This window comes from Clostridium sp. 1001271st1 H5 (assembly GCF_005845215.1).
Taxonomy (GTDB): Bacteria; Bacillota; Clostridia; order Lachnospirales; family Lachnospiraceae; genus Enterocloster.
In genome coordinates, this window is the sequence record NZ_SPHO01000008.1 from 1 (window position 1) to 115,343 (window position 115,343).

Sequence of the window (115,343 nt, forward strand, 5' to 3'; positions counted from 1 at the left end):
TCTGTCATTTGTACCTGGTGTACCGGTTTCTTTTCTCTTGCCATAATAAAAGGCCTCCTATGATTTTTTATTTTATCATAGAAGACCTTTGGCTAATACCTATTTACAGAAAAATTTTCATACACTCTGGTTAGCCGTCATCGGGCATGACGGCCACTCCTTCTCCCAATATCTTATCCGCAAAAACAGAGTCCCCTGTTTCTTCAATCAGAATAGCCTTACCATTTATTGGCGATTTTATTTCATGGATTTTATTGTGAGTTTTATTTAACATTACCTTTCCTTCCTCCTGTCAATAGTGGTTCGCTTACATGAATCCGAAAATACTGTATCAATGGTCCGTTAAAAAAAGCATTGCACACGGTTCCGATTCCTATAATGAGCCAGACGTTATTACCTGCCGCCAGACAGAATTCCACTCCAATCACAACGATTGTCACGTCTGTGATGACACGTGCATACTGAAAGGGGATTTTTCCTTTTGTGCCTTTTTCTATGATGAGCGCAACACTGTCATAAGGCGCAATCCCCATCTCGGCCGCCATATAGAACGCCACGCCTAAGCCTGCAAACAGGCATCCGATGGCCAGGGCTCCTATTCTCATAGGCAGGGACATGTGTATCCGCAGCGTCTCCTGTGCAAGCCAGCATATAAAATCAGCGCCATATCCCACGAAAACCATATTAACGATTGTCCCTGCGCCGATGCATTTCCTGACCGTTAAAAAGACTACAATCAGTATGCACCCATTCATGATAAGCTGCCATGTGCCGAAGCTCATTCCTAAGAAACCGCTGATTCCCAGATTCATACAGGTAAATGCGTCCACCCCGAATGCGCTGAGCCGGTAACATCCGACGCAGATGCTGATAAAAAGAATCCCTGTAAGCATCATCAGGCACCGCTTTATGAAATACTTCCGGGATGTGTCCATCACTCAATCCCCCTTTTCTCCGCCTTAAGGATATAAAGCCTGGATTCAAAGTCACGGCTCATTTTTTCGTCACCCTGCGCCTGCCCTGAGGAAATGTCCGTTGTAATCAGCCCCGCATACATCAGTTCATCCCCATAACAGGATTTTCCGCTTCCACTGACGGCGTATTTTGTTCCGGGATCCAGCCCCTTAAGCTTCAGCCTTGTAAATGGGAGATTGATGCCGTTCAATACCCTGTACCAGCCCACGATTGCTTCCTTTTTGTCACTGTCCACCACCATCCAGGCCGCAGTGTTATGGCTGAAGGGGCTTTCCAGCCTGTAGAAAGTCCCGAACTGAAGTAAATGCCGGTACTGCTTCATAAATATGATTTCTTCCCGGACAGCTTCCAGCTCTTCACTGGACAGCGCATTAAGATCCAGCTCATATCCAAATGTCCCAAAATACGCTACATTCGCCCTTGTGCTAAGCGGCGTGTCCCGGTTCACCTGCTGATTTGGCGCTACAGACACATGACTTCCCATACTACTGACAGGATAGCAGTAGCTGGTTCCATATTGGATTTTTAGCCGTTCCATGGCATCCGTATCATCACTTGTCCACCCCTGGGGCGCGTAATAGAGCATCCCGGGGTCAAACCTCCCGCCTCCGCTGGCGCAGGATTCAAAAAGTATCTGCGGAAACCTTCCTATCAGCCTTTCATATAATTCATATACCCCAAGAATATACCTGTGATATACTTCGCCTTGTCTGTCAGCCGGAAGAGTGTTGGAAAAACATTCCGTGATGCTGCGGTTCATGTCCCATTTGATATAGGATATGTCTGCATCCGATAATAACGTTTCCATCATGGAATAAATATAATCCACCACTTCTTTTCTTGAAAAATCAAGCACATATTGGAACCGGCCATGTGACTGCCTGCGCTCTGGCGCAGCGATAATCCAGTCCGGATGCTGACGGTAGAGGTCTGAGTCTTTGTTGACCATTTCTGGCTCAAACCAGAGTCCGAATTTCATTCCGATTTCCTCTATTTTTTTGGAAAGACCTGTAATTCCCTGGGGAAGTCTCTTGGTGTTGGCAAACCAATCCCCCAGACCGGCGTGTTCATTGCTCCTTTCACCGAACCAGCCATCATCCAGGACGAACAGTTCAACTCCGGTTTCTTTTGCTGTTCTCGCAATTTCCAGCAGTTTCTCCTCTGTAAAATCGAAATAGGTCGCTTCCCAGTTATTGATAAGAATCGGACGTTCCCTGTCCCTCCAGTACCCTCTTGCCAACCGTTTTTGATACAGCCTGTGGAAGGTCTGGCTCAGATGGTTGAGGCCTTGATCCGTATATACCATCACGGCCTCCGGAGTCTGGAAACTCTCACCCGCCTCAAGCTTCCAGTCAAAGCATGACGGGTGGATTCCCATAAGCACTCTCGTGGTGTCATAGGTATCCACTTCTGCCTGTGCGAGGAAATTCCCACTGTAGATAAGGCTGAAGCCAATTGCCTCTCCCTGGAATTCGTCTGTATCAGGTCGTTTCAGAATAACAAAGGGATTATGGTTGTGGGAGGAATTCCCGCGCATGCTGCCTACGGACAGGATTCCCTGTTCCAGCTGCCTTGTTTTTGGGTACCTCTCCCTGGCCCATGCGCCAGAGAACTGCATCCAGTCATAGCAGCAGTCAGGCAGATCCATGCACAGGCTCATAGCCGAGGTAAGATGCAGCGTCTCTCTTCCATGATTGGAAAACCGCGCACTTCTGGCAATGCTCCCTCCTTTTGCAAAGATGGTATAGAGGAGTTCCAGGCGGAGCCCCGTAACAGGGTCCTCAAGTCCGGTTATGAGCGTGGACGCCTCGCCGGCATTTTCCGTATACGTGGCAGGCAGCCCTTCCAGAATGGGCTTTCCGGATTCTATACGGTAGTCCCGGAAGCAGAATTCCGAAATCCTGCTCCCATTCTTCTGCACGACTTCCGTTGCAGGCGTCCTGTAATCACTGGTTCCGAAAACAGCATATTCCTGCCTCAAGTGCTCCATGGAGAACCTTTTGTCCACATCAAAGACACAAGATGACATAGGGCGCGTTGCTGTTTCCACTAAATGGGAATAATCTTCCCTTTCCCGTATCTTCTTTCCGAAGTAAACCTGCCCCAGTTGTCCGTTAGGGAGCACTGTCATGATATAACTGATATCATCATTATATAAGTGAAATGTATCTGCCGCCTTATTTACAACTATATTCATAAAATCTCTCCTATTGATATGTGCTTCCTGTTTTAGAGATCCATCCCGATTTCTCTTTTTGCCATATGCATTTCATTAACCCGGCATGTCACTTCTTCCATATGTACACCCTTCAGATTATAGAACCTCTTATAAATCAGGAAGCTGACCACTGCCAGTGCAATCGGAATTATAATCATGAGCACACGGATTCCATTGACAGTTGCCGCGCTCTGTACATCCAGTTTTGCATTATAGCCAACAATCTGCAGTCCTACGCCAGTAAGCCCGCCAGCAGCTGCCATGGCCGCTTTCATAAGAAAGGTTTGTGCGGAACAGGTAATACTTTCATTCCTGACCCCGAATTTTACCTCGCCATAGTCAATGACATCCGCCATACAGCAGGTGGTCACTCCAATGGACAACCCCGAGCCTAGGAACATCAGTCCACAGCACACAACGATGAGTGTCCTGCTTTGCGGGGCTATATAGCCTATAGCCCCAAGGGCAGTAAGTCCTGAAATTACGAATCCGCAAGCAAGTGCATATACTTTCTCCCTGCTGATTCTGGATGCAATCTTTGGGAAAATAACAAGCCCGAGCATTTCAGCAACGATTGCAGACCCGAAAATAGAATAAAGATACTCATCCCCACATACGTTTTTAAAATAATACACTGCAAACCCCTTTGCAATCTGAGTGCATAGATTGAAGGTAAGAAGAAGTCCGATGAAGGCCAGAAGCTGGTCATTTTTTGTGATTACATTCAGTGCCTGACGGATGCTTGTTTTTTTTGTATCTGATTTTAATGTGGACTCCTCCTTTACGTTGGCGACGGTAATCCCAATTGTTACAATGAATATCACTGCAATTGCGATTGCAAAATACGTGTAACCCTGCTCTGCCAGAAGATTTTCATTTCCCGCCATCCTGTTGAACGCGTTAATGATATACAGGCCGAATGTTGCGACGCAGAACCCTGCAAGGCTGGCAAAAAATCTCGGGACTACGGAAATTTTTTCCCGCTCATGGGGGTCGTTGGTCAGATTAGGAAGCCATGACCAATAGGGAACATCCATGATTGTGTAAGTCATGCCATACAATATGTACATTATGGATACATACGCATAGAGGGCGGTCCCCTCCAGTCCGCAGCTTGTAAATAGTAAAACAAATACCACTGAATTAAGAAGTGTGCCGACAATAAGCCAGATACGGAATTTCCCGTGCCGGGTCCTCGTGTTGTCAACAATCATTCCCATGAAAGGGTCGTTGACTGCATCCCAGATTCTTGCCACCAGGAATAAGATACCGACAAAGGCTGGGGCAAGATATAATGTATCTGTCAGATATAACATCAAAAATGAACCTACAAGATTTACAATTGCGTCTTTTCCGATTGCGCCAATCCCAAAACAGTATTTTTCTTTAGTGGAAACATGTTTATACTGAACATTAATAGTTTGTTTATCATCACCCATGACATTTCCTCCATAATCATTTCTGTGTGTTTAAGAAGATGCGCAGCCTCTTTATGATTTTATTATAAGTCGGATTTTGGTTTTCAACAGGTGCAGGTGTACCTAAAAACAGTCAAAATGTACGCTATTAAAAAACGCCCCTTGTTGTTAAAGGGCGTCCAGTGTTTCTTTTTTGGTGGCGAGTTCATTTTTCCGGCTGTCCCAGTTTTCCTTCCTGTACTGGGATGGTGTAATTCCGGTTTTATTCTTGAATAACTTGGAGAACGCAAGCGTGTCCATATAACCGCAGGACTGTGCGATTCCTTCTATTGGTAGTTCCGTAACGGACAATAGCTCCTTTGCCCTTGTAATACGGTAATTGATTAGATATTCCTGAGGGGACAGTTCTATATTTTTTGTGAACAGCGTATGCAGATATCCGCGGCTTACGCCCACGTATGCGGCTATATCCGAGACATGGATTCCATTGGGGTAGTTATTCTGGATATACTCCACGGCTCTCCGTATATACACGTTTTCTGTAGCATTTTCAGGCGCATTGCGGATTTCAATATCCCTGGCAAGGACTGCAAAAAAGGAATACAGAAAACTCTGGCGAAGAAATTCATTTTCTAAGGAATATGTATTCCTCTTCAGGATATTAACCAGCATGAGTTTCAGTTCCGGTAGATGAGAACAGCAAAACGTCTTCCGTCCATTTCCCAATCCAATCTCTTCCAGATATTCCTTTGCACGTGTGCCGGCAAAACCAATCCACAAGTAGGTCCATGGATTTTCCTTGTCCGCCTCATAAAAAGTCTGTACTTCCGGCTCTATAAGGAACCCTTGTCCGGCCTCTAATTCATAGCGGTTATTATCCTCGATATATTTTCCCTTACCTTCGAGGATGAGATGTATGAGATAATTGGGCCGGACCGCCGGTCCGAAATTATGCAGCGGCTCACATTTGGCATATCCGCAGTAACACAGATAGAAATCAGAAAAGTTCCTGTTCCTTAGCTGAAGTACATATGCGTCTTCCATATATAGTCCTCCTTAGAAAATCACAAAACCGTTACGCAGGGCTGTAAGCTGTGTCTATCTTTATTTTACAAAAAGAGAGTTTTTTTTCAAGTGATCTTTCGGTCTTTGACGATACTTTAGCAAAATAGAGTTTATCACCGGAAGTGATTATGATGAATAGAAAAGATTTACTGCATTGACATTTTTAAGTTAAATGGCATATGGCGTTATTAGAAAAAGATTGTTTATATCTGTAAAATAGTTTATAATATGATTAGCAGAAAGGTATGATGTATGAGAATATATTTGGATAATTGTTGTTACAAACAGATAGGTCAAGTCCAGGCTGGATAATTCCAGACTGGACTTGACCTGTTTTAAAATGCCGGCAGTGGTATTCCAAATCCCCTAATCTGCCTTATTAGCAGCTTTTTGATAACTGACGAGTGAGAGAATCAAGCTTCCAAATACCGCAATGATAATCAAAAGCCAAACCGGAGGCTCAATTGTGAGTGACAATACCAGAGGAACGAACAATGCAAACACCGCAGTTTTAGGCTGCTTCATGATATAGGATGCAAACGTCGCACCGAAAATCGCAGTTCCAGCGTATTTGGTCAACGCACTGACAATGAACTCTGGCAGAATTGCCACAACTGTAGCACCGGTAAACGCAGCCAATGTGGTAAAAAGCAGGTTGGTGATGATGGAACCACAGATGCTGATTGTTGAAACAATCTCTCCCTGTATGGAACCGGGCTCACTCTCTGTTGCCTCTAAAGCCAGGTTCGCACAAGGCAGACGCATATTGGCGATGTTTCCCACAGTAAATCCCAGATAGGTCCCTGAAATCCCTAAGGCCGCATAGTAGGATACAGGTTCCACAATACAGAATGCGCCAAATGCCAGCATAATTAAGCCGTATGCCTTCAGCACCAAGGCCACGCCAGGCCAGCAGTCATATGTTTCGCAGAGCCAGATAATGGGAATGAACGCTGTAATAGCGGTTAAAATAGTAGTGGGCGTGCCGATTTTGATGCACGATTTTTTCCACTGCGATAAAATATTATGATCCATTTAGGTACACTCCTTATATGTTGGTGAGTATTTTTTGTGGCAATCAAGCTACCACAGTGTCATAGATTAAACCGCAGAGCATTCCGACAAGCATCGCAATACCCAGAGCGTATTCCATGATTCTTGGTACCTTTGGGGCAAGAATTTTAGAAATCACAATCATACTTACCGCGCCCGCAATGCCCGCAATCGAGCTGTTTACACCTTTAAGAATTTCATTCTGGTTCAGGTAACCAAAAATGCCACAGCCACAGGCCGTGCTGAAAACAGCGAGCCTTTTCGGGTCTCCGCGGCTTACTGTATCCTTCATCTTTTCCAGGGCAGGGGTGGCACATCCAATCAAAACCAAAGTCGTTGCACCATAGAGAGTCATGCCAAACCAGGAAACGGCCATGATGGCAGGCGTATAACCCTCTCCGCCCAATTCCACGCCTGCGGCTGTTGCGCCAAACGTAGCGTTTGAGAGCTCGGTTGCCGCAGAACCAATGATAGAGAGCCGCAGCCAGCTCAACGGCCCGCCAATCGAAGTCATAAGGCCTACCATGACAATGAACACGCCGAGTGCCGGTCCAATTGCAGAAACCAGGCCAATTCTCATGGCCCTGTTAGTTACCTCGGGAGCAAGACTGATTTGTTTAGCTGTTTTCTTGGCCAAACGCATGAAAAGCATGGCCTGTGCCAATACTACAACAAGTGTGATTCCGCATAAAGGCCATAAGATGGCAGAATTGGCTATTGATAATGTATTCACGTTGTAATCCTCCTAATAATTAATTGCAGCAGTGTGAATTTGGATATAACGGACGTGTGGGTGTCATGCCTGATGAAATGGCATTACAGCTCCGCCAGCAGCTTCAGGAGCACCTTATAAATCTCATCAAACGAATCCCGGTAAAGCATTTCGTCGCTGGAATGGTATTTTTCAATCCGCGGTCCGATGGTCACAATATCCATGTTCTCATCCATATGGCTCATAAAGCCGCACTCCAGGCCTCCGTGGTTAGCCAGAAGGCCAATCTCCTTCCCCGTCACTGCGTGATATGCCTCTCCCAAGGCGTCTCTCAAGGGAGAATAATCCTGATAATCCCATCCAGGGGCCCTGGCCCCGATATGGCTCTGCCAATCAAAATAATCTGCCATGGTCAAGATTTCATCCATAATCACATCAATATGGATATCCAACGCACCTCGTACAAAAAATACAGCAGAAATCGTGTCTTCATTTGTATCAATGATACCAAGGTTACTGGAAGCAACCGTTAACCCTGTAACCTTGAGGCTTTGATGTCTAAACCCGTCCGGTAACATAAACAAGAAATCCAGCGTCCTGCGGCTGTCTTCAAGCGAAAACACCTGGTAATGCTCTTGGCAACATTCTACACACGCTTGAACGGACGGATCGCTCCATTTCAGTTCCTGCTGGATTGATTTGATGGTCGATTCCGTTATCGCACTTATACTGGCGGCATCCATATCCGACGCAAAAATCACATCACAATGATTGGGAATAACATTCACCTTTCCGGGACAGCTCATTTCCGCTAGCTGAATCCCCCCGGCTTTCTGCATCTGAAATAAAATGCGGGCAGCCAGTTTAATGGCATTTCCGCGCTCCAAATGAATTTCGGTCCCAGAATGTCCGCCCTGTAAACCGAAAACCTTTAATGAATAACAGGGCCAATGTGTTTCTGCTTTGGGGCTTGTATGGCAAATCTCAAGAGTCTGCGTGCCTCCGGCAGAAATATATGTAGTGCATCCACTCACATCGTCTAAACCCACCATTCTCCTTGCAGAGATGTCCTGCTTATCCAACACTGATGCGCCGATACAGCCAACCTCTTCCTGTACGGTAAACACGCACTCAAGCGGAGGATGCGCTATGGAGTCATCAGCCAAAATTGCCAACATATATGCAACACCAACGCCATCATCCGCACCCAGAGAGGTACCCCGTGCCCGTATTTTTCCATCTTCTACATACAGGTCCAACGGGTCTGTTTCAAAACAATGGCTGCTCCCAGGCACTTTTTCACAAACCATATCCATATGGGCTTGTAGCATGACTGGCGGATGCTGTTCATATCCCTCACTGGCATTCTTGTAAATAATCACATTGCCAATCGGGTATTGCTTATATCTTAAATTATGTTCCTGTGCAAACCTGACAATATAATTACTCAAGGGCGCTTCGTGATACGACCCATGTGGGTACTGCGAAATTTGTTGAAAGTAGTTCTCATGTAGTCCGTCTGGCTTAAAAATAGATTCCATAATTCTCCCCTCTAAGATGTTTTCGTTTTTCCTTTACATATCTTTTGCGGCTCTTAAGGCATTTTGTTGTCGATAACAATCTGCGTATTTTACCTCCTTCCGAATTATTTCACAAGCTGATTCCGCATCGGCTCCTGATTGCCAACTACCAATTATAAATCCACGCCACCTTAAAGCATTAAAGGCCAATAGCCCTATCTGTTCTCAGCTGGCATACGGTATATGGCCAATAAAGTATTAATACTTTTAATATAATATTTCATTTTTTGATTTATATTTAATATAATACAATTTACTGCTCAAAAAGTCAATAATATGTTTCACTTTTTTAAAATATTATTCATTTTTCACAATTTATGAAAATGTTTTTACCAATAATGACTAAGAACCAGGTTAATCTCCGAAAACAAGGAAATACTATCTGGGCTGATATATCTTAACTGCTACACAACAGAATCAATCGAACCGACTCATAGGTCACAGGTTTTTGTAAAGGACCCCTTGAAGATAATTTCTTCTGGGGTCCCTATGCTGCCGGAACGTTTGGAGTATGGATATTTAAAAAAGAAGGGAGGAATTTTGGAAAAAAATGTGGGAAGATTGTGGAGTATCTGTTCTGCCATGTCAAAGAGGAACTGGGAGAAAACTGGCAATCAGAGTAAAGGAGTTTAGAAATATCATTATTCACATATATCAATTTGTCAGTATTAGGTATCGGCAATTTAGGTAGAAGAAAATTATGAATAAGCCTTTGCAGCATTATCATAGATTTGAGCTGCGGCTACTCTAAGGACAAGAGTGAAGGGAAGACATTGTTTTTCTTTCACTCCTGTCCTTTTTAACTTATCGCACGGCATAACCCAGAAGATTGGATAACTTGCGGCCGGAAGAGAGCACCATGCTGCTGATTTCCTCCTCCTCCTGGGATGTAAGGCTTGAGCCGCTGACGCTGATTGAACCGATGGGCCTGTTGGAGAAATCCATGATGACTGTACCTACACAGAACACATGGTACTCGTTTTCCTCCTTATCCAGGGCATATCCACGCTGGCGGGTCAGACCGATATCCTGGAGGAACATCTGCAGGTCCGTCAGTGTATTTTCCGTAAGAGGCTGGATATTCATCTTTTCCCACTTTTCAATGATTTCACCGTTGGAATAGGTGGACAGGAGGGCCTTGCCCGCACTGGTGCTGTATAAGGGGGAACGGTGCCCCACACTGGTATATACGGAAAAGGACATGGCCTCCTTTCCGATGCTCTGCAGGCATAAAAGCTGGTTGTTATCCTCCACGGAAAACTGGGCAATACGGCCGCTTCTGCTATTTAAGTCCACCAGTGTGGATTTAATCAGGGACAGCTTGTCCAGATTCTGGACAGCGTTTAATCCCACCTCATATGTCTTGAGGGTCAGGGAGTAATCCCCATTCTTCTCATTCTTTGCAAGATAGCCATTCTGCACAAGGGTATATACAAGGCGTGAAAGGGATGCCTTGTTCACCTTTATTTCCTTATTCAGTTCTGCAAGGCTCATGCTGCTCGCACGCCCTATTGTTTCAAGAATCTGAAAGGCCCTGTCTACGGCCTGTATGGTTTCTATCTTAACTGCTCCGTCTGCCATTGTAAATCCTCCTTAAAAATGATAAGTATCATATTTTGATACGGTCGTTACAGTATTTATACTCTATTATAGGAGAAAGTTTATATATTTGCAAGCACAAAAAAATAAATGAAATTTATTTGCAATAAAGTTAAAATAGTACTTGAAAAATAATTATAAAGATGATATTATGAAATTACAAAATAAAAAGTGAAACGAAATAATAAAAAATGTAACAAAATAATAGGAGGTAGAAATGGCAAAAGCAAAAGCAACGGCAGATGTAAATCTCTGCAAAGGATGTCGTCTCTGCGTGGGTGCCTGTCCTGTTCAGGCGATTGAGCCACTTGGGGAGATTAACAAAAAGGGGTATGAAATCATTCGTATTAACGAGGATGCCTGCATTGGCTGCGGGCGCTGCTACACGATTTGTCCGGATTATGTATTTACCATTAGCACTGTAAATTAACAGGGGAGGAAAGAAGAGACATGGGTGAAAAATTTAGGCTTATGAAGGGGAATGAAGCGATTGCAGAGGCGGCGCTGAGAGCCGGCTGCCGCTTCTACGCAGGATATCCGATTACACCTCAGAGTGAGATACTGGAATATATGTCCGCTAACATGGCTGACCGGGGTGGTGTTTTTATTCAGGGTGAAAGTGAGATAGCCAGCATGAGTATGCTGTGGGGCGCGGCTGCCTGTGGGGAAAGGGTCATGACCAGTTCCTCAGGACCAGGATATGACTTAAAACAGGAGGGCATTTCATATCTGGCATCCTATAACCTGCCTGCCGTTCTGGTTGATGTCATGAGATACGGAGTGGGCGACGGTGAGATTACCGAGGGCCAGGATTCCTACTGGGAGGCTGTGCGCGGAGGCGGACACGGTGACTCCAGGCAGATTGTACTGACACCTGCATCGGTGCAGGAGTGTGCAGACCTTACATATCTGGCCTTTGACCTGGCGGAGAAGTACCGGACGGTTGTCATCATCTTAAGCGATGGCGGCATAAGTCAGATGATTGAGAAGGTGGTCCTGCCGGAGGCAAAGGAGCATGACAAGGATAAGTTTGACTGGGCCATCAAGGGTTATAAGAAGCTTGATGAGACGAAGGTTAAAGTGACCAATCTGGACCGTTCCATGAATTATGCGGACTATGACCATATGGTCCAGACCAAGTTCAAGGAGATGCATGACAATGAACAGCGGTGGGAGGAATTCATGGTAGACGATGCAGACCTGGTCCTGGTGGCATACGGCATCTCATCCAGGATATGTAAGTCGGCAGTCCGCCGTGCAAGGTCACAGGGCCTTAAACTGGGTCTTATACGTCTTATCAGTGCGTGGCCGTATCCGGAAAAGGCATTTAAGAATTTACCGGCCAGCGTGAAGGCTCTTGTTTCGGTCGAGATGAGCCTGTCCGCACAGATGGGCCAGGATGTCTGTCTGGCCACCAGATTTACCCTGCCTGTATATGCCTATCTGACATCCAAGTATGTTCCGAAGACACAGGGAATCGTGGATTACTGCAAACGTGTACTCGAAGGAAAAGAAAAGGAACTGGAGGTTTACTAATATGGCTGTTAAGTTAACAAAACCGGAAATGATTAACCAGCAGGTAGGCTGGTGCGGCGGCTGTGGACATGGCATCATCCAGAGGCTGATTGCGGAATGTTGTGAGGAATTAGGAATCGTGGAGAAAACCGTGCAGGTAGTGGATATCGCCTGCGCTTACTGGTCTATCGACACTTTGAACTGTGACGGCATTGCAGGACCTCACGGACGTTGTGCTGCTGTTGCAACGGGAATCAAGAAGGTACGCCCGGAAGCCAATGTATATGTACATGCAGGTGACGGATGTTCCTATGTAATCGGGCTTTCAGAGACGTGTTTCGCTGCCCAGAGGAATGTTCCCATAACCATGATTGTGGTGAATAACGGAATCTTCGGCATGACAGGAGGCCAGATGTGCCTCGCCACCACTCTGGTGGGGGATAAGACTACCAGCAGCAAGAAGGGAAGGGACGACCGCGTTGCAGGCGAACCATTCGACATGCTTAACATCATCAGCCAGTATCCCATTGAATATGCTGCCCGCGGGGCCCTGTATGACCCCCAGCACATTAATGAGACAAAGAAGATGATTAAGAAGGGCTTTGAGAACCAGAGGGACAACAAGGGATTTTCCATTATTGAGGTCCTGTCGCCCTGTCCTACCAACTGGAAGATGACTCCGGTTGACGCAATGAAGAAACTGAAAGAGGAAAATGAAAAGGTATTTCCGGTAAAAGTGTACGTAGATCATACAAATAACGGGGGTGTGGCAAATGGCTGATATAATGTTTGCGGGAATCGGCGGTCAGGGCGTTTTGACAGCCGGAAAGGTTTTAATTCAGATTGCTGCTGAAAACGGGAAGAATGTGAGCTGGACCAGTGAGTACTCCGCAGAGATGCGCGGCGGTATCGCACTCTGCCGCGTGGTTGTCTCAGACGAGGAAATAGGCAGCCCTTATCCGGATACCCTGGATGTGCTGGTGTGTATGAATGAGGATGCATACAATACATATATTGACCAGGTGGCGGAAGGCGGAAAGGTCATTATCAACAGTTCGCTTTTTAGTGACAGGAAGTATCCGGAGCATGTGGAGGTCATAGGAGTTGACGCCATGGGGATTTCTGCTGACCTGCACAACGCAAGAGGGGCCAACCTGGTCATGATGGGGGCTATGATTTCAGCTACCCGGATGATGGATAAGCAGCAGTTTTCCGATACCTTAAAGGACTATTTTGACCATAAGGGCATACCAAGTGAGAAGAATGTGCAGTGTTTTGAGGCGGGGTACGAGAAAGCGGGGAAGATTGGCTGATTAGGCAGTGCATAGATTATGGGAGGAAGGGTTTTGGCATGAATCTTAGAAAATTATTAAAACCGGGAACCATTGCGATTGTAGGCGCCAGTGAGAAGGCTGGTTTCGGCGGTGACACGACCAGGAACTATCTTAAGTTTTCGAGGAATTTAGATAAACTTTATCTGGTGAATCCCGGAAGGGATACCATATTCGGACATAGAGCCTACCACTCCCTCTCTGAGATAGAGGGGGATGTGGACCTGGTCATCCTTTGCACGCCTCAGAAAACAATCATTCCTTTATTGGAGGAGGCAGCAGGTAAGAACTGCGGCGGGGCCGTGGTGTTTGCCAGCGGCTATAGTGAGGTGGGGCCAGAGGGCAGGGAACGCCAGAAGGAACTGGTGGAGGCCGCGGACCGTCTCGGTATTGCGGTCATGGGGCCCAACTGTGCAGGCTTTGCCAATTTTGTGGATGGAATCTTCGCCTTTGCATTCTTGGTGGAGGAGCGTGAGCGCCGGGGAAATATCGGCATGATTTCACAGAGCGGGCAGATTGTCCTTGGAGGTCTGGACAGCCCCAACATGGGTTTCAGCCATGTGATTTCATCCGGTAATTCCTGTAATGTGAAGGTGGAGGATTATCTGGATTTCCTGGTGGATGATGAGGACACCAAGGTGGTGGCTGCCTATATGGAGGGAGTCACCAGACCGGATAAGCTCTTGGCCGCCTTTCAGAAGGCAGCACTGAAAAAGAAGCCGGTGGTGGTATTAAAGACAGGCCGTTCCAGCAAGTCACAGGAGCTGGCGGCTTCCCATACCGGTTCCCTGTCAGGAGCCGACAAGGTGCTTCGGGCCGTGTTCAGACGGTACGGCGTGGTGGAAGCCAGCGATTTGGAGGAACTCATGAGCCTTGCAGCCGCATTTTCGTGGCTGGAGGAGCTGCCGAAGGGTGAACGTTGTGTATTCATGAATGTGTCAGGCGGTGAGGCCGGCGTGATGGCGGACCTGGCTGAAGAATACGGCATCACACTGGCAGAGATGGGACGGGAGACAAAGGACTATCTGCGTACATTGGTGCCTGATTACGGGTCCGTGAATAATCCCTTCGACATGACGGCAGGTATAGGCTACAATACCCCTGTCATGGTCCAGGCCATGGAGGCTATTTCAAAGGATGATAATGTGGATGCCATTGTGGTGGCCTATACCATCACACCGGAGATTTGGGACGACACCATCTCCCACATGGTGGAGGCGGTTTCCATTGCACGCCGGAAAGAAGGGTTAAAACCTGTCTTCTGGATTCCGTTCATTGAGCACACAAGGCACCAGGGAAGTGCGGATGTTTTAAAGGCCTCAGGCACCCCATTGCTGCCCACTGGCCGGTATGGCTGCAATGCCCTTAAGAAGATACTGGACTTCGCAGTCCGTACATTTGAACCCATGACACCTGCTATTCCGGAGAAACGGCATAGTGTTTCCCACAGTCTGAGTGAGTTCGAGAGCCTGAATTATCTGACGGAACATGGTGTACCGATTCCCCCACAGGCAGTTGCGGCAACGGCTGACGCCGCAGTGGAGGCAGCCGGGAAGCTGGGATATCCCCTGTCCGTGAAGATTCACTCTAGGGATATACAACATAAGTCGGATGTGGGCGGGGTGAAGTTGAATATAGAGAATGAGGCAGAGCTGCGGGCAGCGTTTGACACAGTCATGGAGAACTGCGCTAAAAATGCTCCCAAGGCAAAGCTGGAAGGTGTCCTTTTAAAACCCATGCTGAAGCCAGGTACGGAAATGATTATCGGTGTCAACAATGACAAGGATTTTGGACCCATGATTATGGTAGGAATGGGCGGCGTGTTTGTAGAGCTGTTTAAAGATGTACAGCTTGCGCCGGCACCTCTTACCCAGGGCCAGGCTGAGCGTATGATAGAGAATCTGGCCTCATATCCATTGTTAAACGGCTACCGGGGAGGTGCAGTCTGCGATAAGGCTGCGCTGGCAGAACTTCTTGTTAAAATAAGCCGGATGGCAGCAGAGTGTAAGGACACGGTAAAGGAGTTGGATATCAATCCTGTTTTCATAACGGAAGATGGTGCAGCCATCGCTGATGCCTTACTGGTCGTTTATGATGACTGATACGTATAACAATTAGTCCTGGAATTGGCTTTATGTGAATATGAATATGTAACCGGAAACAGGTATGCGCGAAGAAGTTTGTCGCGGATACCTGTTTTTGGTGTTGTTTTCTAAAAAAATCCGGGTTAAACAAAGAATATTGGACAATGTTGCTAAAAACATGAGCGTAGTTTAGATAAAATGAACAATATTTTAATAATACGAAACAAAATATTGACATTTTAAAATAAAACTGTATTATATTAAATATAGATATAAAAAATGAAACGATAAATAAAAAAATGAAACAAAGTAGAATGATGTGGAGGTAAGTTGAATGAAAACGAAACCAAAAGAACTGGTCAGCTCAGAGGCATCTCCGGCGTTAGGGCCATATTGCCATGGCCGTAAATATGGGGATATGATTATTACATCCGGTCAGATACCGCTTACAAAGGACGGGGAATATGTTTATGAGATTAAAGAGGCTACAACCCTGGTTCTAAAGAATCTGCTCAGCATTGTAGAGGCAGGCGGGGGATGCAGGGAGAGCGTTGCCAGGGTGGATGTTTATATTAAGGACCTGAAGGACTTTGACCAAATCAACGAGGCATACAGGGCGTTCTTCGGAGATCACAGACCTACCCGTGTCTGTGTGCAGGTGGCCGCACTTCCGGAGGGCGTTCCGTTAGAAGCTTCCATGATTGCGTTTGCAGAGGGGAACGCGAAGGAGTAGTAATGAAGGGAACAGCAAAAGAACTGGCAATACTGGCGGCAGGATGTATACTATATGTGGTATCTACTATTCTGATTAATCCGGTGGATATTGTTCCAGGAAGCGTCCTTGGGGTATCGGTAGTTGCACACAGCCTTCTGGGGGTGTCCATAGGAACCGTGAATTTGATTTGCAATGTCCCGATTATGATTTTCTGCACCATGTGTTTCGGGAAAAAGATACTTATTTATACAATCATGATTATAATCAGCACCTCTGTCATGATTGACTGGTGGCTTCCGTTTTTTCCATCTGTTCTTATACAGCACGGACTGCTGCTGGCAATCCTTGGGGGTGTTCTCATGGGAATCGGCGCAGGGCTGTTGATGCGGGCCGGCGGTACCATGGGAGGGACGACGGCTATTGGGAGAATCCTTGAGAAAAGGAATCCGAAGCTGAATATGGGGAATGCATTGTTCATCATGGATACAGCCATCATTATTGTGGGTTCAATCCTGCTGAAAAGTTTTACAGGGTTGTTATATTCGGTGGTCTATACTCTGGTATGTTCCAAGGCAATCGGAATGATATATTCCTGTAAAAGGGTGCATTGACAATGTGATTATATAACAGGAGAGGTTATAAAACATGGATAATAAGACAAAGGATAGTCGAAAGATAAATAAATGGGCGTTCTGGCCGGCAATCGTCATTCTGCTGACCTTCATTTTAGCCGGTGTGCTGTGGACAGAACAGGTTGGAGCCGTCATGACAAAGCTGCTTTATGCAATGGCGGATTACTTCGGGGCATACATAAACCTGCTGTCACTAACATTCATCATTCTTGCTGTTGTATTTTTGGTTGGAAGATACGGCGATGTGATAATTGGCGGTGAGGATGCCAAACCGGAATACAGCATGGCTTCCTGGTGCGCCATGTCCATCTGTTCCGGCATCGGAACAGGGCTTCTGTTCTGGGCCATGGGAGAACCCATCTTCCACTATATGCTGACTCCGGCCGCCATCGGGGAGCCGGCCAGCAGGACCGCAGGCATCTTTGCCGTAGCCCAGGCCATGTGGGACTGGAGTTTTGTACAGTACTGTATGTACGCAATTTGTGGAGCTTCTTTTGCAATCATCTGCTACAACCGCAGGAAGAGCTTATCCTTTAATTCCATTGTGGAATGTGCCACAGGCAAAAAGAAACCATGGTTAAACACGCTGGTGACCGCTGTTGTTATCTTCTGCCTTATGGGGGCCACATCCAACTCCATGGGTGTGGGACTGATGCAGATTGGCGCAGGGCTTGAGGCGGCGTTAGGCATACCGCAGTCCGCAGTGACCTGGCTTTTTGCGGCGATTTTTGTCACCACGATGTTCATCCTTTCCTGTGTTTCCGGTATAGGAAAGGGACTTAAGCTGGTATCATCGGCCTGTATGTATTTCTTCTTTTTCCTGCTGGCCTATGTATTCATCTTCGGAAATACGGAATTTATCACAAAGATTACTTCGGAGTCAATCGGTTTTATCGTGGACCATTGGGGGACTCAGACCACCATGGCCAACGCCATGGCCGCCGGTGATAAGTGGTTTGCAGACTGGATTGTTCAGTACTGGGCCTCCTTTATCGTATATGCGCCTGTTATCGGAATGTTCCTTGCACGTATGGGAAAAGGCCGCAAGGTCCGTACCTTCATGCTGGTTCAGATTCTGGTCCCATCCATTTTCTGTATTCTGTGGATTGGCGTATTCGGCGGACAGACCATCTATCTGCAGACATCGGGTACTCTGGATGTTTGGGAAGCAGTAAACAAGTCCGGTATGCAGGCAACTGTGTTCCAGATTATAGGTACCCTTCCGTTCAGCAAAATCATCACTATTTTATTCCTTTGTACTGTGACTTTGAGCTTCTGTACACTGGCTGACCCCATGGCATCGGTTGCGGCAACCCTGTCGGTAAGCGGGCTTTCAGCCGAGGATGAGCCGCCAAAGAAGCAGAAGATATTAGTTGGATGTATACTGGGAGGCACCGCATATACGCTGGTTGCTACCGGAGGCATCAATTCCGTTAAGGGTATGTTTACTCTGGTAGGCCTTTTACAGAGCATTGTGCTGATTATGTGTGCCGTTGTACTGTTCCGGTATGCCCAAAAATGTTATTTCCTGAAAAACTCCGGTTATATTGAGACTCCGGAAGAGGTGGAGGAATGATTGCCTGATTGAGATTGATATTTATTAATATGCCAATAAAGAAACAGAAACCAAAAGGAGGAAGTAAAAATGAGTTTTAAGAGAGTGATTAATGTAGTAGAGACTCATGACGGGGAGCCTATGCGCGTTGTTACAGGCGGTGTCGGACATATCCCGGGCAACAGTGTATATGAGATGGAGGAGTATTTACGGCTGTATAACGACGGACTGCGCAAGTTCCTGCTTCGTGAACCAAGAGGATACCCGCCCATGTGCTGTAATATCATCGTTCCGCCAAAGCATCCGGATGCAGCAGCAGGATTTATTATTATGGAGCAGACCGAATACCCCATGATGTCCGGCGGCAATGTGATTTCTGTGGCTACGGTTCTTCTGGAGACAGGAATGATTGAGATGAAGGAACCCTATACTGAGTTCCAATTGGAGGCTCCTGCCGGATTAATCGGCATCAAGGCAAAATGCGAGAATGGAAAGGTGACGGAAGTGACATTCAAGAACGTTCCTGCTTTTGCGGTATACACAGACACGGAAATCACGGTTCCCCATATCGGCCATGGTGTGGAGAAGGTGAAGGTGGATGTTGCCTGGGGCGGGATGTTCTATGCAATGGCGGATGTGCGCCAATTCCCATGGATTGAGCTTACACCTGATATGGGACGTGAGATTACCCGCGTATCCTCCCTCATTCTTAAGGCAGCCCAGGACCAGCTGCCGGTAGAACATCCGAACTATCCTGGTGTGGGAATCACCATCTCCCAGCTGTTCGGACCTACGGATGATCCAAAGGCAGATATACGAAATGCTGTTACCGTTGCCAGCGGCGCCGTGGATTTTGACAATCCGTCCACTTGGATTGGCGCACTGGACCGCTGTCCATGTGGAACCGGCACATGTGCCAGAATGGCTGCCATGTATGCAAAGGGTGAGTTGAAATTGAACCAGCCATTCCGCCACCAGGGACTGTTGGGGGTTGTGTACAAGGGAGAGCTGGTTGAGGAGACAGAGATTGGCGGACACAAAGCGGTAATTCCCACCATCGCCGGAGAGTCCTGGATTTATGGATATGGCAATCTTGTACTGGATTCCACTGATCCGTTTACAGAAGGGTTTACAATTGGCGATATCTGGGCATAGAGATTCGTTGACTCACGTATCTTGTGCGCGAAAGCAGGAAAAAGCGTTATAAAGGAGAGATTATGAAAAAATATGCATTTCGGGGCGGACTGCTGATTGACGGGACAGGAGCGGCGGCAGTGGAGAACAGCCTGGTTCTTGTAGATGGTGATAAAATCACTTATGCTGGTGCGGACCAGGCTGTGCCGGACGGATATGAGGTATATAATATAAGCGGAAAGACAATCATGCCAGGTCTGATTGATGCCCATCTCCATTTTTCGGGAAACCTGACGGACAACGACACGGACTGGCCCACAGAGGATAACCTCCAGAAGGCGGTGGTTGCCGTTCAGCAGGCTCACGAATGCCTGGAGGCAGGACTGACAACGGTGGGAGAGGTCTCACTGTTTGGTATCCATATCCGCAATATGATTGAACAAAAAGTGATGAAAGGCCCGCGTGTGGTTGCAACGGGCCGCGGATTCTGTGCCACCTGTTCCCACGGAGATTCCCACAAGGTTTCCATCGAAAGGAACCGGGAAGGCCATCCATGGGGCGAGTGTGTGGACAGTCCATGGGATTTGAGAAAAGCCGTCCGGCGCAGGCTTCGCGAAAACCCTGACGCAATCAAAATCTGGGCAACCGGCGGAGGTATCTGGCGCTGGGAAACTGCCATGGACCAGCATTACACTATGGAAGAAGTGCAGGCTGTTGTGGACGAGTGTAAAATGCGCCATGTCCCGGTCTGGTCTCATTGCTTTGGTAGCGCTGCCAATTCCGTGAAGGCGGGCGTGGACTTAATCATCCATGGCCAGTCCCTGGATGACGGGACACTGGATTTGATGGCGGCAAAGGGAATCGCTCTCTGCCCTACCATCAATTTCATGCCTGCCTGGCTGACTACCTTCCCGCCGAAGTATGACCCGGCCCTTCATGACCAGTATCCGGGTGAAACGGTTGCGGAGAAGGATTTAAACCGCATTTACGCGAACCTGAAGAAGGCAAAGGAGAGGGGGATTCTTCTGACCACTGGTTCGGATTCCTTCAACTCCCAGATGACACCTTACGGGGAGACCACGGTAGGAGAGCTTCATGCCTTTGTAGAGTGCGCGGGAATCAGTGAAATGGACACCATTGTTGCCGCCACATTAAATGGCGCAAAAGTACTGCGCGTGGATGATATAACCGGTTCACTTGAAGCAGGAAAGAGTGCTGACCTGCTGGTAGTCAACGGCAATCCTCTGAAAAACATCAGGGACCTTACGGTTGATACCATGGACGTTATCATGAAGGAAGGGGATTTCATAAGAAAGGATTTGCAGAAATAAAACTTTGGAAATTTGATACCGCCTATCTTTGTACAGGTACAAAGGTAAGCGGTATTATTGTGTGAATTTATACATACTTTGCGCCAGGGCGATGAAGTGTTTCACGGCGCTGTTTGAGTCCACCCTGTAACCCAGGCCAATGTCGATGGGGAAATCCATGGTTATATCCATGGGGAGAGACGCAAGAGATGGGAAACTTTTCCAGTACATGGAGTAATAAATCAGTATCTGTTTTTCTAATTCACATTTCAGAGGAAGGGAACTGCCATAGTGATGGATGTCAATAATCTGGACATCAGGGGCAACTGAAGTTATGTAATCCCTCAGTTGGTCATCTGCCCGGGTGATTCCTTTTGCATACATCATGATTTTCTGTCCATGCAAATCATGTATGGTGATGCGTTTTTTGACAGCAAGTGGATGCTTGGGGGACATTCCGCAGCAATGCCGGTCTTCCATCAGCTTTATGAAATTGTAACGGGAATCTTCAAATACATAACCACACATATATTCTGTGGTTATGTCAAAATTATCATTCAAAAAGTTTTTGAAATAACTTTCTAATGGATATTCGATGAACTGGAGGGTGACATTTGGATACTGGGCTGCAAATCTGCGGCAGATTTGCGGAAGAAGTTCTGCTGTAAAGTTCGGCAGAGTTCCTATTCGGATTGTTTCTCTGGATTTTTCTTCTAGTTCTTTACAACGCATCAATACTGTATTGGATGCGTGTATCATCTTTTTTGCTTCCCGATAAAAATATTCTCCGGCAGGTGTAAGGGTAACTCCTTTATTATGCCGTTCAAAAATGTGGAATCCCAGCTCTTTTTCCAATAGATTCATCTGCTGTATCAGTGCGGTACGGGAAATGAACAATTTGTCGGCGGCGGACGAGAAGCTGCCTGATTCAGCAATTACTATAAAAGAATCCAGATGTCTATCATACATAGGATTTCACCTCCTGCAGGGATGGCTGGATGTAAGGTTTTCCTTTACACGGACATAGCATATTTATTCTTCTTTCAGAGGGGAAAACGTGATATGATTCAAGCGTAAAGAAAATGTTAAAAATGCACAAAAATATAGTTTGGAACAAGCGCATATATATAATATTTTATTATCGATTAACCGGAGGATGGGGGAACAAAAGGCATATATACAAAAAAATAAGTAAAATATACTTTTTAATTATCACATTTTAGCATCCATGTCAATAGCTGAAAAACTAAAATTTATTATCAAAAGACATATCATGAAAGAGATTTTATTCCACGGCCATGGAATCTAATTAATAAGCCAGTGCACGGTGATAAATTAAGAACGGACCTAACAAAAACCATGAAGCCTATCGTCGATGTATTTTAGGAGGAGGAAATGATTTATGCAGAAAACTGGAAAAGTTAAATTGCCGCCTGGAAAGAAAGTCGCTGTCAACCTCGGATGTGATTTTGATGCACAAAGTATATGGGATGGTTCCTATAACCTCCTTTCACCTGCCTATATGAGCCGCGGGGAATTTGGTGCAGAGGTAGGAGCTCCCCGCCTGTTGGAACTGTTCAAGAAATACAACATTAAGACCAGTTGGTTCATTCCGGGCCATACGGCCGACACCTTCCCGGATATCTGTAAAGAAGTACTGGCCGCAGGCCATGAAGTGGGATGCCATGGCTATGTGCATGAGAATCCTACTAAGTCTGCTTACGAGCAGGAGAGCAAGGTATTAAAAATGGCCCTGGAGTCCCTGGATAAGATTGGGGCCCCAAAGCCGGTCACCTACCGTTCCCCATACTGGGATTTCAGCCCAAATACTATCAGAATCCTGGAGGAGAACGGATTCCTGTATGACAGCAGCCTGATGGGGAATGACCTGCATCCCTATTACCCTAGGCCTGTGACCCCCCATTCGGACCGTGCCAATGAATTTGGCGAACCGTCCAAGATTCTGGAGCTGCCTGTGTCCTGGTTCCTGGATGACTTCCCGCAGACAGAATACCTGACAGGAGGACAGGAAGGACAACGTCCTGCTCAGGATATCTATGACAGATGGGCTTCCATTTTTGACTATGCCTGCAAGCTGGATGGGGCATGCTACATCCTGACGACACATCCACAGACAATCGGCCGTGCCCATATGATTCAGATGTATGAAAAGCTGATTAACTACATGGCGGAAAACGGAGCCTGGTTTGCTACTGCTGCGGAGATTGGCGCTAATTTTATGCCGGATTAGGGCGTGGAAAGTGAAAGGAGTGGAATTGTGTTAAATAAGGAATTATTTCCTATCATAATTGCTTCAGGTACGCCTTATGAAATTGGATTGACCCATGGGCGGGAAGCAAAAAAACAGGTGGAAATCAGCATCAATACATATAAGGCGATGTTCTGGGATTACTCCAATATCAAGTGGGAGGATGCATGTAATTATGCAAGAACCTTCATTCCCACCATCAATGAATACGACCCGGATTACATGGAGGAAATCAGGGGCATTGCAGAGGGCTCCGGTTATGGGACAGATGAAATACTGGCCCTCAATGTCCGCAGTGAGATTGTGCTGCAGGGCAGCCAGATTAACAGCAGCAACACTGACGGATGCACCACGTTCGTGTTTACGCCCATGGTCACGGAGACTGGGTCGACCCTTCTGGGTCAGAACTGGGACTGGAAAATGACGGAGCAGGCCGGCTGTATCATCATGCATATCAAACAGCAGAAAAAGCCTGACATAACAATGGTCACCGAGGCTGGAATCATAGGGAAGATTGGATATAACAGCGCGGGAGTCGGTGTTACCCTCAATGCGCTGTCATCCAGCCAGAAGGTGGAGGGAAAGGTCCTGCCCCTGCATATTGCCATGAGGGGAATGCTGGACAGCCAGTCCCTTTCGGACGTAATCCGTGCAACCACATGTATGAACTTATCCTGCTGCGCCCACTATATGATTGGCAGTTCCAAGGGAGAAGGAGTGAGCCTTGAGGTGGGACCTGGCGATTTTGACGCGTTGTATGCGGAGGAAGGGTGGCTTGCCCATACAAACCATTTTATTGCCCCAAGACTCATGTATGTAAAAGATACCACAAGAGTCTCACTTCCGGATAGCTTCCTGCGTCTTGGAAGGATGAGGATTATGGTGCGTACGCTGGACCATAAGGTGAGGGTGTCGGACATCGAGAAAATGATGAGCGACCATACAAGCTATCCTGACAGTATCTGCCGCCATGAAGATGAACTGGAACCAGCAGGTAAACGTTTGGGAACCATTTTCAGCATCATTATGGATTTGGAACGTGAAGAAATGTATTTTGCGCCCGGCAATCCATGCAAGGCGGAGTATCATCTTATAAAGTTTTAGTCTAAAATAGCAGATAAAAGGGTGCGTCTCAAAAATCCTCTGGAGGAGAGGCGCATCCTTTTGTGTTCATGAAAATAAGAAAGTTGGGAGGGTATTGGAATGAATCCATTGCTAACAGTTTTTATAATCGGAGTGTTAGGCTATCTGTTAGGAAGCATCAAGGTAAAAGGGCTGTCTCTGGGAACCTCCGGTGTTCTGATTGTTGCCCTGCTGTTTGGCCATTATGGGATGGAAATCCCATCTGTCATACGTGAATTCGGCCTGATTTGTTTTGTCACGGCGGTAGGATTTATCGCGGGGCCTGTATTTTTCCGCAATTTTAAGAGCAAGGCATTGTCCTATGTGGTAATTGGCATCTTAATCATAATTGCCGGGGCGGGAAGCTGTATCCTGGTCATCACCCTTGCAGGGATTCCGACCCCTTTGGCAGTTGGAATGATGACAGGGGCACTGACAAGCACACCGGGGTTGGCTGCAGCCATCGATGCAACCGGGGATTCCATGGCCTCCATTGGCTACGGAATTGCATATCCATTCGGCGTTATTGGAGTGGTGCTGTTTGTACAGCTCATACCGAAGCTGTTAAGTGTGGATATACCGGAGGAAGTTAGAAAATTAAACCATTCCATGGAAAAGAACGTACATCATGATACATCTGAGAAAAAGCATATAGAGCTGGATGAATTTGGATTCTTCCCGTTTATGATAGCAACCATTGCCGGTATGATTATCGGCAGAATTGTCATCCCCCTTCCGGCAGGGGCCAGCTTTACCTTGGGAACCTCCGGGGGACCGCTGTTAGCTGGACTTGTAATGGGGCATTTCATGCACGTGGGTCCTGTATCCATATCTGTTCCGAAGCCGACACTGGAGACGCTGCGGGAGTTTGGGCTGGTGTTGTTTCTGATGGGTGCCGGAACCAATGCCGGTAAAGGATTTGTTGAAATATTAGCCCAGTATGGTGTTGCACTGTTCTTTTTAGGTGCATTGATGACTCTGCTTCCTATGGTGATTGGATACGTACTGGCAACCAGGATTTTCTCCATGGATATCCTGAACTCGCTGGGTTCCATATGTGGAGGCATGACCAGCACTCCAGCTCTTGGTACGCTGCTGGCAGTCACAAAGACAGAGGCAGTGGCAGCCTCCTATGCGGCCACCTATCCTGTTGCCCTTATCTTCGTTGTATTATCAGCACAGTTCATATCCATCTTTTTGATGTGAGCAGAACCAGGAGGCCCCTCATGTTTTCATTGATTGAAATGATACTTCCGGAGATGATTCATTTTATGGAACTGATTGGGATTGTAATTATTTTTATTGGCGCATCAAGGGCTTTCCTGCGCTATGCCGGTTCCTTTTTCCAGAGGGATAAGGGGTGTAACATTAAGCTGATGCTTGGGTCGTCCCTGGAGCTGGGGCTGGAATATAAGATGGGCGCGGAGATTCTGAAAACAGTTCTGATACGTGATATGAATGAGATACTGATACTGGGCTCCATCATAGTATTGAGGGCGCTGCTGTCATTCCTGATACATTATGAAATGAAGCATGAATCAGTTTATGTTACAGAGGAACAGTAAAAGATTGGCATCTATATACCGCAGCATGAACATGAGCTGCAGTATATAGATGTCACTTTTTTAGGAAGAGATGAGCCGGATACCGGAAAGCGTTTTATATACGGGCAACTCCGCTTTTTTTTGCCGCGTCAGCCACTGCCGCAGCCACTGCCTTTCCTACCCTTGCATCAAAAGCAGCAGGAATGATATAGTCTGCAGACAGTTCCTCATCTGAAATCAGGTTGGCCAACGCCTGGGCGGCAGCCATTTTCATTTCTTCATTGATGTCGCTGGCGCGGACATCGAAGGCGCCGCGGAAGATTCCGGGAAATGCCAGTACATTATTGATTTGGTTTGGAAAATCACTACGTCCGGTGGAGATAACTGCCGCCCCTCCTGCCTTTGCATCCTCCGGGAAAATCTCCGGTGTAGGATTCGCACAGGCAAAGATGATGGCATCGTGATTCATGGTATGCACCATCTCTGTGGTCACGGTGCCGGGACCGGATACACCGATAAACACATCTGCACCTTTCAGCATATCAGCCAGGGAACCGGCCTTTTTATCCGGATTCGTGATTTGGGCCATTTCTTCCTTAATCCAGTTAAGGCCATTACGTCCTGCATAAATGGCACCTTTGCGGTCACACATGGTTATATCCTTGAACCCCGCAGAAAGCAGCAGCCTTGTAATGGCTATGGCAGCAGCGCCGGCGCCGGAGGTGACGATTCTCACATCTTCCTTTTTCTTTCCAACGACTTTCATGGCATTGAGCAGACCGGCCAGGGTGATGACGGCAGTGCCATGCTGGTCGTCATGAAAGATGGGTATATCACACCGTTCCTTTAATTTTCTTTCAATTTCAAAACACCGGGGGGCAGCGATGTCCTCCAGATTGATTCCTCCGAAACTGCCGGATATCTGGTAGACAGTCTCTACAAATTTGTCCACATCCTGTGTTTTGATACACAGAGGAATGGCATCCACATCTCCGAAAGACTTAAAAAGGACACATTTTCCCTCCATGACAGGCATGCCTGCCTCAGGGCCTATATCCCCAAGTCCAAGAACGGCGGAACCGTCTGTGATGACCGCGCATAGATTGTGGCGGCGGGTCAATTCATAACTATTATTAACATCTTTTTGAATTGCCAGGCAGGGTTCTGCGACACCAGGGGTGTATGCCAGAGATAAATCTTCTTTTGTGGCCACGGGAACAGTGGCTATCATCTCAATTTTACCTTTCCATTCTTTGTGAAGCCGGAGGGATTCTTTTGCATAATCCATATTAGTTATTCCTTCTTTCTGTTAAGATTTTATTGCTTTATGGCTCCATCGCCTTATGACTCCATGGTTCTGTTGTTTTGCAGCCTTATTATGACCACCCGATGGTCTGCAGGAGCATAATTGCAACAGCGCCAAACGCCATGAGGGTACATACATACGGTATGATATATTTCATCCATTTAATATAATTCACGTTTGCAATCATGAGTCCGGAAGCCAGGACCGTGGACATGGGAGTTATGAAGTTGGTCAGGCCGTCCCCTAACTGATAGCAGAGGGAAAGAATCTGGCGGCTGATTCCCAGAATATCCGCTACAGGTACAAACAGAGGCATCAGTACCGGAATCTTAGCCAGCCCATTGGGCATCAACAGGTTGAAAAGCGATGTAAATATGAACATGCCGACCGCAGAACCTGCCGTGCCAAAACGTCCGATGAGCTGGACCGCAGCATTTGAGATAGTATTGATAATACTGCTGTCAGAGAGCACCATCCCGGCCACCCGGCCAAACCCTACCAGCATACATACAGCACCCATATCACCAGCGCCTGTCATGAAACGCCTTGCAAATTCATTGGGAGTCCATTTGTGGACCAGTGAGACGATGATTGCAGCTCCAAAGGAAAGCCCAATGAGATGTCCCAGACCGAATCCCATGGAGGCGGAGCCAATGGCATAAATCACAAATGGAAGAATCAGAAATAATACGGTAAGCACTGCCTTGACGCTGAGGTTTTTCTTCTGGGATAGGTCCAGTTCCTCACCCTCGGCCATATGCTCGGTTTCCCCCATGATACTCAAAGATGGATTTTTTGATATTTTCTTGCAATAGCGCATGGTATAGAAGATGCAGAATGAGGTGATAATAACCCACAAAATGGCACGTACAGCCAGGCCGGACATGACAGGCAGACCACACGCTTCCTGCGCCAATACGATGATACCGGTCGTAGGACCTACAGCCTGTCCGCTTATGTATGGGAGGTAGAAGATTGACATGGCTGCAATACGGTCCAGGTTCAGCCGCTTGACAAAAAGCAGTCCGACGATGATGAAGGTAATCATGGAATCATTGCCTGCCAGAGTGCCCATGAGGGAAATGAGTATCATGATGACTGGTATCAGTATCGTCATGCCCTTTTCCTGAAGGCGCCACAGGGCATAGTCTATGATTTCTTCTACGGAATTACTGGAAATAATCATGTAAATCATACCGCCAATGACCATAATTAGTGCAAACATGTTGCCGGACTGGGCAATTCCGTCGTATAGCATGAACAAGGCATTTAGAGGGCTGATTGGGTTTTGGTCCACATAATGGAATGACTCCGGCAATACAACCCCGGTTGCTGGGTCCACATCATATACACCAGCGGGAACAATATAGGACATAATACACAAAATCACAATTAGGCTTATCATGATAAGCAGTACATGGGGAAATGCCAATTGTCTTTTCTTCTTTGTACCGGCAGCAGTTTTATTCATAAGAAAAACCTCCTTCAAAATAAGTTTTATTGTAGATTATATGGTTGCCAGCAGTATCCCAAGTAACTGGGTGCGTTCCGTTAAGGTACGGGTCAGCATATGCTCATCCGTAGTGTGGATACTGTACATATAGGGGCCGAGTCCATCTACCACCGGGACGCCCAGTTCAGAAAAGAAACCGCAGTCCGCTGGATTGGAGGATTTTTCTTCAGGCAGTTCAAGTCCCATAAGTTCGCCGGCACGGCGGATTCGTTCATATAATTTTACGTTCTCATCATTACGGACCATTGCAGGGAATTCCATCTCAATGGAAGTTTCAATGGTGCAGCCAGGAACAATTCCCTGTTTTGGCAGGTACTCCAGCACATCCTTTTTGGTGCGTTCAAACACTTCCGGGGAATCAATCGGGACACAGAAGGATGCCTGTGCATAATCAGCCACCACAACCGTATTGCCACCGCCGGAAATGGGCGCCACATTATAGTTCATGCCGATACTTAAGTCAGAGCGGTCGGTAAGTTTGATAATCAGGTTCGCCAGTTCTCTGACGGCACTTGCACCTACGCCGCCATCAAGACCTGCGTGTGCGGCAATGCCGCGGACCACGATTTTTCCAAGAGCCAGGCCGCGCCGTACAGTAAGTATACCATTCTTGTTTCGGGCAGGTTCAAAGCAGATGGCCGCCTCCGCACCGGGTGCCTCCCTTTTGAAGATTTGTTTTCCTATGAGTGAACCCACTTCCTCATCGCAGTTAAAGATGATTACGATTTCTTTGTTAGGAAGCAATCCTGCTTCTTTCATGCTCTTTACCGCGTATAGGATAGTTACGACGCCGCCTTTACAGTCTGCAATCCCCAGGCCATAAGCGTATTCTCCGTCAATGCGGAAGGGATGGTCCTCCACACGGTCGTCGAAGAAGGCCGAATCCAAATGCGCATTTAGGATGACCTTGCCATCAGGGCTTTCCGGTTTTAGGCGTGCCACGATGTAGGTACCATATTCCTCAGAATCAATATGCTCAACATCAGCACCGATTTCCCTTAAAACCTGGTCCACCAATTCGACCACCTTTTTGTTTCCGGCCACGTTCCTGCTACCGCAGTTGATGCTGCAGAATTTCTGCAGTAACCCCATTTGTGCTTCAAAGCTTTTTTCTGCCCCGGCTTTTGCTGCTGCTACAATTTTCCCATAATCATGTTCCATAGTACATTCTCCTTTTTGTAATTTAGCTCACTGAGTCACTGGCTCACTTGTTCGCTATTTAATTATACGATATGCCATTGATATGTCAATAGGGAAAATAAAAAAACAACAAAAATCACAAAGCGACAGTGATTTTTTTGTGCAAGATTTACATAATTTTATTGCAGATAGCCCAAAGACAGACAAAAGTTGTCTTGACAAATAATTCACCTAATTTATAATTAATTATGAAGACATGATACAAGGAGCGTTTGCTGTGGAAAAAAATAAAAAGATAAAAAAGACGTCCGCACCAGAGTTGGTATGCGAGAGAATTCAGGAAATGATTACACAGGGAAACTGGTCCTATGACCAGAAAATCCCTTCTGAAAATGAGTTGGCTGAAAGTTTTGGGGTTAACCGCCTTACGGTGCGGATTGCGCTGCAGAAATTAAATACATTAGGTATCCTGGATACCAGGGTAGGAGATGGTACATATGTGAGGCGTTTTAATTTTGACCAGCATATTGAAGATATTGCAGAATTTTATATGACGCCAAAACTTTTGGATGATGTGTTTGAATTTCGTGTTATGATTGAGGTCGAGAGTGCCAGACTGGCCATTCAGAGATATACCCCGGAAGAACTGGAGGATTTAAGAAAGTATGCAGAACAGTTTGAGACAGCCTTTGATATGTTTTTCCAGCTCAGGACAAAGTCAAAAAATCTTCAGGAGATTCAGGATGCCTATTCCGCAGTGAATGATATGGACATTGCTTTTCATAGACAGATTTGTGTCATGTCCCATAACGATTTAATACTCCATGCCTTTTCTGTGGCAAGACCCGCCATCCGCACATATATGGAGAAGGTTGGGTGGGACAGGATACCTAACATTATGGATGGAACGGTGAACATGAGTGCCAGACATCATTGGGACATTTATTATGCAATAAAGAATAAAGATTTTAAGACATGCCGCAGGTTGTGTACGGATATGCTGGATTATCATATATTAGAGCCGCGGACACTTTAAGGACAGGAGTGAGGGGAAACCATTGGTTTTCTTTCGCTCCTGTCCTTTTTAACCTATCGCAGGACATGACCCGGAAGATTGGATGATTTGCGGCCGTAAGGGGGCGCTATGCCGCTGATTTACTCCACCTGGGATGTATGGCCTGAACCTGGCCAGAGGTTCCTATTTGTTTGCAGATAAGGATATAATTATCACGGCCCAAAATGCAACAGAATTGCAACAAATAAGCTAATTTTAGGCAGCAGATTCCCTGATTCAGGCTGCTCTCTGATAGAATGCATTCATAGCGCTATAACACTATAAGAGAAGGGAAGATATAGGTGTATGAAGGGTGAAACATTTAAAAAGTATTTTCTTTTAACCGTAGTTGCACTGGGGGCAGGGGTGATTTACAAAGTCACCTCCCTGAGAGAGGTGTTCTATGATGCAATGCTGGCTGGATTTCAGATAACCAATACACAGCTTGGGACGTTGAGTTCTATTTTTGGTACCGTATCTATGATTTGTTATCTGCCGGGAGGAATTTTGGCAGATAAGGTTTCCTATAAAAAATTGCTTGTTTTCTCATTTTTGGGCAGCGGGGTCCTGACACTGTGGTGCTCGACCATGCCGTCATTCAATATCCTTAAATTGATATTTGGCCTTTTGGGATTTACAACAATTCTTACTTTCTGGTCGGCATTTGTAAAGACAGTGCGGTCCCTTGGAAGCGATGAAGAACAGGGAAGGATGTTTGGTCTTGCAGAAGGTATCCGCGGAATCAGCGGAATTGTGGCGAGCTTTGTGGTAGCAGGAATCATTCATGTAGCCGCTACGGAAATCGGCGGAATGAAGGGAACCTTAATATTTTATGGAGCGCTGTATATTATGATAGGTATCCTTGCAGCGTTTCTTCTTCCAAATGCAGTACAGGCGAAAGAAGAAAAATCCTTTGCCATGGGTGACCTGGTTCTGGCATTTAAGAACAAAGGTACATGGCTGGTATGTGCTCTTGTTTTCTGCTGGTATATGGTTTACTGCGCCACAACCTATGCGATTCCATATCTGACAAACGTATATGGCGCCTCGTCCTCAGCCATTAGTATATTGAGTGTAATCAGGGCATATGGAATTGGAATCATAGCAGCTCCTGTGGCAGGTTTTCTGGGCGATAAGATGAAATCCTGCTCTAAGGCACTGAGCTACACTTCGGTTCTTGGAGTCATCATGATGATTATTTATCTGGTTGTACCTGCAAGGCAGGAATTGGTTGCTGTGCCTGTAATTCTTACTTTGACGTTCAGTTTCCTGGTCTTTGCGGCGCGCGGAATCTATCTCTCTCCCATGACAGAGGCAGGAATTCCCATGGCTCTTACAGGCGCTGCCTCCGGACTGATTTCTGTATTGGGATATGCACCGGATACCTTTGCCTATAGCGTTATGGGGTCCTGGCTTGATAAATATCCGGGAGCTCAGGGATATCATTATATATTTATTATGTCAGCGGTATTTTTGGTTCTGGCTACTGGCGTTGGACTTTATATTTTCGCCTACGGCAAGAAGTTAAACAGGGCAGAGAAGAATTGATGAACTACATAAAATAAAGGAGGATTCATTTATGGGACGCTATGATTTTGGAGCACAAAGGGACATGAGAGGTACAAACACATGGAAATGGGACGGGGAAGGGAAGGTGTGTAAGTATTCCTTCGGTTGTGCGGATACAGATTATATACCACCCCAGGAGGTAACGGATGCTGTTGTTAAAAAGGCCATGCAAGGCAACCTGGCATATGGTATATTGCCGCCGGAATTTGCCCAGTCTGTGTCCCACTGGTATAAGAAACGGTTTGATATGGATGTAACCCCAGAATGGGTTACCTACTCGCCGGGACTTATTGTGGCCATTAAGATGATGATGGATGCAATGACTCATGTGGGTGATAATGTAATAATTCAATCCCCTGTATATTTCAATTTCTCTTTGATAGTTAAAAGAAATGGAAGGAATTTGATAGAGAATTCCCTGATATATGAAGATGGCAGGTACCGCATTGACTTCGAGGATTTGGAGAATAAGGCTTCAGACCCAAGGACAACTATGATGATTTTCTGCAATCCCCACAATCCTGTTGCACATGATTGGAGCCAGGAAGATTTGGTAAGGGTGGCTGAAATATGTAACAGGAACCATGTGTTTGTACTGAGCGATGAGTGTCACAGCGATATACTGTTTAACGGGACTAAACATGTTCCGTACATTGCTATTAATGAGGAAACTGCCATGAACAGCGCAGTGATTAATGCCGGCGGAAAGACATTTAACATCAATGGATTATATGTGGCATATGCAATTATTCCCAATGAGCAGATACGCAAGGCATTTGAGATTGCGTATGCAAACCATCACTTTGATTTCAGTATGATTGGCGTTCCTGCATTAATTGCAGCATATGAACATGGGGATACATATGTAGATGAAATGAATGCATATATATGGGACAACATTATGTATCTGAAGGGTTTCCTGAAGGAGAGAATGCCTGAGGTAAAGATGGTGGAACCTGACTCTACATATTTGATGTGGCTGGATTTTCGTGCATGGGGAATGGATTGTGAGCAGATTGATGCATTTTTCCGCAGTGCTGGGGTCGCCCTGAATAAAGGGAGCACGTATGGGGAAGGCGCGGAAGGCTTCATGAGGATAAATGTGGCATGCACAAGAGAAGTTCTGGAAAGTGCCATGGAAGATGTATACAATAAGTATAAGGAAGTATTTTTGAAAAAGTAGTAATGGATTTTAAAATACGCAAGGATTCATGGGGATGGGATGAAGTAGTTCTATCCCCTCTTTTTGAAATTTGATATAATGGGAATGGAATTTTAAGAAAAGGGGTGAAATCATGAAGTCAATACTCATTATAGAAGATGACCTTCCCATAGCAAAAATGATTCGGACATATATTTCATTTGCGGGATATGAAGCCAGCATAGCGCCGGATGGAGAGCGGGCCCTGTTAATGCTGGGAGAAGAAAAATACAATTTAGTTATTTTAGATTTAATGCTTCCATATATGGATGGAGAAACAATATTGGAAACAATTCGAAAGCTGGATATCCCTGTTATTGTGGTATCTGCCAAATCAAATTTGGTAGACCGGGTGCGTCTTCTCCGGGCAGGAGCCGATGACTATATAGTAAAACCATTTGAAAGCGCAGATTTAATTGCCAGAATTGAAGCGGTTTTAAGGCGTTCAGGGAAAACAAGCAAAGTTTTGGAATTTAAAGATATAGTAATGGATGTGGACCGCTATGTGGTACATAAGGGAAAGGAGCTTCTTGATATAACGCCAAAAGAGTTTGAGCTGTTCCGGTATTTTTTGGAGAACCAGAACAGGGTGTTGAAACGGGAGGAACTGTCTGCACATGTCTGGGGACAGGCTTATATTGACAGCAGCAGAACGGTGGAGGCCCATGTACAGCGGCTGAGGAAGAAGACTGGGCTTGGCAATGAACTTAGAACAGTAAGTAAGGTCGGTTATATACTGGAGGATACAAAGAACTGAAATGATTTATAAAATGAAGCTATGGCAAAAGATATTCATCAGTTCCCTGATTGCCAGCATCCTGCTGTTTGCTGTCTGCGGTATTATTGTTACGATTTCAGGCCATAAGAGAAATCTTCAATCTGAGAAGGCAGAGGCCTTCTGGATGGCAAAGCAAATGAAGAAATGTGTGCAGAAGGCTGATTGGGAGGGGGATGATATAGGTTATTGTCTTCAAAACCCCCTTGTTCCGGATAAGTTTTATTTTCAATTATATCAGGGTGATGTGTTAATTTATGATGACTTTTGTTTGCAGCCGGAAGCCCCCAGATATGACTTTGGGTATGAAATAAAAAAAGAACCACTGGAAATCAGGGATATAAATAAAGTAAGCTATGCGTTTCTGGAGGATGAGATTGTTCTGGGCGGTGAACAGGGGAGGTTTATACTGATTGAAGACTTTTCAGACGTATATGACAGATGCAATGCACAGCTTCAGACCCTTTTTCTGATATGCGGGATACTATCTATGGTATCTGCTTTTGTCATGCTTATAACATCCCTGATTATTACACTTCCCATAAAGAAGATAAATGAAGCGGTAAAGATAGTATCTAATAATCATTATGGGTACCGGCTGCCCATTACAGGTACGGACGAGTTGAATGAACTCTCAGGTAACTTTAACATTATGTGTGAGGCGATAGAAAATAATATTAAAAACTATAAATTTGCTATAGATAATTTTGTCCATGAGGTAAAGACACCGCTTACCTCCATTATTGGTTATGCGGAGATGATTCAGTCTTACCAGTGTACCGACGAGTGCAGAGAAGATGCGGTGAATTATATCTTAATGCAGTCGCGAAGACTAAATTCACTGGTCAGGAAAATTATGGGTTTTTTGATTGTGGAGTCCAAGCAGATTGAAAAGGAAATGATACAGTTGGATGATGTGGTAGGCATGGCCTGTATATCAGTTAAGATGCAGGCTGAAATTGAGGATATCCGGATTGAATACGAGAATAAGCCGGAGGTTTTCATGTATGGGGACAGAGAGTTGCTGGCCACCTTACTGGTAAATCTGCTTGACAATGCAATTAAAGCTTCAAAGGCACATTCGCGGATTATAATAGAGGCCGATGACAAGAATGGGGCAGTAGAAATGGTTTCTGTTAAGGATTTTGGAATAGGAATACCGGAAGATGAGATTGATAAACTGACGGAACCATTCTATATGGTCGATAAATCAAGAAGCCGCGCTAAAAATGGGGTTGGGCTGGGTCTTTCCATATGCATGTCCATTATCCGGGCACATGATGGAGATTTAAAAATAACAAGCAGGCCTGAAGAAGGGACAACAATTTGTATTTATTTCCCGTTCGAAGACTATCTGCATGTGAGACGGGCGCAGGGTGAACTTTTTGATAGAACGGAGTAGGGGAGGACTGGAGCATATGGACTGCAGCTTTAAGAAAATGAGTACCTTTTTAGCAGTTGTGTTGGGGTGGTCAATTATATTTGAACTCCCATATATCAGAAATAGTTTTTATATACCCATATGTCAAGCGCTTAATCTAACAAACAAGGAGTTTGGTGCTTTGTCCAGTATTTACTCCTGCGTGTGTGTGGCTGTGTATTTTATGGGAGGCATTCTTTCTGACAGGATTCACTCACGCTGGATTTTATTGCTGCCTTTTGTGGGGACAGGAATCCTTGGATTCTGGTTCTCCAGTTTTCCTGATTATGGAGAATTGAAGATTATTTTTGCACTTATGGGAGTTACGACCGTTATGACCTTTTTTTCTACGGCCATCCGTATTTTTATCAGTTTGGGAACACGATATGAGCAGGGCAGAATCTTGGGATTGGCAGAGGCTGGGAAAGGTGTATTTGCAGGGTTGACCTTTTTAATCATCCAAATCATGTTCAGAGCCCTTGGGGGGAGCCGGTTTGGTTTTGAATGGGTGATAAAATCATATGCTGTTCTTAATATCATCGTAGGAATCGGTATGGTACTGATTGTGCCGGATGAGTATCTGCATGTCAGGCAGACAATGACTCTGGGACAGGAGTTAAAAAAGGTAGTATTAAACTACAAGGTATGGAATATGGGACTCGTTGTATTCTTATCCTATTCCATGTATACGTTTTTGAGTTTCATTCCCTCATTCTTCCTGAAAGTCTATGGTTTATCTTTGGAAACCAGTCAAGCCATATCAATGTGGCGTTATGGAATGCAGGTAGTGGGCGCCATCCTTGCAGGGTACCTGGCTGATAAGTCAAAATCCAGTTATAAGATGATTTTTGGAGGGTTCGTCATTATACTGGTATCCCTTTTGAATTTTTTGATGCAATTACATGGGAGTTCTTTCCTGCTTCTTGGGATACTTGGCTTTGGTATTTTTTCAATCACTGTATACGGCACAAAGGCGCTGTATTACACAATGCTTTCGGAAAATTCCATAGATGAAGCATGTATTGGCGGTACAATTGGATTGATTGCAGCCATCGGATATCTGCCGGATACGTTTATGTACAGTATGGTAGGCAACTGGATTGACCTGGGGGGACAGGGGTACTACAAGATGTTTACTTATGCAATTATATTGACCCTGATTGGAATTGCAGTATCGGGGGCCACATTATATGGAATGAAATGCAGGAGGAGGATTCGTGAAAACGGCAGAGGAGAATCAGGTAATTGAATAACAAAAAAGAAGCCGGTAACAGAGCACCAGCAGGTTCAAACTTATTGAATATACCATTCAATTGGATTTGATTGATATTTAACAAACGCCAACGTATAATCAGCTTATCTGGTAAGGAGATTATTTTTCGGATTTGCGCAAAGAAGAAAAGGAGTTCTGGACATAAAATAAGAATATGGAGGAATGGAAGCAATGAGTACAATACCCGAAACAATGAAAGGCGTTTATTTGACAGGATTTGGAGGCTTTGACAAATTAGAATACCGTACGGATATTAAAGTACCTGCCCCAAAGGAAGGGGAAGTGCTGGTGAAAATAGGGGCCGCTGCCGTGAATAATACAGATATCAATACACGTATTGGCTGGTATTCAAAGTCTGTAAAGACTGAGACCAATGCAGGCGGGGAAAAAGGATTTGGCGATGTTGATGAAGATGGGTCCTGGCTGGGCCAGACCTTGGAATTTCCAAGAATTCAGGGCGCTGATGGCTGTGGAGTCATTGTGGCAGTGGGCCGGGGCGTCAGCCAGGAACGAATTGGCGAGAGAGTTTTAATACGGAGCGTGCAGGAAGTGCATTCAAGTAAAAATGGAATTGAGTGTATCACATTTGGCTCTGAGTGTAACGGGACCTTTTGTGAGTACACAACAGTGCTTTCCAGCGAGGCCTTCACGATTGATTCTGAATTGACGGACGGGGAATTGGCTACATTTCCATGCTCATACGCCACTGCAAACAATCTGGTGTGCAGGGTGGGCGTGAAGGAAGGCGATGTGGTTCTTGTGACCGGGGCATCCGGAGGAGTGGGTTCCGCCCTTGTGCAGCTGACAAAAGTCAGGGGGGCAAAGGTTATAGGTGTGTGTGACCCCGGACAGGAAGAACGGGTAAAGGGATATGGCGCCGACGATATCATTCTCCGCGGTGAAAATTACGTGGAAAAGCTGGGAAAGATGACAGTGGACGTGGTTCTTGATGTGGTTGCAGGCGGTCAGTGGCCACAGCTTATGGAAATATTGAGAAAAGGCGGGAAGTATGGGGTCTGCGGAGCCATTGGCGGGCCGCTGGTGGAGTTTGATATCCGTGATGCGTATCTCAAGGATTTAAGCCTTTTTGGAACAACGTACCAGACCAGGGAATCCTTCCTTCAGTTGATACAATATATCCAGGATGGAAGAATCAAGCCAGTGGTGGCTAAAGAATTTCCTTTGAAGGATATCGTGCAGGCGCAGGAAGCCTTTCTTTCCAAGAAGCTGATTGGTAAGATTGTGTTGAATGTGTGAGAAAAATGAAATTGTCAACAACAAGAAAATGGGCCATGATTGCCATGCTTACATTTTTCGGCGGATGTATTTATAAGGTAACCTACCTGCGGGAAGTCTTTTATAGCCAGGTCATAGAAGCCCTTCGTATCAGTCATACGCAGCTTGGGCTTTTATCCAGCGCCGTGGGTATTGCAAGTATGGCCGGATATTTTTTTGGAGGCTTTCTTGCAGACCGTTTCAGTTCTAAGAAAATGGTCATGACCGCCTGTTTTGGAAGCGGATTATTAACGCTTTGGTACATGACATTTCCTCCATTTCCGGTGTTGATGTTTATACACGGGGCAATTGCACTTTGCGGGACACTGATATTTTGGGCTGCCTATATCCGAATTGTCCGCCTCCTGGGAGGTAGTGAGGGACAGGGCAAGTATTATGGATTCTCAGAGGGAATCAGATCCCTGTTTGGAATCATCCTTCCCTTTGGGGCAACTGCTCTAATAGAACATCTGGTCAATGCTGAATCAGGGGTCAGGGGCGTGCTCATGTATTATGCATTGTGCTATTTTCTGTCAGGTTTTCTTGCCATGTTCCTAATCGTGGACATCCGGGAAGAAAGAGAAGCCAGTGGCAGAGTTGACCTGAGACAATACAAGAAGCTATTTATGACACCAGGCTTGTGGCTTGTGGCCCTGCTGATATTTGGAACATACGCCGTATTTGCGTTACAGTCCTATACTACTCCTTATATGACAGAAATCTGCGGACTGCCTGAAACATTGGTCAGCAGTGTGGCAATTTTCCGACAGTATGGATTGGGTCTGATTGCAATGCCTATATTCGGCATACTTGCGGATTATGTAAAGTCCGCTGTAAAAACATGCATTATAGGCTTGCTGTTACTGCTTCTCAGTGCTGCGGGACTGCTCTGGTGCCCTGGGGCCAACAGGATTTTTGTCATCATACTGGTGCTGGCAGTTGGATTTCTGGTAAGCGGAGTGCGCGGTGTTTACTATGCAGCCCAGGATGAAGCAAGGATACCGAAATCCCTGTCCGGGACAGCGGCAGGCATTATATCCGCGCTAGGATTCAGTCCGGACGCATTCATGTTCATACAGGTAGGAGGATGGCTGGATAAATATCCGGCTGCCAGGGCTTACAAAATGATATGGGTTTATATGATGATTACAAGTGCGGCTGCAATTGCAGCCGCTGTGGGAATACTGATTGCGGCAAACCATGCAAGACACAGATAGGAGGAAATAAGGATGGGATTTAAGAGGATGTTTAACGCAGTGGAAACTCACTGTGGGGAACCTATGCGGGTTGTAACCAGCGGGATTCCCACGATTCCCGGAAATTCTGTATACGAGCAGTCACAATGGCTGAAGGAGCATGATGACCAGTTCCGCAAATTGATGCTGAGGGAACCGAGGGGATATCCGCCTCTTTGCTGCAACCTGATTGTACCGGCCAGGAATCCGAGAGCCCGGGCTGGCTATATCATCATGGAACAGACTGAGTATCCTATGATGAGCGGAGGCAATACCATTTCCGTGGCCACTGCATTACTGGAAACCGGAATGATTCCCATGAAAGAGCCTGTGACGGAATTTTACCTGGAAGCTCCGGCAGGACTGATTGGCATCAGGGCTGACTGTGAGAATGGAAAGGCAAAACAGATTACATTTTCCAATGTGCCGGCGTTTGCAGTATACCTGGATAAGGTAATTGATGTTCCCCATCTGGGAAAGGTAAGGGTTGATGTGGCCTGGGGCGGTATGTTTTATGTTCTGATTGATGTGAGGCAGTTTGAAGCCCTGAGGCTGGTTCCGGAAATGGGCAAGGAGATTGCCAGGGTATCTGCTCTTTGTATGAAGGCAGCTCAGGAACAGTTAAAGGTAGAGCATCCGGATTATCCTGGTATCGGAATTACAATTTCAGAACTTCACGGACCGACAGATAATCCAAATGCAGACTGGAAAAGCGTGAATACTGTATTTACAGGGGAGATTGATTTTGACAGGCCGGAAACCTGGACCGGGGCACTGGACCGGTGCGCATGCGGTACAGGAACATGCGCATTGATGGCCGCTAAAGTTGCCAAAGGTGAACTGAAGATAGGTCAGAGGTTCAGGCGTGAAGGGCTATTGGGTATTATTTTCACAGGATATCCTGTTGAGGAAACAGAGATTCATGGACATAAGGCAATCATCCCCACAATTGGCGGGGAAGCCTGGATTTACGGCTTCAGCCAGTATGTGCTGGATGAAACAGACCCATTCCCGGAGGGTTTTACAGTAGGGGATATATGGTAGTATAAGGAATACAAATGGCTCCCGGAGCATGTCCTGATTTTCTTCAGACACGCTGCGGGAGCCATTTGCAGGTCAGCCTTTACGTCCTTCAGCAATCCCTTCTTTTATGCAGTTCATGATTCGGTTTAAGATTCCGTAATCAGCGTGTTCATCCCAGCAGCAGCCGATTTTCAGGGAAAATGGGCAGGGGAGAAATTCCGGGGAAACACATTGTAAGTCGTCGGTGATAAGGGATTTGGGCAGCAGCGAAACCGCAACGCCTGCTTTCACCGCCTGTACGATATTATCCAGCATGGTGCTGGTAAATACAATGTTGAAATCAACATTTGACTTTTTTAAGCAGTACAGCGAATGGTTGTTCACAATACAGTTGTCAGCAAAAAGCGCAATTGGAAGCGGGGCGTCCGGAGGGCGTTCAAAATTTCCGGCATGTACCCAGCAGAGCGGTTCTTCCCAGAGAAGCATATCTTCTGTGTACTGAGGCTCCATGGCAACTATGGCAATGTTGATTTTCCCTTCCTTCATCTGCCTGCGGAGTTCTCGGCTTCTGGAACAGACAGTGGTGAGTCGGATATCAGACAGATGTTCTGAAATCCGCGGATGAATATGCCGAATGTACAACTCGGAGTAGTCAGTGGGAATACCAAAGACTATGTTTCCTGACCAGTTATGATTACTGATGGAACTGAACACGGCACTGTTCAGTTCCAGGATGTGCTTTGCATATTCCATAAGTATCTCGCCCTGCCGGGTCAAGGTAAGGGTATCCTTATTGCGGATGAAAAGGGCGGCGCCAACCTGTTCCTCCAATTTTTTAATCTGCATGCTTACCGCTGAATGTGACCGGTAAACAAGCTCCGCCGTAATGTTTAAGCGGCCTGTCTCGGCAGCTGTTAAAAAGGTATTCAGATAATCCAGATTCAGGCAGTTTGGCATGGGGCCTCCTGTTTTTCTTATAGACAATCCATTCAGAAACACGTTTAATTCGTTTGGAACGGAGAATGCTGTCTGCAGTGACTTTCTATTCTTTCGTATATTATACTACAGCCATAATGAGTAAACAAGTGTCCTCAGGGACTGGGGAGACAGCGGTAGGAGCGGAAAGCTAACGGGCTTATACCCGCTGATGGACCATGACCATGCTTTTTCGTTTGTTCCGCATTCAATGTGAGTACGGTCTAAAGGTGGGAAGACCTAATTGGTACCAAACTGTACAAAGTGTCAAAGAGAATAATCCCAGACATAGGCGATGTGTTTGTCAGCACCTGAAAGCATTGCAGCACAAGTCAGGACAGCGTGGTATTATTCTGGGATAATCATATTTTTATCATACTATCTGATTGTGATTAGATTTTTCCACATAATTGAACCGGTAATCCTGAAGACTGAAGAATTAGAAGGTTTTCCGCTTGACCAGTCCAAGTAAGAGCTTTCTGCTATTTCTCATCCTGATTTGCCTTTATCTTACGCCACAGGGTTACACGGCTGACGCCCAGCAGTGCGGCGGCCTTTGTATAATTTCCATTCGTAGCCATCAGAGCTTCCCGAATCTTTTGAATCTCTTCTGACGGAGGAAGACGCTTATGCATATAGGCAGACATGACGGATTCGTCAGTCAGAATACAGCGTTTCTTTCTGCGAATAATTTCCTCCTCCAGCAGAAGCCAGAAGTCTTCTGTGGACTGGCTGGGAGTGCGGCTGGCAATAACGGTCTTAGTGAAATTCTCCATTTCCCGCACGTTGCCGGGCCAGGAATGGGAACACAGCAGACAGTCCAGCTTCTGCTGCATTTGCTCCAGTTCTACAGCTAGAAAGCTGTCCTGTTTTGCTATGAAGTTAAGAAACAGGGGGAGAATATCCTTCTGCCTTCGGCGCAGCGGAGGTATTTCCAGTTCTAATACGGACAGGCGGTAATATAAATCCTCACGGAACTGTTTTTGCTGTACTAAATCCCATAAATTGCAGTTTGTGGCGGCAATGATGCGCACGTCAAAGTTAATTACCTTGCTGCCTCCCACATGGATAAGCTGTTTTTCCTGTATGACCCGTAAAAGCTTACTCTGCAGAGGCATGCTTAGTTCACCCAGTTCATCAAGAAACAGGGTTCCTTTATGAGCCATTTCGAAGAAGCCTTGTTTTCCGCCTTTCCGGGCACCGGTAAAAGCGCCTTCATCATATCCAAATAATTCGCTTTCAAGAAGATTTTCACTGATAGCAGAACAATTTACGGCTACAAAAGGATTATCAGCCCGGCGGCTGTGATTGTGTATTGATTGCGCCAAAACTTCTTTTCCTGTGCCGGTTTCTCCAAGAATGATAATATTGTCTTCACATTTTGCAAATTTCTTTGCTGTCCGAATCAGGGTCTGGAATTCACTGCTGCAGCTGACGATATCTTCAAAACGGTGTTTTGCCAAAAATCCTTTTAAAGCCAAAGCATTTCGAATATGCTGTTCCTGTTTCTGAATGGTGTGAATACTGTCAATGGTTACCATAACATTGCTGAGATTATCTTTAGTTATAAGGGGGATGATGGAAACCATATATTGTTCTCCGCCAAAGCTGCACAGCATATATTTGATGGACTCAAGATTGTTGAAAACGCTATTTATTGTATTCTTAGGAAAGAATTGAGAAAGTCTGGCACCGATGAGGTGTTCCTGTTTCATCATTAAGATTTTACTGGCTACTTCATTTGAAAGGGAGATATAGCCTTGTTCATCGGTAAACAGGATTCCCTGCCGGGAGTATTGGAAGACAGCCTGAAGCTGCTGGTTTGTTTTGGTTCTTTGGTGGATGGATAATGCAGTGTCATAGGCCAGCCGTATGAAGGATTGAAGAGATTCCTGCGGATAGACAAAGATGCTGCTCATTCCTAATGCAGTGGCACAATCGCAGACAAGACCACTGCCGATTACACAGCGGTAGCCTGCATTTTTGTATTTCAGAAGAATGGTATCTATGTTATCTAATAGTTCATAATAATCCAAGACAACATGAATTGACAATATATTTTGCAGCTGCGTGATTTGCGGCGTCCCTTCTTCGGCTGGAAGAATAATAACTGGCACGGTGTTGAGAGAAAGGGCGCGTTCATATGCCAGCAGTATATCAAAGAGGCTGGGTTCCACCTTAATGATGGGTTTGTCTGTAAGCCGGTGAAGAACCTTTGTAAGATAACCACTGGAGAGAAGAACATCTGATTTGGCCAGCTCCGGGGGAAGGGTTGTCTCATCTTTCGTAATGGAATCAGAAAGGATAAAGTCCGCATCCAGATTCATGGATTCGATGGCTTTAATCAGTGCGCGTGCAAATTGTCCGATGCATACTACCCCGATTTTTGGTTTCATAATTTATTTATCCCCAATTCTTTTTTTTAAATATAGCATAGATATATGTCAGATGCAATTGAGAATGAAATATTTGCAACAGTATTAAAAAAAGGAAATTAAAAAAACAGGACTGGAAAACGCAAATAAAATATAAAAGATGTTAAGGCGTTACAGGAAATGAAACAAATGTAATAGTTGCAACAAGCAACAAGTGAAATAAAAACAGTTCTGGACTCTAATAGCTAATGAAGGAGAAGGGAAATGCAAAGCTCTTTTCTTATAATCAGGAAGTCCAAGTGATAAAGAAAAAATTGGCACGAATATTGCTTTAATAATTACATAGAGTAATGCTTAAGCAACTCTTAATTCCCGGGGATACATTAAAACAGTAGAAGGAAAAGGAGAACATTTTATGGAGAAGGAATTATCTTTATCTCAACAGGTAGCAGAAATCGGATTCCAGTTAAAATTTGAGGACCTTCCGGAACGGGTCATTCAGAATTCTAAGATGTTTATTATGGATTTGCTGGGCAATATTATTGCTTCACGCCACATAGAATCCAGTGAAATCTGCCTTAAGACGGCAAAAGAGCTTGGCGGTGAACCAACGAGCACAGCCATTGGTTGCAATTATAAGACATCTGCTCAAATGGCAGCTTTAATCAACGGAACCTTTGGACATGCCTTTGATATGGATGATGACCATAGATATGGGACTCAGCATTCCTCGGTTGTTGTATTCCCGGCTATCCTGGCACTTGCTGAGAAGTATAAAAAAAGCGGAAAAGATGTTATTACAGCGTTTGCATATGGTTCTGAAATAACCATCCGTCTGGGAGAGGCATTTGAGGGGCAGACATACTACCAGGGATTTCATCCTACCGGAACATGCGGAGTGTTCGGCGCCACAGGTGGAGCTGCAAAACTTCTGGATTTGGATGCAGAGAAGATTACATACGCATTAGGTCTTGCAGGCAGCCAGGCGGCCGGACTTCTGGAATGGAAGGCTCAGGGCACCTGGTCCAAACGCTATCAGGCAGGTCATCCTTCCATGTGCGGTGTAATCAGTGCTCTGATGGCAAAGAACGGCTACACTGCACCTACTACTGTATGGGATGGACAGGATGGCTTTCTGCGCGCCTATTCCTATAAAGATATCTGGAATGAGGAAAAGGTATCCGGGGAATTCGGAAAACGCTGGGAAATGGCGGATACATCCATCAAAGTACATGCATGCTGCAGGTTCTCCGCTCCTTTGGCTGATGCAGGAGTAGAGCTTTACAGGCGGGGAATTGATTATAAAAAGGTGGATTCCATCCTGGCCCGGGTGAATAAATATTCCATTAAGGTGCTGACAATACCGGAAGAGACAAAGGCAGACCCCAAAACAGTTGTGGATGCACAATTCTCATTGCCTTATGCCATAGCCTGCGGCCTTGTGAAGGGGCATGAAAATATTGACGATTATACAAATGAAAGTATTCGTGATTCCGAGGTCCTGGAGCTGGCCAAAAAGGTCAGTTGGGTTATGGACCCGGAGATTGAGAAGGTTTATCCCAAGTATTATCCCTGCACCGTGGAAGTTACGATGAAGGATGGTTCCAAGGAAGTCTGCCATATCGAATATCCAAAGGGTGACCCGGAGAACCCTGTCAGTTGGGATGAGGCTGTAGAAAAATTCAGATTTATGGCCGGTCATGAGATGGGAAGCTATAAGGTGGAAAAAATTATCAGTCTGTGCAGCCGTCTGGAGGAGTTGGAGAATCTGAATCAGTTGATGGAGTTGTTGGTGTAAAAGAATGTCAAATAGTTCCGGGAGGATATATCCCTCCCGGAGACATATGAAAGAAGGTCAGTTTTAGTGGGGTTGAACAAATATAAAATATATCCTTTGCATTTGGGGACAATTAACAGAGAGTGTTCTAATATGATATACAGAACGAATCCTGGAGTTAAAGTGGATTTCCCGTTAGTAGCCTATTTTGTGACGAATGGAGAGACGAAAGTTTTATTTGATACGGGAGCATTTGTTCCGGAGAATGGATATGTTCCGGCGGGGAAACCCAATGGACCATATATACAGAAAAAAGAACAGAGAATAGATAATGCATTAATGGCTATAGGGGTTGATTGTGATGAAATTAAAACGGTTGTATTATCACATTTGCATTGGGACCATGCGGGAAGTTGTCACTTTTTTAAGAATGCAAAATTCATAGTTCAGAAGATAGAATATGAATATGCACTTAATCCTATAAAGATTCATCAGTTCCCCTACAAGAGAGATGAGTTTGAGAATCTTGATTTTAAATTTGTAGATGGGGACATTGAAATTGGAGATGGACTGCGTCTTATTCTAACTCCCGGTCATACCCCGGGGTCACAGACATTATTAGTTGATACAGAACAGGGGATATATGGTTTGGTGGCAGATTTGGTAAATACACGTGAATGTTGGGAGTCTGATCCTAAATTGGCAAATGGATATCATACGGATTTGATTGTCCATTACCAGAGCTTTGAAAAGGTTGCAGCTTCGACAGATTATATTTTAGAGGGGCATGAGATAAGGGTCTTTGATTATAAGAAGTATCCTTGCTGATAAAGAGAAGCCGCTGCACTAAGCTTATAAAAGACCGCACTAAGTGTCAGTGATATGTATCGCACGTAGGCACCTAAAATAAGGGCGCTAAGTGCTCATAACAAGGAGGATTGTAATGAGATTGAATAGAAGAATATTGTCAGTTGTTCTCATATCGACCATGATAATTTCGCTTACGGCCTGTAAAGGTACAAACAGTGGCAATCAGGCAACGGAAAGCGGCAGTCAGTCCGGCAGTATGTCTGCCGCAGAAACAGATACAGCAGGGGGTAACACAGCGGAATATATTTTTAAGGTCGGTCATGTACAGCCGGCAGACCATCCCTACCATACAGGACTTGTATATATGAACAAAATTCTCCAGGAAAGAACAGGAGGACGCGTTTCCCTTGATATTTATCCCTCATCGCAATTAGGAGCAGAGCGGGAGCTTGTGGAAAGCACACAGATGGGGACGATAGATATGGGTTTGGTTACATCCCCATTGGCAAATTTTGATAACAGCTGGTATTTGTTTGATATACCTGGTATTTTTTATACAAAAGAACATGCATATGAATTCCTTGATGGAGAACAGGGACAGGCGATGCTGGATGGTCTGGCCAATATAAACATTAAAGGACTATCTTTTTGGGAAACTGGTTTTTTTAATATTTTTGTAGATACAAAAGCCATTGAAAAACCACAGGATGTTGCTGGAATGACGATTCGGGTCATGGAGAATGATGCCTATATTACCTATTTTTCAGAGTTGGGAGCTAATCCGGTACCCATGGCCTATTCAGAAGTGTTTACAGGAATCCAGAATGGAACGGTTGATGGAACGTTGATACCTATTGCGGCTATTTATATGAATCAGTTCTATACGGTGGCACCATATATTACGCGCTGTGAGAACTGGTATTGTCCGGTTACACTGTTGATGAGTATGGATTCATGGAATTCTATGCCGGAGGACCTGCAGGAGATTTTTCAGGAATGTGCTAATGAAGCCAAAGACTATATGAGACAGGAGTTAACAGATACAGAGGAAGAGCAGGTTGCAGCTATGATAAAAGAAGGCTGCACGATAACAGAAGTTGACAAGGATGAATGGCGTGAGCTGGAAGCAGATGCTGTACAGAAGGTAAAAGAGCAGTTTATCGGAACTTATGTTCAACAGAAGACATTGGATTATATTGAAGAAATCGGACAGAAATATCGCTAGACTGAAAGGAGAAGCTTAATGGGACAAAAGGATTCTGAAGAGAAACTGACCGATAAATTCATGAAAATAGCAGGAGTACTGCAGAATATTTTTTCCGTTATTCCATTGGTGGCCATGTGCTTTATTGTATTGGCATCTGTTATTATGCGGTATGCGCTAAAAGTCCCTTTTACGTGGGGAGAGGAAGCGGCGAGATACCTTATGATTTTTGCAGCAATGCTGGCAATAGGAATGGGAGTGCGGGAAAAGTCGCATTTGGGAGTTACTATTTTTACGAGTCTGCTGCCCGGAAGAATTCAAAAAGTTGTAAATGGGTTGGCCCAGATAGTAAGCCTGGCAATTTATATGATACTTACGTATTTATCATGGGAGTTTATTATTGCACAGCATAAATTCGGACAGCTTTCTGCTGCCTTAAAGCTGCCCATGTATCTTGTATATAGTATGATGCTTCTGGGGTTTGGATTTAGTTGCATAGAAACCATATATTTGATTTGGAAGGAGTATGTGCGTAAGAGTCCTGACGAAGCTGGAAAGGAGACTATATGATTGCCCTGCTATTTCTAAGTTTTTTTATACTGTTGATTTTAGGAATACCGATTGCGCTTTGTCTGGTAGCATCTTCTATATTGGCGCTCTATGTATCTGGTGCTAACCTGGTTGTTGTTGTACAGAAATTGTTCACAGCAATGGATTCATACAGTTTGATGGCTATTCCGTTTTTCATGATTGCTGGGGGATTACTGGCAGAGGGCGGGGTTTCAAAGAGATTGACTGACTTTGCAAAATCCCTTGTAGGATGGCTTCCTGGAGGTATTGCAATTGTTGTATTTTTATCCTCGGCTTTTTTCGGCGCGATTTCAGGCTCATCTGCAGCTACGGTTGCGGCTATAGGGTCAATTATGCTTCCGGCTATGTTGGAAGACGGCTATCCGCTGAAGTTTTCATTGGCCACCATTGCAACCGGAGGATTTTTAGGGATTATAGTGCCGCCAAGTATTCCTATGGTAATTTATGGTATGGCGGCAGGAGCCTCTGTAAGCGAAGTTTTCATGGGGGGATTTCTTCCGGGGTTTATGCTGGCTGGAGGAATGTCCATATACTCTGTTATATGGGCCATGCGTAATAAAGACATTATCAAATCCCATAAATTTTCTCTAAAAAATGTATGGATTACTTTTAAGAGCGCAATTTTTGCGTTAATTATGCCATTGATTGTACTTGGAGGTATTTACGGAGGAATTTTTACTCCAACAGAAGCTGCATGTGTAGCTGTATTTTATGGATTATTCGTAGGACTGTTTGTTTACAAGGAGCTGAATTTTAAGATTATTGTAAGTATACTTAGAAGCTCTATCATAACTACAGGCGTTTTGCTGTTTGTGATTGCTGCGGCTACTGCTTTTGGCCTTGTTCTGACTAGAGAAAATGTTCCCCAGACAGTTGCCCACATGATTACGTCCTTTGCAGCCAACCGTTTTACATTCTGGATGCTTGTTACTGTTATGTTGCTGATTGTAGGCACATTTATGGATACATGCCCGGCAGTCATGATTTTAACACCAATTTTCGCCCCTGCTTTGGCCGCTTATAATATTAATCCCGTAGTATTTGGTGTTGTAATGATTATCAATTTGGGCATCGGACTTTGTACACCACCGGTTGGCCTTAATTTATATGTGGCTGCGGGATTGAAAAAAACTACAATTGAGAATGTTGTAGGTAGGCATCTGCTGTGGTATTTGTTCGCGGCTTTGGCTGTTTTAATCCTTCTGATGTCAGTGCCTCAAATTATAATGTTTATACCAAATCTGATGAAATAGAGAGGGAGAGTATACTATGTATAAACCAGAATCAGTGCGTATCCCCTGCGTAATCATGCGCGGAGGAACCAGCAAAGGAATATTCCTTCTGGGAAATGACCTGCCTGCCGACCCGGAAATTAGAGATAAAGTTGTTCTCTCTATTTTTGGAAGTCCGGATTCCCGGCAGATTGACGGGCTGGGAGGAGCAGACCCGCTGACCAGTAAACTGGCGATTATTGACCGTTCCAGCCGGCCGGATGCAGATGTGGATTACACCTTTGGACAGGTGGATATTCATTCGGCATTTGTGGACTATTCCAGTAACTGTGGAAATATTTCGTCTGCAGTGGGCCCGTTTGCTATTGCGCAGGGACTTGTAAAAGCCGTGGAACCCGTAACAGTGGTACATATTTATAATACCAATACCAACAGTATATTTGAGGCTGAAGTTCCGGTAAAGAACGGGCATCCGGTAACGGAGGGAGATTATAAGATTCATGGCGTACCGGGAACAGGAGCACGTATTGGATTGAATCTTGCAGGTACAGTGGGAGCAAAGACTGGAAAACTGCTTCCTACCGGAAATCCCAGGGATACAATTTGCGTTCCGGGATTTGGGGAGTTAACGGTTTCGATGGTGGATGCAGGAAGCCCAATGGTCTTTGTACGGGCAAAGGACCTGGGGCTGAAAGGGACAGAAAGTCCGGCCCGGATTGATTCGGACTCTCAAATGCTGAACCTTCTGGAGGAAATACGCTGTATTGCAGCGGAGAAAATGGGGATTGCCAGTCAGGAAGAGGCCAGGGAGAGGATACGGGCTGTTCCTATGGTGGCATTTATTGCGCCTCCGGCGCCATATAAGAGTCACATTGATGGAAGTACAGTTGCAGCAGAGGATATTGACTTTGTCTCAAGGGATATGTTTATGCAGATTATGCATAAAACCTATTCTGGAACAGCCACAGTGTGTACTGGCTGTGCAGCTGTTACACCAGGAACGCTGGTGCACGAGGTGAGGGGATTAAAAGAGTGTAGAAGGGTGAGGATTGGGCACCCGGGCGGTATTATTGAGTGTGATATGGCGTCAGAGGGCGGAAAAATCACCCGCGCAGTTTTCGGCCGGACTGCACGCCGTATTATGGAGGGCTATGTCCATGTGCCCCGGAGAGTCTTTGAGTAATATATGTATATGGTTGAATAACGGCAACATGAAAGGAATAATACGATTATGAGAAATACAGCTAAAGAATCAGGTGCTCAGGTTTTGCGCAGACGTCTTGAAAATCCGGAGATAATTATGGCTCCGGGGTGCTATGACTGCTTATCCGCACGGCTTATTGAGCAGGCAGGTTTTGAAGCGGCTTTTATGACAGGTTTTGGAGCTTCCGGGTCAATACTGGGGCAGCCGGATTATGGCCTGATGACAATGAATGAAATGGCTTCTGTGTGTGCCAATATGAATGCGGTGCTGAGTATTCCTTTGCTGGGTGACATTGATACAGGGTATGGAAATCCACTTAATGTGTATCGTACGGTTCGGGAGTTTGAACGGGCAGGTATGGCTGCCGTGCATCTGGAAGACCAGGTTTTTCCAAAACGCTGCGGACATATGGAGAAGAAGGCGGTGATTTCCATGGAAGAGCATGTGGAAAAGATTCGGGCTGCTGTGGATGCCCGGGATTCTATGCTTATTATTGCCCGCACAGACTGCCGCGCAACCCATGATATGGATGAGGTAATCCGGCGTCTGGAGGCATACCGGGATGCAGGGGCGGATATTGTATATGCAGATGCGCTTAGAAGTGCAGATGAGATGCGGCAGGTAGGTGCAATAAGAGATGTTTACAAATTTGCCAATCAGGTAGAGTTTGGAAAGACGCCGGTTATGTCAGCAGATGCAATACAGGCACTGGGTTTTAATATTGTCATCTATCCGGTGGGGACAATCTTTACTGCAGCCCGCGCCATGCAGAACATGCTTACAAAGTTGAGAGAGAACCGTCAGACCACGGAAGACACAGCAGTCATGACCACCTTTGAAGAATATAATAACATAGTGGGCATGAAAGAACTGGTTGCAATGGAGTCAGGTTATAAGGTAGATGAATATAAGAAAACCTTATAACATTGTAACTGTTCAGAGAAAGGAGCTGTGACCTGTGGGAATGACTATGACACAGAAAATATTTGCCCGGCATTGCGGGGCAGAGAAGGTCGATGCGGGTGATTTGATTAATGCCGGCATAGATTTGGTGATGGGGAGCGATGTAACAGCTCCTATTGCCATACAACAAATGGAGAGATACAAACTAAATAGGGTGTTTAATCCAGATAAAATCGTCCTTGTAATGGACCATTTTGCTCCAAACAAGGATATTCAGGCAGCCAGAAACTGTGCCAGGGTAAGAGAGTTTGCCAGAAAAATGAATATCCCTCATTTTTTTGACGGAGGATGGATGGGAATTGAGCATGCACTTCTGCCTGAGCAGGGATTTGTGGCTCCTGGTGAGCTGATTATCGGAGCGGATTCCCATACTTGTACATATGGTGCGCTGGGTGCATTTTCCACGGGGATTGGTTCTACGGATATGGCGGCAGGCATGTATGCGGGGACAAGCTGGTTTAAAGTTCCTTCTGCCATGCGGGTTAACCTGACTGGGAAGTTTCCTGAATCTGTGGGTGGAAAGGATGTGATTCTCACACTTATCGGGATGATTGGTGTGGACGGAGCAAGGTATAAGAGCATTGAATTCACAGGAAATGCCATTGAGAATCTCTCTATTGATGACCGCTTTTCTATCTGTAACATGGCTATTGAGGCAGGGGCTAAGAATGCGATTTTTCCTGTGGACAAGGTGACTCTTGAATATCTGGAAAATCGTGTCAGACGTTCCTATGAGCCGGTAACAGCGGACGCGGATGCCAGCTATGTATGTACGATAGATATGGATTTATCCCGCCTTCACCCAATGATAGCCGCCCCTTATCTCCCATCCAATGTTAAGCCTGTAAAGGAGTATGCCGGACTTAAGGTGGACCAGGTTATAATTGGATGCTGTACCAACGGACATATTACGGACCTTAGGCAGGCAGCCTGTATATTGGGAGGACGAAAAGTAGCGGATGGAGTGAGGTGTATCATTATTCCGGCAACACGGAATATTTATCTGCAGGCTATGGAAGAGGGGCTTTTAAAAGTATTTGTCCAGGCAGGCGCGACTGTCAGTATGCCTACCTGCGGCCCCTGTAATGGGGGACATGTAGGAGTACTGGCAGATGGGGAACGGTGTGTTTCCACCACAAATCGTAACTTTGTCGGCAGAATGGGTGCCAGGGATTCAGAAGTGTATCTTGCCAATCCTGCTGTGGCTGCGGCATGTGCAGTTGCGGGTGTGATTACGGTACCAGAGGAGGTGGTATAATGGCTGGAAAGGTATTTAAATATAAAGACAGCGTAGATACGGATGTCATATTACCGGCCCGCTATCTGGCTCTTTTCCGTGATGAGGATTTGGCAGCGCACTGTATGGAGGATATTGACGCTGATTTTGTATCCAGGGTGGAACCGGGAGATGTGATTGTGGCAGGAGAGAACTTTGGCTGCGGTTCATCACGGGAACATGCGCCTATTGCCATCAAGGCAAGCGGCATATGCTGTGTAATAGCGGCTTCCTTTGCACGGATTTTTTACAGGAATGCCATTAATATCGGTCTTCCGATTCTTGAATGTCCGGAAGCTGCAGCTGCAGCCAGTGAGGGAGACATAATGGAAGTGGATTTGTCAACCGGGACCATATGCAATGTAACCAGAGGGTTGGTTTACCAAGCGGGAGCATTTCCTCCTTTTATACAGGAAATGATAGATGCCGGAGGGCTGCTGGCTTATCTGGCCGGAGGAAGTATGTGAAAGTGATTAACCGCAACCTTGAGATGTTTGGAGGATAAGTTATGAAGATTGTTATTTTAGACGGATATACGGAAAATCCCGGCGACTTAAGCTGGGGCGGCTTTGAAGAACTTGGACAGCTGACGGTATACGACCGGACTACGGACTCCGGCATGATTGTGGAACGTATAAAAGATGCTGACGTAGTCTGCACAAACAAAACACCTATTTCAAAGGAAACACTGAAAGCATGCCCGTCTCTTAAATATATCGGAATACTGGCTACAGGCTACAATATAGTGGATGTGGATGCTGCCAGGGAAGCGGGGATTATTGTCACGAATATTCCTACTTATGGAACAGACGCGGTGGCACAGTACGCGATTGCTCTGCTGTTAGAGCTATGCCATCATATTGGCGAGCATTCACTGTGTGTAAAGAGGGGAGACTGGACAAAAAATCCAGATTGGTGCTTCTGGAATTATCCTCTTATAGAGCTGGCCGGCAAAACCATGGGAATAGTGGGGTTTGGCCGCATAGGACAGAGGACGGCAGATATTGCCCTGGCTCTGGGAATGAAGGTACTGGCCTATGATGTTTGCAAAACAGTGGGAAGTGAGCGTGAGAACTGCCGCTATGGGTCCTTAGACGAGCTGTTGTCAGAATCGGATGTAATTTCTCTGCACTGCCCATTGTTTCCGAATACAGAGGGTATTATCAATAAGTCAAATATAGATAAGATGAAGGATGGGGTTTTAATCATTAATAATTCCAGGGGAGCGCTGGTTATAGAGGAGGACTTAAAGGATGCCCTCAACAGCGGAAAGGTGGCGGGAGCGGCTCTTGATGTGGTGTCCACAGAGCCTATAAGGATGGATAACCCTCTGCTGTCGGCAAAGAACTGCATTATTACGCCACATATCGCCTGGGCCCCCAAGGAATCCAGACAGAGACTGATGGATATTGCGGTTAGCAACCTGAAAGCTTTTGTGGCGGGGCAGCCTGTGAACGTGGTACATTAAATAAAATATCTGCAAGAAAATCCTTATTCCGATTTAGGTTTTCTTGCAGATATGCCCTCCGGGCTTATGCTTTGTTTTTTATTTCCAACCCTCAAAATCACCGACATTGTCCTGGGTAACAAGTGTCAGAGGCAGGTAAACCGGCTCATCAAAGGTTTTTCCCTGAACAATCAGCATAGCCATCTCCTCAGCTGCCTTTGTGTAAATAGCACTGGAGTAAGTCATGCTCCCCATCATGGTTCCATCCTCAATGGCTGCTTTTGCGTTAGTAGTGTAGTCCACGCCGTATACCATAACATTCTCATTGCCCATTTCCTGAAGAGCCTGGACAGCTGCTAACGCCATATTGTCATTGCAGGAAAAGATGCCCTTTAAATCCGGATGTGCTGTGAGAATGTCCTTGGTGGCCTCGTAAGCTTTTGCCGTATCCCAGTCGCAGGCCTGCGTAGCCACCAACTCTATGCCTTCTGTGTTCTCAAAAACAGTTTTGGCTCCGTTTGTTCTTCCTACGCTCTGCCCTGCTCCCTCCAGTCCCGCGAGAATGGCAACCTCTCCGCCGTCCTCCATTCTGGATATCATGTCATTGGCCACAGTACTGCCCTGCTCCTCAAAGTTTACAGTGATTTTTCCGTCCAGATGGCCGCCGGCGTCAGCCAAAGCCTCAGTATCAACGCCAGGTCCCAAATTAATGACAGGAATCTCTGCATTGTTGGCAGCTACAATGCCTGGAATCAGATTTGTTCCATCAATAGGGGACAGGATAATGGCGTCAAAATCCATCGTAACCATAGTGTTTAGCGCGTCTAACTGGCCCTGGGTGTCATCCTCGGCATCTGCTTCAAATACTGTCACCTCAATACCTAGTTCCTCTGCCGCTTCTTCGTAGCGTGTCTTCATGGTTCCCCAGAACTCATTGGAAGTAGAGCTGATAAGGACTCCTATCTTTTCACCCTGACCGCTTTTGGGGAGCTCTCCCAGAGCTTCGTTCATCCTCTTTTCTACATCCGACAACAGCTGGTCCGCTTTGTCAGCGGATTCTGTCTCTTCCGCGGTTTCCGTCTCCTTAACAGGCTCTGTTTCTGTCTGCGTCTCAGCTGCTGCAGTTGTTTCCTGAGCAGAAGTTTCCGTTGCGCTGTCTGAACCGCTGCATCCGGTCAATACCGCTGCAATACACCCAGCTGCCAATAAGCCTGCAAAAAATTTTCTCATAATAATACCCTCCTAAACCTTAGTGATTTTAATAATAAATAGTTATTATTTTATTAAAGTCTTAATATTCCAGACTCTAATTTCTGAAATCAGTACAGACGCCAGCAAAAGAAAGCCTGTAATCCATTGCTGGAAATCAGAGGACACGCTTAAAAGTGTCAGCCCGTTTCTGATACTTCCCAGTATCAGCACCGCCAAGACCGTTCCTGCAATACTTGCGTTTCCTCCGCGGATAGGTGTGCCGCCCATAATCACTGCTGTGATGGCGTCCAGCTCCATGTTCATGCCGGCGTTTGGCTCGGCAGAATTCAGACGGGCTGTGATGATGACTGCTGTAGCAGCAGCTGTAATTCCCAACAGCATGTGAACAGAAATGCGGTAGAAGCCGGTTTGCACTCCTGACCGCTTCAGTGCAGCTTCGCTTCCGCCCAGGGCCCGTATGTAATTTCCCCATTTTACATGAAACATCAGGGGAAAGGCCAGAAGAATGAGTGCCAGGGCGAAAAGCAGCGGCAGCTGGAATCCTCCGATGCGGCCGATTCCCAGCTGCATGAATTCCTTTCCGAACTTGGTAATAGGTTTTCCGTCGGTAATCATCAGGGAAATTCCCCGAAGCATTCCGCTAGAGGCAAGGGTGAGCACGAAAAAGTTGATTCCCGTATAGTGAATGAGAACTCCGTTTAGAGCCCCCATCAAGCCTCCCGCTGCAATACCTGTAAAAACAGCCAGCCAGATTCCCATTCCCCCATGGAGAGACAGGGCGGTCAACACACCGCAGAGAGACACAATAGAGCCGGCAGACAAATCCATTACTCCTGAGGCAATGACAAAGGTCATACCCACTGCCAGAACCATACGGTAGCTGGCGGCTTCCAGTATATTTCTTATATTTTTCCATGTAAAGAAGTATTCGCTTTTTCCTGCTAAGACTGTAAAGATGATAAACAGTACAGCCAACAGAAACAGCTGCTGTGAGTACTTACTCATCCATTTCTTCATCATCCGTTTGTTCTTCCCTTTCAATAATTGTCTGGTACAGCTGTTTTGGAGTGCTGTCCCTAGTCAGGAAGGAATCTATCTGTCTGCCGTTTTTAATCACGCAGATTCGGTCGGAAATGTCAAAGACCTGAAACAGGTTATGGCTAATCAGGATAATGGTTTTTCCCTGTTCCTTTAAATAGCGGAACAGATTCATAATTCGTTCCGTTTCCTTCATTCCCATCGCCGATGTAGGTTCATCAAAAATCATAATCTCGCCATTCTGGTAAACGGCCCTCGCAATGGCAACAGCCTGACGCTGCCCGCCGGACATTTTTTCTACCGGCTGGCGTATATCCGGAATATGGATATGGAGCTGTCTCAATAGCTTTTCTGTTTCCCGGTACATGGCTCTGTAATCAAGAAAAAAACCGAAATGCAGAAGCTCACGCCCAAGAAAGAGATTACCGGCGCAGTCCTTGCAGTTGTCAAGGGCCAGATTCTGATAAACGGCTGTAATTCCCTGATTCATGGCCTCCTTTACAGTGAGAGAGTGAAAAACACGCTCTTTAATCCGGATTATTCCCTGGTCTGGCTTCATGCATCCGGTGAGGAGCTGAATCAGCGTACTTTTTCCTGATCCATTGTCGCCCACAATGGCTGTAATCTCTCCGCCGTAGGCTTGAAATTTCATATTATCAAGAGCTGTGATGGAACCGAACTGTTTTATAATACCCTCCATCTGAATCACTGGTTTATTCAATGCAGGAACTCCAATCTGTAGAAAATCTATCCCTATTCTACCATCATATTCCATACTTTTTGATTGGAATTTTCTATAAAAAGAAATATATGTATTGTTAATATCTATCAATCAGACATTTCTTTATGATGTGGAAATCCGGAGGGACTGTCCTGCCGCAACAGGATTTCAGGAAATAAGGCGGCCACAATCCCGCTGGCATCAAACCGCAGGACAAGGCCGCCCTAAATTGGATTTTTCTGTTATAGTATTGCCGCCGGAACAGAGAAATGAAATTTCAAAGACAGTTGGTTTACATACAAGGTGTTATTCCAGCTCTGTATTATAAGAAAAAACAGATGCCCCTGGTATCCCCAATTTAACAAGCTCAAGTGTCTATGGTGTACAGGACAGCAGTGATAAAAGGGTATATTCTTCCGATGTTCTCCAACCGGCAAAAATATGTAATGCGCTATGACAGTTGGGAAATTCCGGAGGCGGCCAGGGAAAACCTGGTTTATGGCGTCAGGTACAGCCCATTTAAGGCGGGGAATATTGAGTTTATAGGAATTGTCGGCATTTCACAGATTGATATGATTGAAAAACGCCTTAAGGTAGACAGCTTTGGCGGCCGGGGGTATGTTGGAATTATTGATATTGACGGGAATTATGTTGTCAGCCGGGAGCGCAGTGCAGGCATCGGAAAAGCAGATAATTACTTTGACCAGCTCCGGATAAATACGGCTTTGTCGGAAAACGAAATCAATGATATTATTAACCGTCTGACACAGGGCGAGGCATTCATTGAACACATTGATTACAATAATCAAGTTGACCAGGTCGTATCATTTATAAATATGCCTGAAACCACATGGAGCATTGTACTAACCGTGCCGCAGGACGTGTTCAGTGAACAGACACAGCAGTTTGTGGTAATGGCAGGCATAATGCTTGGGGTTGTTGTCGTTGTCCTGTGTCTGATGATGCTCGTCATTATCCGTATATCCGTTGTTTCCAGGACGGCAAAAGCAGAGGCAAAATCCCGTGGCGATTTTCTGTCAAGTATGAGCCATGAAATACGCACTCCGCTTAACGGTATTATTGGGCTCAATCATCTGATGCAGGAGAATACCCAAAACCCTGAGAAGCTGGAGGAATATCTCACCAAGTCTGATTCAACTGCAAAGTATCTGCTTTCCCTTGTTAATGATATTTTAGATATGTCAAAACTGCAGGCGGGGAAAATTGAGACAGAAATCCTATGGTCTGATATTATCGGAGACGAGACACGGATTGAACAAATACTGATGAATATTCTTGGAAATGCTGTTAAATTCACACAAAAGGACGGCAGTATAACCATGCGGGTATTTCAGGTCCGGGAGAAAAGCAGCAGAGTCATTACTGTCTATGAAATCGAAGATACCGGCTGCGGTATGAGTGAGGAATTTCAAAAGATAATATTTGATTTGTTCAGTCAGGAACATAATAATGTCTCACGGGGAACACATGGGACCGGACTTGGAATGGCAATCAGCTTTCTGCTGGCAAAGCAGATGGACGGAACGTTATCGGTTCAGAGTAAACTGGGAATAGGAAGCTGCTTTACGTTCCGGCTGCCAGCAGAGATTGCGGATGGGGTACAGGACACTAACAGGAAGAATTATGCCGTACCGGAGGCTGTGGATATTGTTCAGGACACAGCGCCGGAAAGAGAAAAAGTGAAAATCCTGGTTGCTGAGGATAACGAATTAAATGCCGAGATTCTGCTGGAGATATTAAAAAACGCGGGTTTTTCAGCAGTCCGTGCAAATGACGGCGGTCAGGCGGTGGATATATTCGAGGCATCCTCCCTCCATGAGTTTGGTATCATTCTGATGGATGTACAGATGCCTGTACTAAATGGATACGAGGCAACGAAAGTCATTCGCGCAATGAACCGGTCAGATGCGAAAACAGTCATTATCTATGCCTGCACGGCCAACACATTTAAAGATGACCAGGTCAAGGACCTGGAAAGAGGCAACGAAAGTCATTCGCGCAATGAACCGGTCAGATGCGAAAACAGTCATTATCTATGCCTGCACGGACAACACATTTAAAGATGACCAGGTCAAGGACCTGGAAAGCGGGATGAACGGATTTATTGCAAAGCCCATTGATGTAGACAAGCTCATGCAAAAGCTTGGATAAAATCCAGAGAGACGCTGTGGGTTTTCGCATATATGGATATTGGGGATAAGAAAAATGAAAAAAACAGAACAGTTACAGGCAGAGAATAAACGTCCAACAATGCTTACATACCAGGATTCGCTTACAGGACTTTACAACAGGGGAACCATGGCGGCAAAGGTGGGTGAGGCAGTCCGGGTCAATCATGCCGGTATCTTTATGATTATGGATATCAACCACTTTAAGCATATCAATGAAGTATATGGCCATCTGACCGGCGATAAGGTCCTTCAGGAGCTGGCCCGTGTAATAGGGTATCATTTTTTAAAAAAGGATTTAATCGGACGTATGGGCGGTGACGAGTTTGCCGTATTTATACAGGATGCATGCCGGAAGGAGATGGTGGTAAGCAAGGCGGAAAGCCTGTATTCCCGTGCAATTCAGGTTGGAAGGGAGATTGGAATTGGCAATCATTTAAAGGTGACGTTCGGTGTGGAGCAGTTCCGCAAAGGCGATACATTCCAGACTCTTTACAGCCGCGCGGACCTTGCGCTGCGTTATGGCAAGAGAGAGGTCTGGCACGGACAGGCATTCAGGTGGAACTCATCCTTATTTCACTGACAGATACAATCGGCTCTTTTGTGAGTCTGGATGAACGCGATTTTCTGGTCCGGCAGCTAAAGGAAAGCATCTGCTCATCCCTGCGATTTAATGACATTTATACGCACTATACCAGCTGCCAGTTCCTTGTCATGACACCAGGCGCCGGAAGGAACCATATGGAAATGATATCTGCACGGATTCGGAATAAATTCCATAATCTGGTGCAGGACCGGCCAGATGTCAGGCTGTTCTTCAGCTTTTATCCGCTGCAGCAGACGGCACCCGGACGTCCATAACCATTCATGGCCGTCATGGCGCTATAAAAAACCATGGGCGTATAGATGCCATTTGCAGCGGTTAGGTCTAAGAATCAATGCCGGTACCCATAAAGTATAAGGGTCAATATCGTCAAAGCCAACCACGGCACAGTCCTCAGATACACGCAGCTCCCCTGGTCTTTCAGGGTTTTCATGGCGCCGGTGGCCCTGGTGTCGCCTGCTGCAAATACAGCGGTGAATTAAAATCAAATATAGGCTGTTCGCTGCCCGGCAATTTTACAATTGCCGGGTGTTTTTTTGCTGCAGCTTATTGGAGTTATGGTCGGATAGGTTGGATGGTTGGATAAAACATTCTGATATGCTTTTAGGGCATATGAATCCATTTAATCTAAGTATTTGATATAAATACAGTTTAAGATTAAAATAAAGTTATCAAAGGTTCCATCAATGATACCTGCCCTATTGCTTATATACGTCAGCATATTGAACAGATGAAAGGAAGGATGATACAATGAGAAAAAATCTAAAAAGAATCATGGCCGGAGCATTAATGCTCACCGTATTTACGGGCACAGGATGCTCTGCACAGACCGCAGCCCGGAGCGAAGAGGGAAAGACCCAGGCGGAGGGCGCCGGCACTGCTGAGACAGAGAGTACCGGAGCCACCGGGGATGGAGGCGTCGGAGGCGCCGCAGCCGGAGGTGCCGCAGCCGGGGATGGAGCCTCCGGAGCTGTCAATTACGCAGCAATGGAGGATACATCCATCCGGGTGGAAAACATTGAGCTGACAGACCAGTGGGATAAGGTTTTTCCGCTCAGCCATGAGGTGAATCACAGGAAGGTCACCTTTGTCAACCATTTCGGCAATACATTGGCGGCTGATTTGTATGAGCCCAAGGAGTATACGGGCAGTCTCCCTGCAATTGCTGTCTGCGGTCCGTTCGGCGCGGTAAAGGAGCAGAGCTCCGGTCTTTATGCACAGGAGATGGCGAGGAGAGGTTTCCTGGCCATTGCCTTTGACCCGTCCTTTACAGGTGAAAGCAGCGGATATCCCAGGTACTTTAATTCACCGGATATCAATGTGGAGGATTACCAGGCTGCCATTGATTTCCTTTCCGTACAGGAGAATGTCAACCCTGAGCAGATTGGCGTGATAGGTATCTGCGGCTGGGGCGGAATGGCACTTCAGACAGCGGCTCTGGATACCAGGGTCAAGGCAGCCGCAGCTATGACCATGTACGATATGAGCCGGAATACGGCCCTTGGATATTTTGATTCTATTGATGAAGATGGAAGATACCAAGCGCGCGCTGCGTACAATCAGCAGAGAACAGAGGATTATAAGAACGGAGCATATGCGCTGGGCGGCGGCCTGCCGGAAGAAGCGCCGGCAGATGCCCCGCAGTATGTTAAAGACTATGTTGCCTATTATAAGACCGACCGCGGTTACCATCCCCGTTCAGTCAATTCAAACAATGGCTGGGCCGCCACTGCCGGTGGCTCCCTGATGAATATGCGGCTGTTTGAATACGCTCCTGAAATCCGAAGCGCAGTTCTGCTTGTGCATGGAGAAAAAGCGCATTCCTTAATGTACAGCCAGGACGCATATAAACTTCTTCAGGGCAGTAATAAAGAGTTAATGATTATCCCGGATGCAACCCACACAGACCTGTATGACCAGATGGACAAGATTCCTTTTGACAAGCTGGAGCGTTTCTTTGCGGAGGCTTTTCAGTAAGCAGCCTGCAGGGCGGGGTTCCTGTTTGGGGCTCCAATCCCGGATACCGGCGGGAATGGATTTAGGTTCAGTCTTACCTCCAAAAGCAACACGTCCCGGAACAACACATCGTGTTCCGGGCTGCAGCATTATCTACCTAATCCACCGTTCCAGGGTTTCCATAAGTATCCCGATATCAATAGGCTTTGCAATGTGGTCGTTCATACCTGCACTGTGGGCTTTTCCTATATCGGATGCAAATGCATTGGCTGTCAGGGCCAGGATGGGAATGGTATGGGCGTCCCCGCGTTCCAGGCCGCGGATTGTTTTGGTTGCTTTATATCCGTCCATCAGAGGCATCTGGATATCCATCAGAATACAGGCGTATTCCCCGGGAGCCGAGGCTTCAAATTTATTGACTGCGATTAAGCCGTTTTCCGCTGTATCAATGAGAAGTCCATAGGTTTCAAGAAGTTCCACTGCGATTTCCCGGTTGAGTTCATTATCCTCTGCCAGCAGCAGCTTTTTACCGTTTAAAGCATTATTTGGTTTTCCTCCCAGGGCGTCCCAGGAGTCAGAACGGCCGCTTCTGCGGAATTTGTGGAAGGTCTGCACCATTTTTGATTTAAACAGAGGCTTTGTGATAAAGGCGTCTGCTCCCGCTGACCGGAACTTATCTTCAATTTCAGAAAAATCATAGGCGGAGACAATGATAATAGGGGTATCCATGCCCACTCTTTTTCGGATTAGCTTTAATGTCTCCAGGCCGTCCATATCGGGCATAATCCAGTCCAGAATCACCGCAAAAAAGTCTTCCGCCGCTTCGTGGGCAGCAGCTACACGGTCCACGGCTTCCCGGCCGGACAGCACCCAGCTGCACTGCATTCCCAGTTCGTTCAGGATTTCAGTAACGCTTTCACATATAATCCGGTCGTCGTCCGCAACCAGAACCGGAAGTCCGGCCAGCTCTGTGTAATCCGCCTCTGTCTCCCTGTATAAATCAAAGGTAACGGCCACCACAAACTGGCTGCCTTTTCCAGGCGTACTTTTCACCTCAATGGTGCCGTTCATCATACGTACAATGTTCTGGGTGATTGCCATGCCAAGGCCGGTGCCCTGGATATTATTGATTCTGGCGTCATCTGCCCGGGAAAAGGGTTCGAAGACATGTGGGATGAAATCCTCTTGCATCCCAATTCCGGAGTCGGTTACCACAAAAGAATACTGCCCCTTACCCTTTGCAAAACACGGGATTTCCTGAATCCGCAGACCGATAATTCCGCCGTCAGGCGTATATTTGGTGGCGTTGGAAAGCAGATTTACAAGCACCTGCTGCAGCCGTCCTCTGTCCGTAATAACCTTTTCATGGCGGACCCGGTTGGCGTTTACACGCAGTGTCTGATGCTTTTCCTCCACCAGGGGGCGGAATACATCCATTACGTCTTCAATCAGGTCCGGGAGGAAAACCTCCTCGGATATCAAGTCAATCTTCCCGCTTTCAATTTTGGACATATCCAGAACCTCGTTTATGAGGTTCAGCAGATGGCGGCTGGCCGTGTTGATTTTTGCAAGGCAATCCTGTATTTTATCCGGGGAATTCAGGTTGGCCTGAGCAATGACCGACATTCCTATGATAGCGTTCATCGGCGTGCGGATATCATGGGACATGGAGGAAAGAAAGTTGGTTTTGGCGTCGTTGGCTATCTGGGCTGTCTTGCAGGCATCCTCCAGAACCTGTTTCTGCCGCACCTGTTCCATGCGCTCCCTGGTCACATCAAGGCCCACGCTGTAATAAGAGGGTACTCCGTCCCAGCTGTCCTGGGCGCTAACAAAGCTGAAGGACAGCGCCAGGATTTTGATATCCCCATGGTAAGTGACCACGCGCCCTTCTGCTGCCGTGGGCCTGCCGGTGGTCCTTGACTGCTCCATGATACTGGTTATCTGTACAATATCATCCGGATGCACATAGGTGCACTGGGAATGCAGCTCCTGTTCAAATTCATTTTTTGTATAGCCAATCAGACTCAGGAAGCCGCCTCCATACCAGAGCACGGTTCTCATATCTCTTGCATCCACCCGCGCGAATCCGCCGTGAACACTGCTTATGAGCGCGTCCCGCTCCTGGTCCTTTTTTGCCAGCCTGTACTCAGCGCTGAATGTATCATGGGAGAGCTCCAGGCGCGCCCGGTGCCCCTCCCAGCTGACCTCCAGGTCCCGGATTAAAAATGTCCGTCCCAGGGTGGGATTATGGAATTCCCAGTTATAGAATTCCTCGGTACACAGTTTGTCGTTGGTGCAGAAGGGACAGGGGGAGGTCCGGCCCTGGATTATCTCATAACATTTTCTTCCCACTGCTTTCCATGCAGGCATGCCCAGCACCTGGCAGGAGGTCTGATTCAGGTACAAAAGCTCATAGGTGCTGATATCGCTGACATAGGCATTGCCTTCGTATGTATCGAGCACAGACCGGAAACAATGGTGCTGCTGTTGAAAGAGCCGGTTCCTCTCTTCCTTTTCAGCGGTAAGAGCGCTGATATTGGCAAATTCCATTTGAAGCACAGGGCCTCCCTCCACTGAATCAGCGGTTATGGTACCCAGAAGACGCACCCAGAAAAAACCATCTGACTGCCTGGGCAGCCGGATGGTAATATCAATATCAGAGCTCCCTGCGTTCACTGCCTGGACAGCTTCATGGCGGATTGCCGCGAAATCATCAGGAAACTGGGAAAAAAACTCCCTAAGGTTTGGAAATAGATGATAAAAATGTTCTCTTGTATATCCTGTAAGACGGAAGAAGCCGGAATTTCCCCACAAAAGTGTGAAAGAGTCATCCAGCAGACAGCAGATAACCCCCGCCTTTAATAAATCCATTCCAGCGGGACATTCTCTTCCTGCTGCCTGCCATGAACCGGACTTGTCCTGTTTGTTTCTTTTGTTGATATTCATACCTTCATCACCCATTCTGTATAACCGCAATTCTTTGTTCACATACATAATTATTGAATTTCCATAAGTATAACAAAAGAATTTAAAAATAGCAACAGCAACAGAAACAGGAGATGGGCCTATTTACGCTTCTAAAGGCCGGGAATAAGAAGTCCTTCTGCCTCGGCAATGCCCAGCTGGACCAGCTTGGAGATGATTAAACGAAATTCGTGGACCATGAGCTTTTCCAGTTCCTGGGAAAACCGGACGGAATCCTTTTCTTTCAGTGCCTGCAGAAAGGTATCATAACACAGAATATAAAAATCCGTCTTGTTATGATATTCGTTCCAGATACTGTGCAGGCCATATCCCCAGAAGAGCTGCTTTAAGAGTTCCCCGTAGATGGTGCGGATGGCCTGGTAGGGGGCAAACTGCCTCAGCAGGTCCAGAACATCATAGGAAATAGGCTGATACATGTTGCGCGTTTCCAGAGTGGCCAGCAGCGCTATGCTCCTGCGGATACCATCCTCATCCAAGGACGATATTGTAATCTCAGAAACCGCCTTGCAGGACAGTGTTAATATCTGCAGGCTCTGGGCCATATCTAAGAGACGTTTGCGGACCACAGGGTTGGTAAAATCGCAGTTCTCCGCAGTTTCATGAAATGGAAGGACCCTGGTTCCAATCCGCTTGACCGACTGGACAGCGCCGACCCCATTGAGCAGGGAGAGTGTGCGGCGGACTGTGCTTACGGATACATTCCGTTCCCTGGACAGCTTGTTCAGAGAGGGCAGCAGTGTGTTGACCGGATAACGGCCAAGGCTGATATCAATCAGTAAATCCATGGCAAGGGAATAGCATATCTGCGACGCCTTTTTATAGGAACTCCATGTAAAAGGAATCTCTTCCCGGGATGTCAGCGTAATCCGCTCCTTATAAAACCGGCAGAGGGACACAGAAAGGGAATCCTGGGCCAGGCAGATTAACTCCCGGAGAGAATCCCAGTCCTGCTTAAGGCAATAGTCCAGGGACCGGGGCGAAAATTCATTGAGGGCAAAATCACACCAGGGATTGTCCGGCACACATAAAAAGGGGGCCTCAAAAAACATATAGACCTGCCAGAGAAGCCGGGTAAAAAGGTCATTGCCCAGGGAGTCATAGGCCTGCATCATATGGTTAAAGGCAATCAAAGGCTGCAGGCCGTGGCTTTTCCTGAGTTCCATCATATTGGTGTAAATTTCCCCAGGGGCATTTTTCAGGCTAATCCACTGGGCATTGGTAAAAAGCGGATTTAAGGATTTGCTTAAATCAATCAATGCACTCTTTCTAAGGGAGAAGAAAAGCTGGACATTCTGTTCTATTTCTTTCTGGCTGTAAGCTTTTATGACCCTGGACCCCACATTCTGGGACAGGGTAACATATCCTTCCCGTTCTAACTGGAGATAAGCGCTGCGGATGGTATCCAGTGATACAAGGAAGTTTTCCGTGTTGTTTTCCATTGTAGGGAGAACGTCGCCAAAGCGATAGGTGCCAAATTGGATATGCGTCTTCAGAACGTCATATACCACATGACACCGCTCCATATCATTTTTCACGAATTCACCTCATTTTTGCTGGTTAATATATCGTAACCAGTATAACATGATTGCCGTTACTTGTAAAACGTTGCTATTCACAGCGGAATTTGTTATACTGAGCATATTATTATGTATGTGAGCATAGAAAAGGCGTAAAATCTGCAGGAATTCAGCCGAAAGGGCGTGAGAGGAGATTCCAGCAATGACAAAAGATACATTGATATCCATGGAACAGTTAGAGTCTGTCCTGGATTATTCACCGATTACCATTATTATCAGTGCCCTGGACAACCGGGAGCTTCTATATGCAAATAAAGCTGCGGGTTTCAGGACATCCCCGGCATGCAGGTACGGACGAATGACCTGTTATCAGGCATTCGGGCGTGACTGTCCCTGTCCCGGATGTCCGGGCAGCGCCGGTATGAGGAGCAGCTTCTGGCGCATTATCATAAAAGGAGAAAACATCGCTTACATACTGGGCGGGAATGATGGATGCTATTATTATTTTGAGGAACATGGAAATCATTACCGTATGATTGGCAGAGATTGGACGCAGTGCGGCAGTTTGCACCGGGGAACCATATGCATTTTACACCGGAATATCTCTCTGACAACAAAGACGGGCTTGAGGTGAAGTCCTTTGCAGGGTGTATTCCTTCAAGCCCGCCGTTAACCATCCGTGTTCTGAGTAACTCAGTTAAAATATTTCCGTATAAAATAAGACGGTGTGCAGCTCCATGCATGACAATAGCTGTTAATGATTCTGGAGCCATAAGGAGAGGCGTACCTGTCCCTGGGATTAAAAAGCTCCCAGAAACAGTCAGCGCCCAGGTCCGCCATCTGCCCCCAGTAGAAACGGATGCAGCGGAGCGCGGTGTCCTTCATGTCATTTTGTATCAGAGCATCTATAAAATGGTGGTACATATAGGGGGTGACCATGCCCACGGGCGGGTCTGTTTCAATCAGATGCTCCAGCAGTCTGCGGTTCTCCTTCCGGTCCAGCACATCCGCCAGGACCAGCCATATCTGGGATGCCCAGGATATCTGGCGGTCCGGGCCGCTTAAGAAAAAGCCGGATTCACTGTCCCACAGGTATTCCAGGGCTCCCCGGACAGCTGTCTTAGTCCAGCGCTCCAGCTGACTGACGTCCTCTGTCCCGGATTCCCCGCTGCACATAAGTCTGGCTAAACAGAGAGCCTGCTTCATGGTGTAAATCAGGACACCCTGGGCGCCGGCCTGTTTGTTCAGGCTGTCATTCCAGTCCAGGAAACACCACCAGTCATCACTGTCTTTTACCACTCCCCGGCTGTCCAGGCGCTTCACTGCAAGTTCGGCCTGGCGGTAAGCGGTGGGCCATAACTGAACCAGGGTTTCCCGGTCGCCGGTGGCCTGATAGTAGTCATAAAGACAGGAGATAAAAAACAGGCCATAGTCAAAGAGGGAGGTGTCATCTACCATCAGGGTTGGCCGCAGGAACAGGCAGGCGCCTACGTGATAATCATTTTGGGTAAGTCCGGCAAACAGGTACAGACACCGTTTAACCAAATCATAATTCCCAAATGTCTCATAATTGGTCAGTGCCTGGAGTCTCAGGTCTCCAATCCAAAGGCGCCGGTCACGTTTGGGGCCGTCCTCAAACACGGACTGCATGCAGTCCTCCATGGTCTTAAGGGCTATGGCGTCAATCCGTTTCAGGTCTTCCGGCACAGTTTCATTTAGGGGAGCTACCTGGGACATATCTGCGGAGGTAACGGTTTTGCAGGACACATCACTTACCAGCACCTGGTATTTGGGGGAGGTGTCCAGGACCTTCAGTTCCATATAACGGAAGGCATACCGTCTGGGAAGGGAGATTCTGGCCGGCAGCTCGTCAATGTGAAGAAATTCTTCCTGAATCCAGCTGCTGCTGAGGGAGCCCTGGTAGGATGCGGTGTCCTCCATGATTTCACAGGGCATTTCCCCTAATTTAATCCGTATATGGGCCGGAGCATCAGGGGGACTGCCGGTGGGCAGAAGGCAGAAGGATATATATCCCACGTGGTGGGTGCCGAAATCCAGGCACACGGAACCGCCCTTTGACAGAGGCATGGTATCCAGCGCCTCCACTGGCTTTGGGCGGCAGGGAATCCAGTCAAAGTCCTGGCACGTCCCGTTAGGCGGGAGTTCCTGGCCGTCCGTCCGGGCTTCGGAGGCTGACGGCTCAAATGAGATGAGCCGGACGGGACGGACTGTTTTTCGGCGGAGCTTTGGTTCCAGCTCCTGTGCCTTTTTTACAAAGTCCTCATTGATATTCATTTGAAAGTTTTCTATATGGTTTGTAATCTGTGTCATTGCCGCATCTCCTTATTCATTTCTGGAATCCAGTTCAGCCTTAATTTCAGGATAGATTTTATCCAGGTTGTAAAACAGCATAGTGACGATGGAGCATACAAGAAGAAGCATAGGGATGTACAGGTACATGGATTTAATTGCCAGCACCGCATTGGAACTCTGTGCGGATGCGCCGCCCTGGTAAGCGCCCCATGCCAGAAGGGCGCCGCTGATGCCTCCGGCTATTGCCTGGGCAACCTTTCCCAAAAAGCCGTTGATGGCGGACAGGGAACCGGCTGTGTTGACCCCTGTTTTCCATTCGCCATAGTCCACAGGGTCTGCCTGCATGGAGAAATAGATGCTCTCCTTCATGCCGTATCCAAGAGCAGTTACACCGGCTCCTGCCAGTATGGCCATATGGTTCATGCCTGCAAACAGGATGACAGCCAGCCCGGCCAGCTGGATGGCTGCGCTGCCCACATACAGGTTGCGCTTACCCATCCGCCTGGCCAGTGCAGGAACCAGGAAATTGGCTGCCATGGGAACGATGGACATGATGGTGGCAATGGTGACAGACAGTTCCTTGCTGCCTATGACAGCTGTGTAATAGTATACGATTGCGCTGGTCTGAAGGAAAAAGCCGGTCCACATGAAGAGGATGTTGAGGGCAAAGATAAGCCAGGGCTTGTTCTTTTTCAGGGATACAAGGCTTTCCTTCAGGGTAACGCTGCCGGCTGTTGTGGTTACCCTTTCCTTTACATTGGCAAAGGTAAAGAAGAACAGCAGGCATCCGATGAAACCAAAGATTATCATTACAATACGGAATCCCAGTGCTTCGCTGCCCTTACCCAGGGAATCCACCAGTTTTAAGGCCGTGGAGCTGACCACAGTGGAGCCCAGGAAGGCGAAAAACTTGCGGGTGGTGGACAGGGCGGTCCGTTCCTGGGTATCGGCTGTCAGGCTTGGCAGGATGGAGGCCATGGGGATGTTCACCACCGTGTAGGTGAAGGACAGGCCAATATAAGTCACATAGGCATAGATGAGCTTGCCGCTTTGGGAAATATCCGGCACACTGAAGGCAAGGACGGCAAACAGTGCAAAGGGTATAGCGCCAAAGAGAAAATAGGGCCTGGATTTTCCCCAGCGTGTATTGGTGTGGTCAATGCAGTAACCGATGAGCAAATCCGTGCCTCCGTCTATAAAACGGGTGACCACAAACATGAAGGCAATGGACTTTGCGCTGAGTGACATGACATCCGTATAAAAATATAAGAGGTAAAGGGAAATCATCTGCCAAATCAGGTTGCATGCAAAGTCAGAGACCCCATAACCTATTCTCTGTTTCCATATCTGCTGTTTCACATATCTCATGGTTGAATCCTGTTTCATTCAATAACCCCTCCTTGTATTTGATGTTATCATTGTAAGGGATAAGATGATAAAAAACGATTGAGTTTCATAATCAAATAAATTGATGTTTTATAACCTGTCTGCTACAATCATAGCAGAGATGGGAGGTAAAGACCATGACAACCGGAGAATTAGAAAGCCAGCTGATGGAATTTAACGAGGATGAACGGTTTTATCAGCAGTATTACAATGTGAAACAGAATAAGTGGATGCTGGAGGAATTTTTAGAAAGTCTGGATTTTAATGAGGTTATACGCCGCCGTCTGATTGTGCCGGAGGTATCAGGGGGCTGGATGCCTTATGATATGAAAGATGAAGCCTACTTTGATGCGGAGGATAAGAACCATATTGTAATCAGTAAGCACAACCGTTTCACGCCCCCCTTCCGGCACCGCCATATATTCTTTGAGCTGGCCTATGTGGTGAAGGGGAGCTGCAGCCAGGATATAGGAAAAGACAGGATTGAGATGGAGGAGGGGGACTTCTGTCTTCTGGCGCCGGATACCATTCACAGCGTCGGGGTGTTTGATGACAGCCTGCTGGTAAACATACTGGTAAGGCGGAGTACCTTTGAGGACATATTTTTTAATATGCTGAGGGACACAAATATGATAGCCACCTTCTTTAACCAGTCCCTGTACTCAGGAGTCCATAATCCCTACCTGATTATCCCGGCCAGGGGTGACATGGTGCTGAAGGAATATGTTCTGTCCATGTTTCTGGAATATCTGGGAAAGAAACGGTACTATGAAAAGATACTCAACAATCAGCTGATGATTCTGTTTGCCAAAATGCTTCAGGGGTATGAAGAACGTATCCGGCTGCCCAGCAGGATGCGCAGGGCCACGCAGGAGAGCATGAGAATCCTAAGTTATATTGAAGACAACTATCAGAATGTGACCCTTGGGGAGACTGCGGCCCAGTTCCACTTTTCCCAGCCCTATTGCTCCAAAATCATAAAGGAATATACAGGCAAATCATTTACGCAGATTGTCCAGGAAATCCGTTTCCAGAAAGCTGCCATTCTTTTGAACAATACAAATATCAGTATAGCGGAGATAAGCAGACGGGTGGGGTTTGAACATGTGGAGCATTTTAACAGGCTGTTTAAGAAGCTGTACCATATGCCGCCGGGACAGTACCGGAAGGGGAATGGGGAATCATCTGATGGGATGAATTAAAGAGTATTCTGGTTTGATATTGTGCATAATTTGGCCTATAAGTCAGATACTGTCAGTATGAGTAAACAGGATATAAATAAAGATTACCCCGCAGGTAGCGGGGAGTTAAAAATAGGGACGCATCTGTCAGTTGCAAAAGGATATGCTGCCCTAGCAAAGGATGCTGTTCAAATCGGTGCAAATACGTTCCAGCTTTTTATCCGCAATCCCCGGGCAGCCGTCTGGACCAGCCGCTGTCAAGGCTGAATCATAGAGCTCCGGCTCCCATCAGCTGTGCAATCAGGCCCGATGTAAAGAACGTTCCGAAGATTACAAGCAGCGAAACCAGGACGCCTTTCCAGCCAATGGACAGAAATGCTTTCCAGTCCTTGCCGAGAAGCACGCCTGCAAAGGCAAGGATGGGGGTGATGGATGCCATTAAATCAATTTTACCGGTCCAATAGATAACGGGCGCTGATAGGGGGGAGGCGGGAACGGCTGCCAACATGCCGATGATACCGATATAGGTTACGGCCGGCAGGCTGCCGGGGATAAAGTGCTTTGCTGTCAGGCCAAGGAAGCTGATTGCGCACAGAATCAGCATGCCGGGAATGGAGTCCAGAAAATGTCCGCCGTATCCCGCTATGCTACATGCCATGGTCAGAAAAACCATGACTGCCAGTGATATTCCCCATTCTGCACAAAGGCTTCCATAGGATTCTGTCTCGTTCATAATCTTACCCCTTTCTTTTCATGACCTTATAAATCATGTTGCTCAGCGGAATCGTAATAAAAATCCCAAGGTAAACAGTGATGGCGGATGAAATCACATTGCTGATGGTTGCAAAGGCTGTCAGTGTGTCAGGATTACTGCCGGGAGCAGCCTCTATGACGCCTGCCAGCCCCGCAGCCATCATGGAGGAGCTTCCTGCCCCCACTGCCATGGCAGCTGCTTCCAGGCGGAAGATTCCCAGTGCAACAAAAATAGGAGGAATAACACTCATAAAAATGCTGCCGAATACGGTGCCCACAATATAACAGACCATAACGCCCTTGAATTCATCGGACTCACTGCCGTACATATCGGCAATCAGCGCAACATTGGGTTCGCGGCTGAGCGCATAGCTCATCCCCACCGCCTCCCGCTTCATGCCCAGCACCAGGGCAATGGGCAGGGCAAAAAGCACGGTTCCAATGTTGCCGATGTTTTGCATAATCAGGATAGGACTGGCGGAAATCATCTCCCGGATGGAAGCGCCGCTGGAAATCCCCAGCTTTGCCATGGCAAATACAACACCCATGGACAGCATTCTGGAAGCAGCCGGAACATAGGCCTTTCCCACACCGTGAACCGGTTTGGCCAGGTACAGAACCAGCATGAAGAGCATGGCGTATAAAAGGGGCAGAAAGGTGACGGTGAACTTCCCCAGAGAAACCTTAATGGGACCAATCAGTTCTGCTGCCAGGCAGCACAGGACAACACACAGGAAAAATGAAGCGTATTTCTCGGGCATTTCGGACAATTTCTTTTGCATAGTCAGTTCCCCCCTCTCTATGCAGGTTTACCTGTTTTTGAGTTTTTCCAGTATCTCCGCCCGTCTGGCCTTGGTTCTGCGCAGCCAGATAACCGTGAGCACCAGCCCGAAGATTGTGACGGCAAAGAGGTAGAGAAAGAACAGGCGGTAGCCAGCTGCGCCTGGAAAGCAATCCAGGATGACACCTGCCACAAACGGCGATGTGGCCTCCGGCAGATAGCCAATGGCACAAATCAGGCCGATGGCGGTACCCACGCATTCCGGCGGGAAATATTCCTCGTCCATAATGGCAAAATGCATGGTCACGCACATATACATGCAGAAGAAAATCATCAGGCAGGCAACCAGAATGGGGAGGACACCCAGAGAGGAGGGGGATGCCAGGATAATAACCAGCGCCACAGCCAGTCCAATCTGTCCGGTGAGCATGACCTTGGAATTGTTAATCCTGTCGCCCAGTACGCCTGCCCCAAAGGAAGCAATGGGCCGGATATATTGTGAGGAGGAGGAGAGAACAGCGCCGAGAAGAGCGCTTACGCCAAACACCTCGGTTACATAGGGAGAAATATAGTAGTAGCCTGTGCTGATGGTGAGTGTTGAGAAAATGATGCCAATCATCAGCCAGACAGCAGGCATTTTAAGGGGTTTTGTCAGCATTTTTAGGTTTACCACATCGCTGCTGTCGCTCTTTTTGCCGTCGTCAATGCCTCTCAGCAGGAAAATATCAATCGCACCCAGGAGAATGGTCATGGTTGAATAGAACAGAATGATTCCGCGCACACCGAAGGATTGGTTTTTTAAAATTGTCATCTGACCGAAAATCAGGGCTGCGATTGCCAGATAGACGGCGTTTGAGATTCCGCGGCCGCCTTCAAAGATGCCAAAGGCCTTACCCTGCTCATTGACAGACGCAAGATTGCGCACAGCCTTTGTCTGGGCCGGGAAAAAGAGCATCAGGCAGGTGATGGCAAACAATCCGTGAATGATTACCATAATGATGGGAGAAGGAATGGTCAGCATCAAAAGTCCCAGGGCGCCCGTTGATATCATTGCTGCGGGAATCAGTTTTTTGATGGATATGTAGTCGCAGATGATTCCGCCGAACAGATACGCGGCGATTCCGCCCACGCCCAATGCCGTACCGCACAGGCCCATCTGGGTATTGGTCATGCCGAAGGTTTCCATAAAGGGATTATAGTAGTATGAACGGAACCAGGGCAGGGAACAGATAAAGGAACCGGATAATGTCAGTGTGATTAAGAGCGGCAGATTCTTTTTTAAGGATGGAGTTTCCATGTATATTCACCTCTTTCGTCCGTTATGGTAATATTTGCTCGGTTTCAAGGGACTTCACATAAGCACAGTAGCCTTCGGCGCTGGCAAACAGGGGCTTGTGGGCCTCCTTCACCTTTTTCGCCAGCGCGCCCCCGTCGTCTAACAGACGGCAGGCCATGGCAGCCAGAAACAAAGATGCTGTTTCATAGATTTTCCGGTCCGCAATCCTGTAATCAGCCGCATGATGGACGCCGTGCATATAGTTGACAAATACCTGGATTCCGGGAATAACCTCGTTTAAGTCGCCCAAATCCGTGGAGCCGCAGTTATGACCGCCCTGGTTTACGTGCCCTTTACCCAGAACATCATCCGCTGCCTGGGCAGCCGCCTGGTCCAGCTCCTTAAGGGGACGGTAGGGCAGATAACCCAGCTGTGTATTCACCACAGCCTTTCCGCCAAACGCATAAGCGCCTGCGCCCATGGCCCGGTCAAACTTTTTGGAAACATCCATAACGGTTTCCATCTTACCTGCCCGGCACTGGCACTCTATGCAGACTTCCTCCGGGATAGCGTTTACAACAGTGCCGCCTTTGGTGATAATGGGATGGACGCGCACCGTATCGCTGTCCTTGAAGGTTTCGCGTAAGGAATTGAGGGCAGTCAGGGCTGTGTTTGCCATGTACAGGGCGTTGACGCCGTTTTCCGGGTCCGCGGCAGCGTGGGCGGACCGTCCTTTGAAAGTGACATTTTTGGAGGTAAAACCGTTGTGGGAGCCAAGAATGGTGATTGTGCCGTCATTTCCCAGACCGGCGTGCATGGAAACCACTATGTCCACGCCTTCAAAACCGCCCCGGTACAAAAGCTCCGCCTTGCCGCCCAGGAAATGGAGACGGCCCTTTTTGATTTCCTGCATTCTCCACTCTGACTCTAAGCATTCCTCCGCCGGAACGCCGGCCAGCATGACTTTCCCGCCGAAATTCTCTAATACACCGCTTTCTGCCAGGGTCAGGAAGGCTCCTATGGCGGTCGCCATCTGGATGGAATGGCCGCAGGCATGGGCGGCGCCTGTTTCCGGATTACAGTCCGGATGAGAATAGCAGATAAGGGAGTCCATTTCTCCCATAATCATCACGCAGGGGCCGGGCCTTCCGGTGTCAAGGGTACAGGTAAATCCCGTTACATCCGGCCATGTACGGGCCTCGAAACCATGTTTTTTCAGGACATCCAGACAGTACTGCTGGGTTTGTATTTCCTTAAATCCTGTCTCCGGGTGATGCCAGAGCCAGTCGCCGTTTGCCTCAATCTCCGGCAGCTGTTTTTTTAGCTCCGCAGTCAGCCGTTCCAGCGTTTCTTTGTACAATTGTTCCATTAAACGTTCCTCCTGATTTCCGATAGAAGTGAAATGTGTTTCATTTATGGATGTGCACGTCCGTTGTTTTTGTATTTTATCCATAAAACGGTCAGGAGTAAAGTACCATAACGATTTTGATATGTGTACCAAGTTGAATGTTGGTACATTCGGTTGTTATACCAGGAAACACGCCAGAATTTCTGCCAGCCGGCGGACCCCTTCCATGATTTCCTCATCCGTGGCGGAAGAATAGGATATGCGCAGATAGGACTCACCGCGGCTGCCCTCGGCAAAAAAGGTATTTCCCGGCATCAGAAGCAGTCCTGCCCGCTCTGCCGCTGCAGCCACCTGGCGGTCATTTGTGTGCTCAGGAAGACGGGTCCAGATAAAAAGACCGCCCTCCGGAACCGTAAATGACAGGCCGGGAATCCGGGAAAGGCAGCTGCACATCAAATCCCGTTTTTTTCTGTAAAAGTCGGTCAGGAACTGTCTGTGCTTTTCATAGTATCCCTTTTCAAAAAAACGTGCCCACATATACTGGCTCATGCTGCTTAGAAACAGCTGGTCCTTATTGATGATGCGCCGGTAGGTTTTGATTACATTATCCGGCGCAACGATATAGCCTATCCGGGCGCCGGGAAAAAAGGACAGGTTAAAGGAATCCATGTATATGACCGAGCTGGTCCGGTCCATGGAGTACAGGCTTGGGAGGGTAACGCCGCTGTAGTTAAAATCATATAGGGAATCGTCCTCCACTATGGGAATGTTGTGTGAAACCGCGCACTGCAGCAGCTGTTTTCTCTTTTCCAGGCTCATAACCGCGGTAGAAGGATTGTGGAAACTGGGCATGGAATAGATTAACCTGGGACGGTAACGCTCTACCAGGTTTTCCAGCATTTCAATCCGTATTCCGTCCTTTTCCAAGGGTACAAAGAGTACATGGGCTCCTGTGTGCAGGAAAATATTGACAATGGCCGGAAGGGCCGGTTCTTCCACAATCACATAATCGCCCTCTTTCAGATACATGAAGGCGATATTGCTCAGGGCCTCATAGGTTTCGCTTATAATCTGGATGTTCTGGGGCTGGACGTAGATGTTGCGCCCAAAGAGCATGGAAGACAGAGCGGTTCTTACATGTTCGGTTCCCTGGGGGTCGCAGAACCAGAAGGGCTCTATATTGTCTCCGGCCGTAATTTCCCCCAGGATTTCGTGCAGATAGGACAGGGGCAGGGCTTCCCTGTTTGCCAGAACCCCTGCAAAGGGAATGGAACTGGAGAGATAGGAGGAATTGTACAAATGCTGGAACGTGTTCTGCAGCCCCAGAAAGTGGTAATTGAAATTCTTGTCCAGAGAGGAAAAAGCTTTACTGGTATCCGGCCTGCTGTCGGGCTTTATTTCGGATGGGCTGTTTCTCACAAAATATCCTCTGGGGGCCTTGGAGGAGGCATAGACTAAGCCTTCGCGTATGAGTATCTCGTATGCTTTTTTGACGGTATTGCGGTGGACGCCCAGCCGTTCCACCAGCTGGCGCTCCGATGGCAGCTTAAATCCGCCGGAGAGCTGTCCGGAGAGAATCTGGCTGCGGATTGTGTTGCGGATTTGTTTGTACAGCGGGGTTGTGCTGTTTTTAGTCAGTTGAATTTCCATGTTCGCTCCTTGGGTGATTTGTTGGAAAAGAATGAGGCCGGAAATCAAGCGCTTTCCGTAACGCTTCAGAGAAGAGATGGAACGTTTGTAAACATCTGCATTAAAAATCCACGTTAAAAAATCAGCCGTATATCTTTCTCATTACAATAAGTGACAAAGGTTTCCGGCGGTTTCCGGTCCGTAACCAGGCCGGTTATCTGGTTTAAGGCGCTGTAGGTGTAAAGGGCCATACGGTCAAATTTGTCATGGTCGGCCAGCAGGTATATCTGGCTGCTGTTTTTGCAGACACTTTTTTTCACAATATACTCATCTTCAGAAGCATTTGTGAGCCCGCCGCGAATGGAAACACCGGTGGCGGCCATGAATGCTTTTTGAATGTTGACAGAATGCATGTAAAAATCAATGTCATGCTCAACAAATGACCATGTTTTCCGGTTTAAGCGCCCCGGCATACTGATTATGGTGATATTTTCATAAGGAGAGGCTTTCATGGAAACACGCAGGCTGTTTGTAATCACTGTGCAGGGTATTTCTTTTAAATAGTCAATGAGCTGAAGACAGGTGGTGCCGGTATCAATGAAGATGATATCATCAGGCATGATTAGGCGCGCTGCCTGCCGGCAGATGTAGTCTTTCTCTGTTTGGTTGACAATATCACGCTCTTCAAAGGGGAGCAGGGGCATGGAGGCCGGGACATCTGGTTCCAGGGCGCGGATGCCGCCGTATACCTTTTTGGTGTTACCTCTTTTTACAAGTTCGTCCAAATCCCTGCGGGCAGTACTTTTTGAGATATTAAAATGTTCGCAGATGGATTCCAGGGAAACGGATTTCTTTTCTATAATATATGCTTCAATCAAATCAATACGCGCGGCTTTCATTTACGGGCCTCCTTTATTTATGTTCAGGTGTGTTCCTGGTTAAGTGTGTGCCTGGATAGGTATGTTCCTGTTTGGGTATATTCCTATCTGTAGTTTAGTCTATTTTTGAAAATAAATCAATAAGGTAATCAAAAGATAATCATCAATTGACTGAAATATGTAAAAGACATATAAAAGTGAATATATTTAGAATATATAATGACCCAATAAAATAAATATACTCAAAATATAGTCAAAAATAAATTGACAAGAACATAGAACAATGGTAATATACAGCCATAAACAAACCAACATATTCAAAAGATACTCAAAGACAACATTGAGAAAGGAGCGCAAAAATGGGTACTGCAAAGACGGAAGTCAGAAAAATGGGTTATTGTGTAAACGGAGAATGGAAGGAATCCAGGAGCGGAAGGTATGAGGAGGTGACAGACTCCAGTACAGGCGAAGTGATTGCCGCCGTGCCCTGCTGTACCCCGGAGGAAGTTGATGGGGCGATTGCCTCCGCGCAGGCAGCTTTTCCTGCATGGTCAAAGATGTCGCTTTCCGGAAGACAGCAGTATATGTTTAAGTGGAGGGATGTGCTGTATGCACATAAGGAAGAACTGGCTGTGCTCTGCGCCAAAGAGCTGGGCAAGAACATAAAGGAAGCCAGAGGCGATGTCCAGAAGGCAATAGAGCCTACCGAAGAAGCATGCGCCCTGCCAGCCATGATTCAGGGCGATGCAGCCATGCAGGTCACCACAAATTACGATACTTCAAGCTACCGGTTCCCTCTGGGCGTAACGGCAGGCATTGTGCCCATGAACTTCCCTGCCATGATTCCATGGGGATGGATGGTTCCCCTGTCCATTGCCTGCGGCAATACGGTTGTGTTAAAGGCAAGCTCCCAGACACCGCTGACATCCATGAGGATGATGGAACTGTTTTACGAGGAAGCAGGCTTTCCCAAGGGTGTTGTCAATTTAGTTACCTGCAGCCGTGTGGAGGCGAATATCCTTCTGACCGATGAGCGGATAAAGGCAGTGACTTTTGTGGGAACTACCGGCGTGGGAAAACAGGTTTATTCAACCGCAGCGGCAAACGGCAAGCGGGTACAGTCCCAGACAGAGGCCAAGAACCATGCCCTGGTGCTGGAGGACTGCAATCTGGAGGCAACCGTAAATGCAATCATTAATTCCACCTATGGCTGCGCTGGCATGAGATGTATGGCACTTCCGGCTATCTGTGTTCAGGAGAGCATTGCCGATGAATTTGTGAAGCTGCTGAAGGAAAAGGCGCAGGCTATGAAAATCGGGTGTGCATATGATGAGGATACGGATTTGGGTCCGGTTGTCAGTGCGGCACATAAGAAGAAAATCTGCGGTTGGATTCAGAAGGGCATTGACGAGGGCGCAACGCTTGTATTGGACGGCAGGGATGTTGTGGTGCCGGGCTATGAAAACGGATACTTTGTGGGCCCCACCATACTGGACTATGTAAAGCCGGGAATGACGGTTGGTGACAGTGAGATCTTCGGGCCGGTAACCTGTATTAAGAGAGTGAAAGATTACGAGGAAGGCATTGCAGTCATGAACGCCAACCCGTTTGCAAATGGTTCCTGTATCTTTACCCGGAGCGGATATTACAGCCGTAAGTTTGTAATGGAGACGGACGGCGGTATGGTAGGCGTTAACGTGGGTATTCCGGTTCCAACCGCTTACTTCCCATTCTCAGGAAACAAGGATTCCTTCTTCGGCGACCTGCATGTTCTGGGCAGGGACGGATACCGGTTCTTTACCAGGGCCAAGACCGTAACCACACACTGGTTTGACGAAAAGGCCGGCAAGCGTAAGGTGGGGACCTGGGAAGGCAGCACAGAGCTGTAAGGCATTGTTTATAACACCTGGATTAAAACTACATATTCTTCTGCAAACATGATAGAAGAGGACGATTCCGTTAAAGGGAATTGTCCTCTTCTTTGCAGGGAACTGTCTTTGTTTTTCAGGGTGTTTTCAACCGCCGATTAATACATTAAATCCGCAGGCCGCAGTCTGTCACGGATGTCCTGCATATGCTGCCCGGATGGAGTTACAAGTTACGGCAGAGAATACATTTGCGTCTTTGAACAAAGCGTGATACAATCAGAGCAGTACCTATTATGAACAGGGTAATTCAATATTTCGGTCAATCCAAACGAACGTGACAGAATGATAGTTCGGTCAGCCGGGAATCGGGGAGAAGGAAAGATGGAAGGAGAAGGATTATGGAGAAGAATTGCGCCGATGAGGCAGAGGACATCACTGAAAGCCAGGAGGATGTCAGATGCTATGTGGGAGTAGGAGCTTCCGCTGGGGGCGTAGAGGCGCTGCAGGAACTGTTTCATAATATGCCGGAGGATACAGGTGCATCGTTTATCATTGTGCAGCATCTTTCACCGGATGCCGTCAGCCTGATGGACAAAATACTGCAAAAATCCTCTAGGCTGCCGGTCCAGCTGGCAGAGGAAGGGGAGGTGCCAAAACCAAATCATATTTATCTGAATCATCCCGGTAAGACACTGACCATGAAAGAGGGACGTTTTCACCTGGAGTCGGCCCACGACCGGAACCAGCTGTACCTTCCCATTAACCTGCTGTTCCAGTCCCTGGCATCGGTGAGCGGCGTCCATGCCGTGGCAATTGTTTTGTCGGGAAGCGGCTCCGACGGGGCCATTGGAATCGGCTCAATCAAGGAAAACGGAGGACTGGTGATTGTCCAGAAACCAGGGGAAGCACAGTATGCATCCATGCCCCAGAGCGCAATTACAACCGGCATGGTGGATTTGATTCTGGACGTGGCCCAGATAGGGAACTCTCTGAAGGAATATTTGCAGAATCCCCACATACAGTCCATGCATCAGGGAGAACAGGACCATATGGAGCTGGCGGAGGACTATTCCTGTATTCTGAATGCCATCAGTCTGTACTCGGATATTGATTTTACCATCTATAAGACCAACACGATTTACAGAAGGATTGAACGGCGTATTGCCCTGAATAATTTTCATGGGATGGGTGATTATCTGGACTACCTGCTTTCCACTGAGGAGGAGCGGGCGCAGCTGTACCGGGATTTGCTGATTGGGGTCACCTCTTTTTTCCGTGATGAGGAGGCGTTTTGCCATCTGGGAGAAAATGTAATCATCCCGCTCCTTAAAAAAAGGAAGTCAGTGCGGCTGTGGAGCGTTGCCTGCTCCACCGGCGAGGAGGCATATTCACTGGCAATTCTGATTTGCGAATGCATGGAATCCACCCATACCAGCGTGGATGTGAAAATTTTTGCCACGGATGTGGACCAGAACGCCATAGCCATTGCCCAGAAGGGAATCTATTCGGAAAGCCTGCTGGACAATCTGAATCAGGCCATGCGGGATAAGTATTTTGAACATGCAAACGGCGGTTATCTGGTGGGTGAGAAAATCCGGAAAATGATTGTTTTTGCCAAACATAACATTTTCAGGGATGCACCGTTTTCAAAGCTGGATTTGATTGTGTGCCGCAATATGTTTATCTACGTGAAGCCGGAGATGCAGCAGAAAGCGCTGGGGGTATTCTATCAGCTTCTGGCAGAGGACGGCTACCTCTTTTTAGGCAGCAGTGAGTCAGTGGGAGAGATGGATGAGGCATACAACCTGCTGGATAAGAAGTGGAAAATCTATTCCAAAAATAAGGGGTATGCCCAGAAGAATGTATCCATATATCCGGCGCTGGACATGGGGGGAGGCTTTTCACCGCGCCAGACAAACAGGAGTGAACATTCCGCAAGAACGGGGAGACGCCTGCGCTCTGCCAGTATCTCGGAAAAACTTTTGTTTGCAATGGCCGGGCCCTCGGTGCTGCTGAATGAAGAGCTCAGGGTGGTGCAGGTAATCCAGGGAGGCGGGCAGTATATGAGGATGCAGGATGGTCAGTTCGACGGGGGACTCAGTTCCTTTTTCTCTCCCAGTCTGGCCACCTTTATTAACCGTCTGCTGACGGATTCCAAAAAAGTTTCAGACGGCATTGTGGAACGGCGGGCCACGGGGCTGTCTGATTATCCGGAAGAGGTTTTGTGCGTGAAGGTGCGGTTCTTTCACCTGACGGAAGGGGAGTACTATCTGGTACAGATTCGGTCCGAAGAATTGGCGAAGGCAGAATCAGCCGGTAATCCCCTGGATTTGCGCGAGTTAAAGGACAGCCGCATCCAGGAGCTGGAGAACGCATTGAATGAGAGCAACTGGAATCTGAAACTGGCAGTGGAGGAATCGGAGTCCCGCAATGAAGAACTCCAGGCCACCAATGAGGAGCTGCTGGCATCCAATGAGGAGCTGCAGAGCACCAATGAGGAGATGCAGTCCGTCAATGAAGAACTGTATACCATCAATGCCGAGTACCAGAATAAAATTGTGGAGCTGACCACGGCCAATGCTGACTTTGATAATCTGCTGCTGAACGCGGACGTGGGGGCGCTGTATGTGGATGAAAAGATGCACATCCGCAAGATTACCCCCATCATGCTCCAGCACACCAATCTGCGGATTACAGATTTGGAGCGTCCGGTGACTCAGATTAATTTCCTTGACTCTTATCCTGATTTTACCCAGGATGTGACGGATGTGTCAAGGCAGGGGAAAATCGTGGAAAAAGAAATTACGGACCAGAATAATGTAATATGGCTGGTGAGGATTCGCCCGTATTTTGACCATACCCATACTTCAAAAGGCGTTCTGGTCTCTATGTTTGATATCACCAAGCGTCTGGAGGCGGCAAAGTTTGACTTGAAGCACCTGACGGACAGCGTGCCGGGCGGCGTACTCCGTCTGCGGTTTGAGGAGTTTCTGTTAATTGAATATGCGAATGACAGTTTTTTTGACCTGATTGGCTATACGGCAGAAGAAATGCGTCTGGATTTGCACAACCGCTTTGACCAGCTTTTACATGGTTCGGACTGGGTAGAACTGAAGGATGAAATCCGGCAGGCTGTATCCGGAGGCGGGCTTGTGAAGGCTGAATGCCGTCTGTGGCAAAAGGACGGAAGGAGCCGGTGGTGTTCCCTCCAGGCCGTGGCATTCCGGCAGGAACGCCACATTGAGATGCAGTGTATTGTCACGGACATCTCCCTGATTAAGGACTATGAAGAACAGCTGAAAAAGGAACGGGATTACTATAACAAACTGTACCAGAATGTGGTCTGCGGTATTGTACAATATGAAATTGAGGACAATACCCTGCGCTGCTATAATGCCAACAGCGAGGCAATCCAGATGCTGGGATATGAGTCCATGGAGGAATTCCGAAGGCAGACTGCGCAGACCCTTCCGGAGGTAACTGTTTCAGAGGATGCAGATTACATAAAGCGTACCCTTCTGTCCTTAAAGGAGGAGGGGGAGTGCGCAAGCTTTGAACACCGGGTCTGTACAAAGAATCAGGGAATCCGCTGGGTGACAGGGGTTGCGAAGGTAGTCCTCACACCGGACGGTAAAAAGCTGATTCAGAGCACCTTTATGGATACAACTGCCAGAAAGCGCGCCCTGGAGCAGGTGGAGGCGGAACGGGACCGGTATGACCGGCTCTACAAGGTTCTTTATAATACAGCTGTCTGCGGAATCGTCCAGGTGGATATCAGGAGCAATAAAATCCTCAGCATTAACCGTATTGCACTGCATATTCTGGACGAGGCCAGCGAGACGGATATTGAAAGGCGGCTTTTTGACGGAAACCCCAGGGACAGCCACAGGAAGAGCCTGGCCACAGTCGGCACATTTATGCAGTCTCTCGGAAAGGTAGGCGAGCAGAGGGAGGTTCGTTTTAATTTAATTAAAAGAGACGGGGCCCAGATTATCATTGAGGGTACTGCCAATTGGATTATGGAGGATAAGGAATCCAGCATAATCCAGTTTACCTTCCTGGATGTGACGGAACGTGAACGTCTGAAAGAGGCGCAGCTAGAGCTGGCGGTTGCCATCCAGTCCAATGCGGCCAAGACCAGCTTTCTCTCAAAGATGAGCCATGAAATCCGTACGCCGATGAACGGAATTATGGGAATGATTGATATTACAAGGCTGAATCTGGAGGATAAGGAAAAAATTTTGGATTGTCTGGATAAAATGAAGCTTTCCATGCAGCACCTTCAGATGCTGGTTAATGATGTACTGGATATGTCAAAGATTGAGAGCGGGAAGATGGAGTGCAGGGAGGCGGTGTTTGACCTGCGCCAGATGCTGGAGGAGGTTCTTTCCGAATACAGTTTTTCCGCTTCCAAAAGCGGTGTGGGGCTGACCCGCGCCATCAGTATCCAGCATCAGCATGTAATATCAGACCCTGTTTTTTTGCGGGAGATTCTGGGGAACCTGCTGAGCAATGCCATAAAATTCACCCCGTCCATGGGCATGGTGGTCCTGGTAGCGGAGGAGGCGCCTTCGGAGGAACAGGCAGCATACACATTCCGGGTAAGAGATTCCGGCTGCGGTATCAGCCGTGAAAGCCAGCAGGTTATTTTTGAGGCGTTTGAGCAGGGGGATGGAGAAGGTTCCGGTAAACTGCCGGGCACAGGACTGGGTCTGGCCATCTGCAAGAATCTGGTGGAGCTTTTAGGCGGAACCCTGCAGGTGGAGAGCCAGCTGGGCAGCGGCTCAGAGTTTTTCTTTACAATTCCCATGAAATTTGCCGTGAGTGAGGAGGTTCCGGCCCGAAACGGTACGGAGACAAAACAGGGCGCTGATGCGTTTAAAGAGAGCCGTATCCTGCTGGCAGAGGACAATGACCTGAATGCAGAGATTGCCCAGACCCTGCTTGGCAGTTACGGCTTTCAGGTGGAACGGGCGGTAAACGGAAAGGAGGCCCTGAAGTGTTTTTTGCGGAAAGAGGAAGGATATTATGACCTGATTCTCATGGACATCCAGATGCCGGTGATGGACGGGCTGACAGCCGCCAGAAAAATCAGGGAAAGCAAAAAGCCGGGCTCTCTTAAGATTCCCATTGTGGCCATGAGCGCCAACGCATTCCAGGAGGATGTGGAGCGCTCCCTGAACGCCGGAATGAACGCCCATACCACCAAGCCGATTGAGATTGAGAAGCTGGTGGAGCTGCTGAGTGCTTATTTATAATGCCTGTCAAGTACCGTAAAACGGGTTTGGGAGGGACGGGGTATCATACACAGGAGGAACAGATATGCGAAAGGAATTATTGCACCGGTTCATTGTATTGACAGCCGCAGTCATTCTGTTGAATTCCAGCGCTTTCCCGGCCCTGGCGGGAGATGGGACAAAAAGCCGTGTTCTTACGGTTGCCTTTCCGGACAGTCCCGGAATCAATGAAGTTTATGAGGATGGCACATACGGGGGCAGCACCTATGACTGGCTCCATGAGATAGCCAAATATACCGGCTGGAAGTACGAATTTGTTACCGGCAGCGCAACGGAACTTCTGAACGGTATGTGCAGCGGTCAGTATGACCTTATGGGGGGCATGTTCTATCTGGACGGATACGATGAGATTTATAATTATCCCAAATATCCCATGGGCGCCAATTATTCCCTGCTCATGTACCGGAAGGACGATAAAAGTATCAAAAGCTTTGATTATACCACGTTAAACGGTAAGAGAATCGGAGTATTTAAAAATGCCGTAAGCAAGATTGACAGGCTGAATAAGTATTTGAGCTTTAACCATATCCGGTGTGAACTGGTGTACTATGATACGGTGGATACATATGAGCAATGTCTGGATAACCGGGAAGTAGACCTGCTGTATGGAAATGACGTATTCATGAATGAGAATTATAATGTGGCGGCAAAAATCGAGGCGGACCCATATTATATTGTTACCGCCCATGACGAGCCGGAGCTGTGCACACAGTTATCCGAGGCCATGGACACTATTTATTCGGCCAATCCTGACTTTGCCGTGGAGCTTTACGAAACCTATTTTCCGGCAAAGTATATCAATACCATTAACTTCAGCCCGCAGGAGCAGGCCTTTATCCGCAGGAGCGGACCCGTCCGGGTAGCAGTGGCCAGGCAGGTTTATCCTGTGTTTTATGTAAAGAAGGGGACGGCTGCCGGAATTGTTCCGGACTGCCTTGCATTGATTTCCCAGCGGACCGGGCTTTCCTTTGAATATGTGTATGCGGATTCCTATGGGGAATTGGAGACGCTTGTGAAAAATGGGGAAGCCGATATGATTGGCTGTTATCAGGGAAATGAACACAGCGCAGACACGGACGGATTGGCATGCACCGCGCCCCTGGTGTCCCTGGATTCCAGCCTGATACGAAACAAACATGCGGATATGACCCAGGACGGCCTTGTCATGGCTCTGCCGGAAGGAATGGAGCTGGAACCCATAGGTGAGAACGGGACAATCCGGTATTATGGGAAGTATAAGGACTGCCTTAAGGCCATTAACAAAGGGGAGGCGGATTATACGTTCATGCCCGCCTCGGCCCTGGAATATTTCTATGCAAAAGATTACTATGCAAACGTGGCGATACTGGCAGACACCTCCAGAAAGGAGCAGGTGTCCTTTGCCGTACCAAGACCGGTAAACGTACCCCTGTACTCAGTGCTGAGCAAGGCAATCGGAAACCTGACGGATGAGGAAACCAGCGGTGTTGTTTCCAGGAATCTTCTTCCGACCCCGGTGGCCCCTGTTACGTTCCGCTCATTGCTGTACACAAATCCGCTATTGGTAATTTCCGTATCCATCGGATTTGTGGTACTGGCTGCGGCTGTGATTCTGCTGCTTAGTTTCTTTAATATGAAGACCCGCATCATGCGTGTCAGGCTGGAAAAGGCGGAGGAGACAAGCCGGGCCAAATCAGATTTTCTCTCCCGCATGTCCCATGAAATACGGACTCCCATGAATGCTATTATCGGTCTGACCAATCTGGCCATGATGACAGGGGAGGCCACGCCTGTGATTCAGGAGGACCTGAATAAGATTGACACCTCGGCCAAATTTTTACTGTCCCTGCTCAACGATGTGCTGGATATGTCCAAGATAGACAGCCGGAAAATGAAGCTGGCAGCAGCTCCCTTCCATATAGATGAGGTGGTGGGGCAGCTTAAGGACATATTTTTGCTCCAGGCGGAGCAGAAGCAGATTGAACTGGTATTTGTATGTGATGTGCAGGATACCATGTATGTAGGGGACTGTCTGCGGCTGAACCAGATTCTGACAAACCTGCTTTCAAATGCTCATAAGTTTACTGAGACAAAGGGGCGGATTATATTGACCATCCGGGAGCTGGAACGGCAGGGAGAGGAAGCGAGCCTCCGTTTTTCTGTCCGGGACAATGGCGCGGGTATCAGCCAGGAGGACCAGGAGCGTATTTTCCTGTCCTTTGAACAGGCCATGAACCGGAATCCCAACACCCCGGGAACAGGTCTGGGCCTGTCCATCAGCCGCAGCCTGGTGGAGCTTATGGGAGGACAGCTGACGGTAAAGAGCAGACCAAAAGAAGGTTCAGAGTTTTATTTTACAATCAGGCTTCCTGTGTTCAGCGGAACACTGGAGGGGGAGAGGCTGCTGCCGGGACATAAGACTGCCCCGCTGGCAGGTCTGCGTGTCCTTTTGGCGGAAGACAATGACATCAATGCAGAGATAGCGATGGAACTTCTCGGAATGGAGCAGGTAGAGACGGAGCGGGCGGCAGACGGAGCAGAGGCGGTGGAAATGTTCAGCCTGCATCCGGCCGGGTATTATGATTTGATACTCATGGATGTCAACATGCCTGTCATGGACGGCCTTCAGGCTGCTTTTAAAATCCGGGCCATGGACCGTGATGACGCTGCCCTGGTTCCTATAGTGGCTATGACGGCAAACACCTTCCAGGAGGACAGGGAGAAGGCGCGGGAAGCAGGCATGACTGGTTTCCTGCCCAAGCCCTTTGACGCAGCGCAGCTGTATGAAGAGCTTGGGAAGATAGCGGACAAAGGAAAAAAGACTGGTTTTTAGGGCAAAGGTACGTCCTTAACCGGCTTCGGTAAGCAGTGTTTCATAGTCCTGCTGGGGCATGGGGCGGTAGAATACATAACCCTGGACATAATCGCAGCCAATCCGTTTCAGGTATTCTACCTGCTCCATGGACTCGATTCCCTCAGCCACAGTGCGTATATCAAACTTTTTCACCAGTGTGACAATGCTCTCCACCAGGGCCATATCCCTGCTCCGGTCCGGGCCTTCATCGAAGAAAAAGCTGTCGATTTTCAACACATCAATGGGAAGATTCTTCAGCAATCCCAGTGAAGAGTAGCCTTTGCCGAAGTCATCAATTGAGCAGGAGAAGCCTGCTTTCTTAAGCCTGGACACTGTCTGCAGAAGCAGGGCAGAGTTGTCAAAGGCAATGGATTCGGTGAATTCAATTTCAAGAAGCTCCGGGGGTATATCATACTGGTCGCGGATACTTACATACCGGTCGACAAAGTTCTGGTCGTAAAATTGAAGCCGGGACACGTTGACCGACACGGGAAGGGCCTGCCTGCCTGAATCCAGCAGGCTGCGGAGCCATCGGCAGACCTCCTCATAGACATACTGGTCCAGTCTGTCAATCATATACTTTCTCTCAAATACAGGGATGAAACGGTCCGGAGGGATGACAGTGCCGGCCTGGGACTGCCAGCGGACCAGGGCCTCGGCGCAGCCGATTTTACCAGTTGAGAGGTCCACCTTGGGTTGGTAGTAGACTGTGAATTCCCTGTTCTCAAGGGCTGTCAGCATCCTGTTTTCAATATTCTTTTCTTCCCACAGATGGCTTCGTATACTCTCATCATAGTACGCATAATTCTGCCTGTCCCCTGTCTTGACTGTTTTTCTGGCAAAATTCGCCCGGTCCAGAAGGCCGTCGATTTTCAATGCCTCTATGACATCCTCCACGCAGCAGATACCGCAGTTGGTGGGGAGCAGCTGGCCGTCGTGGGCCGTATGCATAAAACGGAGGATTTCCAGGTCTGCCGCTGCCTGGCGGGCAGCTATCTCGCTTTTATCCTTATAATGAAGCAGCAGAACAAAATTATCTGCGGATACCCGGCCGCATAACTCATGCTCGCGAAGTTCCTTTTGCAGAATCGTTCCGTATTGGGCCAGCAGAAGGTCGCCGTAGTCATATCCAAACACATCGTTAATATATTTAAAGTCTGAGAAATCCGTATAAACAAGGGCGAATTTCTCCGGCCGGCTGTCCAGAAGCTGCTGGGCCTTTTCCTTGAAAGCCCCAATCAGATAGACTCCGGTCAGGGCATCCCGCCGGGTTAAATCGTTCAGCTGCTCATTACGGACTTCAAGCTTCAGTAGATTTTGGGAGTTGGCCCAGAATATGAAGACCCAGGTAAGGGACATGATTCCCACCATGACCAGGCAGCCTGTCAGCAGGAACCGCATCTGCCGGGCTGAGTAGGCGTCCGCAGAAAAAACAGTGTGGTTAGCCTGCTCAAAGAAATCTTCGCTGAGGGAAAGGAGTCTGGCGCTGTCAACAGACCCGCTGCGGTAGGCAGAGATTTCCGTCCTGATTTGACTCCACATCAGCTCCAGCTTTGCAAGGTCCCGCTGGTAAGCCTGGTCTTTAAGGGACGGCAGTCCGTATCTGGCCTCCCCGCCCTGGAGTTCCAGAAGAATGCCGTCCAGATACTCAATCAGCTCGTCGTCAGGCCGTCCGGAAAGTTCCAATTTTATGAGCCTCTGGCTGGCACCGCGGACAATGCCCACATAGTTAATGAGCCTGCCATTGGTCTGGGTCTGGATTACCGTGTGAATTGTGAAACCGCCGAAAAGGAAAAGTAAAAAAAACAGAGAAATCAGTCCGCCCCTAAAAAATCGCTTCATATGGATTGCCTTTTACAGCCTTGGCTGCCTTTCTGGGTTCATCGTTCCTGCCGCATCATCAGTTCGTAATCATATCAATAGCTCAATTGTACCAAAATACATCTTTTATTGCAATGACAGACGCCAATTTGATACGGTTTTGTAATTTGTTACCGGACGTCATGGGACGGAACCGGTATTGCATGTCTGTATAAAGTGTGATACAATCAAAACAGTATCCTATATGAACAGGGTTACGTTTTTCGTTTCTCCGCGCATCAGAGCCAGCATATCAAAACTAACAATTTTACCTTTCATACAGGAGGATAAGGATGAAAAAGGACGAAGGACTTACCGAACTGATTTATGAGTATTATGAATCCCGTATCCTCTTTGGCTATTACAGGTATGGCGAACAGCTTGTATCGTTGTCACAGATTTGCAGTACCTTCCGGGTGGGCCGGAATACGGTTCTGGCTGCCCTGAAAAAACTGGAGGAAAAGGGTTATATTGTAACAGAGGAACGGAAGGTGGCCAGGATAACGTATCAGGGCACGGATGAGATTTTTTTGGAAAATACTGCAAAATATTTTGTGCCCCGAAAGGAGGGCATTCTGGATTTTTCCCTTGCAGGCAAGCTGCTGCTTTTGCCAATGTGGGAAGCCGGGCTTCATAATCCGGAACCGGATACCATCAGGCCGGATACCGGCAGGCCTGACATCATGTCAACGCCCATAAGTCTTTATTTTGACGTTCTCCGCACCTTTCACAATGATTTACTTATGAATCTCTACTGGCAATGCCTGCGTTATCTCAGCTTTCTTTACCCCAAAAGAAAATCAGATAAAGTTGACAGCACGGCGGAGGAGTTATCACCGCATGGTACGGTGGATGAACTGAACCGCAATTTTGATTACCTCTATACGAATGTGCAGAAACAAGTGCTGGATTTCATTGATTCAGCAAGTAAGAAGTATCATATGGAACAGGTGGGGCAGATTCCCTTTAAGTGGACGGTTTACAGGCAGCGTCCCCAGGTGCGCTATACCCTGGCCTCCATTATTATCCGCGAGGTTCTGTGGGAACGCTGCCCTGTGGGCAGCTACCTTCCCTCCCTGCCCAGGATGGCAGAACAGTACCAGGTATCCTTAAGCACGGTCCGCCGTACACTGGCTGTCCTGCAGTCTCTGGGCGTGACCAGGACCTATATGGGAATCGGAACAAAGGTATGTCTGGAACCTGTGGATTTTAAGGTGCTGAATACACCTGAAATTAAAGAAAACCTGCGGCTGCATGGGGAAGGACTGCAGCTTCTGGCCCTGACTGTCCGCGGCGTGACCTTATATACGCTGGAATCAGTGACAGAGCAAAAGCGCAGGGAGCTATGGGCGGAAATAACAAAGCTTCAGGGAAAAACCAGCAGCATCCTTTGTATGGACGTGCTTTTAAGCTTTATTTCCAGCGAATGTCCTTCCGGAATCATACGGGAATGTTATGGGAAGTTAAGGGAATTGGTGGTATGGGGTTACATATTGTCCGCAGTATTGATGGAGAACGGACAATTGGATTTCCGCTTTGAAGATACCATGATACAAATGAAAATGGATTTACAGGCCGGCCATCTGACCGCGTTTGCAGACCAGTGGAAGACCCTGATAGAGAGCAGAATGAACTTTTTTAATTCAAAGTTTCCTCTTCCGGAGTGAAAGCAGGATACTGGGTCCAATCTGCCGTGTACTGAGGAGAAGGTATGAGGGAATATAAAAAGCGTTCCATTCTTATTTTAACAAGTGTTATTTGTCTATTGGTGCTCAGTACTGTGTTTATGCTCTCTCTGCTCCATCGCATTACGGATAAAATGGACCAGGGTTCCAACGAGAGGATGCTTGATTCCACTCGGATGATACAGAGCAGCATACGCAGGCAGTTCCGCAATGATGAGGAACGGCTCAACTCCTTTGCCGGTCTCTATGCACTCAGGGGCGGCTCCACTGAGTCAGTGACTATCCTTGCCAATTATGCGGATGCAACAGATTTTTACCGTTTCTTTTATATGGATTTGACCGGTACCGGCGTGGACAGCAATGGGGAGCCGGTGAATACCGGTTCCCTGCCCTTTGAGGAAACCGCGCTGTCCAAAGGGCAGTACGGCTATTCGGATGCCTACATAGGAGACAGCGGGCGTCTTCAGATTACCTTCCAGGCTCCTGTCTGGCTGGAAGACCGGCAGATTGGCGCGCTGTATGCGGATAAGCCACTTTCAAGCTATAAGGACCCCTCTCTTTTTACATTTGTCGACGACACGGGTTTTGCATTTATAGTGGATGGCAATGGCGCCTGGATTATTGAAAGTACGGGTTCAGAGTCGGATAATGTCTACGAATTTCTGGTGGAAAATGAAAATGGACCCAGGGCCGTGGAGACGCTGCGGGAGCTGATGCTTAACAAAAAGGCCGGAACCATGCAAATCCGGTTTCACGGCCAGGACAGTCTTTTGTGCTTTCTTCCAAAGGGAAATTCCTACAACTGGTATCTTCTCTCCGTCATGCCAAAGAGTGTTCTGCAGCAGGAGTCCTCCGAAATCATAAATATGGTAATCATTACGTTTGCAGAGCTGGCAGGCGCCCTGCTTTTGATTACGGCCCTTCTTCTCAGCAGGGAAAGCATGAAAGGACGGGAACAGGGGAGGATTTACCGGGAACGCCTGTTCCAGAATATCTCCTCAAATATTGATTTTGCATTCCTCCTCTATGCGCCTTCCAGCCAGCAGGTGGAAATGGTCTCAGATAATATCCGGGTACTTTATGATACGGAACCGGACCAGGTCATATCCAGGCCGGAGATTCTCTTTGAACAGTGCGGGGTACCGGCGGATGACAAGGACCGGGCTGCATTTTTCCGGGGAAGTCTTAAGGAAAAGGTCCGGAAAGAGTACAGGACAGGCACGGAAGACGAACTTCAGCGGTGGACAGAAGTGCATTTTCTTCCGGCGGATGACGGGCAGTATCTGGCTGTTCTGCGGGACACCACAAGAGAGCACCATATGCGGGCCGATTTGGCGGATGCTCTCCGGCAGTCCCAGGAAAATAACCGGGCCAGGACCACGTTCTTTTCATCCATGTCCCATGATATCCGAACCCCGATGAACGGAATTATAGGCATGACTGCCATTGCTCAGGCCAATCTTGACAACCGGGCAAAGGTGGAGGATTGTCTGAATAAAATATCCGTTGCCTCAGAACACCTTCTGGACCTTATTAATGAAGTGCTTGACATGTCCCGGATAGAGAGCGGAAAATTCAGCTTAAAATACGAACCAGTGAATCTGCCGGAACTGATTTCCAATGTATTGCTCCTCATTAAGCCGGATTTGGTAAAAAAAGGACACTCCATGCAGGTAAAATCTTCTGTGCTGGATTACGATATTGTCATGGGTGATGCGCTGCATATGCAGAAGATTCTGATGAATCTTTTATCTAATGCCATCAAGTACACGCCGGAGGGCGGTGAGATATCCATTCATCTCCGGGAATGTAAACGGGATGACGGGCGTATTGATATTATCTTCCAGGTGGAGGACAACGGTATTGGCATGGAGCCTGACTTTGTAAAGCGAATTTTCAGTCCCTTTGAACGGGCGGAGGACAACCGCTTAACCAAGATTGTGGGCACTGGCCTGGGAATGGCCATCACAAAAAATATTGTGGATATCATGGGCGGTACCATTCGGGTGCAGAGTACGCCTGGCAACGGCTCAAAATTTACCGTAATCCTGCCCATGTCTCTGTGTGATACCAGCAGCCAGGAGGCGGAGTATCTGGCAGGCCATACGGTTCTTGTGGTGGATGACAGTCCGGATACCTGCGAAGGCATACAAATCATGCTGGAGGAGGTGGGCGTGCATGTGGACTGGTCTCTGAGCGGCCGGAAGGCAGTGGAAGCAGCATGCAGGGCCCATGAGGCGGGAAAGGACTATTTTGCGGTCATTGTGGACTGGAAGATGCCGGAAATGGATGGAGTGGAGACCACGCGCCGTATCCGGGGCAGTCTTGGAGCAGACATCCCCATTATCCTGCTGTCCGCATACAATTGGGAAGAGGTGGAACAGGAGGCCCTGGAGGCTGGTATCAACGGTTTCCTGACAAAACCCATATTCCGTTCGGAGCTGGTGCAGAAGCTGCGGTTTTACATCATGGGCCCCTCTGTGAGAACCCAGGAAGCTTCCTGCCACATGCCCCGTAACCAGTTTGACGGACTGCGTATCCTGGTGGCTGAGGACAATGAGCTTAACCGTGAAATTGCCGTGGAGCTGTTAGGTGCTGCGGGAATCCGGGCGGACACCGTGGAAAATGGTCTTCAGGCAGTCCGGAAAATGGAACAGGAGGAGGCCGGACATTATGATTTGGTTTTAATGGATATCCGTATGCCGGTGATGGATGGGCTGGAGGCTACCGGAAATATCCGCAAACTTCCGGACATGAGAAAAGCAGGCGTTCCTATTATTGCCATGACAGCGGATGCCTTTGAGGAGGATATACAGAAATGCAGAAATGCCGGTATGGACGGTTATATATCCAAGCCCATTGACATCAATAAAATGTTTGAGATTATCCGGCTGTATTATAAGAAGGAAAACGAGGAACAGAGGACGTAAATATGAGGGGAAAAAAAACAATAGCTTGTGCCTGTCTGATGGGTATTCTGCTTTTAAGCGGATGTGCAGGAAATAACAGGGAACCCAAGGTATATATAGACGAAAATGAACCGGAGATTGTCATTTCCCTGTTTGCCCAGGGGGATATACTGGCAGGGGCATTAAATGATTGCTGTGCCAACATCATCAATCCCAGGTATAACAGCAATATCATTGTGTACAGCGATTATGCAGACTTCTTTGAAGAAGAAGGCCTCTCTTACCGCGAGCTTTTGCTAAAACGCATGGAAAGCGGGATGCCGGATGACCTTTATATCATAACCGCAGAGGACGTACTGGAGTTTGACAGGAGGGGGTATATATATGATTTATCGGAACTCACATGTATTGACAACCTGTCCGAGGATGCTTTGCAGCAAAGCATCTGCAACGGGAAGGTGTTTTCGGTTCCCTTGTCTTACACCAGCTTTGGGCTGATTTGGAATGTGGACATGCTTCATCAGTACGGCCTGGAGGTGCCGGGGAATCTGAAAGAATTCCAGACTGTCTGTGAAACCCTGAAGCAGAATGGAATTCTTCCCTATGGGGGAAACCGGGACTTCGGCATCAGTGTACCGGTTATGTGTGCGGGACTGGGCCCTCTGTACCAGAATCCGCAGAGTGAGAAACTTGTGGAAGAGCTGGCCAACGGTAAAACGCCGGTGAGCACCTATATGAGGGACGGTTTCCAGTTCCTTCAGACCATGATTGACAGCGGATATTTGGATGTGGAACAGACCCTTGCCACTCTGCCTGGCACAGATGAGGAAATATCCTTTTTTTCGGAAGGGAACTGTGCATGTATCAGCTCTATCTGCCGGGCAAAGGCATTTGCCCACGATTATCCTTTTGAGGTGGAGATGACGGCCCTGCCGGTGCTGCCCCGGGGCGCTGTCTGCGTGGTGGGTGCGGACCTGAGATTATCTGTAAATCCAAAGTCGGAACATCTAAATGAGGCAGTGATGATAGTTGAGAATTTGTGCACCAGGGAAATGCTGGATGGTCTGGCGGAACAGCTGGGCAAGGTTTCTTCTGCACAGGGAAATAAAGCCGCTACCCTGCCCCAGGCGGACCGGCTTGTTTCCTGCCTGTCGGTCAGCCGCCAGGTCCCTAATCAGGATTTTTCCCTGCATTTTAATACCTGGAATACCATTAAGGAGCTCAGTGTGAAACTCTGTGAGGGCGCCGGTGTGGACCAGGTATGCAGGGAATATGATGAACTCCAGTTAAACGAAATCGCTCTGTATGGCGGGAAGGAATAGATAATTTCTTACACAGGCAGTGGGGGACAGAATGGGAGGTTATTATGCAAAAAAGAATGTTTCCTGTTATCTTAACAATAGCGCTGCTGGTATCAAGTCTGGTATCCTATTTCTACATTTATAACCTCCAGGGAAATGCCAAGGTGATTAATTATGCAGGTGTGGTGCGGGGCGCTACCCAGCGCCTGGTAAAGCAGGAACTGAATCATCAGCCCAATGACCCTCTGATTGACAAAATAGAGGGCATTCTGGAAAATCTGCAGACAGGCCAGGGTGATTACGGGCTTTCACGGCTGGACAGCGATGCGTTCCAGGAGCTGATTGTCCGGATGCAGGAGGAATGGGCAAAGCTGAAGGAAGAAATATACACGGTACGTACGGGAGAAGGCGGGGCCGCCCTGTTTGCGGACAGCGAAACCTTTTTTGAGCTGGCGGACCGGACTGTGGCTGCCGCGGAACAATTTTCCGAAAAAAGCGTCCGTTCTGCTGCCAGAAGCCTGTTTATCCTGAACTGCGCATTTATCCTTCTGACTGTCCTGTTCTATGTATACAGTGCCAAACAGGCAAAGCGCCAGAAGGAGCTGGAGAAGGCTGAGGATGAAAACAGGAGGAGAAGGGAACGTCTGTCCCAGCTGGAGGATAGCCTGCGGGCGCCTATGAATGATATCTCCGAACTGATGTATATTTCCGACATTGAAAATTATGATTTGCTTTTTCTGAATCAGGCAGGCATGGAATGTTTTCATGTGGATTCCCTGGAAGGCAAGAAGTGTTACCGTGTTCTGCAGGGAAAGGATGCACCCTGTGATTTCTGTACCAGCCCGCTGCTGCGGGAGGGTGAAAATTACACATGGGAATATACAAATCCCATAACCGGGCGCCACTATATATTAAAGGACCGTCTGCTTGAGTGGGACCGCCGGCCGGCCAGAATGGAAATTGCCTTTGACACAACGGAGTCTGAGCGGGAAAAGCTTCTGCTTAAATTCACGCTGGAGGCTGAAAAAATGGTTACGGACTGCGTGGGCATGCTGTACCGGCAGAATGATATTGTCCAGACAACCATCCAGGTGCTGGAAAAAATAGGAAGCTTTCTCCGGGCGGACCGCACCTACATTGTGGATATCAGGGATGAGAGGATGTACAACAGCCAGGAATGGTGTGCTGAGGGCATTGCACCCCACAAGGGGCAGATTCAGGGCCTTCCGGTTTCAATGATAGAGCGGTGGATTCCTTACTTCAAACAGAAGGAATGCATCATAATACAGGACCTGGAGCAGTTTGGCGATACCGGTCAGATGGAATACAGGCTCCTGCAGGAGCAGTCCATTACCAGCCTTGTGGCTGCGCCTCTTGAGAGGGACGGGATGCTTCTGGGTTATCTGGCGGTTGATAATCCGCCTGCCGGCCAGATTATGAATATTGCGTCCCTGTTGCAGACCCTGTGCTATTTCCTGCTGATTGCCCGTGACAAGGCTGAAAGCCAGAGGCAGCTCTCGCATTTAAGCTATTTTGATACGCTGACCTCCTTTTATAACAGGAACCGGTATATTGAAGACACCAATGCCCTGGCCAGTGCAGAACAGCCGGTGGGAATCGTTTATCTGGATGTAAACGGCCTGAAGGATATCAATGACCAGTATGGTCATGAATTCGGTGATACGGTTCTGGTGGAGTGTGCAAAAAGGATGAAGGAAGTGTTTGCGGGGGCTGATTTTTACCGAATCGGCGGCGATGAGTTTGTAATCATTTGTCCGGGCATAAAGAAGGAAATATTTAACAGCAGACTGCGTGGATTAAAGGCCCGGTTCCGGGATGATTCGCATTACCAGGCAGCCATAGGAGCCCAGTGGGCGGAGTCTGCCGTTAACCTGAAACAGATTATTGCAAAAGCAGATGCCAGGATGTACGAGGATAAAAAGGAATTTTACCGCCTTCATCCCGCGTCGCAGCGTTACCGGCATCACAGTGATGAAATCCTGCACCTTGCGGACCCGGACATCCTGAAACAGGAGATTGAACAGAATCACTTTGAGGTATATCTGCAGCCTAAGATTTCCTCGTCCGACCGCACGGCGGTGGGGGCAGAGGCGCTGATTCGTTACCGATCCAAATCAGATACCCTGGTGCTCCCCGGAAATTTCCTTCCGCTGCTGGAGGAAATTGAGTCCATCAGCCTGATTGATTTTTATGTATTCCGGTTTGTCTGCGCAAAGCTGAAGGACTGGATTGACCAGGGAAAGCAGGCATTTCCTGTTTCCGTCAACTTTTCTGTCTCATCCCTGATGCAGCCCTCCTTTGTGGAGCAGCTCACAGCCATATGCCGGACCTATGACATCTCGCCCTGTTATATGGAGATAGAAGTCACGGAACGGGTGCATGATGCGGAGGGACTTGATATAAAGCTGCTTATTTCAAAATTGCACCAGGCGGGATTTGCGGTTGCTATTGATGATTTCGGAACTGAGTATGCCAACCTTGCGCTTTTGTCGGAGATTGATTTTGATGTTCTGAAGCTGGATAAGAGCATGATTGATAACATTGCCCTTAATCCTAAGACAAAGACCATTGTAGGGCTTATATCCGGGGTCTGCCATAATCTGGGAATCAATATGGTGGCTGAGGGAATTGAGACAGAGGAACAGTTTCTGGCTCTGCGCTCCTGCGGCGTGGATTTGGCTCAGGGATTTCTGTTCAGTAAGCCCATATCCGCGCAGGAGTATGAAACACGGTTTTTAAATCCGGATATGGAGAAGCAGTAAGGCGGAAGCCATCCATATCAGGCCCTGGAAGACTATTTCTTCCAGGGCCTTTTTGGGTACAGAAAAAATACTGAGGGCAGATGACCGGGATACATTTCCAAACAGGCTCTAGGCCTTATCGCCCACATTCTGCATCCGCTGAATGCTCTGCACCACTGCGTCCATCACAACGCCCCGGAACTTCCCTTCCTCCAGAGTATGTACGCCGGCTATGGTGCCGCCGCCGGGGGAACACACCCGGTCCTTAAGGATACCCGGATGGGTATTTGTGTTCAGCACCATTTTGCCGGCCCCAATCAGGCACTGAGCCGCCAGGCTCAGCGCCATCTCCCGGCTGAGTCCCATCTCCACGCCTCCGTCAGCCAGTGACTCAATAAAAAGGTAGGCAAATGCAGGGCCGCAGCCGCTGATTCCGGTCAAGGGGTCGATTAATGATTCCGGCAATACGTAGCTGATGCCGATGACATCGAAAAGTGATTTGGCCAGTGCTTCTGTCTGGGATGTGCAGCGGGCGCCAAGGGCTATTCCTGCGGCTCCTTCCATTACCAGCATAGGGGTGTTGGGCATTACGCGCACCACTGCCGCATTTTGGATGTATTCTTCTAAGAAGGAGAGCTGCACCCCGCCCATGATTGAGATTACCGTCTGTTCCGGCCGGAAGAGACTGCCTGTTCCGGAGAGTGTTTCCCTGGCGTCCTGGGGGCGGACCGACAAAAATACTATATCTGCCGCTGATACCAAATCCTCATAGGCGTGGTCCGAAGGCAAGAGGATGTTTGTGTGGTAACGGTTTTGCAGGTCCGCCAGACGTGATTCGTTTACATCATACAGCAGGATGTGTTCCGGTGAAACGGCTCCGGAACGGATAAGGCCGCTGAAGATTGCCTCGCACATCTGGCCTGCGCCGATAAAGGCAATTCGTTTCTGAATAGCTTGACTCATGATAACTCCTCCGTTTTTGAAATAATACTATAATTTTATTTCATTTTATATTCAAGCGGATACAAAGTCAAGGAGACTGACATTAAAAAACAAATCTTGTGAAAAGTGTACAAAATAGACAATATAAAATTGATATATACATAAAAAATGGGATTATATATAAGATTTGTCTTGTAAACATTATCTTTGTGTGGTACTCTTATGGCGTGGACAAAAGCTGATATGGGGTGGGAAAATGAAACTGAATCATTCTTTTGTCAAAATAAAAATTTTAGTGGAGGTAAAATAATGGAAGAGAATTTAATCATTGACGGCTGCGCGTTTACGGAGACCGAATTTACCGGTGTTACCCAGGATGTTCTGCATTCAAAAATGGACGCGTTCTTTCTGACCATTCCCGGGGAGGGGGATGGGTATGTTGCCAGCACCAGGAGCATCGGCAGGATTTATAATATGCTGGACAACCCGAAATACGGCCTCATGATTGCAAAGTCTGTAGCCGATATTTATAAAGCAAAGGAAGAGGGTAAAAAAGCGCTTATTTTAGCGTTCCAGAATCCTAACTCCATAGAGAATTCCCTGGAACAGCTCCGTGTTTTTTATGAACTGGGCGTAAGGGTGATTCAGATGACGTATAACGATGCTAACTTTATAGGAACAGGCTGCTGTGAATCCCAGGACGGCGGACTCACTGATTTTGGCAAACGGGTCCTTAAGATGATGAACCGCCTCGGCATGCTGCCTGACCTGTCCCATGTGGGCAAAAAGACCACAATGGACATCATACGCCTGAGTGAGAAACCAGTGGCGGTTACACATGCCGGTGTTTATAACATTACCCCCAGCGTGCGTACCAAGACCGATGAGGAAATGCTGGCCATCAAGGCAAACGGCGGCGTCATGGGTATTTCGCCATGGGCTCCCCTGATTTGGAAAAAGGAGAAGGGCTGCCGTCCGGATGTGGGGGATTATGTGGACCATGTGGATTACGTTGTGAATCTCATAGGCATTGACCATGTGTCATTCGGTGCTGATAACACATTGGACGGAAATAAGGATGACAAGGGAACCGCGGACCAGGCCGTGCTTTATCCCGCTGTGGTGGGAGCGTATAACAGCTGCGTGGGCACCCGGTCCGATGAACGCCATGCCAAGGGATTTGAGGGCTGCTGGCAGCTGGAAAATGTCATTGCAGAGATGCAGCGCCGCGGTTACTCGGACGGGGATATTGCAAAGCTGACCGGAGGGAACCTGCTGCGTGTACTGAAGGCAAACTGGAGCTGACATACCATAAGATACGTATCATAACAGACATATTATAACTGACGCATCACAACGAATAAGATTGATTAAGGAGCAATTATGCAAAAGAGTGATTCGATACATACCAATGGCGGGGCTGCGGTAAAAACGCGCAAACCCATAAAAGTACCGCATGTCTATGTTATTATCTGCGCTATCATTTTGTTTGTGGCTGTCTGTACCTGGTTTGTTCCGCCGGGACAGTTTGATACCCAGACCATGGAGGTAGAGGGAGTCAGCCGTACCATCGTTATTCCCGGCACCTTCCATACACTTGAGGAAAAACATCCGGCCGGACTGGTGACGGTCCTGAGCTCCCTCCACAGGGGACTTGTCAGCGGCGCGGAAGTTACCATGCTCATATTCCTTGTTAACGGCGCTTTCAGTATGGTGCTTAAGACCGGAGCATTTAATGCATTTCTGGGTTCGCTGCTGCGAAGGTTCTCATCCAGGGCAAAGCTGGTAATCCCGGTATTTTTCCTGACCTTTGCCGTCCTTTCCTCCACCTTTGGCATGTGGAATGAGTATAACGGACTAATTCCGGTGTTTATGGGCCTTGGGGTTGCGTTGGGCTATGATGCCCTGGCCGGATTCGCCATACTGGAGCTGGGCAAGGGCATCGGCTGGTCTGCGGCCACGCTCAATCCCTTCTCAGTACCTGTATCCCAGGGAATCGCAGGCGTTCCCATATTCTCCGGCATGGGAATCCGCGTTGTGTCCTTTGTGATTTTCAGTACACTGGGAATCGCTTATATCTTCTACTATGGCCAGAAGGTGAGCAAAAATCCCTCCAAGAGCCTTATTCTGGGGGACAGGCTGGACATCAACTTTAACCGTGAGGAAATCATTAACACCAAGACCACCAAAAAGCAGATGTTGATTCTTCTGGAGATACTGGTTTCGCTGGTGGCTATATTTTACGGGTCCCTGAAATTAGGCTGGAGCAATGCGGAGCTGGCCGGCATCTTTGTTCTGATGGGCGTGTTTGCAGGCGCGGTCAGCGGATGGGGTCCCAGCAAGATGGCTGAAGAATTTCTTCAGGGTGCATCCACAGTTGTCATGGGCGCTCTGGTGGTGGGTTTTGCAAAGGCAATCCTGGTTATCCTGCAGGGAGCCATGATTATTGATACAATCGTGTTTTACGCCTCCCAGGTACTGCAGGGAATGCCTCCAATCATTGCAGCCCAGGGAATGCTGCTTTTACAGACACTGATTAACTTCTTTATTCCATCCTCCACCGGACAGGCCGCGACTGTGATTCCCATTCTGGCGCCGCTGGGAGATTTGCTGGGTGTCAGCCGTCAGGTGACCTGCCTTGCGTTCCAGTTTGGCGACGGCTTCTCCAATATTTTGTGGCCCACATGCTCCCTTGCCATTTCCATTGGCATCAGTGGAATTCCCATGCACAAGTGGTGGAAGTTTTTCCTGCCGTTGTTCGGCATCCTGTATATAGCGCAGACATTGATTTTGTCGGCAGCAGTTTTGATGGGGATATGATAAAACGCCTGTTTTTCTTAAAAAAAGAAAGACAGGACTCCAGCGATTATCCTTTTTGCTAAAATTTGCAGTCAGATACTGTCGGAGTTTCCGGAAATATGGTAAGATAGCTTAGAACGTGTCTGAACATTCATTCCCGCCATCCGGCGGAACGTAATGTCAGGACACGCTCCGGGCCTGCGGACGTGGCTGTGGCGGCGGGCCTTTTTGGTTCGCCGGGCCGCAATGAAGATTCCTGCACGGCGTTATCACTCAACGAATTCTAGTAAGAGGTTGCATATGGTTGGAGAAAAGATTAGAAAATTAAGAAAAGAAAAAAAACTGACGCTGAAGGATATTGCGGAGGCCACAGGACTTTCCATTGGTTATATTTCCCAGCTGGAACGGGGAGCTGTTGAGCCGTCGCTGGCGTCCCTGCGCAAGGTGAGCGAATTTCTGGGGGTTTCGCCGTATTTGCTGGTGGACCAGTCAGAACATCATCCTGCCATGGTAAAGAGCGACCAGCGGCCGATTATTAAGTTTCCCAAAAGTGAGATTTTTTACGAGATTGTTTCCCCTATGTCAGCACCGGAATATACTCCGGCGTCCATGGTGATTCAATTCCAGATTGAGCCGGGCGGCCATGACTCTGAAGAATTTCTGACCCACCCTTCGGAGGAAATTGTCATCCTGCTGCAGGGGGAAGTGGATATGCTGCTGGGAGAGATAAGTTATCACCTGAACGCTGGTGATTCACTGGTGGTGAAGCCGAATATGCCTCACCGGACCATAAATACAGGAGAAACTCCTGCAATCGGCTTTTGCGTCATGACGCCCATGGGCTGGACGGCATGACGCATATCGGAACATTCCCGCCATCTGGCGGAATGCAAGGTTCAGGCACGCTCCGGAGCCTCCTTCGGCGGTTTTTGAGGGAACTATATGAAAAGCAACTCTTCTCTGCGCAGGCTGCTTCCCTTTGCCGCCTATTTTAATATCTGTTTCTTTTGGGGGACGGCCGGCGTGGCAAATAAACTGTCCTCCAGTGTGCTTCATCCGTTTTTTGCCGGCAGTCTCCGTTTTTTGATTGCGTCGGTTCTGATGGCGCTGTGGGAGGCCGGCAGGCGGAAATCCCTTGCCATTAGTTTTCATGATGGAATCATCCTGACAGTGGGAAGCGTACTCATGTATTTCCTGAATACACTGCTGCTGCTGTTTGCCTCCCAACGTGTGGATGCAGGCATAAGCACGGTCATGGTAAGCCTGATTCCCATTACGATTCTGCTGGTGGACTCCCTTGCGGTCCGCAGACTGTGCGTGAGCTGGGTAGGGATAATTGGGATTATCGGAGGATTTATGGGGATAGCCATTGTGGTGGTGGGCAGTATCACCGGCGGAAATGCCGACCCCGTAGGAATCGCATTGCTGCTGCTGGCGGATTTGGTGTGGTCGGTGGGAACCGTCTATCTGAAATACCAGAAAATCAGCGCAACGGTGCAGGTACAGATTTTTTACCAGTCCGCCATTCCTGCGCTCCTGTTTTTTCTCTGCGCCGCATTGACCGGAAACCTGGATTTGGGGGAGCTGTCATGGCGGGGCGCTCTTCCGATGGCCTATATGGGGATTGCTGATTCCATTGTGGGCCTGACATCCTACCTGTATCTGCTCCGCAGATGGAAAACCTCTGTTGTTTCCACCTATGCCTATATCAATCCGGTAGTTGGAATTCTGCTGAGCGCCCTGCTCCTGTCCGAGCGTATAACCATGGCAAAGACGGCAGGCATGCTGGTTATCCTGGCTTCTGTATTTATAATTCAGAGAGAGGACTGGCTGCGGGGGCTTTTGCTGCGAAAAGCGAAACGGGTGGCTGATTAAGGGGCATATTGCTTTATGGTTTCTTATGCTTTGCCATATGATAGATAATGACGGATGTCAGCAGCATGGCAAATGCAATCAGCCCGCCTGCGGCCAGGATTAGCTGGCCGCTGTTCCGGCCGGTTTTTGGAAGGCGTTCCAGTTCATTCCGGGCCAATGGCGGAATGATTTCAGGTGTTTCAACCGGTATGTCGGCACCGGTTGTATCACCGGGGCTGTCTGTATTGACCCAAAAGTTTCTCTGCCCGTAGTAATAACTGCTGTGTCCCCACAAGCTTCCCTCCGGGTCCCGATAAGTCATGTCGAACTGGATTGTATTTTCATCCAGATGTTCTATCTGGCCAAAGGGTTCTTCTGCTCCGGGATAACTCCATAGACAGATGGCTCCCTGTTCCGGCATGGAAATCCGGGGCATGGAGTCTGCGTCCGTGTATTTTATCTCGGATTCATGGTCCTCCAGAAAACTTTGTCCGTCATAAATAGCGGTCAGCTCATCCATGGAAATCCAGCCAATGACAGCGCCCTCTTCCCACCCGTAATCCTCTGTTGGCTGTCCGTTTTCATCCTTCCGGTATTGGACAATACCCCATGCTTCTTTGCCCTTGGGGCAGGAGAGGGAAACATAAAAGACGGGGCCGTTTCCGATGTATTCCAAAACCTGTCCGCTGCCCGGTTCTTCCATTACAGTCACATATCCTCCGGGGCCGTTGGCATAATACCGGCGGCCCACATAATCATAGTCCCTGTCGCGTTCAAATAATTCCGGGTCATTGGGGGTCCAAATCATATCACCAAAAACCGTTATACCGGAAAGCATGCATAAGAATAGGGACAGTATCAGAACACGCAGTACCATTGAACGCTGTTTGTTTCTTTCCATCATTTATCGCCCTCCCATTATTTCCTGCTGTTTCATTTTTTCCTTTTTATATCTACAGCAATTTGTTTACCGCCAAGCCTGCAATAAAGGAAAACAGGTTTGCCCCTATGGAGAACATCCAGGGATGCCGGATGTTTCTTGCCGCTGCTTTGTAGCAAAACGCTTCTGCGATTACAGCTGAAAGCTCTGCTGCGGCAGTGACAAAGACCAGGCCCCGGCCTCCGTGGGCACGGTACATATAGTGAATAAAAACAACTGCCGGATTGGTCAGCACATTCACAAGGCCAATCAGAATCATATCCCATCTGTTCCTGATTCCAGCGGTCCAGGCGAGTGCCTCCTCCAGAACAATGGTAAATCCCAGGGATACGGCCAAAACACGGACAATCCGCATACCAATCATGTCTGCTTCACCTGCCTTAACCCCCACCCTAACAATAAAAGGGACATGACCGCCATCAGCGCCATTCCCACAGGAGATGAGGCTGCACCGGAGTTCAGCCCTCTTTGTGCATTTCCTCCAAAGCCCTCCAGATATACCGGACAAAAGCCTATAAACAGTCCAAAGGTGAGAAGTCCGAAACTGAATCCCTTTGCCCCTGGAAATACCTGGGAGACAGACCACAGCGTCATGGGCATGGACATATTCCAGCAAAATACGGCCAGTATGGCGGCAGCCGGGCTGTCCAGACAGAGAAAACCCACCGCAGCAGCGGACATGGAACGGAAAGCAGCTGTTTGAATGCCGGTTTTATCTGAGAGGAAACCTCCTGCTATTTTTCCGGACACCACGGCTCCGGCCAGAAGCCAGGCGCTTCCGGCAGTATTCCCTTTCCATGGGAAGTCCTGCACCATTCCGGAATAGGAGCGCAGGATAACCGCTCCAAAAAAACATAATGCAGCCAGCATATGGCGGAGGGGAATGCCATCATAGGAAACAGGGGCATTGCCGGAGCATTTCCATATTTTGCATGACCTTGCGCGGCAGCGGATAACTGCCATGGACAGTATGAGGGAAATTCCAATCAGAACAGCAGTGCTGCCGGCCGGCCTGTCCGGTGCTCTCCCCAGAAGACTGCCCAGAAAAATGCCGAGGGCGCCGGGAGCCACGAATATTCCCAGGGGAGCGGCCCTTTTCCCGCTGTGGTTCAGTACATCAATGCCGCCGCCCACATGAAAACATGCATTTCCTGTGCCGGCCAGGATACAGGCTGCTGCCGGCTGTCCCCCGCCAATTCCCAGTATCAGTCCGGCCAGCACGCCCAGACAGCCTGCGGCCGCCACGAAACTGTTGCGGTTCAGACGGTCGGCTCCGGCGCCGATTGGCATCTGCAGGGCAAAGGCGCAGAAATTATATACCAGCAGCCAGAGATACCAGTCCTGTTTTCCGATTACACAGGCATAAACCAGGTAAGCGCAGGCCAAATCCACCAACATGTGCGCCGTCGCATATACTCCTGTCATCCTTTCCCCTCCCCTTTCCTTTATGTCCATTTTACCACGCCCATTGGTGAATATCTTTACGAATTTCCTAATAATTCTGTACACATAAAGAAAAAAAAGAATATTGTCAGCGGTTGTTTCTGTACGATTCCTGTTTTTTTGTTATAATGGTTACAGGATATATGGATTGCGGAATGCAAAATAGCAGTAAAGAAGGTGGACAGTTTGGCGAAACGTACGGCATTGGCTGATGTGGCAAAGGTGGCCGGGGATTACGCTGAAACGAATACATTGTTTCAGATTCAGTGCCACAGCTATTCTTATGAGTGGTACAGGAACGGGTAATGCCGGCGGTGGTGGTGAATGGCAATCTGGAGTGTTTTATGGATAATCACCAGAGGGAGTCAGGCTATCTGTTTTAAATACTGTATTCTATAATCATACTTAAGATAACGATAACGTTATGCTAAAATATAATCATTTATTTTATGGAGGGAAAATCATGAACGAGAGAAATGGAGAAAACTGGTGCTTTTGGGAGGAGATGGAGGCTGAGGAGGCAGGTCCTGGTGTGGTGCGCCGGGTTCTGGCTTTTTGTGATGAGATGATGTGTGTGGAAAATACCTTTAAGGCAGGGGCAATCGGTGCATTGCATCATCACCCCCACACACAGATTACATACATTGCAAAGGGCCGTTTCCTGTTTACAATTGGAAACGAAACCCATGAGGTGAAACAGGGAGATACGCTTTTGAAGCAGGATGATATCATACATGGCTGCAAGTGTCTGGAAGATGGTGTTCTGGTAGACATTTTTAATCCGATGCGGGAAGATTTTTTGAAATAGGGCAGGGAACATCCGGACCAGATACGCCGGATGTGATTTTCGGCAGCAGGAAGAATGGGATTAAGGAACGTTTTGAACCTTATGATGCAACCGACAGCAGCACCGGCCGTAATGGCTGGTGCTGTTTTTCGGGTGCGCCCGGCGGAGTGCATCTTCTGCTGGATTTTGTATCGTGCTGTATGACGCTTATATGATACTGCGGTATCCGGCAGACGTGTTCTGTAAGAAACCATGCCGTATGGAATCCATACTATATTTTCTTGTCCGGTTTTGATATAATAGATTAAATATACATGATTATGTTTATTTTGATTGGGAGGATGTCCGGTTTCCGGATGAGGAGGATGTGTTGAATATAGCAGCTGTCCGGGGCGCGGATACGCCATTTAATAGGCATCGGAATGAACGTTCAGCCGGATATATCTGTACCTATCCCTGATGAAAGCGGGGCAGCAGTCAGAGGGTGTCAGAATGATACAGAAAGAGTTGTTCCATACAGAGAACAAGGAGGTATCGAATGAAAAACAATAAGTTGTTTCAGACGAACCTGTTAGTCAGCAGCATACTGGTTGTGGGCTTTATCCTTACGGCATTTTTCAGCTACCGCGCCAATTACCGGGCGTCATTGGAAAGCATAGAACAAGTATCCTCCCTGACAGCGGAGGGAATCTATTATCAGATAACGGCAATGCTTACTAAGCCGGTGAACATTTCGCTTACAATGGCCCATGACAGCCTTCTGGCGGACCATCTTCTTGGGGAGAACAGCCATCTGGATGATTCAGACTACGTGGAGACTACAAAAACATATCTGAGAACATATCAGAGGAAATATGGTTTTGATTCCGTGTTCCTGATATCCACAGCATCCGGCCGCTACTATAATTTTAATGGACTTGACCGCGTAATGGAGGAGGGGGACCCGGAGAATGTATGGTACTACGAACTTCTGGGCAATGATTTGGAGTATTCCCTTAACGTGGATAATGACCAGGTAGAGGGGGCGGATAACAGGATAACTGTTTTTGTAAACTGCAAGGTCACTGCACCGGACGGGGCTGTGATTGGCGTTGTGGGAGTCGGTATCCAGATTGATTATCTGGAGGAACTTCTGCAGGAATATGAGGACAGCTACGGCAACAGGGCCAGCCTGGTCAATCAGGATGGATTTATAGAGATATCCACGACCTATAACGGGTATGAAAAAAAGGACTGGTTTGAGGTATATGGCCAGGGGGGTATACGGGAACAGGTACTTGGTTTTCAGGAGTCTGACAACAGTATGGAGTTCTGGACGAATTCCGGCCCAAAGGAAGGGAAGAGAAGCTTCATTGTAGAACGGTATATTCCGGAATTGTCCTGGTATCTGCTTGTGGAACAGGATACCGGTCCAATCGTGGAGGCCATGAACCGGCAGCTTTATCAGACCGGTTTCATACTGACCGTGGTTATACTCACGGTACTGATTGTCATTACCGCTGTAATCCGCAAGTACAGCAGTCAGGTGACAGAGCTGGTGGAGGAGCGGCAGGCGCTTTTTAAAAAGGCAACGGAACAGCTCTATGAAAGTATCTATGAACTGAATCTGACGAAGAACTGTTATGTGGGAAAGCAGACAGAGGAGTATTTTGCAAGCCTGGGGGCCGGAGGACTTCCCTTTGACCAGGGACTGCGTGTTATTGCCCAGAAACAGATTAAAGAGGAGTTCCGGGAGGGATATGTTTCCATGTTTACCCCGGAAAATGCCATCCGGGAATATGAGGCTGGAAATGGCCATCTGCAGTACGATTTTATGATTTCCCAGAACGGGGAGGATTATCATTGGATTCGTGTGGAAACCTTCCTGTTCTACTCAGAGGAGGACAGTTCCGTCCACATGTTCTCCTATCGGAGAAATATCGACGCGGAAAAGAAACGGGAATGGCAGGCCACAATTGACGAGATGACAAAGCTGCTCTCAAAAAAGGCCACAGAGCGGCTGATTGACAAACAGCTTTCTGAAAATCCGGATGGGATGTATGGTTTTTTTATTTTTGATATTGATGAATTTAAACTGGTAAATGACCGGTATGGCCATTCCTTTGGAGATTTCTGTATCTGCAGTTTTTCGGATATCCTGCAAAAGCATTTCAGGAGAGGGGATATTCTCGGCAGGATTGGCGGAGACGAATTTGCTGCCTTCATTCAGGTACCCGATATTGAAGGCGTGGAGGAAAAGGCAGAGACTCTTTCCGCTGCCCTCCATACGCTGATTGTGAGAGGAGAAATTAGCTGCAATATCACGGCCAGCATCGGTATTGCCTTATACCCAAGGGACGGAAGAAGCTTTGAAGAGCTGTACCAGAAGGCGGATGGCGCCCTTTATGAGACAAAACTGAGGGGAAAGGACGGGTTTACCATTGTGTCTTAGAAAGGCTGCGCGGGTCATGGCAGCGTCCTGCTGTGTGTTACAGAGAAAGGTCTTCCGTGATTTTTGGAGAATCATGGAAGACCTTTCGGGTTTAAGCATTTAATACATCCAGCAGCTTATTACGGCCAGATACCTCTCAGCTTTTTCGTATCTATGACCTTTTTAACGGCTATGAGATAAGCTGCCCTGCGCAGGGAAACCTTATGCGTCCTGGCAGTTTCCCATACATCGGAGAAAGCAGCCGCCATCTTCTCCTCCAGGGTTTTATTCACTTTATCTTCTGTCCACCACATTTCCTGGATATTCTGCACCCATTCAAAATAGGAGACAACAACACCGCCTGCATTGGCCAGGATATCAGGTACGATGAGGATGCCCTTATCGTGCAGGACGGCGTCGGCTTCCATGGAAACAGGACCATTGGCAGCTTCCACGATGTACCGGGCGCGGATGGTTTCCAGATTGGTACGGTTAATCTGGTTCTCCAGGGCAGCGGGAATCAGGAAGGTGACGGGAAGCGCAAGCAGCTGCTCATTGGTCAGGAAGGCCACGGAGCTGTTTTCAGACGCATATTCCTTAAGCAATGCACCGCATTTGCAGAATTCCAGCATTTCGGTTATGGGAAGGCCATCTTCGCAGTATACGCCGCCGGAAACATCGCTGATAGCCTGAATGCGGACACCGGATTCATGCAGAAGACGGGCAGTGGTGCTTCCCACATTTCCAAAACCCTGTATGGCGGCGGTGCAGGATGAAATATCCAGGTCCAGGGCATGAATCAGGTTATGTACGGTAAACATTACGCCCCTTCCTGTGGCTTCCTTACGGCCGACGGCCCCGCCCAGTTCCAGGGGCTTTCCTGTGACAACACCTGGTATACAGTGGCCGTTAAGCATACTGTAAGTGTCCATAATCCAACCCATGACCGTGGGATTGGTCCCCACGTCCGGCGCCGGTATATCCTGCTGCGGACCAATAATGGGAGCTATCATGGAAGTATAACGCCGTGTGAGCCTGCGAAGCTCGTGTATGCTCAGGCTGGAGGGGTCCACCCTGATGCCGCCTTTTCCTCCCCCAAAGGGAATGTCAACTACCGCGGATTTGAAGGTCATCCAGGCGGCTAATGCTTTTACTTCATTGATGTTGACATCCTGGTGGTAGCGGATTCCGCCTTTGGCAGGTCCCCGTGATGTGGAGTGCTGTACACGGTAGCCTTCAAAAACCTGGATGGAGCCATCGTCCATCTCAATGGGGATGGCTACCTTAAGCTCCCTCTCAGGGTAGGCCAGGGCGATATAATCATCCCTCTCATACCCGCATGCTTTCGCACAATCCTCGATAATCTGGAGCACATCCTGATAAGGGTCATATGTGTCCGACATTAGTATCCTCCTTTCGTGATGAAAACAGAAATGTAAAATGTAAAATTTCAGATTTTATACAAATTATATTCTGATAAATTATGTTTGTCAAGTCTAAAATACAAAAATCTAGGTTGACAAACGCCCGGTATTGGATTATTATAAATTTACAAACTAAAATTTTAGATATCAGTAAGCGAGGAACATGTTTAATAAAGTAAAATACAGCAGCTTGAATGAGCTGATATATGAAGAGATTAAGGCGAAAATCATTAATAACGAACTCAGGCCCAATGAGAAGCTGGATGTGGATTTTCTGAGCAGTTCTTTGGGAGTCAGCCGTACCCCGGTCACCAATGCCCTGAAATCCCTGAATAAGGATGGGTATGTCATCATTAATCCCAGAAGCGGGAGTTATGTGCGGGAGCTGAGTAAGGAGGAACTACGCTGCATTTTCAATTTCCGAGAGGCGTTGGAGAGCCAGGTCATACGGGAGGTCATAGGGATTACGGACGTGGAGGTGCTTGACGGCTTCGGGGATGAATTCCGGAAACTGCTGGATATTGAGCCTGAAGGCGGACTGGATGCAAAGAAGCGTCTGGTGGAGGATTTTTTTGACATAGAAATGAGATTCCATGAATATCTGATTGACCTGTGTCCGAAAATCATTGGAGATGAAATCAAGAACCTGATTGATTTGACGAAACGGATTCGTATACTCCACATTACATATAATGTGAACAGTGCTCCGCTGGAGAAATTTCATTATGAAATCAGGATACACTGTGCGCTGATTGATGCCTTAAGACAGCAGCAGCTGGATAAGTGCATTGAGCTGATTGTCCAGGACATCCGCAATACAAAGAAAGAAATCATGGATTGCTTTGATGCGATTAACTAAATAAAATTACAAAAATGTAAATATGCATGTGACAGGATTTACATTTTTGTTTTTGCACTATGTGAAATTTTAGATTTAACATTTCAAGGAGGTAAAGGTAGGTATGAGTAATGTATTCTATGCAAATCTGGACAAGAAGTACAAGAGTGTGGAACGGGCAGAGGGGTCCTGGGTGTATGACACGGACGGAAAAAAATATCTGGACTGTGCTGCCGGAATAGCGGTTACCAACATCGGGCAGGGCATAAAGGAAGTTATTGATGCCATGTATGAGCAGGCTTCCAATGTTTCCTATGTGTATGGGGGAACGTTTACAAGCGAGGCAAAGGAGCGCCTGTCCCAGCAGATTATTGAGTTGTCGCCTGAAGGAATGGATAAGGTATTTTTCTGCTCCGGAGGCTCAGAGGCAGTTGAATCCATGGGCAAGATTGCAAGGCAGTATCAGGTAGAGGCGGGAAGACCGGGAAAATATAAAATCATCAGCCGTTGGCAGAGCTACCATGGAAATACAATTGCCACCCTGACCTACGGAGGAAGACCGTCCTGGAGAGAGACGTATGACAATTATCTGATGAAGATGCCTCACATTGCACAGTGCAACTGCTACCGCTGTCCATACGGACTGTCCTATCCGGAATGCGGGCTTCCTTGTGCGGAGGAGCTGGAGCGCATTATTAAATACGAAGGACCGGATACGGTGGCGGCATTTCTGATAGAACCCATTGTGGGAACCACATCCTGCGCTACCATGCCCCCGGTGGAATACATGAAGCGAATCCGTGAAATCTGTGATAAATACAATGTGCTGTTCTGTGTGGACGAAGTCATTACCGGCTTTGGAAGAACCGGAAAGAATTTTGCAATGGACCATTTTGGCGTTGTGCCGGATTTAATCAGCGTGGCCAAAGGCCTGGGCGGCGGATATGTTCCCATAGGAGCCGTTATTGCCCATAAGAAGGTGGTGGATGCGTTTGAGAAGGGCAGCAGGAATCTGATACATAGCTTTACCTTTGCAGGGAATCCACTGGTCTGCGCAGGAGCCAGCGCCGTGCTTTCCTATACCGTGAATAACAACCTGGTGGAGAGGGCTGCAAAGGAAGGGGAGGTTTTCCTGGGGAAATTAAAGGATGCCCTGGGCGATTCACCGGTGATTGGAGATATACGAGGCGTCGGAATGCTGATTGGCGTTGAGCTGGTGAAGGACCGGGAGAAGAAGGAACCCTTTGACCCTGGGAAGAATGTGTCCGGTTTTATTGCGGGCTATTGTTTTGACCATGGGCTGCTAATCAGTTCAGGGGTAACAGGGACCGCAGACGGCATATCAGGGGAAGCGCTGCAGATTTCCCCGCCCTTGATTCTGGATGAGGATGAGATGGACTTTGCAGTGGATATCCTGAAAACGGCTGTGCTGGAGGCGGAGCGCAGGTTTCTGTAACGTAAGGAGGAGCGTATATGAAAAAGTTCCATTTTGACCTGATAGTTTCTTCCATTGTACTGGTGGCAATGACTGTGGTAATCCTGATACAAATTGTGTTCCGTCTTATGGGCAGGCCTTTGTCGTGGACCGAGGAAGTGGCCCGGTGGATGCTTGTGTGGGCTACCTTTGCGGGCTCCAGCTATGCTTTTAAGAACGGCGGCCTGATTCGGGTGGACTTCTTTGTAAAAAAGCTGTTTAAGAAAAGAGGCAGAAGGATTACGGATATTGCCGCCATGGTGTTCATGACCGCATATTTTGTCCTGCTGGGGGTATCTGCGGCTACTTATATGCAGATGACAATTAATAAAGGCCAGACTTATCCGATTACAAAGGTACCTTATGCAATCACACTCATCTCCCTGATATACTGTGGCTTGTCCTGCTGCATTTTTGCAGTGAAAGAGGGGTGGAAGGCATACCGCTGTGAAGATACACAAGAGAAAGGAGGGAATGTGTAAATGTCCTCTTTGACCGTTACTATTATTTTGTTTTCCCTTCTTTTGCTTTTACTGTTCCTGAATGTTCCGCTGGTTGTCTCCATAGGTCTGCCTACAGCCCTTGTAATGCTTGGCAGCGGGATGAAGGTGGCAACACTGGCCCAGAGAACCTATGCGTCGGTTGATTCCTTTACCCTTATGGCTATCCCGTTCTTTATGCTGGCCGGAAAGCTGATGGAGGTTGGTGGAATGTCCAAACGGATTGTGCGTCTGGCCGATTGCCTGGTGGGATGGATGGCAGGAGGCCTGGCCCATGTAATTGTGGTGGCCTCTGCATTTTTTGGCGCGCTGTCCGGCTCTGCCGCTGCAACCACGGCAGCCATTGGCTCCACACTGATTCCCGAGATGAAAAAACGCGGTTATCCTGCAGATTTTGTGGCAGGCATCCAGGCGGTTGCCGGCGCTCTGGGAGTCATCATCCCGCCCAGCATTACCATGATTATGTACGGGGTCTGCTCGTCCACATCCATTGGCAAGCTGTTTATGGCCGGAATTGTTCCGGGAATTGTGCTGGCCCTTTTCCTGATGGTGACAATTGCGTACCAGGCCAAGAAGCGGAAAATCAGGCAGATGAATACATTTACCATGAAGGAATTGGGAGCGGCATTTTTAGATGCAATACCGGCGCTGCTGGTGCCAACCATTATTCTGGGCGGCATTTACGGAGGAATCTTCACCCCGACAGAAGCAGGTGCAGTGGCAGCTACCTACGGATTTTTAGCGGGCGCGTTCTGGTATAAGGAAATAAATCTGGAAAACATTGGAAGCATTATGGGAGGCGCCATTGTGAACACGGTTCTTGTCATGATAGTGGTAGGCGCATCCGGCGCATTCAGCTGGCTGCTTACCAGCTCCGGCGTATCCAGCCTTCTGGGGAAAGGCATCAGCTCCATTGCCAGCAATAAGTATATCTTCCTGCTGGTAGCAAATCTGATATTTATCTTTATTGGCATGTTCATAGAATCCGTGGCAGGTATTCTGATAGTTACTCCTATATTGCTGCCCATTGCCACTTCCCTGGGAGTGGACCCGGTTCACTTTGGGATTATCATGGTGGTAAATCTGGCGCTGGGGCTTACGACGCCGCCGGTAGGAGAAAACCAATATATTGCAGCAGCCATTGCAGAGGTTCCTTTTGAGGAGGAGGTCAAGGCGTCCAT

The 115,343-nt window shown here is 47.6% G+C and carries 91 protein-coding genes and 1 pseudogene (1 of these 92 running past the window's edge); 58 read left to right on the forward strand and 34 right to left on the reverse strand.

The features are described from left to right. Positions 1-130: 130 nt before the first annotated feature. The 9 genes from FGS84_RS13370 to FGS84_RS13410 form a co-directional block, all read right to left on the reverse strand. Entirely contained in the window at positions 131-274 is a 144-nt protein-coding gene (locus FGS84_RS13370; protein ID WP_243129969.1) for a PTS glucose transporter subunit IIA, read from the reverse strand. Continuing rightward, positions 264-935 (reverse strand): hypothetical protein, encoded by a 672-nt coding sequence (locus FGS84_RS13375; protein WP_138309047.1) that lies wholly within the window; start codon positions 933-935, stop codon positions 264-266. The genes FGS84_RS13370 and FGS84_RS13375 overlap by 11 nt, the downstream gene beginning before the upstream one ends. Continuing rightward, complete coding sequence (locus FGS84_RS13380; RefSeq protein WP_138309048.1) at positions 935-3,172, reverse strand: alpha-galactosidase; 2,238 nt, start codon at positions 3,170-3,172, stop codon at positions 935-937. The genes FGS84_RS13375 and FGS84_RS13380 overlap by 1 nt, the downstream gene beginning before the upstream one ends. A 32-nt stretch (positions 3,173-3,204) precedes the next feature. Next, complete coding sequence (melB, locus tag FGS84_RS13385) at positions 3,205-4,632, reverse strand: melibiose:sodium transporter MelB (protein ID WP_138309049.1); 1,428 nt, start codon at positions 4,630-4,632, stop codon at positions 3,205-3,207. A 147-nt stretch (positions 4,633-4,779) separates the two neighbouring features. Then, a complete protein-coding gene (locus tag FGS84_RS13390; protein ID WP_138309050.1) occupies positions 4,780-5,655 on the reverse strand; it encodes an AraC family transcriptional regulator in 876 nt (291 codons plus the stop codon). A gap of 387 nt (positions 5,656-6,042) precedes the next feature. Then, entirely contained in the window at positions 6,043-6,711 is a 669-nt protein-coding gene (locus FGS84_RS13395; protein WP_138309051.1) for a hypothetical protein, read from the reverse strand. A gap of 43 nt (positions 6,712-6,754) precedes the next feature. Continuing rightward, the gene (locus FGS84_RS13400) at positions 6,755-7,462 is read right to left on the reverse strand and encodes a DUF5058 family protein (protein ID WP_138309052.1); all 708 of its coding nucleotides are present in this window, start codon (positions 7,460-7,462) and stop codon (positions 6,755-6,757) included. 83 nt (positions 7,463-7,545) lie between these two features. Continuing rightward, positions 7,546-8,982: a beta-Ala-His dipeptidase gene (gene pepD / locus FGS84_RS13405; RefSeq protein WP_138309053.1), complete on the reverse strand. Its 1,437-nt coding sequence runs from the start codon at positions 8,980-8,982 to the stop codon at positions 7,546-7,548. Between the two features lie 843 nt (positions 8,983-9,825). Beyond that, positions 9,826-10,602, reverse strand: a complete 777-nt coding sequence (locus tag FGS84_RS13410) for an IclR family transcriptional regulator (protein ID WP_138309054.1) — start codon at positions 10,600-10,602, stop codon at positions 9,826-9,828. Positions 10,603-10,837: 235 nt separating this feature from the next. On the opposite strand from FGS84_RS13410, the gene FGS84_RS13415 reads away from it, so the two are divergent. The 10 genes from FGS84_RS13415 to FGS84_RS13460 all read left to right on the forward strand — a co-directional run bounded on the left by FGS84_RS13415 (position 10,838) and on the right by FGS84_RS13460 (position 20,917). Continuing rightward, complete coding sequence (locus FGS84_RS13415; protein ID WP_138309055.1) at positions 10,838-11,050, forward strand: 4Fe-4S binding protein; 213 nt, start codon at positions 10,838-10,840, stop codon at positions 11,048-11,050. A 20-nt stretch (positions 11,051-11,070) separates the two neighbouring features. After that, the gene (vorB, locus tag FGS84_RS13420; protein WP_138309056.1) at positions 11,071-12,156 is read left to right on the forward strand and encodes a 3-methyl-2-oxobutanoate dehydrogenase subunit VorB; all 1,086 of its coding nucleotides are present in this window, start codon (positions 11,071-11,073) and stop codon (positions 12,154-12,156) included. A 1-nt stretch (position 12,157) separates the two neighbouring features. Then, positions 12,158-12,916 (forward strand): thiamine pyrophosphate-dependent enzyme, encoded by a 759-nt coding sequence (locus FGS84_RS13425; protein ID WP_138309057.1) that lies wholly within the window; start codon positions 12,158-12,160, stop codon positions 12,914-12,916. Further along, the gene (locus FGS84_RS13430) at positions 12,909-13,448 is read left to right on the forward strand and encodes a 2-oxoacid:acceptor oxidoreductase family protein (protein ID WP_138309058.1); all 540 of its coding nucleotides are present in this window, start codon (positions 12,909-12,911) and stop codon (positions 13,446-13,448) included. The genes FGS84_RS13425 and FGS84_RS13430 overlap by 8 nt, the downstream gene beginning before the upstream one ends. Positions 13,449-13,486: 38 nt before the next feature. Continuing rightward, the gene (locus FGS84_RS13435; RefSeq protein ID WP_138309059.1) at positions 13,487-15,568 is read left to right on the forward strand and encodes an acetate--CoA ligase family protein; all 2,082 of its coding nucleotides are present in this window, start codon (positions 13,487-13,489) and stop codon (positions 15,566-15,568) included. Positions 15,569-15,884: 316 nt separating this feature from the next. After that, positions 15,885-16,283: a Rid family detoxifying hydrolase gene (locus FGS84_RS13440; RefSeq protein WP_138309060.1), complete on the forward strand. Its 399-nt coding sequence runs from the start codon at positions 15,885-15,887 to the stop codon at positions 16,281-16,283. A gap of 2 nt (positions 16,284-16,285) precedes the next feature. Then, positions 16,286-16,876 (forward strand): YitT family protein, encoded by a 591-nt coding sequence (locus FGS84_RS13445; protein ID WP_138309061.1) that lies wholly within the window; start codon positions 16,286-16,288, stop codon positions 16,874-16,876. Positions 16,877-16,910: 34 nt separating this feature from the next. Then, positions 16,911-18,473: a BCCT family transporter gene (locus tag FGS84_RS13450; RefSeq protein ID WP_138309062.1), complete on the forward strand. Its 1,563-nt coding sequence runs from the start codon at positions 16,911-16,913 to the stop codon at positions 18,471-18,473. Positions 18,474-18,542: 69 nt separating this feature from the next. Next, complete coding sequence (locus FGS84_RS13455) at positions 18,543-19,607, forward strand: proline racemase family protein (RefSeq protein ID WP_138309063.1); 1,065 nt, start codon at positions 18,543-18,545, stop codon at positions 19,605-19,607. 62 nt (positions 19,608-19,669) lie between these two features. After that, positions 19,670-20,917 (forward strand): amidohydrolase family protein, encoded by a 1,248-nt coding sequence (locus tag FGS84_RS13460; RefSeq protein ID WP_138309064.1) that lies wholly within the window; start codon positions 19,670-19,672, stop codon positions 20,915-20,917. Positions 20,918-20,971: 54 nt separating this feature from the next. On the opposite strand, the gene FGS84_RS13465 is transcribed toward FGS84_RS13460, so the two are convergent. Then, positions 20,972-21,865, reverse strand: coding sequence for a LysR substrate-binding domain-containing protein (locus FGS84_RS13465; protein WP_138309065.1), 894 nt, complete (start codon positions 21,863-21,865; stop codon positions 20,972-20,974). A 433-nt stretch (positions 21,866-22,298) separates the two neighbouring features. On the opposite strand from FGS84_RS13465, the gene FGS84_RS13470 reads away from it, so the two are divergent. The 4 genes from FGS84_RS13470 to FGS84_RS13485 all read left to right on the forward strand — a co-directional run bounded on the left by FGS84_RS13470 (position 22,299) and on the right by FGS84_RS13485 (position 25,852). Continuing rightward, a complete protein-coding gene (locus FGS84_RS13470) occupies positions 22,299-23,147 on the forward strand; it encodes a polysaccharide deacetylase (protein WP_138309066.1) in 849 nt (282 codons plus the stop codon). 27 nt (positions 23,148-23,174) lie between these two features. Further along, positions 23,175-24,269 (forward strand): C45 family peptidase, encoded by a 1,095-nt coding sequence (locus tag FGS84_RS13475; RefSeq protein WP_138309067.1) that lies wholly within the window; start codon positions 23,175-23,177, stop codon positions 24,267-24,269. 99 nt (positions 24,270-24,368) lie between these two features. Continuing rightward, a complete protein-coding gene (locus tag FGS84_RS13480; RefSeq protein ID WP_138309068.1) occupies positions 24,369-25,493 on the forward strand; it encodes a permease in 1,125 nt (374 codons plus the stop codon). 20 nt (positions 25,494-25,513) lie between these two features. Beyond that, positions 25,514-25,852 (forward strand): DUF1622 domain-containing protein, encoded by a 339-nt coding sequence (locus FGS84_RS13485; protein WP_138309069.1) that lies wholly within the window; start codon positions 25,514-25,516, stop codon positions 25,850-25,852. A gap of 94 nt (positions 25,853-25,946) precedes the next feature. Here FGS84_RS13485 and FGS84_RS13490 read toward each other — a convergent pair whose 3' ends face one another. The 3 genes from FGS84_RS13490 to FGS84_RS13500 form a co-directional block, all read right to left on the reverse strand. Next, positions 25,947-27,119 carry a malic enzyme-like NAD(P)-binding protein gene (locus tag FGS84_RS13490; RefSeq protein WP_138309070.1) on the reverse strand — a complete coding sequence of 391 codons (1,173 nt, stop codon included), beginning with the start codon at positions 27,117-27,119 and terminating at the stop codon, positions 25,947-25,949. A gap of 88 nt (positions 27,120-27,207) precedes the next feature. Beyond that, complete coding sequence (locus FGS84_RS13495; protein WP_138309071.1) at positions 27,208-28,608, reverse strand: AbgT family transporter; 1,401 nt, start codon at positions 28,606-28,608, stop codon at positions 27,208-27,210. Positions 28,609-28,644: 36 nt separating this feature from the next. Further along, positions 28,645-29,811, reverse strand: a complete 1,167-nt coding sequence (locus FGS84_RS13500) for a M20/M25/M40 family metallo-hydrolase (protein WP_138309072.1) — start codon at positions 29,809-29,811, stop codon at positions 28,645-28,647. 256 nt (positions 29,812-30,067) lie between these two features. Here FGS84_RS13500 and FGS84_RS13505 point away from each other — a divergent pair, with 256 nt between their 5' ends. From FGS84_RS13505 to FGS84_RS13545, 9 genes are all read left to right on the forward strand, one after another. Continuing rightward, a complete protein-coding gene (locus FGS84_RS13505) occupies positions 30,068-30,826 on the forward strand; it encodes an FCD domain-containing protein (protein WP_171042627.1) in 759 nt (252 codons plus the stop codon). A gap of 324 nt (positions 30,827-31,150) precedes the next feature. Next, positions 31,151-32,392: an MFS transporter gene (locus FGS84_RS13510; RefSeq protein WP_138309074.1), complete on the forward strand. Its 1,242-nt coding sequence runs from the start codon at positions 31,151-31,153 to the stop codon at positions 32,390-32,392. 31 nt (positions 32,393-32,423) lie between these two features. Next, positions 32,424-33,596, forward strand: a complete 1,173-nt coding sequence (locus tag FGS84_RS13515) for an aminotransferase class I/II-fold pyridoxal phosphate-dependent enzyme (RefSeq protein ID WP_138309075.1) — start codon at positions 32,424-32,426, stop codon at positions 33,594-33,596. Between the two features lie 112 nt (positions 33,597-33,708). Further along, complete coding sequence (locus FGS84_RS13520) at positions 33,709-34,371, forward strand: response regulator transcription factor (RefSeq protein WP_138309076.1); 663 nt, start codon at positions 33,709-33,711, stop codon at positions 34,369-34,371. 145 nt (positions 34,372-34,516) lie between these two features. Continuing rightward, complete coding sequence (locus FGS84_RS13525) at positions 34,517-35,791, forward strand: HAMP domain-containing sensor histidine kinase (RefSeq protein WP_171042628.1); 1,275 nt, start codon at positions 34,517-34,519, stop codon at positions 35,789-35,791. A 37-nt stretch (positions 35,792-35,828) separates the two neighbouring features. Next, positions 35,829-37,058: an MFS transporter gene (locus tag FGS84_RS13530; RefSeq protein ID WP_171042629.1), complete on the forward strand. Its 1,230-nt coding sequence runs from the start codon at positions 35,829-35,831 to the stop codon at positions 37,056-37,058. Between the two features lie 216 nt (positions 37,059-37,274). Next, complete coding sequence (locus FGS84_RS13535; protein WP_243129970.1) at positions 37,275-38,339, forward strand: alcohol dehydrogenase family protein; 1,065 nt, start codon at positions 37,275-37,277, stop codon at positions 38,337-38,339. 11 nt (positions 38,340-38,350) lie between these two features. Beyond that, positions 38,351-39,574, forward strand: a complete 1,224-nt coding sequence (locus FGS84_RS13540) for an MFS transporter (protein ID WP_171042630.1) — start codon at positions 38,351-38,353, stop codon at positions 39,572-39,574. 12 nt (positions 39,575-39,586) lie between these two features. Continuing rightward, complete coding sequence (locus tag FGS84_RS13545; RefSeq protein ID WP_138309081.1) at positions 39,587-40,636, forward strand: proline racemase family protein; 1,050 nt, start codon at positions 39,587-39,589, stop codon at positions 40,634-40,636. Positions 40,637-40,708: 72 nt separating this feature from the next. On the opposite strand, the gene FGS84_RS13550 is transcribed toward FGS84_RS13545, so the two are convergent. Together FGS84_RS13550 and FGS84_RS13555 are read right to left on the reverse strand one after the other, a co-directional pair. After that, entirely contained in the window at positions 40,709-41,572 is an 864-nt protein-coding gene (locus FGS84_RS13550) for a LysR family transcriptional regulator (RefSeq protein WP_138309082.1), read from the reverse strand. A 500-nt stretch (positions 41,573-42,072) separates the two neighbouring features. Further along, entirely contained in the window at positions 42,073-43,986 is a 1,914-nt protein-coding gene (locus FGS84_RS13555; protein WP_138309083.1) for a sigma 54-interacting transcriptional regulator, read from the reverse strand. Between the two features lie 394 nt (positions 43,987-44,380). Between FGS84_RS13555 and FGS84_RS13560 the strand changes: the two genes are divergently transcribed. The 10 genes from FGS84_RS13560 (at position 44,381) to FGS84_RS13605 (ending at position 54,490) form a co-directional block, all read left to right on the forward strand. Continuing rightward, positions 44,381-45,763, forward strand: coding sequence for an MmgE/PrpD family protein (locus tag FGS84_RS13560; RefSeq protein WP_138309084.1), 1,383 nt, complete (start codon positions 44,381-44,383; stop codon positions 45,761-45,763). 132 nt (positions 45,764-45,895) lie between these two features. Then, entirely contained in the window at positions 45,896-46,570 is a 675-nt protein-coding gene (locus tag FGS84_RS13565; RefSeq protein ID WP_138309085.1) for an N-acyl homoserine lactonase family protein, read from the forward strand. A gap of 115 nt (positions 46,571-46,685) precedes the next feature. Then, the gene (dctP, locus tag FGS84_RS13570; RefSeq protein ID WP_138309086.1) at positions 46,686-47,777 is read left to right on the forward strand and encodes a TRAP transporter substrate-binding protein DctP; all 1,092 of its coding nucleotides are present in this window, start codon (positions 46,686-46,688) and stop codon (positions 47,775-47,777) included. 18 nt (positions 47,778-47,795) lie between these two features. After that, positions 47,796-48,326, forward strand: coding sequence for a TRAP transporter small permease (locus FGS84_RS13575; RefSeq protein ID WP_138309087.1), 531 nt, complete (start codon positions 47,796-47,798; stop codon positions 48,324-48,326). Beyond that, positions 48,323-49,600, forward strand: coding sequence for a TRAP transporter large permease (locus FGS84_RS13580; protein ID WP_138309088.1), 1,278 nt, complete (start codon positions 48,323-48,325; stop codon positions 49,598-49,600). The genes FGS84_RS13575 and FGS84_RS13580 overlap by 4 nt, the downstream gene beginning before the upstream one ends. Positions 49,601-49,616: 16 nt before the next feature. Further along, positions 49,617-50,762 carry a PrpF domain-containing protein gene (locus tag FGS84_RS13585; RefSeq protein WP_138309089.1) on the forward strand — a complete coding sequence of 382 codons (1,146 nt, stop codon included), beginning with the start codon at positions 49,617-49,619 and terminating at the stop codon, positions 50,760-50,762. 48 nt (positions 50,763-50,810) lie between these two features. After that, entirely contained in the window at positions 50,811-51,707 is an 897-nt protein-coding gene (locus FGS84_RS13590) for an isocitrate lyase/PEP mutase family protein (protein ID WP_138309090.1), read from the forward strand. Between the two features lie 34 nt (positions 51,708-51,741). After that, positions 51,742-53,004: a 3-isopropylmalate dehydratase large subunit gene (leuC, locus tag FGS84_RS13595; RefSeq protein ID WP_138309091.1), complete on the forward strand. Its 1,263-nt coding sequence runs from the start codon at positions 51,742-51,744 to the stop codon at positions 53,002-53,004. After that, positions 53,004-53,489, forward strand: a complete 486-nt coding sequence (locus FGS84_RS13600; protein WP_138309092.1) for a 3-isopropylmalate dehydratase small subunit — start codon at positions 53,004-53,006, stop codon at positions 53,487-53,489. Before leuC ends, FGS84_RS13600 begins: the two co-directional genes overlap by 1 nt. A 41-nt stretch (positions 53,490-53,530) precedes the next feature. Continuing rightward, positions 53,531-54,490: a D-2-hydroxyacid dehydrogenase gene (locus tag FGS84_RS13605; RefSeq protein ID WP_138309093.1), complete on the forward strand. Its 960-nt coding sequence runs from the start codon at positions 53,531-53,533 to the stop codon at positions 54,488-54,490. 78 nt (positions 54,491-54,568) lie between these two features. On the opposite strand, the gene FGS84_RS13610 is transcribed toward FGS84_RS13605, so the two are convergent. Genes FGS84_RS13610 through FGS84_RS13620 form a run of 3 tightly spaced genes read right to left on the reverse strand, consistent with a single transcriptional unit; the run spans position 54,569 to position 57,440 of the window. Continuing rightward, positions 54,569-55,699, reverse strand: a complete 1,131-nt coding sequence (locus tag FGS84_RS13610) for a substrate-binding domain-containing protein (protein ID WP_138309094.1) — start codon at positions 55,697-55,699, stop codon at positions 54,569-54,571. Between the two features lie 45 nt (positions 55,700-55,744). Beyond that, the gene (locus FGS84_RS13615) at positions 55,745-56,701 is read right to left on the reverse strand and encodes an ABC transporter permease (RefSeq protein WP_138309095.1); all 957 of its coding nucleotides are present in this window, start codon (positions 56,699-56,701) and stop codon (positions 55,745-55,747) included. Beyond that, positions 56,679-57,440, reverse strand: coding sequence for an ATP-binding cassette domain-containing protein (locus FGS84_RS13620; protein ID WP_138309096.1), 762 nt, complete (start codon positions 57,438-57,440; stop codon positions 56,679-56,681). The genes FGS84_RS13615 and FGS84_RS13620 overlap by 23 nt, the downstream gene beginning before the upstream one ends. A gap of 446 nt (positions 57,441-57,886) precedes the next feature. Here FGS84_RS13620 and FGS84_RS13625 point away from each other — a divergent pair, with 446 nt between their 5' ends. From FGS84_RS13625 to FGS84_RS13650, 4 genes are all read left to right on the forward strand, one after another. Beyond that, complete coding sequence (locus tag FGS84_RS13625; RefSeq protein WP_243129971.1) at positions 57,887-59,521, forward strand: ATP-binding protein; 1,635 nt, start codon at positions 57,887-57,889, stop codon at positions 59,519-59,521. Between the two features lie 145 nt (positions 59,522-59,666). Then, positions 59,667-60,212 (forward strand): GGDEF domain-containing protein, encoded by a 546-nt coding sequence (locus tag FGS84_RS13635; RefSeq protein WP_138309099.1) that lies wholly within the window; start codon positions 59,667-59,669, stop codon positions 60,210-60,212. Beyond that, a complete protein-coding gene (locus FGS84_RS13640) occupies positions 60,188-60,490 on the forward strand; it encodes a hypothetical protein (protein WP_138309100.1) in 303 nt (100 codons plus the stop codon). The genes FGS84_RS13635 and FGS84_RS13640 overlap by 25 nt, the downstream gene beginning before the upstream one ends. Positions 60,491-60,983: 493 nt before the next feature. Continuing rightward, positions 60,984-62,210 (forward strand): alpha/beta hydrolase, encoded by a 1,227-nt coding sequence (locus FGS84_RS13650; RefSeq protein ID WP_138309101.1) that lies wholly within the window; start codon positions 60,984-60,986, stop codon positions 62,208-62,210. A 132-nt stretch (positions 62,211-62,342) separates the two neighbouring features. Here FGS84_RS13650 and FGS84_RS13655 read toward each other — a convergent pair whose 3' ends face one another. Then, a complete protein-coding gene (locus FGS84_RS13655; RefSeq protein WP_138309102.1) occupies positions 62,343-65,135 on the reverse strand; it encodes a response regulator in 2,793 nt (930 codons plus the stop codon). Positions 65,136-65,266: 131 nt separating this feature from the next. Beyond that, positions 65,267-66,709 carry a GntR family transcriptional regulator gene (locus FGS84_RS13660; RefSeq protein WP_138309103.1) on the reverse strand — a complete coding sequence of 481 codons (1,443 nt, stop codon included), beginning with the start codon at positions 66,707-66,709 and terminating at the stop codon, positions 65,267-65,269. A 184-nt stretch (positions 66,710-66,893) separates the two neighbouring features. On the opposite strand from FGS84_RS13660, the gene FGS84_RS13665 reads away from it, so the two are divergent. Further along, positions 66,894-67,325 (forward strand): hypothetical protein, encoded by a 432-nt coding sequence (locus FGS84_RS13665; protein WP_138309104.1) that lies wholly within the window; start codon positions 66,894-66,896, stop codon positions 67,323-67,325. A gap of 59 nt (positions 67,326-67,384) precedes the next feature. Here the strand turns inward: FGS84_RS13665 and FGS84_RS13670 are convergent, their stop codons facing one another. Beyond that, positions 67,385-69,022, reverse strand: a complete 1,638-nt coding sequence (locus FGS84_RS13670; RefSeq protein ID WP_138309105.1) for a family 78 glycoside hydrolase catalytic domain — start codon at positions 69,020-69,022, stop codon at positions 67,385-67,387. A gap of 12 nt (positions 69,023-69,034) precedes the next feature. Beyond that, positions 69,035-70,390: an MFS transporter gene (locus FGS84_RS13675; protein WP_138309106.1), complete on the reverse strand. Its 1,356-nt coding sequence runs from the start codon at positions 70,388-70,390 to the stop codon at positions 69,035-69,037. Positions 70,391-70,527: 137 nt separating this feature from the next. Here FGS84_RS13675 and FGS84_RS13680 point away from each other — a divergent pair, with 137 nt between their 5' ends. Then, on the forward strand, positions 70,528-71,592 hold the full coding sequence (locus FGS84_RS13680) for an AraC family transcriptional regulator (RefSeq protein WP_138309107.1): 1,065 nt from the start codon (positions 70,528-70,530) through the stop codon (positions 71,590-71,592). A gap of 57 nt (positions 71,593-71,649) precedes the next feature. After that, a pseudogene (locus tag FGS84_RS31510) lies at positions 71,650-71,805 on the forward strand (deoxyribonuclease IV); the annotation flags it as partial. A gap of 34 nt (positions 71,806-71,839) precedes the next feature. Here FGS84_RS31510 and FGS84_RS13690 read toward each other — a convergent pair. From FGS84_RS13690 to FGS84_RS13715, 6 genes are all read right to left on the reverse strand, one after another. After that, positions 71,840-72,304 carry a hypothetical protein gene (locus tag FGS84_RS13690; RefSeq protein ID WP_138309108.1) on the reverse strand — a complete coding sequence of 155 codons (465 nt, stop codon included), beginning with the start codon at positions 72,302-72,304 and terminating at the stop codon, positions 71,840-71,842. Between the two features lie 4 nt (positions 72,305-72,308). Next, the gene (locus FGS84_RS13695; protein ID WP_138309109.1) at positions 72,309-73,106 is read right to left on the reverse strand and encodes a DUF3100 domain-containing protein; all 798 of its coding nucleotides are present in this window, start codon (positions 73,104-73,106) and stop codon (positions 72,309-72,311) included. A 27-nt stretch (positions 73,107-73,133) separates the two neighbouring features. Beyond that, positions 73,134-74,402, reverse strand: a complete 1,269-nt coding sequence (locus tag FGS84_RS13700) for an MFS transporter (protein WP_138309110.1) — start codon at positions 74,400-74,402, stop codon at positions 73,134-73,136. A gap of 22 nt (positions 74,403-74,424) precedes the next feature. Then, positions 74,425-75,750 carry an amidohydrolase gene (locus tag FGS84_RS13705; RefSeq protein WP_138309111.1) on the reverse strand — a complete coding sequence of 442 codons (1,326 nt, stop codon included), beginning with the start codon at positions 75,748-75,750 and terminating at the stop codon, positions 74,425-74,427. A gap of 156 nt (positions 75,751-75,906) precedes the next feature. Then, complete coding sequence (locus FGS84_RS13710; RefSeq protein WP_138309112.1) at positions 75,907-77,379, reverse strand: PLP-dependent aminotransferase family protein; 1,473 nt, start codon at positions 77,377-77,379, stop codon at positions 75,907-75,909. 113 nt (positions 77,380-77,492) lie between these two features. Continuing rightward, a complete protein-coding gene (locus FGS84_RS13715) occupies positions 77,493-78,257 on the reverse strand; it encodes a DeoR/GlpR family DNA-binding transcription regulator (protein ID WP_138309113.1) in 765 nt (254 codons plus the stop codon). A 338-nt stretch (positions 78,258-78,595) separates the two neighbouring features. Here FGS84_RS13715 and FGS84_RS13720 point away from each other — a divergent pair, with 338 nt between their 5' ends. The 3 genes from FGS84_RS13720 (at position 78,596) to FGS84_RS13730 (ending at position 88,213) form a co-directional block, all read left to right on the forward strand. Continuing rightward, positions 78,596-80,125, forward strand: a complete 1,530-nt coding sequence (locus FGS84_RS13720) for a CoA-acylating methylmalonate-semialdehyde dehydrogenase (RefSeq protein WP_240305590.1) — start codon at positions 78,596-78,598, stop codon at positions 80,123-80,125. Positions 80,126-80,502: 377 nt separating this feature from the next. Beyond that, positions 80,503-85,362, forward strand: coding sequence for a CheR family methyltransferase (locus FGS84_RS13725; protein ID WP_138309114.1), 4,860 nt, complete (start codon positions 80,503-80,505; stop codon positions 85,360-85,362). 64 nt (positions 85,363-85,426) lie between these two features. Further along, on the forward strand, positions 85,427-88,213 hold the full coding sequence (locus FGS84_RS13730) for a transporter substrate-binding domain-containing protein (RefSeq protein WP_138309115.1): 2,787 nt from the start codon (positions 85,427-85,429) through the stop codon (positions 88,211-88,213). A gap of 15 nt (positions 88,214-88,228) precedes the next feature. Here FGS84_RS13730 and FGS84_RS13735 read toward each other — a convergent pair whose 3' ends face one another. Further along, complete coding sequence (locus FGS84_RS13735) at positions 88,229-90,076, reverse strand: bifunctional diguanylate cyclase/phosphodiesterase (protein WP_138309116.1); 1,848 nt, start codon at positions 90,074-90,076, stop codon at positions 88,229-88,231. A gap of 311 nt (positions 90,077-90,387) precedes the next feature. Here FGS84_RS13735 and FGS84_RS13740 point away from each other — a divergent pair, with 311 nt between their 5' ends. From FGS84_RS13740 to FGS84_RS13755, 4 genes are read left to right on the forward strand one after another with little or no spacing between them, the layout of a single operon-like run. Further along, positions 90,388-91,761, forward strand: coding sequence for a GntR family transcriptional regulator (locus FGS84_RS13740; protein ID WP_138309117.1), 1,374 nt, complete (start codon positions 90,388-90,390; stop codon positions 91,759-91,761). 44 nt (positions 91,762-91,805) lie between these two features. Further along, positions 91,806-94,709, forward strand: a complete 2,904-nt coding sequence (locus FGS84_RS13745) for a hybrid sensor histidine kinase/response regulator (protein ID WP_138309118.1) — start codon at positions 91,806-91,808, stop codon at positions 94,707-94,709. Positions 94,710-94,711: 2 nt separating this feature from the next. Next, a complete protein-coding gene (locus FGS84_RS13750) occupies positions 94,712-96,010 on the forward strand; it encodes an ABC transporter substrate-binding protein (protein ID WP_138309119.1) in 1,299 nt (432 codons plus the stop codon). A gap of 44 nt (positions 96,011-96,054) precedes the next feature. Further along, positions 96,055-98,772, forward strand: a complete 2,718-nt coding sequence (locus FGS84_RS13755) for an EAL domain-containing protein (RefSeq protein ID WP_138309120.1) — start codon at positions 96,055-96,057, stop codon at positions 98,770-98,772. A 108-nt stretch (positions 98,773-98,880) separates the two neighbouring features. On the opposite strand, the gene proC is transcribed toward FGS84_RS13755, so the two are convergent. Next, positions 98,881-99,714 carry a pyrroline-5-carboxylate reductase gene (gene proC, locus FGS84_RS13760; RefSeq protein WP_138309121.1) on the reverse strand — a complete coding sequence of 278 codons (834 nt, stop codon included), beginning with the start codon at positions 99,712-99,714 and terminating at the stop codon, positions 98,881-98,883. Between the two features lie 288 nt (positions 99,715-100,002). Between proC and FGS84_RS13765 the strand changes: the two genes are divergently transcribed. The 4 genes from FGS84_RS13765 (at position 100,003) to FGS84_RS13780 (ending at position 104,367) form a co-directional block, all read left to right on the forward strand. After that, positions 100,003-100,998: a membrane dipeptidase gene (locus FGS84_RS13765; protein WP_138309122.1), complete on the forward strand. Its 996-nt coding sequence runs from the start codon at positions 100,003-100,005 to the stop codon at positions 100,996-100,998. Between the two features lie 78 nt (positions 100,999-101,076). Continuing rightward, positions 101,077-102,513: a TIGR00366 family protein gene (locus FGS84_RS13770; protein ID WP_138309123.1), complete on the forward strand. Its 1,437-nt coding sequence runs from the start codon at positions 101,077-101,079 to the stop codon at positions 102,511-102,513. A gap of 279 nt (positions 102,514-102,792) precedes the next feature. Continuing rightward, complete coding sequence (locus tag FGS84_RS13775) at positions 102,793-103,347, forward strand: XRE family transcriptional regulator (protein ID WP_138309124.1); 555 nt, start codon at positions 102,793-102,795, stop codon at positions 103,345-103,347. Positions 103,348-103,434: 87 nt separating this feature from the next. Continuing rightward, complete coding sequence (locus FGS84_RS13780) at positions 103,435-104,367, forward strand: EamA family transporter (RefSeq protein WP_138309125.1); 933 nt, start codon at positions 103,435-103,437, stop codon at positions 104,365-104,367. 13 nt (positions 104,368-104,380) lie between these two features. On the opposite strand, the gene FGS84_RS13785 is transcribed toward FGS84_RS13780, so the two are convergent. Genes FGS84_RS13785 through FGS84_RS13795 form a run of 3 tightly spaced genes read right to left on the reverse strand, consistent with a single transcriptional unit; the run spans position 104,381 to position 106,711 of the window. Then, positions 104,381-105,250, reverse strand: coding sequence for an LPXTG cell wall anchor domain-containing protein (locus FGS84_RS13785; protein ID WP_138309126.1), 870 nt, complete (start codon positions 105,248-105,250; stop codon positions 104,381-104,383). 49 nt (positions 105,251-105,299) lie between these two features. Further along, positions 105,300-105,650 (reverse strand): hypothetical protein, encoded by a 351-nt coding sequence (locus FGS84_RS13790; RefSeq protein WP_138309127.1) that lies wholly within the window; start codon positions 105,648-105,650, stop codon positions 105,300-105,302. Beyond that, positions 105,647-106,711: an MFS transporter gene (locus FGS84_RS13795; protein ID WP_138309128.1), complete on the reverse strand. Its 1,065-nt coding sequence runs from the start codon at positions 106,709-106,711 to the stop codon at positions 105,647-105,649. Before FGS84_RS13795 ends, FGS84_RS13790 begins: the two co-directional genes overlap by 4 nt. Before the next feature lie 481 nt (positions 106,712-107,192). Here FGS84_RS13795 and FGS84_RS13800 point away from each other — a divergent pair, with 481 nt between their 5' ends. From FGS84_RS13800 to FGS84_RS13805, 3 genes are all read left to right on the forward strand, one after another. Then, entirely contained in the window at positions 107,193-107,537 is a 345-nt protein-coding gene (locus FGS84_RS13800; protein ID WP_138309129.1) for a cupin domain-containing protein, read from the forward strand. 32 nt (positions 107,538-107,569) lie between these two features. After that, a complete protein-coding gene (locus FGS84_RS31205; RefSeq protein ID WP_207671121.1) occupies positions 107,570-107,731 on the forward strand; it encodes a hypothetical protein in 162 nt (53 codons plus the stop codon). Between the two features lie 323 nt (positions 107,732-108,054). After that, positions 108,055-109,947 carry a sensor domain-containing diguanylate cyclase gene (locus FGS84_RS13805; protein ID WP_138309130.1) on the forward strand — a complete coding sequence of 631 codons (1,893 nt, stop codon included), beginning with the start codon at positions 108,055-108,057 and terminating at the stop codon, positions 109,945-109,947. A gap of 119 nt (positions 109,948-110,066) precedes the next feature. Here the strand turns inward: FGS84_RS13805 and FGS84_RS13810 are convergent, their stop codons facing one another. Beyond that, the gene (locus FGS84_RS13810) at positions 110,067-111,329 is read right to left on the reverse strand and encodes a Glu/Leu/Phe/Val dehydrogenase (RefSeq protein ID WP_138309131.1); all 1,263 of its coding nucleotides are present in this window, start codon (positions 111,327-111,329) and stop codon (positions 110,067-110,069) included. 211 nt (positions 111,330-111,540) lie between these two features. Between FGS84_RS13810 and FGS84_RS13815 the strand changes: the two genes are divergently transcribed. The 4 genes from FGS84_RS13815 to FGS84_RS13830 form a co-directional block, all read left to right on the forward strand. Further along, a complete protein-coding gene (locus FGS84_RS13815) occupies positions 111,541-112,209 on the forward strand; it encodes a GntR family transcriptional regulator (RefSeq protein ID WP_240305586.1) in 669 nt (222 codons plus the stop codon). Between the two features lie 103 nt (positions 112,210-112,312). Further along, complete coding sequence (locus FGS84_RS13820) at positions 112,313-113,644, forward strand: aspartate aminotransferase family protein (protein ID WP_138309133.1); 1,332 nt, start codon at positions 112,313-112,315, stop codon at positions 113,642-113,644. 17 nt (positions 113,645-113,661) lie between these two features. Then, positions 113,662-114,144, forward strand: a complete 483-nt coding sequence (locus FGS84_RS13825; protein WP_138309134.1) for a TRAP transporter small permease — start codon at positions 113,662-113,664, stop codon at positions 114,142-114,144. Next, positions 114,145-115,343: the 5' portion of a TRAP transporter large permease gene (locus FGS84_RS13830; protein WP_138309135.1), read on the forward strand. The gene runs 91 nt beyond the window's last position; the window shows 1,199 of its 1,290 coding nt (coding positions 1-1,199); it begins with the start codon at positions 114,145-114,147; its stop codon lies beyond the right edge, outside the window. It begins immediately after the preceding gene.

Bases quoted from the DNA above. Each gene is read 5' to 3' on its own strand.
- FGS84_RS13370 (WP_243129969.1), bottom strand. From the start codon at position 274: ATGTTAAATAAAACTCACAATAAAATCCATGAAATAAAATCGCCAATA.
- FGS84_RS13375 (WP_138309047.1), bottom strand. From the start codon at position 935: ATGGACACATCCCGGAAGTATTTCATAAAGCGGTGCCTGATGATGCTT.
- FGS84_RS13380 (WP_138309048.1), bottom strand. From the start codon at position 3,172: ATGAATATAGTTGTAAATAAGGCGGCAGATACATTTCACTTATATAAT.
- melB (WP_138309049.1), bottom strand. From the start codon at position 4,632: ATGGGTGATGATAAACAAACTATTAATGTTCAGTATAAACATGTTTCC.
- FGS84_RS13390 (WP_138309050.1), bottom strand. From the start codon at position 5,655: ATGGAAGACGCATATGTACTTCAGCTAAGGAACAGGAACTTTTCTGAT.
- FGS84_RS13395 (WP_138309051.1), bottom strand. From the start codon at position 6,711: ATGGATCATAATATTTTATCGCAGTGGAAAAAATCGTGCATCAAAATC.
- pepD (WP_138309053.1), bottom strand. From the start codon at position 8,982: ATGGAATCTATTTTTAAGCCAGACGGACTACATGAGAACTACTTTCAA.
- FGS84_RS13410 (WP_138309054.1), bottom strand. From the start codon at position 10,602: ATGGCAGACGGAGCAGTTAAGATAGAAACCATACAGGCCGTAGACAGG.
- FGS84_RS13415 (WP_138309055.1), top strand. From the start codon at position 10,838: ATGGCAAAAGCAAAAGCAACGGCAGATGTAAATCTCTGCAAAGGATGT.
- vorB (WP_138309056.1), top strand. From the start codon at position 11,071: ATGGGTGAAAAATTTAGGCTTATGAAGGGGAATGAAGCGATTGCAGAG.
- FGS84_RS13425 (WP_138309057.1), top strand. From the start codon at position 12,158: ATGGCTGTTAAGTTAACAAAACCGGAAATGATTAACCAGCAGGTAGGC.
- FGS84_RS13430 (WP_138309058.1), top strand. From the start codon at position 12,909: ATGGCTGATATAATGTTTGCGGGAATCGGCGGTCAGGGCGTTTTGACA.
- FGS84_RS13435 (WP_138309059.1), top strand. From the start codon at position 13,487: ATGAATCTTAGAAAATTATTAAAACCGGGAACCATTGCGATTGTAGGC.
- FGS84_RS13440 (WP_138309060.1), top strand. From the start codon at position 15,885: ATGAAAACGAAACCAAAAGAACTGGTCAGCTCAGAGGCATCTCCGGCG.
- FGS84_RS13445 (WP_138309061.1), top strand. From the start codon at position 16,286: ATGAAGGGAACAGCAAAAGAACTGGCAATACTGGCGGCAGGATGTATA.
- FGS84_RS13450 (WP_138309062.1), top strand. From the start codon at position 16,911: ATGGATAATAAGACAAAGGATAGTCGAAAGATAAATAAATGGGCGTTC.
- FGS84_RS13455 (WP_138309063.1), top strand. From the start codon at position 18,543: ATGAGTTTTAAGAGAGTGATTAATGTAGTAGAGACTCATGACGGGGAG.
- FGS84_RS13460 (WP_138309064.1), top strand. From the start codon at position 19,670: ATGAAAAAATATGCATTTCGGGGCGGACTGCTGATTGACGGGACAGGA.
- FGS84_RS13465 (WP_138309065.1), bottom strand. From the start codon at position 21,865: ATGTATGATAGACATCTGGATTCTTTTATAGTAATTGCTGAATCAGGC.
- FGS84_RS13470 (WP_138309066.1), top strand. From the start codon at position 22,299: ATGCAGAAAACTGGAAAAGTTAAATTGCCGCCTGGAAAGAAAGTCGCT.
- FGS84_RS13480 (WP_138309068.1), top strand. From the start codon at position 24,369: ATGAATCCATTGCTAACAGTTTTTATAATCGGAGTGTTAGGCTATCTG.
- FGS84_RS13485 (WP_138309069.1), top strand. From the start codon at position 25,514: ATGTTTTCATTGATTGAAATGATACTTCCGGAGATGATTCATTTTATG.
- FGS84_RS13490 (WP_138309070.1), bottom strand. From the start codon at position 27,119: ATGGATTATGCAAAAGAATCCCTCCGGCTTCACAAAGAATGGAAAGGT.
- FGS84_RS13495 (WP_138309071.1), bottom strand. From the start codon at position 28,608: ATGAATAAAACTGCTGCCGGTACAAAGAAGAAAAGACAATTGGCATTT.
- FGS84_RS13500 (WP_138309072.1), bottom strand. From the start codon at position 29,811: ATGGAACATGATTATGGGAAAATTGTAGCAGCAGCAAAAGCCGGGGCA.
- FGS84_RS13510 (WP_138309074.1), top strand. From the start codon at position 31,151: ATGAAGGGTGAAACATTTAAAAAGTATTTTCTTTTAACCGTAGTTGCA.
- FGS84_RS13515 (WP_138309075.1), top strand. From the start codon at position 32,424: ATGGGACGCTATGATTTTGGAGCACAAAGGGACATGAGAGGTACAAAC.
- FGS84_RS13520 (WP_138309076.1), top strand. From the start codon at position 33,709: ATGAAGTCAATACTCATTATAGAAGATGACCTTCCCATAGCAAAAATG.
- FGS84_RS13525 (WP_171042628.1), top strand. From the start codon at position 34,517: ATGGCAAAGCAAATGAAGAAATGTGTGCAGAAGGCTGATTGGGAGGGG.
- FGS84_RS13530 (WP_171042629.1), top strand. From the start codon at position 35,829: ATGAGTACCTTTTTAGCAGTTGTGTTGGGGTGGTCAATTATATTTGAA.
- FGS84_RS13535 (WP_243129970.1), top strand. From the start codon at position 37,275: ATGAAAGGCGTTTATTTGACAGGATTTGGAGGCTTTGACAAATTAGAA.
- FGS84_RS13545 (WP_138309081.1), top strand. From the start codon at position 39,587: ATGGGATTTAAGAGGATGTTTAACGCAGTGGAAACTCACTGTGGGGAA.
- FGS84_RS13550 (WP_138309082.1), bottom strand. From the start codon at position 41,572: ATGCCAAACTGCCTGAATCTGGATTATCTGAATACCTTTTTAACAGCT.
- FGS84_RS13555 (WP_138309083.1), bottom strand. From the start codon at position 43,986: ATGAAACCAAAAATCGGGGTAGTATGCATCGGACAATTTGCACGCGCA.
- FGS84_RS13560 (WP_138309084.1), top strand. From the start codon at position 44,381: ATGGAGAAGGAATTATCTTTATCTCAACAGGTAGCAGAAATCGGATTC.
- FGS84_RS13565 (WP_138309085.1), top strand. From the start codon at position 45,896: ATGATATACAGAACGAATCCTGGAGTTAAAGTGGATTTCCCGTTAGTA.
- dctP (WP_138309086.1), top strand. From the start codon at position 46,686: ATGAGATTGAATAGAAGAATATTGTCAGTTGTTCTCATATCGACCATG.
- FGS84_RS13575 (WP_138309087.1), top strand. From the start codon at position 47,796: ATGGGACAAAAGGATTCTGAAGAGAAACTGACCGATAAATTCATGAAA.
- FGS84_RS13580 (WP_138309088.1), top strand. From the start codon at position 48,323: ATGATTGCCCTGCTATTTCTAAGTTTTTTTATACTGTTGATTTTAGGA.
- FGS84_RS13585 (WP_138309089.1), top strand. From the start codon at position 49,617: ATGTATAAACCAGAATCAGTGCGTATCCCCTGCGTAATCATGCGCGGA.
- FGS84_RS13590 (WP_138309090.1), top strand. From the start codon at position 50,811: ATGAGAAATACAGCTAAAGAATCAGGTGCTCAGGTTTTGCGCAGACGT.
- FGS84_RS13600 (WP_138309092.1), top strand. From the start codon at position 53,004: ATGGCTGGAAAGGTATTTAAATATAAAGACAGCGTAGATACGGATGTC.
- FGS84_RS13605 (WP_138309093.1), top strand. From the start codon at position 53,531: ATGAAGATTGTTATTTTAGACGGATATACGGAAAATCCCGGCGACTTA.
- FGS84_RS13610 (WP_138309094.1), bottom strand. From the start codon at position 55,699: ATGAGAAAATTTTTTGCAGGCTTATTGGCAGCTGGGTGTATTGCAGCG.
- FGS84_RS13615 (WP_138309095.1), bottom strand. From the start codon at position 56,701: ATGATGAAGAAATGGATGAGTAAGTACTCACAGCAGCTGTTTCTGTTG.
- FGS84_RS13625 (WP_243129971.1), top strand. From the start codon at position 57,887: ATGCGCTATGACAGTTGGGAAATTCCGGAGGCGGCCAGGGAAAACCTG.
- FGS84_RS13635 (WP_138309099.1), top strand. From the start codon at position 59,667: ATGAAAAAAACAGAACAGTTACAGGCAGAGAATAAACGTCCAACAATG.
- FGS84_RS13650 (WP_138309101.1), top strand. From the start codon at position 60,984: ATGAGAAAAAATCTAAAAAGAATCATGGCCGGAGCATTAATGCTCACC.
- FGS84_RS13655 (WP_138309102.1), bottom strand. From the start codon at position 65,135: ATGAATATCAACAAAAGAAACAAACAGGACAAGTCCGGTTCATGGCAG.
- FGS84_RS13665 (WP_138309104.1), top strand. From the start codon at position 66,894: ATGACAAAAGATACATTGATATCCATGGAACAGTTAGAGTCTGTCCTG.
- FGS84_RS13670 (WP_138309105.1), bottom strand. From the start codon at position 69,022: ATGACACAGATTACAAACCATATAGAAAACTTTCAAATGAATATCAAT.
- FGS84_RS13675 (WP_138309106.1), bottom strand. From the start codon at position 70,390: ATGAAACAGGATTCAACCATGAGATATGTGAAACAGCAGATATGGAAA.
- FGS84_RS13680 (WP_138309107.1), top strand. From the start codon at position 70,528: ATGACAACCGGAGAATTAGAAAGCCAGCTGATGGAATTTAACGAGGAT.
- FGS84_RS13690 (WP_138309108.1), bottom strand. From the start codon at position 72,304: ATGAACGAGACAGAATCCTATGGAAGCCTTTGTGCAGAATGGGGAATA.
- FGS84_RS13695 (WP_138309109.1), bottom strand. From the start codon at position 73,106: ATGCAAAAGAAATTGTCCGAAATGCCCGAGAAATACGCTTCATTTTTC.
- FGS84_RS13700 (WP_138309110.1), bottom strand. From the start codon at position 74,402: ATGGAAACTCCATCCTTAAAAAAGAATCTGCCGCTCTTAATCACACTG.
- FGS84_RS13705 (WP_138309111.1), bottom strand. From the start codon at position 75,750: ATGGAACAATTGTACAAAGAAACGCTGGAACGGCTGACTGCGGAGCTA.
- FGS84_RS13710 (WP_138309112.1), bottom strand. From the start codon at position 77,379: ATGGAAATTCAACTGACTAAAAACAGCACAACCCCGCTGTACAAACAA.
- FGS84_RS13715 (WP_138309113.1), bottom strand. From the start codon at position 78,257: ATGAAAGCCGCGCGTATTGATTTGATTGAAGCATATATTATAGAAAAG.
- FGS84_RS13720 (WP_240305590.1), top strand. From the start codon at position 78,596: ATGGGTACTGCAAAGACGGAAGTCAGAAAAATGGGTTATTGTGTAAAC.
- FGS84_RS13725 (WP_138309114.1), top strand. From the start codon at position 80,503: ATGGAGAAGAATTGCGCCGATGAGGCAGAGGACATCACTGAAAGCCAG.
- FGS84_RS13730 (WP_138309115.1), top strand. From the start codon at position 85,427: ATGCGAAAGGAATTATTGCACCGGTTCATTGTATTGACAGCCGCAGTC.
- FGS84_RS13735 (WP_138309116.1), bottom strand. From the start codon at position 90,076: ATGAAGCGATTTTTTAGGGGCGGACTGATTTCTCTGTTTTTTTTACTT.
- FGS84_RS13740 (WP_138309117.1), top strand. From the start codon at position 90,388: ATGAAAAAGGACGAAGGACTTACCGAACTGATTTATGAGTATTATGAA.
- FGS84_RS13745 (WP_138309118.1), top strand. From the start codon at position 91,806: ATGAGGGAATATAAAAAGCGTTCCATTCTTATTTTAACAAGTGTTATT.
- FGS84_RS13750 (WP_138309119.1), top strand. From the start codon at position 94,712: ATGAGGGGAAAAAAAACAATAGCTTGTGCCTGTCTGATGGGTATTCTG.
- FGS84_RS13755 (WP_138309120.1), top strand. From the start codon at position 96,055: ATGCAAAAAAGAATGTTTCCTGTTATCTTAACAATAGCGCTGCTGGTA.
- proC (WP_138309121.1), bottom strand. From the start codon at position 99,714: ATGAGTCAAGCTATTCAGAAACGAATTGCCTTTATCGGCGCAGGCCAG.
- FGS84_RS13765 (WP_138309122.1), top strand. From the start codon at position 100,003: ATGGAAGAGAATTTAATCATTGACGGCTGCGCGTTTACGGAGACCGAA.
- FGS84_RS13770 (WP_138309123.1), top strand. From the start codon at position 101,077: ATGCAAAAGAGTGATTCGATACATACCAATGGCGGGGCTGCGGTAAAA.
- FGS84_RS13775 (WP_138309124.1), top strand. From the start codon at position 102,793: ATGGTTGGAGAAAAGATTAGAAAATTAAGAAAAGAAAAAAAACTGACG.
- FGS84_RS13780 (WP_138309125.1), top strand. From the start codon at position 103,435: ATGAAAAGCAACTCTTCTCTGCGCAGGCTGCTTCCCTTTGCCGCCTAT.
- FGS84_RS13785 (WP_138309126.1), bottom strand. From the start codon at position 105,250: ATGATGGAAAGAAACAAACAGCGTTCAATGGTACTGCGTGTTCTGATA.
- FGS84_RS13790 (WP_138309127.1), bottom strand. From the start codon at position 105,650: ATGATTGGTATGCGGATTGTCCGTGTTTTGGCCGTATCCCTGGGATTT.
- FGS84_RS13795 (WP_138309128.1), bottom strand. From the start codon at position 106,711: ATGACAGGAGTATATGCGACGGCGCACATGTTGGTGGATTTGGCCTGC.
- FGS84_RS13800 (WP_138309129.1), top strand. From the start codon at position 107,193: ATGAACGAGAGAAATGGAGAAAACTGGTGCTTTTGGGAGGAGATGGAG.
- FGS84_RS13805 (WP_138309130.1), top strand. From the start codon at position 108,055: ATGAAAAACAATAAGTTGTTTCAGACGAACCTGTTAGTCAGCAGCATA.
- FGS84_RS13810 (WP_138309131.1), bottom strand. From the start codon at position 111,329: ATGTCGGACACATATGACCCTTATCAGGATGTGCTCCAGATTATCGAG.
- FGS84_RS13820 (WP_138309133.1), top strand. From the start codon at position 112,313: ATGAGTAATGTATTCTATGCAAATCTGGACAAGAAGTACAAGAGTGTG.
- FGS84_RS13825 (WP_138309134.1), top strand. From the start codon at position 113,662: ATGAAAAAGTTCCATTTTGACCTGATAGTTTCTTCCATTGTACTGGTG.